The organism is uncultured Sphaerochaeta sp. (assembly GCF_963676625.2).
In the GTDB taxonomy this organism is placed as follows: domain Bacteria; phylum Spirochaetota; class Spirochaetia; order Sphaerochaetales; family Sphaerochaetaceae; genus Sphaerochaeta.
Genome location: NZ_CAXXYB010000004.1, coordinates 57,672 through 173,014 on the forward strand (window position 1 = coordinate 57,672; position 115,343 = coordinate 173,014).

The 115,343-nt window shown below is 44.4% G+C and carries 95 protein-coding genes and 2 tRNA genes (1 of these 97 only partly in view); 36 read left to right on the forward strand and 61 right to left on the reverse strand.

The genetic code is table 11. The features are described from left to right. The 3 genes in view from ACHZBG_RS03455 to ACHZBG_RS03465 are tightly spaced (at most 10 nt apart) and all read left to right on the forward strand, a layout consistent with a single transcriptional unit that may run on beyond the window. Nucleotides 1-147, forward strand: partial view of an RNA methyltransferase gene (locus ACHZBG_RS03455; protein WP_320128049.1) — the final stretch only. 597 nt of this gene lie to the left of the window's left edge; 147 of the gene's 744 nt are visible here — the last part of the coding sequence; its start codon lies off the left edge, out of view; it ends in the stop codon at nucleotides 145-147. Then, nucleotides 140-952 (forward strand): glycerophosphodiester phosphodiesterase, encoded by an 813-nt coding sequence (locus ACHZBG_RS03460; RefSeq protein WP_320128050.1) that lies wholly within the window; start codon nucleotides 140-142, stop codon nucleotides 950-952. The genes ACHZBG_RS03455 and ACHZBG_RS03460 overlap by 8 nt, the downstream gene beginning before the upstream one ends. Nucleotides 953-962: 10 nt before the next feature. Beyond that, on the forward strand, nucleotides 963-2,072 hold the full coding sequence (locus ACHZBG_RS03465; RefSeq protein ID WP_320128051.1) for a DUF362 domain-containing protein: 1,110 nt from the start codon (nucleotides 963-965) through the stop codon (nucleotides 2,070-2,072). A gap of 113 nt (nucleotides 2,073-2,185) precedes the next feature. Here the strand turns inward: ACHZBG_RS03465 and nagB are convergent, their stop codons facing one another. From nagB to ACHZBG_RS03480, 3 genes are all read right to left on the reverse strand, one after another. Further along, nucleotides 2,186-2,998, reverse strand: a complete 813-nt coding sequence (gene nagB / locus ACHZBG_RS03470; protein WP_320128052.1) for a glucosamine-6-phosphate deaminase — start codon at nucleotides 2,996-2,998, stop codon at nucleotides 2,186-2,188. 64 nt (nucleotides 2,999-3,062) lie between these two features. Further along, nucleotides 3,063-4,133 carry a tRNA 2-thiouridine(34) synthase MnmA gene (gene mnmA, locus ACHZBG_RS03475; protein ID WP_320128053.1) on the reverse strand — a complete coding sequence of 357 codons (1,071 nt, stop codon included), beginning with the start codon at nucleotides 4,131-4,133 and terminating at the stop codon, nucleotides 3,063-3,065. Nucleotides 4,134-4,207: 74 nt separating this feature from the next. Then, nucleotides 4,208-4,281: transfer RNA gene (locus ACHZBG_RS03480), tRNA-Asp, on the reverse strand. A 249-nt stretch (nucleotides 4,282-4,530) separates the two neighbouring features. Between ACHZBG_RS03480 and xdhA the strand changes: the two genes are divergently transcribed. The 4 genes from xdhA (at nucleotide 4,531) to ACHZBG_RS03500 (ending at nucleotide 9,264) form a co-directional block, all read left to right on the forward strand. Further along, nucleotides 4,531-6,819, forward strand: a complete 2,289-nt coding sequence (gene xdhA, locus ACHZBG_RS03485; protein WP_320128054.1) for a xanthine dehydrogenase subunit XdhA — start codon at nucleotides 4,531-4,533, stop codon at nucleotides 6,817-6,819. A gap of 14 nt (nucleotides 6,820-6,833) precedes the next feature. Beyond that, entirely contained in the window at nucleotides 6,834-7,721 is an 888-nt protein-coding gene (gene xdhB / locus ACHZBG_RS03490) for a xanthine dehydrogenase subunit XdhB (RefSeq protein ID WP_320128055.1), read from the forward strand. After that, entirely contained in the window at nucleotides 7,714-8,202 is a 489-nt protein-coding gene (gene xdhC, locus ACHZBG_RS03495) for a xanthine dehydrogenase subunit XdhC (protein WP_320128056.1), read from the forward strand. The genes xdhB and xdhC overlap by 8 nt, the downstream gene beginning before the upstream one ends. A gap of 180 nt (nucleotides 8,203-8,382) precedes the next feature. Continuing rightward, nucleotides 8,383-9,264 carry a phosphatase PAP2 family protein gene (locus ACHZBG_RS03500; protein ID WP_320128057.1) on the forward strand — a complete coding sequence of 294 codons (882 nt, stop codon included), beginning with the start codon at nucleotides 8,383-8,385 and terminating at the stop codon, nucleotides 9,262-9,264. On the opposite strand, the gene ACHZBG_RS03505 is transcribed toward ACHZBG_RS03500, so the two are convergent. From ACHZBG_RS03505 to ACHZBG_RS03540, 8 genes are all read right to left on the reverse strand, one after another. Further along, nucleotides 9,242-9,829, reverse strand: coding sequence for an exonuclease domain-containing protein (locus ACHZBG_RS03505; RefSeq protein WP_320128058.1), 588 nt, complete (start codon nucleotides 9,827-9,829; stop codon nucleotides 9,242-9,244). The genes ACHZBG_RS03500 and ACHZBG_RS03505 overlap by 23 nt on opposite strands. Then, complete coding sequence (locus tag ACHZBG_RS03510) at nucleotides 9,826-11,100, reverse strand: L-serine ammonia-lyase, iron-sulfur-dependent, subunit alpha (protein WP_320128059.1); 1,275 nt, start codon at nucleotides 11,098-11,100, stop codon at nucleotides 9,826-9,828. The genes ACHZBG_RS03505 and ACHZBG_RS03510 overlap by 4 nt, the downstream gene beginning before the upstream one ends. Nucleotides 11,101-11,153: 53 nt before the next feature. Then, nucleotides 11,154-12,365 carry a mannose-6-phosphate isomerase, class I gene (manA, locus tag ACHZBG_RS03515; RefSeq protein ID WP_320128060.1) on the reverse strand — a complete coding sequence of 404 codons (1,212 nt, stop codon included), beginning with the start codon at nucleotides 12,363-12,365 and terminating at the stop codon, nucleotides 11,154-11,156. 97 nt (nucleotides 12,366-12,462) lie between these two features. After that, the gene (locus ACHZBG_RS03520) at nucleotides 12,463-13,908 is read right to left on the reverse strand and encodes an alpha/beta fold hydrolase (protein ID WP_320128061.1); all 1,446 of its coding nucleotides are present in this window, start codon (nucleotides 13,906-13,908) and stop codon (nucleotides 12,463-12,465) included. A 138-nt stretch (nucleotides 13,909-14,046) separates the two neighbouring features. Then, nucleotides 14,047-15,315 (reverse strand): hypothetical protein, encoded by a 1,269-nt coding sequence (locus tag ACHZBG_RS03525; protein ID WP_320128062.1) that lies wholly within the window; start codon nucleotides 15,313-15,315, stop codon nucleotides 14,047-14,049. A gap of 14 nt (nucleotides 15,316-15,329) precedes the next feature. Next, the gene (locus ACHZBG_RS03530) at nucleotides 15,330-16,736 is read right to left on the reverse strand and encodes a hypothetical protein (protein ID WP_320128063.1); all 1,407 of its coding nucleotides are present in this window, start codon (nucleotides 16,734-16,736) and stop codon (nucleotides 15,330-15,332) included. A gap of 256 nt (nucleotides 16,737-16,992) precedes the next feature. Further along, the gene (locus ACHZBG_RS03535) at nucleotides 16,993-18,915 is read right to left on the reverse strand and encodes an AMP-binding protein (protein WP_320128064.1); all 1,923 of its coding nucleotides are present in this window, start codon (nucleotides 18,913-18,915) and stop codon (nucleotides 16,993-16,995) included. Between the two features lie 211 nt (nucleotides 18,916-19,126). Then, nucleotides 19,127-19,858: a GntR family transcriptional regulator gene (locus tag ACHZBG_RS03540; RefSeq protein WP_320128065.1), complete on the reverse strand. Its 732-nt coding sequence runs from the start codon at nucleotides 19,856-19,858 to the stop codon at nucleotides 19,127-19,129. Between the two features lie 511 nt (nucleotides 19,859-20,369). Here ACHZBG_RS03540 and ACHZBG_RS03545 point away from each other — a divergent pair. From ACHZBG_RS03545 to ACHZBG_RS03575, 7 genes are all read left to right on the forward strand, one after another. After that, nucleotides 20,370-21,329: a LacI family DNA-binding transcriptional regulator gene (locus ACHZBG_RS03545; RefSeq protein ID WP_320128066.1), complete on the forward strand. Its 960-nt coding sequence runs from the start codon at nucleotides 20,370-20,372 to the stop codon at nucleotides 21,327-21,329. A 52-nt stretch (nucleotides 21,330-21,381) separates the two neighbouring features. After that, nucleotides 21,382-22,422 carry a PhnD/SsuA/transferrin family substrate-binding protein gene (locus ACHZBG_RS03550; protein ID WP_320128067.1) on the forward strand — a complete coding sequence of 347 codons (1,041 nt, stop codon included), beginning with the start codon at nucleotides 21,382-21,384 and terminating at the stop codon, nucleotides 22,420-22,422. Nucleotides 22,423-22,493: 71 nt separating this feature from the next. After that, on the forward strand, nucleotides 22,494-23,249 hold the full coding sequence (phnC, locus tag ACHZBG_RS03555) for a phosphonate ABC transporter ATP-binding protein (RefSeq protein ID WP_320128068.1): 756 nt from the start codon (nucleotides 22,494-22,496) through the stop codon (nucleotides 23,247-23,249). Beyond that, nucleotides 23,246-24,046, forward strand: a complete 801-nt coding sequence (gene phnE / locus ACHZBG_RS03560) for a phosphonate ABC transporter, permease protein PhnE (RefSeq protein WP_320128069.1) — start codon at nucleotides 23,246-23,248, stop codon at nucleotides 24,044-24,046. Before phnC ends, phnE (ACHZBG_RS03560) begins: the two co-directional genes overlap by 4 nt. Before the next feature lie 10 nt (nucleotides 24,047-24,056). Next, nucleotides 24,057-24,863, forward strand: coding sequence for a phosphonate ABC transporter, permease protein PhnE (phnE, locus tag ACHZBG_RS03565; protein ID WP_320128070.1), 807 nt, complete (start codon nucleotides 24,057-24,059; stop codon nucleotides 24,861-24,863). 2 nt (nucleotides 24,864-24,865) lie between these two features. Continuing rightward, the gene (locus tag ACHZBG_RS03570; protein WP_320128071.1) at nucleotides 24,866-26,401 is read left to right on the forward strand and encodes a bifunctional UDP-sugar hydrolase/5'-nucleotidase; all 1,536 of its coding nucleotides are present in this window, start codon (nucleotides 24,866-24,868) and stop codon (nucleotides 26,399-26,401) included. A 119-nt stretch (nucleotides 26,402-26,520) separates the two neighbouring features. Further along, a complete protein-coding gene (locus ACHZBG_RS03575; RefSeq protein ID WP_320128072.1) occupies nucleotides 26,521-26,814 on the forward strand; it encodes a ferritin-like domain-containing protein in 294 nt (97 codons plus the stop codon). A gap of 273 nt (nucleotides 26,815-27,087) precedes the next feature. On the opposite strand, the gene ACHZBG_RS03580 is transcribed toward ACHZBG_RS03575, so the two are convergent. After that, entirely contained in the window at nucleotides 27,088-27,801 is a 714-nt protein-coding gene (locus ACHZBG_RS03580) for an ABC transporter ATP-binding protein (protein ID WP_320128073.1), read from the reverse strand. Then, nucleotides 27,798-29,006 carry a hypothetical protein gene (locus ACHZBG_RS03585; RefSeq protein ID WP_394699319.1) on the reverse strand — a complete coding sequence of 403 codons (1,209 nt, stop codon included), beginning with the start codon at nucleotides 29,004-29,006 and terminating at the stop codon, nucleotides 27,798-27,800. Before ACHZBG_RS03585 ends, ACHZBG_RS03580 begins: the two co-directional genes overlap by 4 nt. Nucleotides 29,007-29,457: 451 nt before the next feature. Between ACHZBG_RS03585 and ACHZBG_RS03590 the strand changes: the two genes are divergently transcribed. Next, on the forward strand, nucleotides 29,458-29,700 hold the full coding sequence (locus tag ACHZBG_RS03590; RefSeq protein WP_320128075.1) for a hypothetical protein: 243 nt from the start codon (nucleotides 29,458-29,460) through the stop codon (nucleotides 29,698-29,700). A 484-nt stretch (nucleotides 29,701-30,184) separates the two neighbouring features. Here the strand turns inward: ACHZBG_RS03590 and ACHZBG_RS03595 are convergent, their stop codons facing one another. Next, on the reverse strand, nucleotides 30,185-30,340 hold the full coding sequence (locus tag ACHZBG_RS03595; protein ID WP_320128076.1) for a hypothetical protein: 156 nt from the start codon (nucleotides 30,338-30,340) through the stop codon (nucleotides 30,185-30,187). Between the two features lie 1,083 nt (nucleotides 30,341-31,423). Between ACHZBG_RS03595 and ACHZBG_RS03600 the strand changes: the two genes are divergently transcribed. The 4 genes from ACHZBG_RS03600 (at nucleotide 31,424) to ACHZBG_RS03615 (ending at nucleotide 36,168) form a co-directional block, all read left to right on the forward strand. Further along, nucleotides 31,424-31,762 (forward strand): hypothetical protein, encoded by a 339-nt coding sequence (locus tag ACHZBG_RS03600; protein ID WP_320128077.1) that lies wholly within the window; start codon nucleotides 31,424-31,426, stop codon nucleotides 31,760-31,762. Nucleotides 31,763-32,198: 436 nt separating this feature from the next. Then, nucleotides 32,199-33,389, forward strand: coding sequence for a mandelate racemase/muconate lactonizing enzyme family protein (locus ACHZBG_RS03605; RefSeq protein ID WP_320128078.1), 1,191 nt, complete (start codon nucleotides 32,199-32,201; stop codon nucleotides 33,387-33,389). 38 nt (nucleotides 33,390-33,427) lie between these two features. Next, on the forward strand, nucleotides 33,428-34,825 hold the full coding sequence (locus ACHZBG_RS03610; protein ID WP_320128079.1) for an APC family permease: 1,398 nt from the start codon (nucleotides 33,428-33,430) through the stop codon (nucleotides 34,823-34,825). A 122-nt stretch (nucleotides 34,826-34,947) separates the two neighbouring features. After that, on the forward strand, nucleotides 34,948-36,168 hold the full coding sequence (locus tag ACHZBG_RS03615; RefSeq protein ID WP_320128080.1) for a mandelate racemase/muconate lactonizing enzyme family protein: 1,221 nt from the start codon (nucleotides 34,948-34,950) through the stop codon (nucleotides 36,166-36,168). 202 nt (nucleotides 36,169-36,370) lie between these two features. Here the strand turns inward: ACHZBG_RS03615 and ACHZBG_RS03620 are convergent, their stop codons facing one another. The 7 genes from ACHZBG_RS03620 to ACHZBG_RS03650 all read right to left on the reverse strand — a co-directional run bounded on the left by ACHZBG_RS03620 (nucleotide 36,371) and on the right by ACHZBG_RS03650 (nucleotide 43,966). Then, complete coding sequence (locus ACHZBG_RS03620) at nucleotides 36,371-37,144, reverse strand: GntR family transcriptional regulator (RefSeq protein ID WP_320128081.1); 774 nt, start codon at nucleotides 37,142-37,144, stop codon at nucleotides 36,371-36,373. A 400-nt stretch (nucleotides 37,145-37,544) separates the two neighbouring features. Next, nucleotides 37,545-37,616, reverse strand: a tRNA-Gly gene (locus tag ACHZBG_RS03625). A gap of 74 nt (nucleotides 37,617-37,690) precedes the next feature. After that, nucleotides 37,691-39,688, reverse strand: a complete 1,998-nt coding sequence (locus ACHZBG_RS03630; RefSeq protein WP_320128082.1) for a heparinase II/III family protein — start codon at nucleotides 39,686-39,688, stop codon at nucleotides 37,691-37,693. Nucleotides 39,689-39,701: 13 nt separating this feature from the next. Next, nucleotides 39,702-40,853 (reverse strand): glycoside hydrolase family 88 protein, encoded by a 1,152-nt coding sequence (locus ACHZBG_RS03635; protein ID WP_320128083.1) that lies wholly within the window; start codon nucleotides 40,851-40,853, stop codon nucleotides 39,702-39,704. A gap of 1 nt (nucleotide 40,854) precedes the next feature. Beyond that, nucleotides 40,855-41,691, reverse strand: a complete 837-nt coding sequence (locus ACHZBG_RS03640) for a carbohydrate ABC transporter permease (RefSeq protein ID WP_320128084.1) — start codon at nucleotides 41,689-41,691, stop codon at nucleotides 40,855-40,857. Nucleotides 41,692-41,704: 13 nt separating this feature from the next. Beyond that, the gene (locus tag ACHZBG_RS03645) at nucleotides 41,705-42,583 is read right to left on the reverse strand and encodes a sugar ABC transporter permease (protein ID WP_320128085.1); all 879 of its coding nucleotides are present in this window, start codon (nucleotides 42,581-42,583) and stop codon (nucleotides 41,705-41,707) included. An 87-nt stretch (nucleotides 42,584-42,670) separates the two neighbouring features. Beyond that, complete coding sequence (locus ACHZBG_RS03650) at nucleotides 42,671-43,966, reverse strand: sugar ABC transporter substrate-binding protein (protein WP_320128086.1); 1,296 nt, start codon at nucleotides 43,964-43,966, stop codon at nucleotides 42,671-42,673. A gap of 260 nt (nucleotides 43,967-44,226) precedes the next feature. On the opposite strand from ACHZBG_RS03650, the gene ACHZBG_RS03655 reads away from it, so the two are divergent. The 4 genes from ACHZBG_RS03655 (at nucleotide 44,227) to ACHZBG_RS03670 (ending at nucleotide 50,663) form a co-directional block, all read left to right on the forward strand. Next, entirely contained in the window at nucleotides 44,227-46,014 is a 1,788-nt protein-coding gene (locus ACHZBG_RS03655) for a sensor histidine kinase (RefSeq protein WP_320128087.1), read from the forward strand. A 2-nt stretch (nucleotides 46,015-46,016) separates the two neighbouring features. Continuing rightward, nucleotides 46,017-47,624, forward strand: coding sequence for a helix-turn-helix domain-containing protein (locus tag ACHZBG_RS03660; RefSeq protein ID WP_320129227.1), 1,608 nt, complete (start codon nucleotides 46,017-46,019; stop codon nucleotides 47,622-47,624). Beyond that, nucleotides 47,621-49,423 (forward strand): heparinase II/III family protein, encoded by a 1,803-nt coding sequence (locus ACHZBG_RS03665; protein ID WP_320128088.1) that lies wholly within the window; start codon nucleotides 47,621-47,623, stop codon nucleotides 49,421-49,423. The genes ACHZBG_RS03660 and ACHZBG_RS03665 overlap by 4 nt, the downstream gene beginning before the upstream one ends. A 121-nt stretch (nucleotides 49,424-49,544) precedes the next feature. Continuing rightward, nucleotides 49,545-50,663 carry a sn-glycerol-3-phosphate ABC transporter ATP-binding protein UgpC gene (locus ACHZBG_RS03670; protein ID WP_320128089.1) on the forward strand — a complete coding sequence of 373 codons (1,119 nt, stop codon included), beginning with the start codon at nucleotides 49,545-49,547 and terminating at the stop codon, nucleotides 50,661-50,663. 136 nt (nucleotides 50,664-50,799) lie between these two features. Here ACHZBG_RS03670 and ACHZBG_RS03675 read toward each other — a convergent pair whose 3' ends face one another. Continuing rightward, the gene (locus ACHZBG_RS03675) at nucleotides 50,800-52,104 is read right to left on the reverse strand and encodes an aspartate kinase (RefSeq protein WP_320128090.1); all 1,305 of its coding nucleotides are present in this window, start codon (nucleotides 52,102-52,104) and stop codon (nucleotides 50,800-50,802) included. 208 nt (nucleotides 52,105-52,312) lie between these two features. Between ACHZBG_RS03675 and ACHZBG_RS03680 the strand changes: the two genes are divergently transcribed. After that, on the forward strand, nucleotides 52,313-53,686 hold the full coding sequence (locus ACHZBG_RS03680; protein WP_320128091.1) for an MATE family efflux transporter: 1,374 nt from the start codon (nucleotides 52,313-52,315) through the stop codon (nucleotides 53,684-53,686). A gap of 242 nt (nucleotides 53,687-53,928) precedes the next feature. On the opposite strand, the gene guaA is transcribed toward ACHZBG_RS03680, so the two are convergent. The 12 genes from guaA to mnmE all read right to left on the reverse strand — a co-directional run bounded on the left by guaA (nucleotide 53,929) and on the right by mnmE (nucleotide 70,243). After that, nucleotides 53,929-55,482 (reverse strand): glutamine-hydrolyzing GMP synthase, encoded by a 1,554-nt coding sequence (gene guaA, locus ACHZBG_RS03685; protein ID WP_320128092.1) that lies wholly within the window; start codon nucleotides 55,480-55,482, stop codon nucleotides 53,929-53,931. A gap of 36 nt (nucleotides 55,483-55,518) precedes the next feature. Further along, on the reverse strand, nucleotides 55,519-56,040 hold the full coding sequence (locus tag ACHZBG_RS03690) for an ECF transporter S component (RefSeq protein ID WP_320128093.1): 522 nt from the start codon (nucleotides 56,038-56,040) through the stop codon (nucleotides 55,519-55,521). A gap of 18 nt (nucleotides 56,041-56,058) precedes the next feature. Beyond that, entirely contained in the window at nucleotides 56,059-56,832 is a 774-nt protein-coding gene (locus ACHZBG_RS03695) for an energy-coupling factor transporter transmembrane component T (RefSeq protein WP_320128094.1), read from the reverse strand. After that, the gene (locus ACHZBG_RS03700; protein WP_320128095.1) at nucleotides 56,829-58,253 is read right to left on the reverse strand and encodes an ABC transporter ATP-binding protein; all 1,425 of its coding nucleotides are present in this window, start codon (nucleotides 58,251-58,253) and stop codon (nucleotides 56,829-56,831) included. The genes ACHZBG_RS03695 and ACHZBG_RS03700 overlap by 4 nt, the downstream gene beginning before the upstream one ends. An 8-nt stretch (nucleotides 58,254-58,261) precedes the next feature. Beyond that, nucleotides 58,262-59,002 (reverse strand): lysophospholipid acyltransferase family protein, encoded by a 741-nt coding sequence (locus tag ACHZBG_RS03705; protein ID WP_320128096.1) that lies wholly within the window; start codon nucleotides 59,000-59,002, stop codon nucleotides 58,262-58,264. A gap of 13 nt (nucleotides 59,003-59,015) precedes the next feature. Beyond that, a complete protein-coding gene (locus tag ACHZBG_RS03710) occupies nucleotides 59,016-60,734 on the reverse strand; it encodes an ABC transporter ATP-binding protein (RefSeq protein WP_320128097.1) in 1,719 nt (572 codons plus the stop codon). Between the two features lies 1 nt (nucleotide 60,735). Next, complete coding sequence (locus ACHZBG_RS03715) at nucleotides 60,736-62,442, reverse strand: DEAD/DEAH box helicase (protein ID WP_320128098.1); 1,707 nt, start codon at nucleotides 62,440-62,442, stop codon at nucleotides 60,736-60,738. Nucleotides 62,443-62,579: 137 nt separating this feature from the next. Continuing rightward, nucleotides 62,580-63,392 (reverse strand): aminotransferase class IV, encoded by an 813-nt coding sequence (locus tag ACHZBG_RS03720; protein ID WP_320128099.1) that lies wholly within the window; start codon nucleotides 63,390-63,392, stop codon nucleotides 62,580-62,582. A 15-nt stretch (nucleotides 63,393-63,407) separates the two neighbouring features. Next, nucleotides 63,408-66,389, reverse strand: coding sequence for a DNA translocase FtsK (locus ACHZBG_RS03725; RefSeq protein WP_320128100.1), 2,982 nt, complete (start codon nucleotides 66,387-66,389; stop codon nucleotides 63,408-63,410). 59 nt (nucleotides 66,390-66,448) lie between these two features. Then, a complete protein-coding gene (gene rsmG, locus ACHZBG_RS03730; RefSeq protein ID WP_320128101.1) occupies nucleotides 66,449-67,105 on the reverse strand; it encodes a 16S rRNA (guanine(527)-N(7))-methyltransferase RsmG in 657 nt (218 codons plus the stop codon). Then, nucleotides 67,098-68,909: a tRNA uridine-5-carboxymethylaminomethyl(34) synthesis enzyme MnmG gene (mnmG, locus tag ACHZBG_RS03735; protein WP_320128102.1), complete on the reverse strand. Its 1,812-nt coding sequence runs from the start codon at nucleotides 68,907-68,909 to the stop codon at nucleotides 67,098-67,100. Before mnmG ends, rsmG begins: the two co-directional genes overlap by 8 nt. A 2-nt stretch (nucleotides 68,910-68,911) precedes the next feature. Then, entirely contained in the window at nucleotides 68,912-70,243 is a 1,332-nt protein-coding gene (gene mnmE / locus ACHZBG_RS03740) for a tRNA uridine-5-carboxymethylaminomethyl(34) synthesis GTPase MnmE (protein ID WP_320128103.1), read from the reverse strand. Between the two features lie 67 nt (nucleotides 70,244-70,310). On the opposite strand from mnmE, the gene ACHZBG_RS03745 reads away from it, so the two are divergent. The 5 genes from ACHZBG_RS03745 to ACHZBG_RS03765 all read left to right on the forward strand — a co-directional run bounded on the left by ACHZBG_RS03745 (nucleotide 70,311) and on the right by ACHZBG_RS03765 (nucleotide 75,260). Then, nucleotides 70,311-71,315, forward strand: a complete 1,005-nt coding sequence (locus ACHZBG_RS03745; protein ID WP_320128104.1) for an amino acid--tRNA ligase-related protein — start codon at nucleotides 70,311-70,313, stop codon at nucleotides 71,313-71,315. A gap of 18 nt (nucleotides 71,316-71,333) precedes the next feature. Then, nucleotides 71,334-71,897, forward strand: a complete 564-nt coding sequence (efp, locus tag ACHZBG_RS03750; protein ID WP_320128105.1) for an elongation factor P — start codon at nucleotides 71,334-71,336, stop codon at nucleotides 71,895-71,897. A 208-nt stretch (nucleotides 71,898-72,105) separates the two neighbouring features. After that, the gene (locus ACHZBG_RS03755) at nucleotides 72,106-73,398 is read left to right on the forward strand and encodes an ABC transporter substrate-binding protein (protein ID WP_320128106.1); all 1,293 of its coding nucleotides are present in this window, start codon (nucleotides 72,106-72,108) and stop codon (nucleotides 73,396-73,398) included. 88 nt (nucleotides 73,399-73,486) lie between these two features. Beyond that, complete coding sequence (locus ACHZBG_RS03760; protein WP_320128107.1) at nucleotides 73,487-74,401, forward strand: sugar ABC transporter permease; 915 nt, start codon at nucleotides 73,487-73,489, stop codon at nucleotides 74,399-74,401. A 1-nt stretch (nucleotide 74,402) separates the two neighbouring features. Beyond that, nucleotides 74,403-75,260: a carbohydrate ABC transporter permease gene (locus ACHZBG_RS03765; protein WP_320128108.1), complete on the forward strand. Its 858-nt coding sequence runs from the start codon at nucleotides 74,403-74,405 to the stop codon at nucleotides 75,258-75,260. Nucleotides 75,261-75,337: 77 nt separating this feature from the next. On the opposite strand, the gene ACHZBG_RS03770 is transcribed toward ACHZBG_RS03765, so the two are convergent. From ACHZBG_RS03770 to ACHZBG_RS03785, 4 genes are all read right to left on the reverse strand, one after another. After that, the gene (locus ACHZBG_RS03770) at nucleotides 75,338-76,075 is read right to left on the reverse strand and encodes a class I SAM-dependent methyltransferase (RefSeq protein WP_320128109.1); all 738 of its coding nucleotides are present in this window, start codon (nucleotides 76,073-76,075) and stop codon (nucleotides 75,338-75,340) included. Then, a complete protein-coding gene (locus ACHZBG_RS03775; protein WP_320128110.1) occupies nucleotides 76,024-78,219 on the reverse strand; it encodes a glycoside hydrolase family 88 protein in 2,196 nt (731 codons plus the stop codon). Before ACHZBG_RS03775 ends, ACHZBG_RS03770 begins: the two co-directional genes overlap by 52 nt. Nucleotides 78,220-78,400: 181 nt before the next feature. Then, nucleotides 78,401-80,035 carry a hydroxylamine reductase gene (gene hcp, locus ACHZBG_RS03780; protein ID WP_320128111.1) on the reverse strand — a complete coding sequence of 545 codons (1,635 nt, stop codon included), beginning with the start codon at nucleotides 80,033-80,035 and terminating at the stop codon, nucleotides 78,401-78,403. 31 nt (nucleotides 80,036-80,066) lie between these two features. Beyond that, entirely contained in the window at nucleotides 80,067-80,390 is a 324-nt protein-coding gene (locus ACHZBG_RS03785) for a cupin domain-containing protein (protein WP_320128112.1), read from the reverse strand. A gap of 766 nt (nucleotides 80,391-81,156) precedes the next feature. Here ACHZBG_RS03785 and ACHZBG_RS03790 point away from each other — a divergent pair. Then, a complete protein-coding gene (locus ACHZBG_RS03790; RefSeq protein ID WP_320128113.1) occupies nucleotides 81,157-81,732 on the forward strand; it encodes a manganese efflux pump MntP family protein in 576 nt (191 codons plus the stop codon). A 70-nt stretch (nucleotides 81,733-81,802) separates the two neighbouring features. Here ACHZBG_RS03790 and ACHZBG_RS03795 read toward each other — a convergent pair whose 3' ends face one another. Further along, the gene (locus tag ACHZBG_RS03795; RefSeq protein ID WP_320128114.1) at nucleotides 81,803-83,116 is read right to left on the reverse strand and encodes an MFS transporter; all 1,314 of its coding nucleotides are present in this window, start codon (nucleotides 83,114-83,116) and stop codon (nucleotides 81,803-81,805) included. Between the two features lie 156 nt (nucleotides 83,117-83,272). On the opposite strand from ACHZBG_RS03795, the gene ACHZBG_RS03800 reads away from it, so the two are divergent. After that, a complete protein-coding gene (locus ACHZBG_RS03800; protein WP_320128115.1) occupies nucleotides 83,273-84,343 on the forward strand; it encodes a KamA family radical SAM protein in 1,071 nt (356 codons plus the stop codon). Between the two features lie 19 nt (nucleotides 84,344-84,362). On the opposite strand, the gene ACHZBG_RS03805 is transcribed toward ACHZBG_RS03800, so the two are convergent. From ACHZBG_RS03805 to ACHZBG_RS03885, 17 genes are all read right to left on the reverse strand, one after another. Next, on the reverse strand, nucleotides 84,363-85,493 hold the full coding sequence (locus ACHZBG_RS03805; protein WP_320128116.1) for a hypothetical protein: 1,131 nt from the start codon (nucleotides 85,491-85,493) through the stop codon (nucleotides 84,363-84,365). 35 nt (nucleotides 85,494-85,528) lie between these two features. Next, the gene (gene coaE, locus ACHZBG_RS03810; protein ID WP_320128117.1) at nucleotides 85,529-86,128 is read right to left on the reverse strand and encodes a dephospho-CoA kinase; all 600 of its coding nucleotides are present in this window, start codon (nucleotides 86,126-86,128) and stop codon (nucleotides 85,529-85,531) included. Further along, nucleotides 86,128-88,995, reverse strand: a complete 2,868-nt coding sequence (polA, locus tag ACHZBG_RS03815; protein WP_320128118.1) for a DNA polymerase I — start codon at nucleotides 88,993-88,995, stop codon at nucleotides 86,128-86,130. The genes coaE and polA overlap by 1 nt, the downstream gene beginning before the upstream one ends. After that, the gene (locus ACHZBG_RS03820) at nucleotides 88,988-89,773 is read right to left on the reverse strand and encodes an MBL fold metallo-hydrolase (RefSeq protein WP_320128119.1); all 786 of its coding nucleotides are present in this window, start codon (nucleotides 89,771-89,773) and stop codon (nucleotides 88,988-88,990) included. The genes polA and ACHZBG_RS03820 overlap by 8 nt, the downstream gene beginning before the upstream one ends. Beyond that, nucleotides 89,770-90,018: a hypothetical protein gene (locus ACHZBG_RS03825; RefSeq protein ID WP_320128120.1), complete on the reverse strand. Its 249-nt coding sequence runs from the start codon at nucleotides 90,016-90,018 to the stop codon at nucleotides 89,770-89,772. The genes ACHZBG_RS03820 and ACHZBG_RS03825 overlap by 4 nt, the downstream gene beginning before the upstream one ends. A 189-nt stretch (nucleotides 90,019-90,207) precedes the next feature. Beyond that, a complete protein-coding gene (locus tag ACHZBG_RS03830; protein WP_320128121.1) occupies nucleotides 90,208-90,843 on the reverse strand; it encodes a hypothetical protein in 636 nt (211 codons plus the stop codon). A 52-nt stretch (nucleotides 90,844-90,895) separates the two neighbouring features. Further along, nucleotides 90,896-91,513 carry a hypothetical protein gene (locus ACHZBG_RS03835; protein WP_320128122.1) on the reverse strand — a complete coding sequence of 206 codons (618 nt, stop codon included), beginning with the start codon at nucleotides 91,511-91,513 and terminating at the stop codon, nucleotides 90,896-90,898. A 92-nt stretch (nucleotides 91,514-91,605) separates the two neighbouring features. Continuing rightward, a complete protein-coding gene (locus ACHZBG_RS03840; RefSeq protein ID WP_320128123.1) occupies nucleotides 91,606-93,516 on the reverse strand; it encodes an NAD(+) synthase in 1,911 nt (636 codons plus the stop codon). Then, complete coding sequence (locus ACHZBG_RS03845) at nucleotides 93,513-94,670, reverse strand: TRAM domain-containing protein (protein ID WP_320128124.1); 1,158 nt, start codon at nucleotides 94,668-94,670, stop codon at nucleotides 93,513-93,515. The genes ACHZBG_RS03840 and ACHZBG_RS03845 overlap by 4 nt, the downstream gene beginning before the upstream one ends. Further along, entirely contained in the window at nucleotides 94,654-96,399 is a 1,746-nt protein-coding gene (locus ACHZBG_RS03850) for a M3 family oligoendopeptidase (protein ID WP_320128125.1), read from the reverse strand. The genes ACHZBG_RS03845 and ACHZBG_RS03850 overlap by 17 nt, the downstream gene beginning before the upstream one ends. 57 nt (nucleotides 96,400-96,456) lie before the next feature. Then, nucleotides 96,457-97,812 (reverse strand): sigma-54 dependent transcriptional regulator, encoded by a 1,356-nt coding sequence (locus tag ACHZBG_RS03855; RefSeq protein ID WP_320128126.1) that lies wholly within the window; start codon nucleotides 97,810-97,812, stop codon nucleotides 96,457-96,459. After that, a complete protein-coding gene (locus tag ACHZBG_RS03860; RefSeq protein ID WP_320128127.1) occupies nucleotides 97,809-99,128 on the reverse strand; it encodes a HAMP domain-containing sensor histidine kinase in 1,320 nt (439 codons plus the stop codon). Before ACHZBG_RS03860 ends, ACHZBG_RS03855 begins: the two co-directional genes overlap by 4 nt. 18 nt (nucleotides 99,129-99,146) lie before the next feature. Next, nucleotides 99,147-100,328, reverse strand: a complete 1,182-nt coding sequence (locus ACHZBG_RS03865; protein ID WP_320128128.1) for an ABC transporter permease — start codon at nucleotides 100,326-100,328, stop codon at nucleotides 99,147-99,149. 1 nt (nucleotide 100,329) lies between these two features. Continuing rightward, a complete protein-coding gene (locus ACHZBG_RS03870) occupies nucleotides 100,330-101,004 on the reverse strand; it encodes an ABC transporter ATP-binding protein (RefSeq protein WP_320128129.1) in 675 nt (224 codons plus the stop codon). 9 nt (nucleotides 101,005-101,013) lie between these two features. Further along, a complete protein-coding gene (locus ACHZBG_RS03875) occupies nucleotides 101,014-102,132 on the reverse strand; it encodes an efflux RND transporter periplasmic adaptor subunit (protein ID WP_320128130.1) in 1,119 nt (372 codons plus the stop codon). 16 nt (nucleotides 102,133-102,148) lie between these two features. Continuing rightward, nucleotides 102,149-103,585, reverse strand: a complete 1,437-nt coding sequence (locus ACHZBG_RS03880; RefSeq protein WP_320128131.1) for a hypothetical protein — start codon at nucleotides 103,583-103,585, stop codon at nucleotides 102,149-102,151. Nucleotides 103,586-103,684: 99 nt separating this feature from the next. Beyond that, nucleotides 103,685-104,410 carry an SDR family oxidoreductase gene (locus ACHZBG_RS03885; protein ID WP_320128132.1) on the reverse strand — a complete coding sequence of 242 codons (726 nt, stop codon included), beginning with the start codon at nucleotides 104,408-104,410 and terminating at the stop codon, nucleotides 103,685-103,687. An 89-nt stretch (nucleotides 104,411-104,499) separates the two neighbouring features. Between ACHZBG_RS03885 and ftsH the strand changes: the two genes are divergently transcribed. From ftsH to rlmKL, 3 genes are read left to right on the forward strand one after another with little or no spacing between them, the layout of a single operon-like run. Then, complete coding sequence (ftsH, locus tag ACHZBG_RS03890; protein WP_320128133.1) at nucleotides 104,500-106,488, forward strand: ATP-dependent zinc metalloprotease FtsH; 1,989 nt, start codon at nucleotides 104,500-104,502, stop codon at nucleotides 106,486-106,488. An 11-nt stretch (nucleotides 106,489-106,499) separates the two neighbouring features. Further along, on the forward strand, nucleotides 106,500-107,423 hold the full coding sequence (locus tag ACHZBG_RS03895; protein WP_320128134.1) for an Hsp33 family molecular chaperone HslO: 924 nt from the start codon (nucleotides 106,500-106,502) through the stop codon (nucleotides 107,421-107,423). Nucleotides 107,424-107,439: 16 nt separating this feature from the next. After that, complete coding sequence (gene rlmKL / locus ACHZBG_RS03900) at nucleotides 107,440-109,686, forward strand: bifunctional 23S rRNA (guanine(2069)-N(7))-methyltransferase RlmK/23S rRNA (guanine(2445)-N(2))-methyltransferase RlmL (protein ID WP_320128135.1); 2,247 nt, start codon at nucleotides 107,440-107,442, stop codon at nucleotides 109,684-109,686. Between the two features lie 39 nt (nucleotides 109,687-109,725). Here the strand turns inward: rlmKL and ACHZBG_RS03905 are convergent, their stop codons facing one another. After that, nucleotides 109,726-110,481 carry a class I SAM-dependent methyltransferase gene (locus tag ACHZBG_RS03905; protein WP_320128136.1) on the reverse strand — a complete coding sequence of 252 codons (756 nt, stop codon included), beginning with the start codon at nucleotides 110,479-110,481 and terminating at the stop codon, nucleotides 109,726-109,728. Between the two features lie 64 nt (nucleotides 110,482-110,545). Between ACHZBG_RS03905 and ACHZBG_RS03910 the strand changes: the two genes are divergently transcribed. Further along, on the forward strand, nucleotides 110,546-111,175 hold the full coding sequence (locus tag ACHZBG_RS03910) for a CpXC domain-containing protein (protein WP_320128137.1): 630 nt from the start codon (nucleotides 110,546-110,548) through the stop codon (nucleotides 111,173-111,175). On the opposite strand, the gene ACHZBG_RS03915 is transcribed toward ACHZBG_RS03910, so the two are convergent. From ACHZBG_RS03915 to ACHZBG_RS03930, 4 genes are all read right to left on the reverse strand, one after another. Further along, nucleotides 111,172-112,197 (reverse strand): 2-hydroxyacid dehydrogenase, encoded by a 1,026-nt coding sequence (locus ACHZBG_RS03915; RefSeq protein WP_320128138.1) that lies wholly within the window; start codon nucleotides 112,195-112,197, stop codon nucleotides 111,172-111,174. The genes ACHZBG_RS03910 and ACHZBG_RS03915 overlap by 4 nt on opposite strands. Before the next feature lie 231 nt (nucleotides 112,198-112,428). Next, on the reverse strand, nucleotides 112,429-113,181 hold the full coding sequence (locus ACHZBG_RS03920) for a Fic family protein (protein WP_320128139.1): 753 nt from the start codon (nucleotides 113,179-113,181) through the stop codon (nucleotides 112,429-112,431). A 7-nt stretch (nucleotides 113,182-113,188) separates the two neighbouring features. Further along, nucleotides 113,189-113,317, reverse strand: coding sequence for a hypothetical protein (locus ACHZBG_RS03925; RefSeq protein ID WP_320128140.1), 129 nt, complete (start codon nucleotides 113,315-113,317; stop codon nucleotides 113,189-113,191). A gap of 111 nt (nucleotides 113,318-113,428) precedes the next feature. Next, nucleotides 113,429-114,553, reverse strand: a complete 1,125-nt coding sequence (locus ACHZBG_RS03930; RefSeq protein ID WP_320128141.1) for a hypothetical protein — start codon at nucleotides 114,551-114,553, stop codon at nucleotides 113,429-113,431. 182 nt (nucleotides 114,554-114,735) lie between these two features. On the opposite strand from ACHZBG_RS03930, the gene ACHZBG_RS03935 reads away from it, so the two are divergent. Continuing rightward, nucleotides 114,736-115,314 (forward strand): TIGR00730 family Rossman fold protein, encoded by a 579-nt coding sequence (locus ACHZBG_RS03935; protein WP_320128142.1) that lies wholly within the window; start codon nucleotides 114,736-114,738, stop codon nucleotides 115,312-115,314. Nucleotides 115,315-115,343 lie beyond the last annotated feature (29 nt).

Here is a 115,343-nt window from a genome sequence, read left to right on the forward strand (position 1 = left end):
CCACAGGAAAAACTTTGGACCTATCGTTTTTTGAGAGATGTTTTTGAGAGAGCTTCCCTCAGCGAGAGCGAAATGCAAAAAATGGAAAAAGTTTTCGTCAAAATGTGCCGTATAAGCGCCCATAAGGATGTAACAGAGGATGCATGAACCCTTTCTTGTACCGATGCCAAAAGTGATCGCCCATCGTGGGGATAGTGCTAATTACCCGGAAAACACTTTGCCGGCCTTTCTCAGTGCAGTAAAAATGAACATTGATGTAATAGAAACCGATGTTCACCTTTCCAAGGACGGGGTACTGGTAATTTGGCATGACCCTACCCTCGACAGGAATACAAACGGCTCGGGAAGGATCGAGGATCATACGCTTCCCCAATTGAAAACCTATGATGCAGGGTACACTTTCACCAAGGATGGGGGCAGGACTTTTCCTTTCAGGGGAAAAGGAATAACACTCTGTACCTTGGATGAAGCCTTGAAAGCTTGCCCCGACCAACGTTTCAATGTGGATCTCAAAACCAAGGATCTTGCAATAGTCGATGAATTTCTTGCTGTCGTACAGACAAACCAAGCTGAAGCTCGCGTTTTAGGTGCTTCCTTCCATCTCTCGAACCTAAGGGAGTTGAGAAGAAAGGAACCAAAAATACTGACCAGCCTTACAACAGTGGAAGTATTGTCCTATCTCATTTTGCAAAAATTGCATATCTTGCCACGAACCTTGGGCAAAGGGCGCAGAATCATTTTCCAAGTCCCTGTCAGCCAAGGTATCCTCAAAATCGTTACCAAGGAATTTGTTACGCAAATGCACAAGAGAAACGCCGTCATCCAGGTATGGACCATCAATACCCGAAAGGAAATGGAAGAGCTGTTTGCCTTGGGTGTAGACTCAATCATGACGGACAAACCAGCCTTGGTCATAGAAGTGGCCGAAAAATCAGGTCTCAGAAATAAATAAAAGGAAAACTATGGAACCCTCTGAAGTATTTTTCATCAATTTGCGCTGCGAAAACGGGGATTCACGTCTTACCAAGCTTGAACGCCTCATCAAAAAGGCTGGAATCGGAAAAATTGACATGCAAGGAAAATATGTTGCAATAAAGATTCATTTCGGAGAACCTGGCAACTTGGCATTTCTCAGACCGAATTATGCAGCGACTGTCGTGCAAGTCATCAAGGAATTGGGAGGAAAACCCTTCCTTACCGATTGCAATACGCTCTATGTAGGGGGAAGAAAAAATGCCCTCGACCATATCGAAAGTGCCTACAAGAATGGATACAGTCCCTATGCCACCGGTTGCCACATCATCATCGCCGACGGATTGAAAGGAACAGATGAAGTACTCATTCCCGTAATCAACGGCAAGTATGTCAAACAAGCAAAAATAGGCAGGGCTTTAGCCGATGCCGACATCATCATCTCTCTTGCTCATTTCAAGGGACATGAAGGAACCGGTTTTGGAGGAGCCTTGAAGAACCTTGGTATGGGAGGTGGCTCTCGTGCAGGGAAAATGGAACAACATAGTGATGGCAAACCGTATGTGAACCAAGAAAACTGCATCGGTTGCGGAAATTGTGTGAAAATCTGTGCCCATGATGCTCCTACGGTCACAAAAGGCAAGGCCATGATTGACCATGAGAAATGCGTTGGCTGCGGACGATGCATCGGTGTATGCCCGAAAGACGCAATAGTACCAGGAGATGGCAGCTCCAACGACAAGCTCAATTGCAAGATAAGCGAATATGCTAAAGCCGTCTGCGAAGGAAAACCAACCTTCCACATCAATGTGGTAATCGATATTTCCCCGTTTTGTGACTGTCATGGCGAAAATGATGTTTCCATTGTTCCCGATGTAGGGATGTTTGCTTCCTTTGATCCGGTTGCGCTGGATAGAGCCTGCGTAGATGCTGTCAATGCACAACCTCCCATACAAAGCGGACGGCTAGGCGATACTGTCCAATCGCATTGCGACCATTTGACCGACAGCCAGCCAGCTACCAATTGGCGAGTTGGGCTGGAACATGCCGAGAAAATTGGCCTGGGAAGCCAGCATTACCGCTTGGTCACCGTGAAATGACAATCATTTCAGGTACACCTCCAAAGGACTACCTGAATACACAAAAAGGATCAGTTTTAACAACTGATCCTTTTTGTATCCAGACAGCACGCAGCTATCTTAAAACACTCTATCTAGGAAAGCATGGTCCGTACGTCGATATTATCTTGCTCGATATCCTTGAAATATTTATAGGTATCGACTTTGAGTTCCCCACAAGAAGGTTCATCACAAACGATGATTGCTCTCGGATGCAACTGCAAGGCACTGCAAGTCCAGCTTTGGCTTACGGCCCCTTCAATGGTTGCCTGCAAGGCCCTGGCCTTGGAATGTCCATTTACCAGGATAACGACTTCAAGACTATCGGTTACCGTCTTGACTCCAACAGTAAGGGCCCTTTCGGGTACTTTGTTGATGTCATGATCGAAAAACCTACTATTCATCACCTTCGTATCATAGGTCAGGGATTTAACCCTGGTACGACTTGCAAGGCTGCTGAACGGTTCATTGAAGGCAATGTGACCATCTGAGCCAATACCTCCCAGAAATAGCCGGATTCCCCCAAACGAAGCAATCTTAGCTTCATAGGAAGAACATTCGGCCTCCAGATCAGGAGCATTTCCATCTAGGATATGTACATTTTCCCGTTTGATATCGATATGACTGAAAAAATTGTTCCACATAAACGAATAGTAGCTTTGCTCATGATTTTTATCGATACCTACATATTCATCCATATTGAAAGTAACGACATGCTTAAATGATACATATCCGCTTTTATTCAAGTTAATCAACTCTGCATAGGTTCCCAGAGGAGAAGAACCGGTGGGAAGTCCCAGGACAAAAGGTTTTTCCTCGGTAGGAGTGAAAGCCTTGATACTCTTTGCAATATACCTGGCAGCCCAAAGGGACAGGTCCTCATAATCGTTCTGAATGATAACGCGCATGATTTCTCCTTTCGTGTCAGTGTATCCCCAAAAAGTAGTCGATACAACCGGTTTGGATGCAGTCCTACCGGGCATCCTCAATAATACCACCACATAAAATGATGTCATTGTCATAGAGGACCAAGGACTGCCCGTTTGTCGCGGCTTTTATCTCTTCACTGAAAACAGCCGTAAGGGAACCATCCTCGTTTTGATGGACCTCAGCTTCACTGGGGTACCCTGTCGACCTGATCTTTGCCTGCACCAGCTGAAAACCTTCCAGCTTGTCAACGACACCCCATACGATATTGGAAGCCGTTACGGAACGTTGCAAGGCCTCTTCCTCGAAACCAACCACGACCTCATTGGACTGGGGTCTCAGGGCAAGCACATACAAAGGTCGTTCGGCCGCAATGCCAAGCCCTTTTCGCTGGCCAATGGTATAATGCCAGATACCTTCGTGTTTTCCCAGGATATTCCCCTTGGAATCGACAATGTTTCCGTTTTGATTGGTAACATCCAATAAATCAGTATAATCGCCACCATAAAAATCCTGGCTCTCATCCTGCATGACATCGTGGAAACCCTGTTCGACATCTATCTTGCGAACATCTTCCTTCAGCATTTCTCCCAAAGGAAAAATAATCGTTGAAAGTTGTGCCTGATTGAGTCGATAGAGAAAATAGGATTGATCCTTTTTCAGATCCACGGCCCGGGCAATGCCATAACGGCCATCTTTCTCAACTATTCTCGCATAATGACCAGTGGCAAATTTGTCAAACTGCAATCCTTTTTCCCTTGCATATTCAACCATTGCCCCAAATTTTATCTTGGCATTGCACCAAATGCAGGGATTCGGAGTCCTCCCGTTCAAATATTCATCCTGGAAATTCTTGAGCACCACCCGTTCATAGAGTTCACTCAAATCAAGAATTTGATGTTCTATTCCTATTTTTTCACAGATAACCTTGATCTTTTGCAAATCTTCAGTTTTTTCTGGGGCAAAGCAACTATTTGATTTTTTGGGAGCAGGTAAATCAGCCTTCCCATTCCAAATGGTCATGGTAACCGCAACTACTTCATGCCCCATTTGTTTTAGCAGATAAGCCGCTACCGAAGAATCGATGCCGCCACTCATGCCTACCAGTACTTTCATAAGTACCTCCAAAAAAATTATTGTCCTTGGATTATACAAGAACCGCCTTGGAATTCCAAGGCGGTTCAAACAAGCGAGAGCGACGGGACTCGAACCCGCGATCTACGGCGTGACAGGCCGTCGCGATAACCAGCTTCGCTACGCCCTCGTAGCAAGGAGAAGCTACACTATCCAAAAAGTTTTGTCAACACTCCTAAAAAAAAGTTTATCATCAATTTCCTTTATCTATGTTGCACTTTGTTGTATTATGTAGAAAAGCATGTTAGCTTCAAGGATTTTGAAAATTTTTTATTCTTTTACATACAAAGAATTAAAAATAATATCTTCATCCTGTAAGAAATATGAACGGTCAGAGAAAAAAGGAAAACCGCTTTTTCTTTGGAAGAGGAGGGAGACAATGGAAATAATAGGGAAACCCTTGAACAGGGTGGATGCAAAAGAAAAAGTTACTGGAAAAGCAAAATATACAGGTGATCTGGTAGACTCCCATGCGTTGATCGCAAAAGTCTTGCACAGCACGATTGCAAATGGACTTGTAAAATCATTTGACCTCATTGAAGCCTGGAAGGTACCGGGAGTCATCGACATCGTTACGTGTTTCGATGTACCTGATTATCAATTCCCCACTGCAGGCCATCCCTGGTCAACAGAAAAAAAACATCAGGATATCGCTGACAGAAAATTATTGAACAGCCGTGTCCGGTTCTACGGAGATGATATTGCGGCAGTCATTGCTGAAAATGAAATTGCGGCAATTACAGCGGTAAGAAAAATCAAGGTGACCTACGAGCAATATGAGCCCCTTCTCTCCGTCGAAGCAGCCATGCAACCGGGAGCCCGCCCAATTCATGAGGAAAAACCAGATAATGTGGTTGTCCATTCTTCCTATGAGATAGGTTCATTTGAACAAGCCATCCAGGAACCTGGACTGATCAAGACCGAAGGGGATTACGAGACTCCCATTGTCCAGCATTGCCATATCGAAAATGCCAACTCCTTTGCTTATATGGAAAGCGGCAAAATAGTCATAGTAAGCTCCACCCAAATTCCCCACATCGTACGACGCGTCTGTTCCCAGGCCCTTGGTATTGGATTCGGCGATATACGGATCATCAAGCCTTATATCGGCGGTGGGTTCGGAAACAAACAGGATGCCCTGACAGAACCCTTGAACGCCTATCTCACTACTCGAGTCGGTGGACGTCAGGTACAACTTGAATATACACGAGAGGAAACCTTCAGTTGCACAAGAGTTCGCCATGCAATGAAATTCCATATAGAGTCCTACGTACGCAAGGACGGAAGTCTTGCGGCCCGTTCTGTTGTCGCCTACTCCAATCAGGGCGCTTATGCCTCTCACGCACATGCCCTAGTTGCCAATGCAGTCAATGGTTTTCGCATGATGTACCCTGTGGGGGCAATCAAGGGCGAAGCCTATACTGTCTATACCAACATGCCCACAGCCGGTGCCATGCGAGCCTATGGCATTCCCCAGATTGGGTTTGCCCTGGAGTCCCATATCGATGACATCATTGCAAAAACAGGTTTCGACCCTATTGGTTTCAGAAAACAAAACATGATGAAACTTGGCTATGTCGATCCTCTCACGACCATTACCTGCCATTCAACAGGCTTGGCCGAGTGCATCGATACAGGCGAACAATATCTGCAGTTCCTGAAAAAACGTGAGCTCTATGCCAAGCAAACAGGTCCTGTGCGCAAAGGCGTAGGCATGGCAATATTCAACTACAAGACAGGAGTCTATCCAATAAGTCTGGAAACCTCGGCTTGCAGGATGCTCCTCAACCAGGATGGTTCATTGCAACTCCAGATGGGAGCAACGGAAATTGGGCAAGGTGCCGACACGGTATTCTCCATGATGGCTGCCCAGACTGTCGGGCTATCCGTTGATAAGGTACACATCATCAGCAAACAAGATACCGATGTCACTCCCTATGATACAGGAGCCTATGCATCCAGACAAACGTATGTCTCGGGAATGGCCGTCAAAAAGACTGCCCAAGTCTTTAAGGCAAAGATTCTTGACTACGCGGGTTTCATGCTCAAGAAGGATCCCGTGGATCTGGACATCCAGGATAACTTCATCGTCCATAAGAACAAGACTGAGCATTTGCTGTCAGTTGGCGAGGTAGCCTTGGAATCCTGTTACAGCTTGACCAATTCCCACCATATCGCAGCGGAAGAAACCCACCATTGTACAGACAATACCTATTCCTTCGGCGTATGTTTTACAGAAATCGAGGTGGATATTCCTCTCTGTCAAATTAAGGTACTGGATATCATCAATGTCCACGACTCAGGAATAATAATCAACCACCAGACAGCAGAAGGTCAGATACAGGGAGGAATGAGCATGGGTTTGGGTTATGGCCTTTCCGAACATCTCATATTTGACCAGAAGACAGGTCGTATGTTGAATGACAACCTTCTCGATTATAAATTGATGACGGCCCTCGACACCCCGGATCTCCATGTCTCCTTCGTGGAAACACAAGATCCAACTGGACCGTACGGAAACAAAGCCCTGGGAGAACCTCCCGTAATCCCGGTGGCCCCGGCATTGAGGAACGCGTTGCTCAACGCAACAGGCGTTGCAGTCAATTCGATTCCACTCAATCCAGAGAAATTGTTCGTGGCATTTGAAAACGCAGGAATTATCAGATAATAAGGAAGAAGAGCATGTACGATTTCAATACTTTATATGAAGCACATTCGGTTGAAGAAGCCTTGAAGCTTAAAAAGGAACATCCCCAAGCCCTGTTGCTTGCAGGGGGAAGCGATATCCTCATCAGCATTCGCCATGGGAAACTCGCCGGTTGCGATCTTATCAGTATCTATGGACTTGATGAGTTGCGAGGCATATGCACAGAAGACGATGGCTCTTTGTTGATCAGACCGCTTTCCAGCTTTACCGATATTACGATGCACCCCCTTATCAAGCGCCATATTCCTGTCCTGGGTGATGCTGTCGATCAGGTCGGAGGCCCACAGGTCCGCAATATCGGCACAATCGGCGGAAATATCTGCAATGGAGTCACCAGTGCAGATTCAGCCTCCACACTCAAGGCCTATGATGCAATCCTTGAGTTGACCAGCCTCGAGGGCATTCGGATCCTCCCCTATGCCGAGTTCAACCTTGGACCGGGAAAAGTAGATCTCCACCCCGGTGAAATACTGACGGGCATCAGGATTCCCAAGGAAAGTTGGGAATCGACGTACGGACAATACATAAAATATTCAATGCGCCGGGCAATGGACATTGCAACCCTTGGGTGTTCGGTCAATGTCAGGCTGACCGAGGACAAGAAACGTATAAGTAGGCTTCGCGTTGCCTTCGGAGTCGCAGCCCCTACTCCCATCCGCGCCTTTTCCGCGGAGAAACAGGCCGAAGGGCATCTCCTTGACCAAGAACTTCTCAATCTGGTCAGCGAGGGATCTGCCTCGGATGTAATGCCAAGAACCAGTTGGAGGGCCTCGAAGGAATTCAGGCTCCATCTGGTGAAAGAACTTTCCCAAAGGGCAACCATCGCTTCGATTGAAAAGGCAGGAGGCAAAATCAATGGCTAGAAAAACAGTTACATGTACCATAAATGGAATAAACAGGGAATATTCGGTCGATGTACGATCATCCCTTTCCGATATGCTTCGGGGAGAAGAAGGTCTTGACAGCGTCAAGCACGGTTGTGACGTAGGGGAATGCGGGGCCTGTACCGTACTCATTGACGGAAGGCCTTTCAATTCCTGTATTTATCTTGCCGTATGGGCCGAAGGGAAAAATATATTGACGTTGGAAGGCTTGAGTGACACCAAAGGTACCATTTCCGATATTCAACAAGCCTTCATCGACGAGGGAGCCGTACAATGCGGTTTCTGTACCCCGGGGTTCATCATGTCGTCGTTGCCAATAATCAACAGTGACACTCCCTATAGCAGGGAAGAAATCCGAAAGCAAGTTTCAGGAAATCTCTGTCGATGCACTGGCTATGATAAAATTGTCAATGCAATCGAAAAAACCCAGATAAAACGGATACAGGAAAAGAAAGCCTGAAAATTCCCTCATCAGTCCAGGAAAGTGACAAGCAAAACAACTTTGGCACTTTCTGTGGACTGGTTTCTCCATACAACAGTCTTTCTTCTTTCATCCTGAACCAAGTCATAATATCCCCGTCAATTCTTGCAACCTTGCGCATCCTCTCGTATACTTGCCATACCAGAGTGAGGAGTCGTCATGCAAGAAGCTATCTTATTATTCTTCCAAAACCACGCAAATCCTTTTTTTGATCTTGTTGCCAATGTATGCTCATTTTTTGGCGAACAGACCATCGTCATAATTGTCATGGTGGCAATTCTTTGGTGTTACGATAAAAAAAAGGGATTCGCCATTTGTTCAGCGTTGCTTTCCAGTCTCATCTCTATGGGAATATTGAAAGCAATTGTCAGAGCCCCCCGACCTTTTACCGTCCTTCCCTCCATTGCGGGCAAGCGGCTGGCTACTGCCACGGGATATTCCTTTCCCTCGGGACATACAACTACGGCTGCTTCCTTCTACTCTGCTTTGGCGATGGCCTTCAAAAAACGAACAATCAGTATTTTTTGCGCCATTCTGATCGTATTGGTCGGCATCAGCAGACTCTATCTGGGAGTTCATTGGCCGATTGATATCTTTGGCGGATTGATTCTGGGTACCTCTATCAGTCTTCTTTGTTATGCAGAATTCGAAAACCTGTATGAAAACAAAGACAAGCGATACAGCATATCGCTTGTCGTGGGTATCTTGGCATTTGTTTCGAGCCTGACTATGGCCCTGCTCCTCCATTTTGAAAGCATTGACACCGTAGCCTTTACCGATCTGATGAAAACCTTGGCCTTAGGCGGCGGCGGATATCTGGGGTTTGCCCTTGAAGTCAGGAAAGTCAACTATAGCATAGAAGGTTCAGTGGGACGAAAGTTGATACGGTTTTTAGTCGGTCTGGCAGGAATCCTGCTGATCATGGCCTTGAAGCTGGCAATACCCACATCCGTGTATTATCTTGGTTCCCTGGTGCGTTATACCTTGATCGGACTTTGGGCAACGGGCCTCTATCCACTTATAGGAAAAAGTCTTTTTTAAGATTTTCTATGGTTTTCGGTTCAATGCCCTTGGTTATGAGAAACCGCCTCAAATCCAACATTTCATTCAAATGACCATAACATTCCTTATGGAGAATCTTTCCGCACATAATGGCATCATCAAGTGCGTAGTGGGCCTGGTATTCCAACCCAAAATGATCACAAAGAAAAGTCAATTTATAACTTGGTATTTTCGGCCATACTTTCCTGGCTATCATATAGGTGCAGATATAGCTCATGGCACGAGTCTCGATATCATAGGTTTCGAAGCAACCTTTCAGTACTTTCATGTCAAAGGCCGCATTATGGGCAACCAAGATATCCTTGGCAATAAAATCCTTCATATCAGGCCAGATGACATCGAATTCACCAGCTGCAAGGCATTCTTCACTATCCAGATGGTGGACTGCAGTCATTCCGGGGTCAAAGTACGGATGCTTGGGATGTATCAAACTATAATAACTATCAAGCAGAGTTCCTTCTTCATTAAAACGGGCCAAGGCGACGGCACAAGCGCCACCTTCATAACTATTTGCTGTTTCGAAATCCAATGCTACATAATTCATTTTTGTTTTCCTAACATAATTGATAAAATCGTCTTGTCTGTCTCTTCCATGCCTTCATGACTTATCCGGGACAAGAAGATCATGCTTTCCAGACTATTCTTTCCTACAATACCGCTTTCAATCCCGGGAGACAGTCCCTTGAAAGCTAGTTGGCAGGCCAAGGTGGCGGCCTCGACACACGAATAAATCTTCAGGGCACAGGTCATCTTTGCCCCATCACAGATAATACCCGTCAAGTTTCCTATCATCGTGTTTATTGCCCTATCCATGACAGATAAATCGCCATCGAGCAGATAAACAAGACCGCAGGCACATCCAATTGCTGCGGTAAATGCACCACAAAGGGCACTGAGACGATCTTTTCTTGCTGTCAGGGAAAGACCGACTAATTCACTTACAATCAAAGCCTGGGCTAATTTTTCATCACTAGAACCAAGATACTCGGCTACGACAACCAGGGGAACAGTAAGGGTAATCCCTTGGTTTCCACTACCACTATTGATAATGACGGGAAGAGGACACCCTGCCATACGTGCATCACTGGCAGCAGCGGCAAGGGCGGAAGCAAACCTGAAGGCATCAGAAAGGGTTGCAGGGGGCAAGGAGAGTCCTTCTACGGCAGTTTTTCCGACACAAAGCCCATACTGGTTATCAAGAGCATGCAAGGCAATCGCTAAATTTGTATCCTTGGCTTCGAGAACCAGTTGCAGGGCTTCTCGGGGAGCCTGGGCGGCATAGGCAACAATATCCTCCAGGGAAGCACTTCCGATGATATCCTCATCGTTTTTTTGAAGGGGTGTGCTACAGTTGTCAACAGGAAGATCAAGAAGGATTTTTCCGTCTCTTTCCAGATAACTGAATCTATCATGTTCTCCGCTGATGACGGCAATGGCCGAATGGTTTCCAGCATGGACACAAACCTTGATATATAACGCCGGTACAGCTTCCTCAATGGTAAGAGATACCGGAAGGTTCTTGGCCAGTATAAGCTGGGAATCCTCTATATGACTGAGAATACTCAAGCCTTGTTCAATATCTCCGCCACAGGAGCCAAGGGCAACTGCAGCTTGAATACCCTTCAGATCACAATTCGGCAGTCCGACTCCCATGGCATTCTTGACCATATCGCGGCTGGTATATATTTCCAAGGAAGAGGGAATCACACCAAGCAATTGGCTTGCCTTGGCACCGACCAAGGCTGAAGCGGCAGGTTCGGTGCATCCCATGGCAGGTCGCATCTCTTTCTTGAGCAATGTAAAAAATTTGTCCATGAGAAGACTATATCATGTCTCGGCTTCCTATTCCAAGGGAAAGCTCATATCCCTTAGAGAGGAACAGCAGCAAGAAATACTTTTCCCACAACCTCAAGCTTATAATCCTTGAGTGAAGCGGCAAGGACATAACAATCCCCTTTTTTCACCAAAACAGTACCTTCCTCACAACTGAAGGTTGCCTCCCCTTCAGTACAAAGAAGCAATTCAATGCTTCTTCGGTCATGGACTTCGTAGGTTCCTGACGGACAAACCATCAAAAGGAATTCTTCTGTCGGTGTCAAAATATGGATTCGTCCCGATTTGCCTTTCAGTGTCGGGGTGCAATCAACTTGCTTGCTACGGATATCCAAGACTTTCATCAGTTCCTTGACATCGACTTTCTTGTGGGTCAACCCACCACGAAGGACATTATCCGAGGCACTCATCAATTCTATGCCATTTCCCAGAACATACGCATGCAGGGTCTTCGGTTCAAGGAACAAGGCTTCTCCCGGTTCCAGATGCTTCACATTCAGCAGGAAAGGGCAAAACAGACCAGGATCCTCAGGAAAGGCTCCATAACAGGAAATGGCTATGCCCTTGCTTTCCAAGAATCTTCCATCTCCTGTGGCAAAGGGAAGTTCCTCCATCGCTTTGAGCGAAGAAATATACTCAGCGATGCAAACCTTCAAGTCGACTTTGTCCATGGTATATAGTCTTTCAAACAATTTCCCGATCTCTTTGTCAGGCTCAGGGGCAAGTTCATCAATATCAAAAAAATACTTGGCATAACTTTCAGGAATAAGCAGGGTCAGTGTAGCTATGATTTGGCTAAGCGGTCGAAAGGCACACATAGCGGTAACAGGCGTCAGGGCATAGAGGACCTCCGCCTTTCGGTTTGGATCCTTATAATTCCAAAGTTCCTTGGGAAGACGGGTACGAAGGGAAGCTTCACGTTCCCAACCTTCCTTTGCCTGAATGGTAGAAGGATGACACTGTATGGAAAGAGGTCTATCAATGGCAAGAACTTTCAACAAAAGAGGCAAGACAGGACCAAACTGTTCCAGATGAGCCTGTCCAAACCAATTCTGGCTATCCTTTTGCAGAAATTGCGATAGTTTCTCCCCGGTAGCTGCAACGGTGGCTTCCCCACTTTCATGAGTTCCTATCCATAGTTCTGCCTTGGGCTTCCCATCTTCGGCAATACCAAGCAAATTCGGGATAAACGAAGGATTTCCCCAATCATAATCCTTTATCTGGGGTTTTATCTGGATATATTTCATTGCAGGCCTCCAAACCCAATTATAAGGGGCTTGGGAAGCTATAGCAAGGGAAAGCATGAAAATAGCCGCATCGAAGACAACAGAAAGTCCTTTACCATTAATGCTTGAGTGAATGTATCCAAGTCGGAACAAGAGACAGGACCGAAGGATCCAGAGTTGTCTCTATCGACTCATATTCAGTCGGCAATCCAGACACTGAAGGTTGCAGCATATGGTTCAAACCTTCCAGGATCTTGACAGTAACATGGGTATTCCCGTTTACAGCAAGAGCATCTTGAAGAGCTTTCACATTTCCTTCTGTAGGCACTTGTACGTCATTGGTACCCGAAACAATCAAGACAGGACAAGTAATCTTGGAAAAATAATCGGCAGGATCTATGGCAAGGAACATATTGAACCATGCTGAGAGCAAAGACTCACTTTGTTGCAAGGCTACTTTTTCCGACATGCCATTTTTAACCAAGATTGACTGGATTTCCTTTGCCCTATCCTCCTGGCTTGTTGCGGTATCGAGGGCTATATCATAAAGAGTTTTGTTCAATGCCACTGCCGCATCGATTTGATCTTGGCCGAGGCCTTGCCGTTGCATGATGGCCCGAGACTGCTGCAAGAGCAAATCTTTTCCATCCAAGCCTGGACCACTTAACAAAACGATAAAAGAGATTGCAGGGTCCTGGGCAGATAAAATACCAGCTATCAAGGCTCCTTCACTATGACCAATTACACCAAGGACATCTTTTTCCGTGTAGGGCATAGTAGCAAGGTAGGACAAGGCAGCCTTGGCATCCTGGGCAAAGTCAAAGGTCGTGGCGTTAATCCCATCACCGCCAGACTTGCCATATCCCCTATCATCACAACGAAGGACCACAATACCGGCCTTCGTCAAGGCATCGGCTAATACCAAGAAAGGTTTATGCCCGAAAAGCTCTTCATTTCGATCCTGAAGTCCAGAGCCAGTAACAAGTATTACAGCAGGGTGTACACCTTCATCCTTGGGTCGGGTAATGGTTCCTGCCAAGGAGAAACCGTTTGCAGTCGGAATTTCCACATCTTCCGATATATAGGGAAAAGGAGCAGAAACATCTTGGGGCCGTATCAGGGCAGTGAATTTCTTTTCCAATACCAAGGGGAAATCAAGCCCACTCTGGGAAAAGGTACCCACGATGGAATAAGGATCAGTCGCAGTGTCAAGATTTCCTGCAAATGTTGCCTTGATCGTTTCAATATTCAGGGAAAAGGAGTTTGAGCTCTGATCAAAACTGGTTGTTGAAACCGGCAGGTCATGAACGCCCTGCTGCCGAACAGTAAGAAAGGAAGAGTATCCTTCTTGTGCTGTTTCAACCTCAAATTGCAAGAGCAAGGAAGAACCACCAGGAAGCGATAGAGAACCTTCCCACCATCCAGAAATATCTAACGTTGTTTTCTTTGGAACCATAGGATCTTCCTTTACAAGACTGTCCATTTGTTTTGAGCTGGCACAAGATGAAAGAAAAAGCACCAGTGAAAACATGACCAGGATCGAAATACCGAATAATCGTTTCATCATAGGCCTCCAGAGGACTATATCTATTTTTATTCTTATCAAAATAGATAATAAATTGATAGAGACCCTCTGTCAAGCACATCAAAAAATTGCCCTCCAATAGTAGGAGGGCAATCAATATACGATATAGTAACGTACTTATCTGGAAAGCAAGGAGAACCTGAGAGAAACAGCATCAATGGGCTTATCCCCAAGCTGGGCTCCATATTCCTGAATATAATAAGCAGCGTCGAGATGGAATATCAAGAGATCGAGGCCAACCCCAAAGGACTGATACCCACTTCTCAATCCATAACGAAGATCAACAATGGACAGTATCCTGAGGGAAGCTCCCAACCGGGCATTTTCATAAATACCGGTCTTAAGCTCATCGCCTGACAAATCTGCCAACGACGTGATATCCACCACATCAAAAGCAAAAATAGGTTTGAGCAAGGAACCAATCTTCGGTGCCCAGGTAAGACCTGCATTCAACTGCCACCCAGCATCGATAGTGAAGTCCTCACTGGTAAAACTACTGGAATCAGCGGTTTCTCCAGCGATTGCACTTCCCAATACCTCTTCGCTCCAATTATTGATGGATTGATAGGTGGACATGGAATAGGCACCGTTATAATTCTTTAAAACTGCAGAAGCAGTAAAGCCCAAAGGCATATTAAGATTTACACCGAAGTCCACAGGAAAGGCATATCCGGCAACGATGGGGGTTCCATTCAAATAGGTATCGGCAGGATCCGCATTATCATCGGCCAACATATCCGTGATGGTACTGGCGCTTTGGGCCTGGAGGAACATCTTGTAGATGAACTTTCCGGAAACACCAAGGTCAATACTTAAATATTCAGGAATTGCCTGGATGCGGAATCCCAGACCAGCAGTAGCAGCAACCGTGACTTGGGCAATCAAATTGGTGGAAGTCGTATCCGCTCCAGTCTTGTAGCTCATCAACCGCTCCTGGGCTTGCAATCCAAAACCAAAGCTACCAAGGCCAAGAACCATAGAGAGATCAGTGGTCATCACATCACCATAATCCGTTCCAATGGTACCAAGGAATTTTTGAGCAGCCGAAATAGTGGCGTTTTCATCCCCGGATTGCAAATCATCAATAGCTCCGCTTTTCAGAATTGCATTCGGGTTGAATACAGTAAGGGTAACGGCGGGCAGGGAAATCTTCAAGTTTCCGGCACCCAGATTTGCAGGGTTCAACAGAAAGCTGTCATAATACCCGGTTATACCTATTCCAGCCCCACCCATTCCCATTGAACGAACACTGGTTCCTTCAAAAGGCTCAGCCGTTTGCTTATATAGATCCGTGGATGAATCATAGATTGAAGTTGCAACAAGAGGCATTGCAACCAGGAGAATCAATGTCATCACCAGTAACAGTATCTTTTTATTATTTTTCATTTTGCTCCTCCTATCTACTCTACCAGACTATAATACCACTGTGTTAGTGGACTATCACCATCGGATGTATCCAACAAACTATCTAAGGCAGTTGAAAGTTGAACCATTCCCTCGGAACTGACTCTGTTGAACTCTTTAAGGGTATTAACCAAGTTTACAAAATACGTATTCCCCAATCCATGTAAATAGGTCTTGAATGCGGAAAGCCAGGGAAATTCATCACCCAAAGAATCCTCGGTTGTCAAAGTACCCAAACCCAATTTGACATTGGCATTTAGATAATCTTGAATGATTGTATAAGGAACCAGAGTATCATCAGTTGCACAGAAAGCATCAAATCGTACAATGGCTTCGGAAATGAGAGCATTCATCATACGAGTCACTGCATTGAATTCTCCAGAATTTTCAACCTGTTCCTTGATTTTATATACACCATTTACTAGCGCAATTGCACTGTTTACAGTTTTCTGATTCTCCAAAAAGCTTTCATAAGAAGCTTGAGAATAGGAGAAAACTGTACCGGTTACTGAAATTCCCATGGCTTTGATTATCTTTGGAGCCAATTTATTCATTGTCCCAAGATAGACGGAGGCATCATTCAGGTCGAAAGCCTTGGCATCCTTGCTAAGGCTGTCAAAGATACTTGCAAAATCAATTTGCCCAACGAAATCTATGGAACCAATGCCCGAAAGATTATTTGCCGTCTCCAGGACAAACTGCGCATCTTCAGCAATTGATGACAATTGAGATTGATAATTTGCCAAGGTGTCATCATCAAAATCAGACAAAGCCTTGCCTTCAATACTATCCAAGGTCGTAATGGTATTGCTCACCAGATTGGTCATCAACTGGACAAGGAGAACATCACCCTTGGACATTTGTGAAGCTGCTGTCAAATCAATGCCAGCAAGAGCATCCTTGAGTTCCCCATCAGGAAGGGCATCGGTAAGTTCTTCGAGCGTAGCGTTGAGTAAATCTATGGAATCATCTGCTGCTTCTTGCTGCGCTGGAGAAGCATCACCTGAAAGAGTCTCAAGCAGAGCCGCCTTCTGAGTCGGGGAATTGAAAGCCGATGAAAGATCATCCTTTAATTCTTCCTGTGCAGTTTCATCCATGGCAGCCAGAGGCGTAGAATCTGTGGCAACTTCAACTTTGATAGAACCAATGGTAACGGAAAATCCTGTAGTTGAGGATGAATCGACTTCAGGCGTCATAGTATCATCACCAATCGAAGTTACCGTCTCCGTTACGGCTTCTGCATCAGCAAGATTGGCCGCAATCATACCGTTATCGATATATACATTTCCTGATACACTATCCATCAAATCAGAAATCTGTGAACGTAAATTTCCATCACAAGATATAAACGTCAGTGCAATAATCGCCACTAACAGAAATGATACTAATTGTCTTTTTTTCATGAGACCCTCCTTAGTGATCAAGAAACCATTACATTGAACAACATCGTCTTACATAAATATCCTATACTCGCCCAGCTTTTTCAAGAGCTGTATACTGATAATACCAAGGATACGCTATATACTCACACAAATAAAACGTATCTAGAACAATAACGTTACACACTTATCACAAATTGTCTATACAAAGACCTAAAATAACGGAGCCTTTCGGCTCCGCAATATCTTCAATACTACTCTTTATTTACGTACAAATAGATCAATTGAAAAATAGTTTTTCAATTACCTTGATGTTCTCTGCCTTATTCTCTTCTTCTCCCGCATACAGGCTCTCAAGTCTTTCTTTATAAAACTCCACCGTCTTATATCTGACAAGCTTCATTGTCGAGTTAATCAGACCATCGGCTTCCGAGAAAGGTTTTTCAATGATTGCAAACCGGGAAGGCAACCAGGTATCGGGAATCGCGGTAGCAAACTGTTCATAGGAACGCAAAGAAACAATAATGGTATCCAAGGCTGACGCTGCATCCTTGCAACCTTTTTCCTGAATCAAACGTTTGGCCACGTCTTCCTGAAGGGTAACAAAAGCCCCTGTTATGGCTTGATGATCATTATAAACCATCAATTGGTTCAGGATATCGAGGTTATTTACCATGACTTCCTCAACTTCCTCAGGACTATATTTCTCACCATCCTTGCCGATAAGCAAAGCTTTGGAACGACCGGTGACAACAAGAAATCCATCTTCGTCAAAATAGCCAAGATCCCCTGACCAAAGCCAACCATCACGAAGAGCTTCTGCACTTGCCTGGGGATTCTTGAAATACCCTTTCATTACATTATCACCCTGAATAACCAATTCACCTCGTTGTCCTACTTTGGCTTCAGTGGTTTCGTCAATCATGATCTTGCATTTTTCGGAAGCCGCAACCATGCCGCTGGTACCAAATTTATATCGATGGGGACTGTTGCTGCTGATAATCGGAGCTGCCTCGGTAAGGCCATACCCCTGGAAAACAGGAACACCGATCGCAGCAAAAAACTTTTGCTGCTTTGCCTCGAGCAAGGCGCCTCCCCCGACACAATAGAGCATACGATTACCAAATATTTCCCGAAGTTTTGGAAACACAAGCTTGTTTGCAAGGGTATACGGAAGCCAAGTCTTCAACTGTACGGCCCTGCTTGCCCTATGAAAACCATCTCCGTTCCGCTTGATACCTGCCTCCAGTCCACGAGTGAAAATTCCTTCAATGAAAGGTCCTTTCTGATGAATTCCCTGGGTCATTTTCTTCATGAAGTTTCCGGTAATGGAAGGAACGGTCATCAAGAAAACAGGATTCACCTCCAGTAAATTCTTGGGGAAATTTCTGATAATAGAGGCATTTGATCCCCGGGCATCGACAAAGTGCAAGGTTATTCCCTTGACTAGTGCAGTATAAATGCCAACAGTATGAGCAAAAGAATGGTCAACAGGCAAAACTACCAAGGTTTCAAACTGTGCTTCAGGGAGCTGAAACAAATCGATGGCATCGTGGCTATTGGTCCAATAATTCAAATGAGTAAGCATGATGCCTTTCGGATTTCCCGTAGTCCCACTTGTATAGCAAATATTTACCGTATCGTTCTCAACAATCTGTGCCTCGGACTCTTTTACAATATTTTCTTGTTTGGCGAGAATCGTCTTTCCCTCTGATAGCAAGTTTCCCCAAGCAATAAAATCTTCCCCTTCCTTCCATTTCATTTCTTCTGTCAAGGAAGAAAGACGATCGTCCATCTCATCCAGATAGACCAGCAACACCTTATGATCAAATTTCGGCATTGCCTTCGCTGTATTGGCAAGGGTATTGCTACTGACCGCCAAAGCTATGGCCTCGCTATGATTGACCCTGAAGGCAATTTCATCGGGAGTAAGCTTGATGGATAAGGGAACGCTGATGCCCCGTGCCTTTATTACCCCTAATTCGAAAGTAACCCATTGGGATTTTCCTTCACTGAGTATTCCGATGGTCTGTTCTTTCTTTATCTCCCGAGAGAGAAGCATCGCAGCTACCTGATCAGAAAGCTCATCGGCTTGTACAAAGGAGCAAGCCTCCCATCCATTATCGGTTTTTCCAGTAGTATATGCACGACCAGCATAATGCTGTGCCGCTTCATGCAACATTGCAACAATCGTTCTTTCCATAGCAATTTTCTCCAAAACTGTGCTTATAGATCCATTTCTCTGATTCTTATCTTTACACGTATAAATCAATTGTCAAGAAAAAGCAACGAAAAAACACTTTTTAATGGATAGCAAAGCAAGATTAACGACTGCCAATATAAAAATATCTTATTTTTATTACACTATATTAAAAATGTAATAATCTAACTTCAGGGAAGAGAAAGAAAGCCTCTTAGCAATGATTACTATCTGTCTCTACGGCAAATTCAAAGAGCGATCCATTGAAAATATTTGTACATCGACCGACCACCGTCCCGTCAGCAAGCACACACACTCCCCGACACCACAGACTTGCAGTGCCGGTTTTAATTTGCAATGTCTTGCAGATTTCATCATTGGGAATAATTGCGGCAACCGTACCTTGGGAAAAATGACATTTTTCACCAAGATGCTGACCAACTATTTCATAGAAGGACTTATCAAGGAAAGAATCAGTTGCAGATAGAATCTCTCCGATATTTTCAGAAAAATAATAATCACTTAATACAGAAGGCGTCTCCTCTTTCAAGCGAAGACTTCTGAAATGCCATAATTCAGGCCTTTCAGAATGAGATTTCATAGTCTTCCCCATTTGTTCAAGATCCCTTGGTGAAGCAGGGATTTTTTCACGAAGAAGAATCTGATACCTATAGGAAGGTTCATCCTGGGAAAAATCAATATTTGAGTTTTGTCGGGGCCTACCAATGATTTCCCTGCGAGAGATGACAAAGGATCCCTTCCCCCTGGTCCTGGAAATATACCCATTGGATACCAAACCATCAAGAGCTCTGCGGATAGTTACCCGCGATACTCCATATTGCTTACATAGTTCCATTTCAGTGGGAATCTTGGAACCATCACACCATTCACCGGAAATAATTTTCATCTGAAGACGTGCAAAGACCGATTGAAATTTCAAAGGCATCAGTTTTCCTCCATTAGTGCAAGTTCAGGAGACTTTATCGCTTTAAGTATACTATATTCTTTTTAAAAAGACACTAAAGATAACTGCATAATACAAATATTTTTCAATTGATATATAAACTACTGGCATTATTATTTTACCTAGGGAATATTTTTAATAAAAATATTAAAAATATTGTCTTTTAATTTAGTGAATATTACATACAAATAAATAAACAAGATAAAAAGCATAAGACAAAGATATCCTCAAAATGCTAACCATTATTTTGAGTGAAATACCAACAGAAGTTATCGGAACAACTCTTGTTCATGGATTACTGCAATCAAACAGAATTATTGATTCTCAAGAAACTACATAAGAAAAAATTCTTTTTTAGACCCTATTTCAGGTGGGGACCAATCAAACAAGGTTGACCATTTGTAAAAGAATTGTTAATTTTTAGTAAATATTTACTACACATATTGCATTACACATTAGTTTGGGGATACTTTTTTGTCAAAAGGAACCACCGATGGTAACTATCAAGGAAATCTCCCGCTTGGCCAATGTATCCCCTGCAACCGTTTCCCGTGTATTGAACCGAGATGACAGCCTTTCTGTCAGCAAGGAAGTGCGCAACAGAATCTTTTCCATAGCCACCGATCTGCATTACATCCCGCCACGAATGCGATATACGGGAAGAGGAGAACGACTGGTCATTGGAATTGCCGACTGGCACATCATCAGGCCGGAATGCGAAAACATCAAGCTTTCGTCTTTGGAATCACTCACCAGAACTCTGGAAATTGAAGATCATGTGGATTTTATCCGAATCGGTGAAGAAAACGAGACAAGCCTCGATGGTATCATTGCTTTCGGTTCCTTTACCGAACAGGAAATCGAAAATCTCACTCGCCAAAGTTTCAACTTGGTTTTCATCAATGATGGAAAAGACGGATATCGCTTCGACCGTATAACCGTGGATTTTGAAGCTGGCTTCCACCAAGCCTTTGCATATCTCCTGCAACAAGGTTTGACTGATATCGGGTACCTGGGAGGCCTGTACAACTCCAATGGAATTGTCATCGGGCAACATCGCAGTGAGTGCTTTTGCTCACTCGCGAAAGAAGCAAACATTTTCAACGATGCCTTTTATTTTCAAGGAGAGATGAGTGTCGAGGCAGGAAAGGCAATGATGGAAAAAATGCTTGCCCTCCCTACTCCTCCCCAGGCAGTACTGCTCAGCAGTGACGAGATCGCAACCGGTGCCCTGCAGGTTCTCGAAAAAGCCAACAGCACTATGCAAAATACATTGAAGGTAATCCTATATAAGGATATCGCGACAATAGTCGATGACGATCATCGGTACCCAACCATTCGGATGTATACCGATCTTGTCTGGGAGACGGCAATCCGCATGTTATTTGAACAAATTCACCAGAAACGCAGCGAAGCCCTTTCCGTATTTATTCCAGCCCGATTTGAACCCTAGCATCTCACCTGCAAATGCAGGAAGCGCAATACGTCTTAGGAGGACGATAAAGATGAAGCGAATCATGAGCATTCTTCTCGTATGTGCGGTAAGCCTTACCGCTTTGTTTGCCCAAGGTGGCAAGGAACTATCGCAGGGGACCACCAAGGAGATCAAGACACTGAATGTGTACTTTGTTCCTTCACGAGAACCTGAGGAAATCGTTACAGCCACTGCACCCCTGAAACAATTATTGAAAGATGAGTTGGCTAATCAAGGCTATACAGTAGATAACGTAGTTATTACCGTAGGGACAAGTTATGAAGCAGTTGGCGTTGCCCTCGGTGCAGGAACTGCCGATGTAGGTCTCATTCCCGGAGGTACCTATGTACTCTATGACGATGGTGCAGATGTCATTTTGACCGCTACCCGTGATGGACTTAGCATCGACAGCGATGATCCGAAAGTATGGAACGACAACAAACCGACTGAAGCTTCCACCACCCAGGCTGTCGGATACCGTTCCCTCTTGATCGCAGGTCCTTCCAAGAAAGGACAGGAATTGGCAGCAAAAGTCAATGCAGGGCAAAAATTGACCTGGGATGACATCAATAGCGCCAACTGGGCAATAATGGGAAGTTCCTCATCAGCTGGGTACATCTATCCGTATATCTGGTTGATGCAGAACTATGACGGCAAGGGTATTACCGACCTTACCCATGCTGTACAAGCAGATTCTTATGGAAGTGAATTTGCCCGGCTTGCTTCAGGACAAGTAGACGTTTTGGTTACCTATGCCGATGCCCGTCGTGATTATGCACAGAAATGGTCTTCAGAATTCGGCCGCAAGGCTTCAATCTGGGATGAGACCAATGTCATCGGAGTCACCCCGTACATCTACAACGATACCATCAGTGTCAGCAAGACCAGCAAGATAATGACCCCTGAATTCAAGACCGCCCTCCAACAGGCATTCATCAATATCGCAAAAACCGATGAAGGCAAGAAAGTAATCGCAATTTATAGCCATAAAGGTTATCAGGTTGCAACGAGCAGTGATTACGACAACGAACGCACTGCCCAGAAAATTATCCGTGAGACAAAAAAGAACTAACTGCAAGACCTATATAGTCGAGACAGATTTAAATCTGTCTCGATTTTTCCATCTCAACAGGAGCGTACCACATGATAGTATTCGACAAGGTCGGTAAGGTTTATCCCAATGGGGTAAGGGGATTGGACAATGTCTCCCTTTCCATCAACCAAGGGGAGTTCGTTGCCATCATCGGCCTTTCCGGAGCCGGAAAATCAACCTTGATCCGTGCCATAAACAAAATGCATGGTATCACGGAAGGAAATCTTACCGTCGATGGCATCGATGTAAAAAATCTTAAAGGCAAGAAACTCAGGCAATTTAGACGCAAGATAGGAATGGTCTTCCAATCCTTCAACCTCGTCACACGAACCACTGTCATACAAAATGTATTGGCAGCTTTTGTCCCTGACCTCTCTTTTGGACGGGTACTCTTCGGTATTTTTCCTAAAAAAGACCGTCTCCTTGCCTTGGAGGCATTGGAAAAGGTAGGCATCCTAGACAAAGCCTATACCAGAGTCGATCAATTATCGGGGGGACAACAACAACGGGTGGCTCTTGCCAGGAACCTGGCACAAAATCCTTCCATAATCCTTGCAGATGAACCAGTTGCCGCACTTGATCCTGTTACTGCACGGCAAGTCATGGACGATTTCAAAAAAATAAACAAAGAATTGGGCATCTCGATACTCATCAATATCCATCATGTTGAACTGGCCCTTGAATACGCTTCAAGAATAATCGGCATACGAGAGGGCAGAATCATCTATGATGGTCCCTCGGAAAAAGTCAACCAAACCATTTTGGATACTATCTATCGCAAGGATACTTCCAAGGAGGTGGTATGAGAAATAACATCCTCACCCTCCTGGATGGAACAAAGGTAGAAGAAAAGCGTTCGCAGACTCCCTTGGTCGTCGGTATCTTCTTGGTTGTAATCACCATCTCCGCACATATTACAGGATTCAATCTCATGACAATCCTCACCAGAGGAAATTATTTCTTCGTTATCCTTGGTGATATGATGCCTCCAAACACTTCCTATCTGCCTAATATCATGAACCCTTTGCTGGATACGATCAAAATGTCGATCATCGGTTCCTTTGTCGGAGCAATGGCTGCCATTCCCTTTGCTGTCATCTCTTCCACCAACATCATTCATAACCGAATAGTGACAGCCCTCAGCAGAATCTTCTTGAGCATCATACGTACGTTGCCAACGCTTGTCACTGCCTTGATCGCAACCTATATCTTTGGCTTGGGAACTTTGGCAGGAACCATGGCTATCACGGTGTTTACTTTTTCCTATCTCGGAAAATTACTGTATGAAGAGATCGAAACGGTAGATATGGGGCCATATGAAGCCATGCAAGCACTCGGGGCGGGACGAGCAAAGTCCTTTGTCAGTGCAATCATCCCACAGATACTTCCTTCCTATCTGTCCAATACCCTTTTCTGTTTTGAAGGCAATGTTCGTTATGCCGCCATCCTCGGGTATGTCGGAGCTGGTGGACTTGGATTGATTCTGAACGAGAAAATCGGATGGAGGGAATATGACAAGGTAGGAATGATCCTTGTCTCCCTCTTTGCCACCGTCGTTCTCATAGAGACCCTCAGTCATTTCTTCAGAAGTAAGCTGACGTAGGAGACGAGATATGACAGTACAACAACAATTGAAGAGAGCTCCCCGTTCCTGGATCGGACAAATGGCCGTAATCCTCTGCCTGTTGATCCTGCTCATCTGGTCCAGCACCGCTGTTCAGCAACAAAGTTCGGGTGGCACCAACGGGGCAACTGTTGCCCGGCGGATAATCAGTGGCATCTTCCATCCCGATACCGACCTATTGTTCAACCTTACCAGACAAGGAGTTCCTTATCTCCTTCTGGAGACAACCTGCATAGCCTTGTTGGGAACCCTCATCGGTGCAATTCTGGCCATTCCTTTCTCCTTCCTCAGCTCAACGAACATCGTCCCCAAGCCCATTGCCGTGGTAGGAAGGGTAATTATAATGGCCATCAGGACCATCCCCGTCTTCGTATATGGGTTGATGTTCATCATGGTTACCGGTCCAGGGCCTTTTGCAGGTCTATTGACCATGAGCCTATCTTCCATAGGTATGCTTTCCAAGTTGTTCATCGAGAATATCGAAGACCTGGACACCAGGATATTGGAATCGTTGGATGCTTGCGGATGTACCACCTTCCAGAAAATACGTTATGGGGTCCTACCCCAGCTGTTTCCGAATTTTGCCTCCACCTTGATCTACCGGTTCGATATGAATCTCAGGGATGCCACGGTACTCGGTCTTGTCGGGGCTGGAGGCATCGGAGCTCCCCTGATCTTTGCCATGAGCAGTTACCGTTGGAACGAGGTCGGTTCCATCTTGGCTGGATTGATCGTCCTGGTTTTGATCGTTGAATATGGTTCAAATAAGATTCGCAATAAACTTGCCAGGGGATAAGCATGAAACAAGCTACACTGTTCTACACTTCAGATACCCATTCCTACCTTTTCCCCACAAATTACATTGATGAAGAGATCAGGCCAATGGGCTTGATGCAGGCAAGCCTGCTTTTTGAGAAAGACGGAAATACCCTTGTCCTGGATGGGGGCGATACGCTCCAAGGTTCGGCATTGGCTAAATATGTCCAGGACCACAAACCGGCTTTCTTGCCCCAGGCTACGGTTTTCAATGCGGCTCGCTACGACTGCATAGTGCCAGGTAACCACGATTTCAATTATGGGTACGATATGCTGCTCCAGTTCTTCGACCAAGTGGAGGCAACGGTCCTGTGCGCAAACGTCACAGACAAGGATGACCGGCTCGCCATGCTTCCCCATAGGATTGTCACCCTCGAGAACGGGTTGCGCATAGGCCTTGTGGGCATCCTCACCGATTACGTGAGCCTCTGGGAAAAACCGGAGAATCTCCAAAACCTTATCATCGAGGATGCTTTCAATTGCGCGAAAAAAGAATTGGACCAAATCAAGCCACTGTGTGACCTCACCCTTTGCATTTATCATGGAGGGTACGAGGAAGACCTGAATACAGGCAAGATACTAACGGAAACCAAGGAAAATATCGCATGTAAGATTGCTCGAGAACTCTCTTATGACATTCTTTTATGCGCTCACCAGCACATGGAGGTTCCCGGCCAATATCTATCCGGTACCTATACCCTTCAACTTCCTGCCATGGCCACCAAAGTCGCCAGGATTTCCATCTACCAGGACGATGAGGGGTCCCTGGACATAAGCAGCAGTGTTCTGTACACCCCAGTTTCTCCTCCCTCGCCACTCCAAAAAAAGTTTCAGGACCTCGAAGCAGACGTACAACACTGGCTCTCTTCTTCAGCGGGAAACATTCCTTCCTCCATTGTTCCCCAAACAAAGTTGCATAATGCGCTTCAGGGATCTCGTATCGCTGATTTCTTCAATCAAATACAGTTGGATATCTCCAAGGCAGATATCTCATGCACCAGCCTGGGAAACAATAATCCGGGGTTCTCTTCCAAGATTACCATCAGGCAGATCATCGCAGCCTATCAATTTCCCAATACCCTGGTAGTGCTTGAAGTCGATGGGCAAATCTTAAAGCTGGCTCTTGAGCGATGTGCCTCCTATTTCTCCATCAAAGAAGGAAAGGTTGCCATCAACAAGGAGTTCCTGATACCAAAGATAGAGCATTACAACTATGATTATTATGCAGGCTTAGCCTATTCCTTCGACCTACGCCGTCCCATCGGGGAACGAGTCACCCGATTGCTCTATCAAGGAGAACCCTTGGGAACTAAAAAACTCAACCTCTGCATGAACAACTACAGGGCCACGGGAACGGGAGGTTACCAGTTCTTCCGTTCTTGTCCGATTGTCAAGGTAATCAATGAGGATGTCCAGGATCTGAGCGTCGATTGGTTGCAACAACATCCTGATGCAACTTCCTGGCAAAAGCCCGATTTTACGGTAATAACCCCTGAAACCGAGGTTGGAATTGGATAATCGTTTTGCGAACGAATTCATTTATGTTTCTTTGGGGAAGTTCCGACTTTCCTTTTCGTTTATGGAAAATATGACTATATTTAGAATTAAGAGCTAGTATTCATAAATGGAGGGAAATTATGGCTTATACTGAACCGTACGATGCCTTGGACGAAAAAACCAGGGATATAACCAGAGCTATCAACAGTCTCAAAGAAGAACTCGAGGCAGTGGATTGGTATAACCAACGGGTTAATACGACAAAAGATCAAGACCTGAAGGAAGTCATGGCTCATAACAGGGATGAGGAAATCGAGCATGCCTCGATGAATCTGGAATGGCTCAGACGGAACATGGATGGATGGGATCAGAACTTAAAAACCTATTTATTCAGTACCGGTTCCATGTTGGACATAGAGGGCAAATCGCTGTAACCTTCCTTAGATAATAGGAATAGGAAGGAATACAAAGCCTCCTATTTTGTGGTTAGATTATCCGATATCACTGAGAGGAGGATCTTTCCTTCCAATTCCTATCAGCCTGTCGACAGCATTATCCACTGGCATGAAATTACGTATATATAGCATATAAATGAGTATAGCCTCCCTGTATGCTATTGCAATTCTAACACTACCAAGACATATGATAGTAACCATATGTATAAAACAGGGAAAACCTGATAAGTGAGAATTTCCACCACAAATCATTCAATCAATAGATTTTTTTATTGAATTGAAATATATAGTCTCCAAGGGAATCTCAAAAGGCTTCTCCCTTGTTTCAATGATTTGTCCGTTCTCAAGGATAACAACATAATCTGCAAGCTTCTCAACAATCTCAACAATATGACTGGAAAGGATAAGGGTATCGACCCGAGACTTGATTGACAGCAAAAAATCATTCAATTGCTTGTTCGTAAAGATATCAAGTCCATTATGGGGTTCGTCAAGAATCAATATTTCTGGATCACCCATCAAAGTTGCAACTATCTGTGCTTTTTGCTTTGTTCCAGTCGAACATTCAGCAAATCGCTTGTTCATATGCGCTCCAAGTTCCATCTGATCAATTATCGTTTGATAACTCGTATAGAGTTTTCTTTTGCCAAATCGCAGATATCCCACAAGCTCCAAGTTTTCCTTAAGTGAAAGCTTATCAAAGAAAAAACCTTCTGCAGGAAGATACCCTATCTTCTTCTTTATCTTTTCCTGATTTGCCCGTGATGCAAAAAGACTTTCGCCATTGAAAAGTATTTTACCCGATTGAGGCATCAACAGTCCTGCTGTCAAGTTCATGAATGTTGTCTTGCCTGATCCATTTCGTCCAAGCAATCCCATAATTCCAGGATGTGTAGAAATGGAAATATCCTGAATGCGAAAACCACTCGCCCCATATGTAAAACATAAATCTTGATATTCAATCATTGATATAACCTCAGATTATCTAATAGATTCAACCAGAATTTGTAAAATTTGGCAAAAATGATAATGATAAAAATGGAAACAAAAAGAACAGGATAAGCAACAAACAAGAATAAATACAATGCAAATTCCAGGAATATAAATATTGTTCCCACCACATCAAGGGGAGCAAAAATAACCCGTAGTATGAAACAAACCAAAAACAACATGGATGTAACTGCACAGAGAATTCCCCAAGTAAAACCAAAGGCGAAACCAGCAATTATAAAAATAGGAACTTGAACCGTAATCAGGATGACAACAGGAATACCGACATGGATGCATATAAATCGCCAATACGGAGTAGGAACAATAAGAAAAAACCGAAAACGGTAGTTCTGGTATTGTGTCCCCAATACCATGGCATTTAAAAAACTCATCAATGCACATATGGCAAGTAAAATGATACGTGGCCATTCCGCAATACCATGAATCATGATGTATCCATCAAAAATGATTACTGCAATCAGACCTATCATAAAAGTGAAAATTTCTTCCCTTCTGAAAAAGATTTCACTGGTCATATACTTCAATATAGGAAAGCTTTTATGAATACGCCATTTTACTTTAGATATCTTATGCAACCGAGTAAAAACATTGCAAAAGGAAAGAGTGGCAATAGTGAATATAGCCAGCATGAGACTCAATACATCTATTGGCAAAAGATTAGTAAGAAGACTCACGACAAACAACCCGCAAAATAATATAAGGCCATAATCAATGTATAATAAACGGAAAAAAGAGAAAGCAATCATCCAAAAAAAAGCAACAGGTACTTCTTGTAAAAACACTTGCATGTCACCGGTTTTTCCTGTAAAAGGCAATAATGCCAATACAATCAATACAAATTTGATAATTTGCTGAGCACAGATATAGGCAAAGCAAAATTTATAATAAGTAGCCCTCTTGTCGTAATAAAGAAAAGAAAAAGTTGAATAATTCTTGGGAACAGAAAAAGCGAGCCCTGACAGAATGGAGAAGCCAATCAATGCAGAAACTGGATTCTTTTCAATAATCGTACCATCCGCAATTGATTCCGGATGAAAGAATATATAACCATATGAAATACCCAAAAGAAAGAAAACGAGTAAATAATATGCTTTTCTTTTTTTAGATGCAGCTACAAAGAATGAAAACTTGATCTTTAGAAATATTAAAAAAGTATACATATTTTATTCCTAAATATATATATTTTAAATGTATATAATTAACTACAGAATTCCTGCTATGCTTTATTTTGCCATCAAAGTTCTATGGATTCAATTGTTTATAATTATTGATTGTTTCCATTCATTCCGTGATCCTCTTCTTTGCACTATACTACAAGGGAATCTAGACAGAAAGCTATTTTTCATATTCGAACAAAATGTATTTTGGCATATTAGCTTTACTGATGAAAATTTGCTTTCTTTGCGCCCATTCTTTGAAATATAGTCTTTATTTAAAAAAGAAAAGTTGCGTATTTAGTGAAATAAGAGAAAAATTTTCTGTTAATGTATAAAAATTTGCTACCAACAATAAGTGCATTTATGTATTTTTAGGAAGTTTTAGCTCCCTTTTTCGTTATAGGAATCTTATATGGTTATATTGATTCATAGATGTATTAAATGAGGCCATGCTATGAAAATTTCAAAAAAACTGACTATCGTCATATTCTCTTTTCTGGTATCTATCTTCGTGATGCTATTTTCTTCCTGCACGATTCTGCTTGTAGATCATCCAATTGCGCCCACCCCGATTGTTTTTCCGAATTCCGGTATGCATATAATACCGAATGAGCAACCTTCTGACTTCCCAAAACCGCCAGCACCAGATCAAGTCAATCCCCTCCAGAAGCTCCCCATGCCTCCCAGGCAACCTTGATTGCATAGTGCATTTCGTAATGGGCGCGACTTCCCTTCCAAGTGAAGGATAGAGCAGAAAAAGCTGCCACCGATAATTATTATTGTATTAATTTTTCTCGCATTGAATAGCCTTGGAACACAAGCACAACCGAGACTCAAAGAGATAGCAGTTGGGAAGTATTCGACTTAAACGACATACATGATGCCATTTCCGGATTTTAGATGATAATCCGGAAAATAAAAAAAAGCGCCAGAAGGGAATCGAACCCTCGTCACATGCCTGGGAATGTCTACGAACTGTAAATAAGCCCTTGCATTCACCAATTCATATACAACTCCCAATCATTCAACTGCTATCTTTGGTGTAAAAAGTGTATAAAGCCGCAAACCAGCGGCATCTGCTCAAATTGCACTAAACCTTCATCAATTCCAAGCATTCCATGTGTAAGTCTCTTCATGGCTAATCCCAAATATTCCAAACATTAATGTTTTTAACCTACAGACTAGTTTGTTTCCAATACGGTGCATGCGTCATCCGTGATGGTAAGATCTTCAAGAGCAAAGCCATTTGTGAAATACCCATAATCTTTTTGTTTTAATTCCCCGTCTTGATAGTAACTGAGTTTATAAACGCCATCTCGATCCGGCGCATCTCTCATATCGAGAGTTAAAATCGTCGATTACCCTTTTACCAAACTACTCGTTGACACAAAAATACTTGAATCAGTGCTCAAATGTACTTCAAAGCTATTAACAGTGTAGTTGGAAGAATTGACGATAGAAAAAGATATTTTTCCAGTATCTCCGAAAGGGTGACATCCAGTTATCAGTCCTATACAGACAGCAATGGCTATAATGGACAGTACTAGTTTTCTCATATATACACCTTCCTGTTGGAAACATCTAAACCTATTTTAACTATTGCACGATGCAAATTAGTTCATTACAGCAAGGACCTTGTCGTACATAACTGAGTCACATGTATTTTCTTCTGGTAAAGTAGTAAAATTAACAAACCAAATTTTTGTCTCAGATGCATTACTACCATACCATGTACGGCTTGCAAAATTATTGTGAAGATCCCTATTTGTTTCCAGCCCATCTACGTCATACTCTCAATTGTTGTTGTTTCCCTTTCTGCAGAAGAAGTCTGTACTGAACCGCTACAAGAAATGTGCAAAAAAGAACCAAGAACAGGCAACAATAATCTTGCAATGAATTTCACACCTATCTCCATAGTATTTTTTATTACTCATTAGCTGCTATATTGCTAATTTTTGTAAAGCTAATGTGTTTTTATATGAAATTTTAAAATAATGAAACCTGGAACAAAAACACATCTACATCCGTTACATATTGTACACAACTAGTAGGTTGTAAATTCTAAAATATCAATGTTCAGAATATTCGTACTATCATCCATATCAATAACATACTGGAGATTGGCCATGAGGTATCAGTCTTGAAGAATTATCTTGATGTCAGAAAACGTGAAAAGTGTTTAAAAACCTTTTTGTTAACCAAATGGAAAATTATAGGACATCAAAGATCATTCGAAGCAAGCGAAATTCCGTTTCCCTGAACTATGCCATCCGACCCCAGGATGTCGATATCGAGTGTACCGCTTTAGTTATGCTTTATATACTTCCTATTACGGTATGTTAATTTTATCTATCGAGATTTACCTTACATAAAATACCGACTGAGGCCATTATGACGGATACACGGTCGAGGATTATGAAATGCTGGTGGACACTCATGGAGCAATCGAGGGAAAATTCCTGCCGAGTTCCTTCAATAACGAATCACTGGCAAGGACCATCGAAAAATACGGATGGCACAGCCAGGAGGTTCAGATGTGCCTGAGCGTGAACGCTAAGAACAGTAACCACGAGGCGACCAAGACTGAGCTATTTGCCGGCAATTATGACTTTGCCTCTGGGCACAACCCTTTCGCCCTCCAACATCACCGCAATAGCACGTCTCCTGCAAACGACCGAAACTATCGATGGGGGCACCTGATGAACGACGAAAAGAACGATGGACTGGAGAGTCGTGTCGAGCACCTGAAAACAGAATAGACGTACAAGAAGCGACACATAGAAATGGTAATTTTATAGAAATATTGTCCTAGTTAAAGGAAATTTTGAATAGCATAACATAGAATTCAACACTCCTCTACAATCAGCCAAGATTTATAGGTTCATCATTTTTGAATTGCCAAAGGTTTCAGATGAGCAGTCGTAGATCTGGGCACATATTCAAACTTACTCTGTATAATTTTGGATAACATCTTTTTTACCCAGTACAATTTATACTTATTTTATCAACCAAATAATTCTTTTTAAAAGCAGGGATTCTTGAAAACAAGGACAGATTATTTTTAAAAACATCGCTTTGATTTTTTTATTTGACAGATTAAAAAATCGGATTTAGGCTAAGTGTTAGTTAGCGAACAACTGAATAACTCGATATTTAAAATAATTATCATCTTGACTATTGAAAGGAGATTCCTTAATGAAAATCACAGAAATTGAAGTATTCCGTCTTCCTACCGTGAATACAAAGATGAACAGTCCTATTGGATGCCGAATACATACGGATGCAGGTATCTTCGGTGACGGTGAAGCCGGAATGGCCTATGGTATTGGTGGTTCTGCCGCATTTGGCATGGTTTGTGATTTGGCTGAACTTATTGTCGGTATGGATCCAATGCAAACTGAATTAATTTGGAATACGATGCATAAGCGAACCTTCTGGGGTCAGAACGGTGGATCTGTAGTATTCTCCGGTATCGCTGCTATTGATGTAGCGTTGTGGGATATCAAGGGCAAGTATTTTAATGTTCCTGTCTATCAATTACTTGGAGGCAAAGTCAGGGACAAGCTTCGCACCTATGCAAGCCAGCTGCAGTTTGGTTGGGGTCAGGTCGGTGTTTCAGAACATCTTTGGGCAGTGACTCCTGAAGATTATGCGTATAACGTCAAGCTAGCAATCAACGAAGGGTTCGATGCGATTAAGATTGACTTCTTTGACCGTGATGAAGAAGGGAAACCCCTTTCCTTTCTCGATACAACCGGTCTTCTGACACCAAAAAAGCTCAAAATGGTGGAATCTAGGATGAAAGCAGCCCGTGAAGCAGCCGGCGAAGATGTGGATATTATCATGGAAAACCATTCGTATCCAGATGCGCTAGGCGCCGTAAAATTAGCTAAACTAGCTGAAAAATACAATATGATGGCATTCGAGGAACCCAATTCACCGACAGTTCAAACGGTAGAGTATATTGCTAAATACACGTCAGTTCCCATTGCAAATGGAGAACGGCTTTTCTCCCGGTGGCAGTATTTGGAATATTTTAAAAAGAATTTGCTTCAATTGGCACAACCTGATATCGGGAATTGTGGAGGAATTTCCGAAGTGAAGAAAATTTGTGATATGGCTCATGCCTTTGACGTAGGTATTCAGGCGCATGTTGCCGGAAGTCCATTGGCAACCAACATCGCACTGCATGTCGAATGCACCATTCCAAATTTCATCATCCATGAACATCACACCTGTAACCGTATGAGCACTTGTCTGGGGTTGACAAAGTATAATCTTCAACCTGAAAACGGGTACTTCTCCATTCCTGAACTTCCTGGTATCGGTAACGAATTTTTACAATCCGCCATTGATGCTGCAATTTTGTACAAAGTGATAAAGTAAAATCCCTGCGCGAGCAGGTAAAACAAAAGGGGAAATATATGGGAATTAAAGTTATCAAGGAAGCAGCTCCAAAAGCTGGAACGCTGGGTAGACCCGAACTGTTTGCACTTGCAATCGGACAGGTCATTGGTGCGGGAGTTATCACACTCATCGTACCTGCCATCAAAATGACGGGGTACTCGGCTTGGCTCGCCTATTTTGCAGCAATTATCGTAGGTTTTATAATGATATTGCCTACTGTATTTATTTCGTCCACGCTGCGTCTGGGTGGTGGAAATTACTCCATGCTTTGTGATCTTGCAGGACCTACCGTTTCAGGAATTTTTGCATTCTCCTACCTGACACAATGTCTTTCTACCGCTTTGTTCGGCGTAGCGGCAGCAGCATATCTAGGTGATGTCATACCAGCACTTGGTGGCCCTGTTCCAAGAGCGATTGTAGGAGTTTCCTTGTTAACCATCTTCTATGTGGTAAATATTTTTGGAATCGATATGATGGCAAAAGCGCAAAAATTGATGACATGGATGTTGATTGCAGCTTTGTTGATATTCGCAATCGTCGGAATTTTCCAGATAAATCTTCCCATTTTCAAGTTTACTGATCCGAACTTCCTTATCAACGGATGGGGTATTAAGTTTACTGAAGGAAAAATCACAGGTGGATTCTTCGGTGCTATATTGTTGTTTGTTTACTCCTGTCAAGGATACTACATGACCATTGCATATGGTAGGAATTCCAAGAACGCAAGAAAAGACATCCCTATTGTTTTGATCATGGCAGTGCCTACCTTGATTATTTTATACGTTGGTGTGGCATTCGCCGGTGTTGGAGTTATGAGTATCGCAGATTACGGCAACTCAAGTACGCTGGTATTTGCAGCACAAAAAATCTTCCCTTCCTGGCTGTATTATGCATTCATAATTTGTGGTCCCATTATGGCGTTATTATCCACTCTAAACTCCAGTTTTGCCTATAATGCCATCACTATCGGACAATCCTGTGACGATGGCTGGCTTCCCAAAGCATTTGGAAAGACCAATCAGAAAGATGCACGTGTCTACATTTTGACATTCATGTACCTTTTAGGTATTCTCCCGATTATTTTTGGTCTATCAATCATCACTATCGTTAACATGGTCCAGCTATTCATGTCCTTCTTTGCTTTCCTTAACTTCTTTGCATACATAAGGATGCCAAAGAAATATCCTGATGCATGGAAGAAGGCACGTTTCCACGTTTCAGATGGTTGGTACATCACAATTTGTGTTTTATCCCTACTCGGTTACATCATCATTTTCTGGAAATCTTGCCTCTCCATGAGTGCAACTCTTGCCATCGGAAATGTTGTCATCCTACTGGTTATGGCTGCAATCGGAATTTGGCGATCCAAGACCGGCAACATTGAAATTCATACATCAGTTTGGGCAGAAGATTAAATTCACTGCAGAATTCATTGCAGACTTTCATAGTTTACGGATATCACTTCTTTCGCAATCTCCTTAGCTTGGGAAAAAAGTGAATAAGTAATGGTGTATTTCATAATTGGAGGTAAAATTTTATGAAAATCACAAGTATCGAGTGTTATTTGGGTTATGCTGTGACTATAAAGGTAAACACAGATGAAGGTATTTCTGGGTTTGGTGAAGCAGGTTTGATGTATGGCAATTGCCGCGAAGCCGCTTTTGGACAATGCCAGGATTTCGGTTCCTTGGTAATTGGGATGGACCCTTTCAATACTGAAGAAATCTGGGAACATCTTCATCGTCATACGTTCTGGGGTATGAATGGTGGTGTAGTGGTTACCTCTGCTATGGCAGCTATCGACACTGCATGCTGGGACATCAAAGGAAAAGCTTTGGGACTACCAGTATATAAACTCCTTGGAGGAAAAACTAATAAAAAATTGCGTGCATATGCAAGCCAGTTACAGTTTGGCTGGAAAAAGATGGTTGAATCCAATGGAGGACTAGGTCTCCTGTACGAACCAAAAGAATACTATGACGTCGTAAAAGAAATCATGGAAGACGGATACGACGCAATTAAGATCGATCCTGTTTTCGTACCTTACAAGAAGGGGGATGCAGGAAAAATTTTCGGAACTCAGGGAACCCACCACCGTGGATCAATGCGTCAGCATGACCTGCAACTTGCAGTAGACCGAATTGCCGCTGCTCGTGAGGCAGGAGGTCCAGATTTGGATATCATTGTAGAAATCCACTCACTTTTAGACGCAAATACTGCTTCTGATCTTGGAAAAGCTCTGGAACCCTATCGCATCATGTATTACGAAGAACCTACCATGCCCAGCAATCCTGACATGTTTAAATACATTAAGGAACATTGCTCTCTTCCTCTTGCAACCGGTGAACGCAGTTACACACGTTGGGGCTTCCGCCAGTTCTTTGAAGATCGCAGTTTGGCTATCGTACAACCTGATCTTTGCAATACAGGTGGTATTACTGAAACCAAGAAGATTTGTGATATGGCTCAGGTCTATGACATGGGTGTTCAAGTCCATGTTTGCGGTGGGCCTATCGCAACGGCAGCAGCGCTGCATGTTGAGGCTACTATCCCCAATTTCTGCATCCATGAAGAGCATAATGCTAACTTGACAAAAGCTTGCATCGCTGCTGGTAAGTATCATCTCCATCCAGTGAATGGGTATTACGATATCCCAGAAATTCCTGGAATCGGGCAGGAAATGAGTGAAGCTGAGATGACAAGAGCAAAGAAGGTCGTCGTCGATGGTCCGAAACCTGGTCCGGCCATGATAAAGTGAGCGCGTCACCTCTCATAGTTCGGATATCCATTGCAGACGCAATTTAAAGGTAACCGATACTTTGAGTTTTATGCAAAGATTGCTCTAGCAGATGTTTTTGTAAAACGGCCTTTTTCATACAGTTTGTAATGAAAGAGGCCGTTTCATTATATTTCCATGCTTTTACCTATCACAGGAATTAAGCCAGTTGTTTACAAAGTTCTTATCCAATATCAGGATCATCAAAATAATCCATTCCATGAATCGGGATGATACCTAAGATTTGCTCTCTTGATTTTTTCGCCTCTTCCACATCTCCGTTCACAATACTTTCATACATCTGCTCATGATTATCTACAGCAATTGCGGTGTCTAATCCAGCTGCACGTCGACGATGGGTACGTGTTGATATAAGTTGCATGATATGATCCCGAATAAGTTGCTGTACCATGTAATAAATATCTATATACAGGCGATTGCGACTTAATTTAATAATCCCATAATGAAATGCAAAATCTGCTTCGACTAGCTGCTCCAGATATTCTTGATTATCTATATCCTGACAAAAAATTGCTGATTTTTCATAATATTCATCGAGCAATTCTCGTAAATGTGCCTTTTCCTCATCAGTAGCTTTTATGATAGCCAAGGATTGGCATTCACCTTCTAAAAGATTACGGAGTTGCTCCACATCCTTACGTCGTTCTTTTTCGCTGTAAACCACCGCTATTTCACGTAGGATAGGTTTCAAAGAAAAATCCTTAACAAACGATCCTTCTCCTACTCGGGTCTCAATCAAACCCAATGTACTGAGTTTTTGCAGTGCCATGCGCACGCTAAGCCGATTGACGCCGAATGATTGCGCAAATTCACTTTCTGATGGCAACTTGTCACCTGTCTCCCACACATGCTTTACCAAATCTTGCTTGATAGCATCGCACACTTGATCCACTACCGAGAGACGACTGATTTTAGTCCTTCTATTTGCATTATCCATATCTAATTGCGAAACCTTTTCACTTCTATTCATCAAGATTTGCGGAAGTGTACTTAAGATAGTTTATTCTATAAGCTATGAGTTGTAATGTCAATTTTTTACAAATATTATATGCTCTGTGTCTCGGTAATAATATGAAGTGCCAGCAGTAGTGCCGTGGGGCAAGAAGGCAAAGCAAGAATAATTTTTATTATATTAGTTTTTTTCATCTGGCAGAACTCAAGATGCGCTTACCATACTAGATCAGTATAGCGGAAATACCAGATTTTTCTTGCATTGAATAGCCTTGGGACACAAGCCCAACCGAGACTCAAAGAGATAGCAGTTGGGAAATATTCGACTTAAACGATATACATGATGCCATTTCCAGATTTTAGACGATAACCCGGAATATAAAAAAAGCGCCAGAAGGGAATCGAACCCTCGTCACATGCTTGGGAAGCACGAGCACTAACCATTGTGCGACTGGCGCATCTTCAAACGATAATAGCAAAGAACAGTATACATGTAAAGTAGCTTCAACCAAGTATCGGGGCAAACCGTCTATCAGGCATGCAAACAGGTACCGATCTCCTTCTCTTGTTTGGTTCTGTCAAACACCACCACATTTCCGAACCCAGTACAACCATCTGCGAGGAACGTATCAGTCGGACTCGCCCACTCCTGGTGAGCTACAGCTACAGTATAGGAAGAATCTCCCTTAAAAAGAGTTACTGCCTCAATTTGGTAATCAGGAAATACAATTCCCTTGAAGTTTGAACGAACCGGGACCTTCTTTACGACAAGAGGAGAAAACACATTCGGTTTATTAATCGAAATTACCGTAAACAACGAAGCAAAGCCTTCCTGGGTGATTTTTGTGACAATTGTCTTGTTATCCTTGCATTCATTGTAATGACGGGAAACCCTGGTAGGGATAATGCCGCTTGCACCATCAGGGGATAGCAAGCAGAACTCCACGTCATTGAAATCTGATCGGTACCGGAAATTACTTCCGACCTTTGAAACAAATCCTGCATCGTTACAATGAAGGTACTGCTGGTAACTATGCTTTCCCTTTGTATAGAACTCATCGCATAGCAACAAAAGATCATCCTGCAGAACAATCAGTTTCCTGTTTACGAAAACACCCTTGTGCAAATACCCCAGGTGTCCGCCTTGCACAAATTGGTATCCTTGTTTCTGATTATAATCAAAGTTTACCGGGCAGGTAAGTTTGCTGCATTCCCAACTATCCTTGCATACCGTAAAGTTTTCATTATCAACAGTCGTGGTGTTGTGGGCCGTACTGTCCTTGAACTCGAACCGCTCAGCCTTTGCAACGTAGGTAAAGCGCCCTGCATCAACCAGGATATCCTCACCATTGGCAAACAGGTCAATATGCAACTGGTCACTATGCCCATGTCCTGCACCCATCGTACCGCAATGGAAATGAATATAGGATTCACCCCGACGAACATATGCATTCCCGCTATTCTTGAGTACACCCAGGCTATCGGGATCTTTCGTACTTGGCATACGCTCGTATTCTTGCTGCGCTGCCAAACCCAAATCCCAGATCGTATCAAAGTCAAAATGTTCCAGCGCCCTTCCCTTGAGCAGAGGATCAGCAAACAGATACGCTCCCTTGGTAAGGATGTCCCGCTGGTCAATCTCATCACTATCCCCCATGCAGGGTTCGTTGCCATCAGGCTTTTGCCAGGTAAAGGAAGCTTTGCACATGGCATGGGTTTTCAAGATAAAAGCTGGAGGCAGGGCAATGCCATTCCTCCTAGCTAGGATGAGGACATCCAGAAAATCATGGGTGACCTCATTATGGTACATAGGCGATTGTTCCCATTGCATGCCATCATCATACACCTGTATCTCACTCTCCAAGGCAAGACGTCGGATAGCTTCCGCCTGATATTCAAGAGTCCTTGCGGAAGTGGGAAGAATGACCGAGGCGATGAACAATCCATGATTTTCCAATACTCCCCAATTGCTCATCAAGTGATAGCTATCCCACACACCCATAAGGAATTCGGCATGTTCTGTCACGGAAGAGAGAAAGGTATCCACCACCTGTTCGGTAATATGGGGACTCCCCTTAAAATAGAGCATGGCTTTGGTCCAATATTCCAGGCGAAGCCCTGCTTCGATTGACCTCCAGGCCTTGGCACAAAGGGGATCTTCTTTTTTTACCTGCTTCACCCAATGGCAAAGCTGTTCTGCAAAAGCCTTGGCATACATCTCGTTACCTGTAAGTGCATAGGCTTGCCCGAGGCAAATCCAAAATCGCATCCTATTGAAAGCATACACCCATTCACTATCATCCCCAGGTTGGTACAGCCAATTGATGGCTCCTTCAAAATGAACAGGAACAACGGTACGTTCCATATCCCATCGTAAGGCAAAACGAAAGGAATGGTTTACCGCTTCATTGGCAAGGACAATAATCTTCTCAACTTCATCCGGTTCGTGGATCCGTACATAATCGGCAACCAAGACCTTGTCGTCAAAGAAATACACCTTACCCTGGTTATAGAACTGCTCAGGTTTCATTTCCCTTCCCTCCCTACCAATACAGGTTCCAAGCACCTTTCAACCGCGTCAACGCTTCCATAAAGAAATAATCACCCCAGGAAACACATTCATCCACACCTTCGGGCGTGCACGTGTTATACGGAGATTTCTTCGAATAGGTTCCATGCAACACCAGACCATTGGACATTCCCAAATCGACAACACGATAGGAATCATACAGACTCTTGAGCATCTGACGAGCCAAGGAGATATAGGTCTCGGCTTCCTCTTTTTCAAGATACTTGGACATTTCCAACAATCCACAGGCAACAATGGAACCGCTTGAAGAATCACGTTCTTCATCACCGCTGGTAAAAATCAAATCCCAGTACGGAATCAAATCCAGTGGAAGATGAGAAAGATAATAACCGGTAGCCTTTCGAAACAAATCAATGCACTCTTTTTTCCTGGTATACCGATAACTCAGTGCCAGACCATATATGCCCCAAGCCTGGCCCCTGGCCCAGGAAGAATCCGCACGATAGCCCTGACAAGTCTCTCCCCTGACAGGATTCCCGTTTTCAGGGTCCAGGAAAAAAGTATGGAACGTGGAACCATCGCCCCTGAACGAATTTTCCAGACAGGTCTGGATATGTTTCATCGCTATATCGCGATATACATCATTTTTGGTCTCTTCACTCGCCCAATAGAGAAGAGGAAGGTTGAGCAGGCAGTCGATGATATACCGATAGTTCTCCCTTGCTCCCATTTTTCCCCAAGCTTGAATAAAATTCCCTATTGGTTGGAAGCGGGAAATCAATTGGTCAGCAGCAAGAAGCGCCGCTTGCCGGGCATGCAGGTTACCTGTCAATTTGTACACGGAGACACACGAAGGACTGTACAGGAACCCCATGTCATGGTGGTCAACCTCGACATGGTTTTCTATCCTGTGCAAGAAACTCTCCACTTGTATCTGTGCTGCATGGATAAAAACTTCGTTTTGGGTATGCTCATAGGCCAGGCAAATTTCCCCGGGCCAAAAACCGCACGTCCACTGATTGTTTTCACAAGGAGCATAAAAGTTATTGACAGAGGAATGATTCTGGCAACGATACGTAAAGTCAGGCAGATTTCTCTCAACTTGCTGACAAGCAGTATCAAGGGCCTGGAGCACTTCTCCAGAAGAAATCTCTTCTCTTTTCATATCAACCTTTCAACCCGGCGGTTGCAACTCCCTGCACAAAGAATTTTTGCAAGGAGAGAAATACGATGATGACCGGAACCAAGGCAACGACACTGGCTGCCATGATCAAACCATAATCAGAGGAGTATTGCCCGATGAACATCCTCAACCCGATTTGCACCGTTTTCAACTCCGTCCTGGTCAGATAGAGCAACGGCCCCAAGAAATCATTCCAAGTATTTACAAACGTAATGATCGTCAAGGTAGAAAGCGCCGGAGCCGAAAGAGGCAGCATGATCTGCGCCCAGATGCGATACTCGCTCATCCCGTCAATCCGGGCAGCCTCACAGAGTTCATCCGGGACACTTTCATAAAACTGCCGCATCAGGAATACCCCGAAAGCACTGAAAGCCTGCAAGAAAATGATGGCAAGGTGGGTATTATTCAAATGAAAGGAACGCATCATTATAAACTGTGGAACCATATAGACTTGCCAAGGCATGGCAATCGTCGCGATGTACCCAAGGAAAAGAGCGTTTCGTCCCTTGAAGCGCAACTTTGCAAAGGCATACGCGGCAAAGGAGGAAGTCAAAAGTTGCAGAACCGTAACGATAATTGTCAGTTTGGCAGAGTTCTTGATAAAAATACCCAAGGGAATCTTTGTCCAGATTTCCTTGTAATTATGCCATCTTGGTGAAGTGGGTATCCATTGGATAGGGAAGACAAAGACATCCTTGTCATATTTCAAGGAGGCACTGAGCATCCAAGCAAAGGGTATAAGCATAAAGAAGGCACTGACTATCAAGAAAGCATAGAGTAAGACCCTTCCAATTTTCGTTCCTTTTGATTCGATTTGCATATCTGGTTCCCTTCTATTTCATTTTCTTCTCACCCTGAAACTGAATGAGTGTCACGGCGAGGACAAGAATGAACAACACCATTGCCACGGCGCTGGCGGAACCAAGGTTCCAACTTATGAAAGCTTTATTGTAAATATCATAGACAAGAACCAACGTAGCGGTTCCCGGGCCAGCCTGGGTAATCATATAGACTATGTCATAGACCTTGAAACATTGGATAGTCAGCATGACCATGACAAAGAAAGTCGTCGGTCTGAGCTGGGGAATAGTCACATGTTTGAACCGTTGCCAGGTATTGGCTCCATCCAAATTAGCGGCTTCATAGAGTTCAGGATTTATCCCCTGCAAACCAGCAAGGTAGATAATCATGTAATACCCCATGTATTTCCAGACACTGAAAAGAATAATTGTCACCATTGCCCAATTCTTGTCAGCGGCCCAACCGGGAACCTTATCAAAACCAAGTTTGAAAAGAATCATGTTCACAGGGCCTTTTGCTGGATTGAAAATCATATTCCATACAGCGGCCACGGCAACCAAAGAGGCAACATAGGGAAAGAAACTGACTGTTCGGAAAAAGTTTTTGCCCCGTACCCCTTGGTTAAGGACAACGGCTACGAAAAGAGAACAGACCAAGGTAAGGGGAACCGTTCCTATGGCATATACGACGGTGTTTTGCAAGGCAGCCTTGAACTGATCATCGTCAAGCAAATCCTTGAAGTTTGCCAAGCCGGCCCAGGTTATGGGATTGGACCCATCCCAGTGAAGAAATGCCAACGCAAAAGCGAAGATAATTGGTACTAAGGTAAAGATTGCAAAACCAATGAAATTCGGAGCAATGAAACTGTAGGCAACCAGTTGTTTTTTTATTTCTGCTTTTTTTGATGGCATCTTTCCATCCTCAGGATTATTGGAATAGTAGCTAGATAACAATGGGGGTAGTTTTCCACCCCCATATTGTCAACAAGAACTGGAGGACTATTTATTCAGGATCTTCTTGACCTGAGTGGACATTTTCTCCAGACCTGCATCGATGGAAATATTGTTGGTCATGATTTCGTCATGAACCTGATTGAGAATGACTTCAATCTCTGCAGATTTTTCATTCAAGGGCATCTCGAGATAGCCTTTGGTAACCTGCAGGGCCTCGGCACTCTCCTTATCAGTCGGGAAACCGGGCTTGGATGCAATGATCTTGATGACTTCATCATTCTTGATCGCAGGGATGGTACCGGTCTTGGCTATGATCTGGGCACCTTCAGGACCTGTCACGAATTTTACGAAATCAAAGGCAACATCTTTTTTCTTGGAAGCATTGCTGACTCCCAAAGAAGTGATGGTGGCCAAGGTCGTACCACTGGGAACACCCACTGCATGAGGATACTTTGCAATCCCCCAATCCTTGCAATCGGCCTCGCCCTTGTCAATCTTGTCGATGAGTGTGGAAATGAACCAGGAACCCATGTTCATCATGGCTACGCTGTTGTTATAGAAAACTCCGCTGTAGTGAGTCGAAGAAGTCTTCAAGGTAGCATAATTCTGGCAAATACCGTCTTTTTGTTCATTGAGGACCATTTCATAATAAGGTTTGAGGAAAGCATAATCCCCATCTACGATGGTATGTTTTCCGTCAAGGATACCAAACAACTGGACCGCCGAACGCCAGGTATGATAATGGGCACCATATACTTTATTTGCACCGGATCCACTGGTCATCTTGCGGGCAAGCGCATCATATTGGGCAAAAGTCATATCATTGGTAGGGTAAGCGACCCCAGCCTTGTCAAACAATCCCTTGTTGTAGTAGATGATCCAAAAGTCACTGCGGAACGGAATTCCGTAGAGATTTCCATCAATGGCAATCTGATCGGTAGTACCACCATACAAGGAAGTATCAACGCCTTGGCTGGCAATCTTGTCGTTCAGGTTCATCAAGAGGTTCTTCTTGACTAGATTGTTGTAACCAGGAATGTCCTTGATGGTAACTACATCAATAGAGGAATCTCCTCCTGAAAGCTGAGTCTGCAACATGGTCATGAAATCAGCAGAACCAAGATCGAGCATTTCAATCTTCACGTTGGGATGTGCTGCCTCATAGGCTTTGATCAGCGGTTCATAGTACGTAGTTGAAGTAATATCCCAGAGAGCCCATTTGAGCGTAGTGGTACTACTCGCTGCGGGAGCCGCTGTCTCCGTTGCCCCATTGGCAAATACAGAACAGACAGCCAAAGAGAGAATAAGTGAAAAACCAATCACCTTCTTTGCAATACTCATTCGTTTCCTCCTTAAGAATTCGAAAAGATGAATACGGTACTGATTTGTACTTCATCATCATTAGGGTAAGCCCGTTTCTTATACAACGACATGCATTTTACTTTCAGAAATATCGCTTTTTCTCTCATTGCCGCCTAAAGTTTGAGAATAACTGTATTATTTTCCTCAAACCTGTACTTTCATCCCCGTTACAACGTTCCTTGCAGTATTATTGTTGACAGGAAGGAGACCTTGAAACACATACTTTGCTAAAAGGGAGGGTGGAATCGTTGGTATTCAGAAACATCAAGGCACGGATTACCATTATTACCGTAACATTCACTCTTATCATTGCCATTCTGGTCGCTACCTTCAGTTTTTTCGTATTCAGGTCCTTTGCACTGCAAAGCCAGATACAATCAACGGAATTCAATCTCCAGTTCATCGGTGCAAAGGCAAGGGAAAACATCGTTGCCCTCGATTCATTGATCAAATGGTGTACAACAAACAGTCAGGTCGCCCTCTATCTGGAACACAGTGGCAACCAAATCGCACTTGCCACCTATGATCGGGTCAAGGAGGAGATGATCAACAATCGTGCCAATACATATGTTGATCGCCTGATCATTACTGATATCAATCATACCAAACTACTGCATATGGGTTCAACGATGAGTGATAGCAAACCAGTAAACAGTGCCAATATCGATACAGTACTGCCAGAAACCTTCAAAAGGAACAATGGCTGGAACCGTATTGGAATCGATTCGTTCATTACCAAGGCAACAAGCCAGATACTTCCCATCAAACGAGTGCTGACCAGATCCTCTTCCACGGAAGTAACGGGACAATTGTATCTGGCAATCTCCTCGAAAATCATTACCGATCTTATAACAGATTATAACATTGCAAAAGGAAGCGCATTGTTTTTGATAATCGGCAACGATTTCTACCAAATAGACAAAGACAAATTCCAGCGAATTGAGAGCCCCTTCATGACGATGGAACACTATGAGACTACAGGAGAAGACACTCGCGTATATACAGGAAAACTGGAGAGTCATCCCCAACAGTTATTTGTCAGTTGCCCAATCGGGTTTCAGGACATCGAACTTGTCCAGAGTCTTCCTACCGGAAAGGTTACCTTTGAACGTTCCCTCTATTTTTCACTCATAGGGATAATATGCATTGCCGTCATGTGTTTTGGGCTTGTCCTGACGTTCTTGCTGAACCATATGATCAACAGACCGGTTGCGAAGATCAAACACCGTGTACAAGCTATTTCCCAGAGCGATTTCTCCAACGATCCTGATATAGAATGGGACGACGAACTGGGGGATATAGGCAAAGGCATAAACCAACTCTCGGCCCAGATTTCCGCTTTGTTGGAAACCCGTGTCGCCGATGAAAAAAACAAGCAGGAACTGGAGTATAGGATGCTGCAAAGCCAGATAAACCCACACTTTCTTTTCAATACCCTCAATTCAATTAAATGGATGGCCACCATCCAGAATGCCACAGGCATTGCCGAAATGACGACTTCTCTTTCACGATTGATGAAAAACATCAGCAAGGCAAACGGAATGATTATTTCACTCGGTGACGAACTAGATCTCTTGAACGATTATTTTGTCATACAAAAATATAGATATGGAGGGACTCTCGTATTGCAACAATCCATACCAGAGGAATTCCATACCATTGGCATCCCTCGCTTTACATTGCAACCACTTGTGGAAAATGCTATTTTTCATGGAATCGAACCCAAGGGTGGCAGCGGAACCATAACGGTTTCCGCAAAAAAACGCAGCGAGGAAATTATTGAGATTTCAATTCTGGATGATGGGATAGGGATGAGCCCTGAGCAGATTGAACAAGTTTTTTCCTCAAACAAGGCCCCTTCGCATGGAATGTTCAGTGAAATTGGAATCAAGAATGTCAACAAGCGAATACAATATACCTTCGGTGAGGAATATGGTTTGCATATTGAGAGCAAGGTAGGAAGCTATACACTTGCCCTATTGCTCCTTCCCAATCGAGAAAAGGAGGAAACCTTACGACCAAACTAATCATCGCAGATGACGAGCCCCTGGTACTCGTAGGCCTTCAATCGATGCTCAAATGGAATGAACTGGATATCGAAATCTGTTCAGTGGTTCGTAATGGACAACAACTGGAAGAAGCCATTGCCCGCTTCAAACCGGATTTAGTCATTTCTGACATTAAAATGCCGGTTAAGACAGGGTTGGAGGTACTGCAAGATTGCAGGAACCTCTATGGCAAGTTACCTGTATTCATCATCCTTACCAGTTTCGAGGAATTTTCCTTCGTGAAGGAAGCAATCAAATTCCAGGCAATCGACTATCTGGTAAAACTGGAACTTACCCAGCAAAGCCTGCTTGCCTCGGTCAAGAAAGCCCTCGTGTTGATTTCCGAAATCAAGGAAGTACAGCAAAAAACTCCCTTCATGACTGAACGGAGTGGAATGATTCCCTTCCAGGACAAATTCTTTGTCAGACTTTTCAATGGTTTGATCGAAACCCCAGAGGCTTTTGCAATTCAAAAGACTGACCTGGACCTGGATTTTTCCTTCCCTGCCTATGCTGTCTGCTATTGCCAGATCGAAGGCACACAGGAACAAATGTCACAGGATCAACAGGTCAATCTCTATTTCAGCACCACGCAAATGATCAGGGAGACAGTGGCAAGATATCTTACTTGCTATATCGTAAGCTTGGATATGCATCATCTGGCAATAACTTTTTGTCTAGATAAGGAACAGGAGTCCCATTATACAACGATCATTTCCCAGACCCTGGAGAAGCTGGTCCAGGTAATCTTTAACTATTTTTCCGTACGATTGTCCTGTTGCGTAGGCAAAAAGGTCCTTGATGCCTTCAATCTCAGTGATTCTTTTTACACTGCCAGACAATTGCTCTCAACAACAACGAAGGAACGACCAGTCATTATCTATGATCAGCAGAAGAACCAACAAGAAACGGATCAGGCATTCAATTTAAGCCAATACAAGAAGAAATTGACCAGAGCCTTTGAAGAACTTGACGGACCCTCCCTCAGTTTGGTTATAAAGGAGATAGCTGATTCCTTGGACCAAAGGACTACAAGCCGCATTCAGGCAATCGATGCAGCCAGCAATATCCTGTATATGGCAATTTCCTTGATTCCAGACGGACAACTCTTGGTCGAACAGATTTTTTCAGACGAAGTACAAGGATACAGAAGCATTTATAAAATGACCACGACAGATCAATGTTCCCTTTGGCTGAGAAAACTGGGAACTGGTTTGAATGAACAGTTATTGACACGTAAACAAGATTATCGAGCCAAGGTAATTACCAAGGTCCAGCAATATATCCTGGCCAATTTGGACAGGAAACTGCAACTCAGCGAAGTCTCTTCCATTTTTGGGTTCAGCCAGAATTACCTCAGCAGTCTTTTTTCCCGCTACGGCGGTTGCAGTTTCGTCGAATATACCACCAATGCAAAAATCAATGCGGCAAAAGAGATGATGGCCTCCGGTGATTACAAGATTTATGAAATCTCCGAGAAACTAGGCTTTGAAAGTTCTTTTTACTTCAGCAAGGTATTCAAAAAAGTTGCAGGTTACTCACCTCGGGAATATGTGCAGCATAAACCTGACCAAGGGAGCAAGAAATGATAGAGGAAGAACTTATAAACGTACCTGCCCATACCGAGGATTTCACCCCCTTTCCTTCTGCCTCAAACAGGAAAAGCTGGGAATCCTTGCAGGAAACCTCAAAACAAAGGATACTCGATACTGCAAAACGCACATCAGATACAAGGTATCCTTACTTATCGGCTTCCAGCTATATGGAATTTTCAAAAAGTGGAGACCGCGTACATTTTGAGAAACTGTATTTTGAGAAAAGAAGAAAACTGAATGCCGCGGTATTGGCTCAATGCATACTCCACGACCAAGCTTATCTTGATGACATCGTTGATGGAATCTATTCGATTTGCGAAGAGACCGGATGGCAACTACCTGCCCATAATAGCTATATCCGAGATACTCCCCAAGAGATACTTCCCGATCCCAACAGACCGGTGCTCGACCTGTTTGCCTGTGAAACAGGAGCCTTGCTTGCCACGCTCAGGACCCTTTTGAAGTCTGAGTTGGACAATATTTCTCCTTTGATCGTCCAAAGAATCGATGAGAACCTACAGCAAAGAATCATTACTCCTTACCTCACCATGCACTTCTGGTGGATGGGAAATGGAGAGGAACCCATGTGCAACTGGACTCCTTGGTGCACCCAGAATGTGTTGCTTGCCATATTTTCCCTACCCACTTCAGAAGCAATACGCCATACAAGCATTGCCCAGGCTGCCTATAGCCTGGACTGTTTTCTCAAGGATTATGGAAATGACGGATGTTGCAATGAAGGCGCCCAATATTATCGCCATGCGGCGCTTTGCCTCTTGGGATCGCTGGAAATACTGAATGCCGTTACCAAAGGGGCCTTCTCTTCTGTCTATAAGGAAGAAAAGATACGCAATATGGTTTCCTACATCATGAGAGTCCACGCACAGGGTCCCTATTTCATCAATTTTGGCGATTGTTCACCTTTGGCCGGACTTTGCGGCTCCCGGGAATATTTATTTGCCAAGCGAACGGACAACCAGGAACTCAGGAACTTTGCCCTTTATCAGTATCATCAAGACCTAGCAGAGAGCCGTGACCTACCTCAGGAAATCAATTTGACGTATCGTTTGCTTGCACTATTTTTGGAAAGAGAGATGGAAGAAAGCTCCCCCTTACCTTTCCCAAAAGGAGACATCTACTTTCCCAGTACGGGCCTTTTGGTCAGCCGTGATGAAACCTATGTACTCTCAGTCAAGGCGGGAGGCAACGGGGACAGTCATAACCATAACGACACAGGAAGCTTCATCCTGTATAAAAAAGGAAACCCCTTGCTCATCGATATAGGAGTGGAAAGCTACACAAAGAGAACTTTTTCACCTGAGCGCTATGGAATCTGGACAATGCAATCCTCATTCCATAATGTCACTAATTTTTCCTCATTCTCTCAAGAGGCAGGAAAAACCTTTTGTGCCAGCAATGTGAAAGTCCAGCTCGAGGAAAACCCAACTATACAGATGGAATTGAAGGGAGTCTATCCAAAAGAAGCTGAAATTCACTCCTATATTCGGCAGGTTTCCCATAGGAAAAATACAGGTATCCAAATAAACGATACGGTGGAAACGGCCTCCACTGCAGTACTTACCCTCATGAGTGCAGAGCTGCCTAAGATCTTGGAGGATAAAATTGCCCTAGGCAACTTGGGAATCATACAAATAAATCCTTGGCCACAGCCCGGGGATATCAGTATAGAGAAAATTCCAATTACCGATGAACGACTCCGAATTACTTGGCCAGACAAGATTTATAGAATTCTCATTAGGTACGAGCAAAGTATTTCATTACAGATAATTTAACCTAATTCTTTTTATTATTTATAATTATATTTTTTTTCCACTGATTGAAAGAATAAAAAAGTTTGACATCCTGCAATGCATAGGGTACAGTGGTCAATAGATAAAATAATTTGGAGGCATCATGGCCACAGTACAACTAAAAAACATTTGTAAGGTGTACGAAGGTGGAGTGAAGGCAGTCGACAATGTAAACATCGACGTAGAAGATCAGGCTTTTGTAGTCTTGGTCGGTCCTTCTGGTTGTGGAAAATCCACGACACTCCGCATGATCGCTGGCTTGGAAGACATCACCAGCGGCGAATTGTACATCGACGGGAACCTCGTAAACGACGTTCCACCGAAAGACAGGGACATTGCAATGGTATTCCAGAACTATGCTCTGTATCCCCACATGACCGTCTATGATAACATGGCATTCGGTCTGAAAATCCGCAAATTTCCCAAAGAAGAGATTGAGCAGCGTGTTCGTGAAGCTGCAAAGATTCTTGAAATCGAGGAATTGCTTGATAGAAAGCCAAAGGCTCTCTCTGGTGGACAGAGACAGCGTGTTGCCGTAGGACGTGCAATCGTTCGAAAGCCAAAGGTATTCCTCTTTGACGAACCTCTTTCCAACTTGGATGCCAAGCTTCGTGTCCAGATGCGTGCAGAGATCTCTTCCTTGCACAATCGTCTCAAGGCAACCATGATCTATGTCACTCATGACCAGGTTGAAGCACTTACCATGGCTACAAAGATTGTCGTAATGAAATTTGGTATTATCCAGCAGATCGGTGGACCACTTCCATTGTACAATGAGCCTAACAACAAGTTTGTTGCCGGATTTATCGGATCCCCACCCATGAACTTCCTTGAAACTGCTGTTGAAGCTGATGGTACTGACATCTATGTCAACGAAGGTTCCTTCCGTTTGAAAGTCAATGCAGAACAGAAAAAGTTCTTGACTCCTTATGTCGGCAAGAATGTGACATTCGGTATTCGCCCTGAGGATGTAGTCTTCAGCCACACCCCCAAAGATGGTGAAACCATTGATGGACATGTAAGTGTTGTTGAGCCCCTCGGTTCTGAGACCCACGTCTATGTTGCCACAACCAAGAGCCAGGTAATCGGAAAGATCGACCCGAACGTAACCGTTGCCGTCGATACCAAGATTTCCTTGATTCCTGATATGGCAAAGGCAAAATTCTTTGATATTGAAACAGAAGTTGTTATCAATAAAGCAACGAAAGCAGCCAGCAAATAAGTAGTATTGTTTATTTCCACCGGTCCAGAAATGGGCCGGTTTTTTATTGTCCAAACGATAAAAAAAAACCGAACCAATAGATGATATTGATCAGCATCATGGTTCGGCGGTTTATATGTATTTTCTTAAAAGAATTCTAGAAAAGCGCCTTGTATAGATGAATTACGGCTGACTGGGCATCCTCGGCGGCTACTCCAAAAAGAATTGAAGTATCGGAAGATCCATAATTAAGGAAATTGAGCTTGATATTTGCTTTGGAAAAAGCTGCTGTACAAGCGGGAATAAGGGAAGTATCTTCCATAACTCCGGCACCAATGACACCAACAATCGCATGCCCCTGATCAATTTCGATCGAGTCCAATTCGAATTCAGTTTTCAGGCGACTACACATTGCATTGATCACGCTGATACTCGCTTGGGAGGAGTCAAAGAACCAAACAATACTATCGATGCCGAACAAGGAAAAAGTTGGCCTGATTCCAAAAATATGCAACATGGTCAACAAAGCATGGCGAATTCCTGACTTCTTGAACAACATGAGCTTTCTCAGGCGTATCCGACTGAATCCTGTCTTGGCAGATATACCGACCAGAGGATGCCCATCGATCTCTCGTGAAGGCACGATCATGGTTCCCCTATCAAGAGGAGCATTGGTATTCTTGACATTGATGGGAATGCCTGCCGAAACGATTGGGGCAATTGCCTCTTCATGAAAAACCCCGGCCCCTACTCCTGCAAGTTCACGAACTTCACGGTAGGACATCGTTGGAATTACTTTTGCATCAGATACCAAACGAGGATCAACGGAAAAGACCCCGGAAACATCAGTCCAATTCTCATAAAGGGAAGCCATCACGGCCCTGGAAAGAATTGCACCGGTTATATCGGAACCTCCCCGACTGAAAGTCTTGACCTTCCCCTCGGTATCGGAGCCATAGAACCCAGGGACAATGTATTTCTGACCCGGCTTGATAGCTTGTCGAAGATTTTCCCAGGTAGCTTCATTTACCGTTCCATCATGATTTATTACGATGACAGGGTCACCATCGAGAAAAGTCCATCCAAAATAAGTTGCGATCAACCGCGCAGAAAGATATTCACCCCGGCTTGCCGCATATTCAGCGCCATGCCCGGCATCAATCATTTGCCTTACTTCCTCCAAGACAGGAATAAAGGGTTTCTTATCCATTTCCAGAGCGGTAAGGATATCGGTATATCGGGAGGAAACTTTCTTGAACAATTCACGACAGGAAAGTCCCTGCTGAACCAACGCATTACAGGCATACAACATATCGGTGACTTTCTCGTCATCCTTGTTCCTGCGTCCCGGTGCAGATACCACGACAACTTGTCGGTCCGTATTGGCATCAACGATGGACTTGACCTTTCGTATCTGCTCGGCATCTGCAACTGAGCTTCCACCGAATTTACATACAATCATGGGTGCTACCTCTCTAGGGTATAATTGGCTTATATATTTGGTATTGTATTGAACGGTAGAAAATTGTGCAATAGAATACATGTAGCGCTTTTTAGGACATCATGGTATATAAATATCGTTTTCCATACTATTTTTGGGAATTCCTTTACATATATTTTTTGTTATGGTATGACATAGCGACCGGGAATCACCGGAAAAAGGAATAGTTGTGCAACAAAGAACTGAAAATAAAATGGGAATATTGCCCATCCCTCGACTTGTCATGGTAATGTCTATCCCCATAATGATAAGCATGCTCGTACAGGCCCTTTACAATGTCGTTGATAGCATTTTTGTGGCAAAGGTCAGTGAAAATGCCTTGGCTGCAGTATCATTGGCCTTCCCTATCCAAAATCTTGTCATTGCAGTTGCGGTGGGAACCTCAATTGGTGTCAATTCCCTGCTTTCACGCAGTCTTGGGGCAAAAAACTATGAGGATGCCGAAAAAGCAGCAAACAATGGAATTGTCCTGGGATTCCTCAGTTGGGCTGTTTTTGCAGTCCTCGGACTGACCTTGTCAAAATATTTTTTCACCCTGTTCTCGGATAACGTTGCCTTGCAAGCCATGGGTTCCCAGTATATTTTGGTCTGTCTTGTTTTTTCCCTTGGAATATTCATAGATGTTACCTGTGAACGAATTCTCCAGGCAACAGGAGATACCATTCATCCGATGATCATCCAGGGAACTGGGGCAATCTTGAACATCATCCTCGATCCCATACTGATCTTCGGTTGGTTTGGCTTTCCTGCCCTGGGAGTGTTGGGAGCTGCCATAGCAACAGTCTTTTCCCAGCATGTCTCTGCCTGTATGGCAGTCTATTACGTTCGCAAGAACAAGGAAGTCCAAATAAAAACCTCTTTTTTCAAGCTTGAAAAGAGAATTGTCCTGAGTATCTACGCAGTCGGAATCCCTACCATCATCATGCAGGCCATCGGTACGGTAATGGTAATGGGCCTCAACAAGATCATCATTGCCTATGGAATTTCAGCCATTGCTGTATTAGGTGTCTATTTCAAACTGCAATCGTTCATTTTCATGCCAATCTTTGGACTGAACACCGGAATGATACCGGTCATCGGGTTCAATTATGGAGCAAAGAAGCCCAAGAGAATTACACAGACCGTCAAGGTAGGATTATTTGTCTCAGTCTTGATAATGATCATAGGTACAGCAATTTTCATGCTGTGTCCACGGTTCTTGCTCAGCTGGTTTGATGCCTCACCAGATATGTTGGCAATTGGCATCGTAGCCTTCCCCAGGATAAGTCTCTGTTTTATCAGTGCAGGAATCTGCATTGTCCTGGGTTCTCTTTTCCAGGCAATCGGGGACGGTTATATCAGCATGATCATTTCCATTACCAGACAAATGATTTTTCTGATTCCCGCGGCCTATATTTTGGGAAGATTGTTTGGTCTTGATGCCATCTGGTTCTCCTTTATCATTGCAGAGTTATCTTCGTTCCTGCTTACCTTGCTCTTTTTCAAAAGTGACTACAAAAAGAAAATAAAACCCTTGTTTGCATTGGAAGATGCCCAGCAGTAAGAATATTCACAAATCGAACTGAATCAAGAAACCACTCTTTCAAGGAGTGGTTTCTTGTATGCAGAATCCATGAAAAAACAAGGATACTCTCATCAAGATTTTTATAATGCTTTCACCTATAGATAAAAAGACGACATCCTCTCAATGAAGAATGCCGTCTCAATTTAAAATCAAGGAGTACCTATCTGTAACCTGTGCCACAAGAAGTCCTTACTTTATGAAGGATTCAGTCTTTTGGAAAATCATTCCCATTCAATGGTCCCCGGGGGTTTGCTGGTGATATCGTACAGGACACGATTGACTCCGCTGACTTCATTGCAAATCCGGCTTGAGGCCCTTTGCAATACATCAGGGGGAAATCGATACCAATCGGCAGTCATGGCATCTTCACTGGTTACAGCTCGCAAGGAACAGACTTCCTCATAGGTTCGTTCATCTCCCTGCACGCCGACACTCTTAACTGGAAGCAAACAAGCAAGTGCTTGCCAAATGTCGTCGTACAACCCAGCTTTGCGAATTTCATCAATGAAGATGGCATCGACATCGCGGAGGGTATCAAGCCGTTCCTTGGTTATCTCACCGACGCAACGGACCCCAAGACCGGGACCGGGGAAAGGATGACGGTTAACCATATCCTCAGGAAGTCCCAACTCCCTACCCAATTGCCGTACCTCATCCTTGAATAATTCGCGCAAAGGTTCAAGCAAGTCCCATTTCAGATCAGCGGGTAAACCCCCGACATTATGATGGCTCTTGATTGTCGCCGAAGGCCCCCCTGAAGGGCTTTTGCTTTCAATTACATCCGGATAGAGCGTACCTTGGGCAAGGAATGAAATCTCTCCGGCTTTTCTGGCTTCACTATAAAAGGTATCAATGAATACCTTCCCGATAATCTTGCGTTTAGCCTCAGGCTCAGAGACCCCTTCCAAGGCAGAAAGGAAAGCTTGCTCGGCATCGGCATACTGCAATCTGATATTATAATTCTTGCAAAAAACTTTCTGGACCATTTCCGCTTCGCCCTTGCGAAGCAATCCATTATTGACAAATACACAAACCAGTTGATCTCCGATGGCCCTATGAATCAAGACAGCCGCGACAGTAGAATCTACGCCACCGGAAAGTCCACACAGAACTTGCTTGTCACCGACCTTGGAACGAATCTCCTCAATAGCGGTATTGATGAAAGAGCCCATATCCCAATCAGTCGCTGCTTTACAGATATCAAGGACAAAATTCGAGAGTATCTGCTTGCCTTGGGCCGTGTGCACTACCTCTGGATGGAATTGAACACCATAAAAATTCTTTTGGGTATTCTCAATTACAGTATAAGGACAATTTACGGTACTCCCTGTGGTCGCAAAGCCAGAAGGAATGGATATTACAGAATCACCATGGCTCATCCAGACACGGGAAGCCTCAGAAATACCCTTGAGCAATACAGTATCCTTGGTTGTAAGGGAAAGGTCCGCAAACCCATATTCACGTTTCTCTGGACGTTTTACCGATCCACCATTCTGGACACTCAATACTTGCAAACCGTAACAGATGCCTAGAATGGGAATTCCCAAATCATAAATCTCGGCATCGGGTCTGGGAGAGCCTTCTGCACTCACACTTGCCGGTCCACCCGAAAAGATAATGCCCTTGGGCTGCATTTCCTTCAGTTCCCGGGCACTGATCGTAAAGGGAACAATTTGGCTATATACCTGAAGTTCGCGCACTCGCCGAGCAATAAGCTGGCTATATTGGGCACCGAAATCAAGTACAACTATTGTGTCGTGAGGAAACTTTTGCATTGGATGCTCCTGAAAAACTATAAATTACTATACTTATTACCAAGCTAAACCGCGTACCGGGGGATAAGCTCTCTGCACCGCATAGGACACGGCAAGACCAAGCACTGCACCCACTCCACTCTGAATCAGATTTCCCGGAATTTCTGCCGCTGCTACACTAAAGCCGCTGATAAAGATTGCAGAAAGCAAGAAGTATCCGATCGAAACAGTTGCCATGCAAACCAAACCGGCAAGAACCTTCTTGAAAAAAGGGATGACCCTACCTGCCTGCTGACCAACGATCAGGGCAACCAACAAACCTTCCAAACCATGGACAACAAAGGAAATCGGAGCCCATTGGGCGTATCCGCTGATCAAGTCAGCCAACGCAGTACCAAGTCCGGCAGCAATGAAGGCTGTCCAAGGACCAAACGTAAAAGCAGTAAAACAAATTGCTACATCACAGAGGTTCAAATACCCTTTTGCAGTGGGGATACGCACAATCATCGTGAAGACCACCACTACGGCTGTCAATACAGCTACCACGGCAATCTTGAGCGCGTTCTTTTTGTCTTCCATTTTATTTGACCTTTTATCCTATCGAACTTTAAACATATACCAAAGAATTACGGGAATGATAACTGAAACTACAAATTGCGTAAAGGTGTGCTTATACGATTGCAAGGAATGATAACTGCTTCGTTTTTCTTTTCTCCCGAAGCCCCTTTGCTCAAGGCTCATTGCCAAGTTCGGAATGGAGCGCAAGGCTACAACCAAGGCACTGGTGAGAGTAGGAAGTAGGTTTGTCAATCTTGCAAAGATATTTTTCTTGCCTTCTCCCTCCTCGGCTTCACGCAATTTATGGGAATCAGAAATTTGGCTGAAACTCTCGGCAATAAAAGGGATATAGGTAAAGGCCAAGGTAACGACCAAGGAGGCTTTATAGGGAAGACGATACCAGCGGAGGGCAAGCATGACCTCATTCATCCTCGTTGTGGCAAATAGAAGGGTACATACATAGGTAATCCCGATGAACCGTCCGGCTAGTCGGGCGGCTTCCAAGGCACCTTCCTTGGTAACCAAGGTAAAGGATCCCAGCGATAGGAGACTCTGTCCGTCCCTTACATTGAAGGGAACAAAAATTACCATAAAAATAAGCATTGGCAAGATGGATTTAAAAGTCTTTGCACTTTGCCTGAACCCTGTATTTAACGATCCAAGAATGATGATCAACAAGACAACGACATAAAGACCTGACAAAGTTATTGGCATAAAAAACCAAATACAAAACAAAACCATCAAGAAAATCTTTGCCCTGGGATCAAAACGATAAAGAAAAGAATGCCCGGCTACGAAAGTATTGGTAGTCATTGGCGTTCCAACCTTCCATCTTTGATGGCAAAGGTCGTATGGGAAAGCAAGGAAGCAAATTTTTGGTCATGGGTAATCAAGAGAAGACCAGCTCCGTTGCGACGTAGCCGTGCGATTATTTTCAACGCCGTGGCATAGGTAAGAGCATTGTCCAGTTCATCCAATATATAAAAAGGTCGGTCAAGTAAATAATAGACCGCGGCCTGGAGGGCCTTACGCAAGGGATAACTCATCGTAGAAGGAGTGTCATCCAGTTCCAGTTCAAATAAAACTGCGCAATCCGACACTTTTTGCTCTATTTCCAAAGCGGAAAGATTCTTTATTCGTTTCAAGGACCATGCAAGCTCTTCACGCACGGTGGGAAGAAAAATCTGCAAATCAGGATTCTGGAAAAGATATCCCACCGTTCGGTTGAGTCCTTTTGCTGTCTGCAAAATACCATCCAGGGTGAAGGTTCCTTCCACGGGAATATCGAGGCCACATAAGAGTCTGCTAAAAGTACTCTTACCACTTCCATTGGGACCAACCAGAGTAGCGAGATCACCGCTGACCAGAGAAAAGGAAGGTACAAAAAGGGTAAAAGGTACCACATCGATTGAACTTACCCTAGTTCGAATGGTTTTTAGATTTGAACACGCCAAAGTCTGGGAGTGGGATATCCTGACAATCTGGGTATCCAGGGGATTGGGAAGGTCATCCCCGCATAGGAAGGAAAAAGCCTGGAGGATTTCCTGTTTTTCACCAAAGCGAAGTTTTCCTTGTTCAAGGAGGGCATAGTGATCGAACAATCCTTCGAATTGGGCAAGGTATCGCGAAGCCAACACCAAGACGGTGTGGGAATCTTCCTTGATTTTCTCGGCAAGAAGCGAACGCCATTGGATATCGAGATCGTCAAAAGATTCATCGAGTATCCAGAAAGTGGGGTTCACTGCCTCAAGGACTGCCAAAAGAACGCGTTTTCTTTCTCCCCCACTCAATTCCTGTTCACTTGCTCCACGCATGGGAATAAGATCCCAGGTATCCAGTACCTGGTCAACTCGTTTGGAAATGCTTTCCCTTGACAGCCCCAACGATTCCAAGGGAAAGGCAATCTCATCCTCAACGGTTGTTGCAATGAACTGTTCCTGGGGATCCTGGGAAACGTATCCGCAGTCAAGAAGCAAATCCCAGGGATCTGTTACCGAGAGATCCTTGCCATTGACCAACAGCTTTCCTGAGAGAGTTCCTTGGATGTATTTGGGACAAAGACCTCCCAGTATTCGGGCAAAAGTACTTTTTCCACCATCGAAAGGGGCAAGTAAAAGCGTCTTGCTCTTGGCTTGAAATGTACAGTCAAGATTTTCGAGAACCGGTTTATTCAGCTTTCCATCCCAGGAACGGTAGGTAAAACCAAGATTCTTGACCACAACGATGTCATTCATCGGCAGACCTAGGTATTATCTGAGAGTTCAACAAATCGTTTGCTGATTTCTCCGTACACTACCTGGGGAAGGTCTTCCATTTCCTCGGGGGTAAGATCTGCGGTAGGAATTGGTTTTCCAATGGAGAGTGATGCGTGAATTCTCTTGCATCCTTTCAAATCCTCGAATCCCAAGCGGGTACCCACAATGGTTATAGGTACAATTATGGCTTTGGCTCTGGTTGCAAGCTTGAGACTTCCCTTCTTTAATTCGCCGATTCGACCAGTCTTGCTTCTTGTTCCTTCGGGAAAGATCAACAAGGAATCTCCATGCTTCAATAAATTCACTCCGTCAAGGATTGCCTTGACAGACGAACGGGGATTTTTTCGTTCAATAAAGATACATCCTATGGCCATGCACCATAAGTTCACGATAGGTACGCGTCTTAATTCAGCCTTCGCAATGATATAGGCCCAAAGGTCAGCCGGGCCGACAAAAGAGAGGATATCAAGAAGACTCAGATGGTTGGCCACATAACAAATATTGGTTTCAGAAGGAAGATTTTCCCGACCATCTACGGCAACGGTAACTCCCAGGCAAAAAAATGAAGCCTTGGATATTCCCCGTCCACAAATCCGTAACCAATGATTCGCGGCTTTCTTAGCCCTGAACAACTGGAGAATCCAGGCAGGGACAAAAGCATATAATACGGAAAGGAATAACAAAGGGATGATGATTATATAGGCTATTGCCAATCGGATATAGCGCATTTGATCCTCCTAGTCAGGAAAAATCCTGTTTACTATAGAGCTTGGCATACTGTCCACCTTTTTTCAAAAGCTCGACATGCGTGCCTAATTCCAATAGTTTACCCTTATCGAGGACAAAAATACAATCGGCATTCTTGACTGTTGTCAGTCGATGGGCAATTACGATGGCAGTCCGTCCTCGGGAAAGGCGGCTAAAAGCTTCAGTAATCAATTCCTCACTCTCGGAATCCAGACTGCTGGTAGCTTCATCAAAAATCAAAATGGGGGGATTCTTCAAAAATACCCTGGCAATGGATATTCTTTGTTTTTGTCCTCCTGAAAGTAACGTTCCACGCTCACCGACCTGGGTATCCAAACCTTCTGGCAGACTTCTGACAAACGTCCCCAAGTTTGCCGCATCCAAGGCAGCCCACATCTCTTCATCAGAAGCATTCACCTTTCCGTATCTCAGATTTTCCCTGATGGAGTCATCGAACAAAAAGACATTCTGCTGGACAAAACCTATATTCTGATGAAGAGAGTTTTGGCGAACATCATTTACATTCTGACCGTCAATCAGGACTTTCCCGGATTCCACTTCATAGAATCGGGGAATCAACGAGGCAAAGGTACTCTTCCCTGCCCCGGATTCACCCACGAGGGCAACAGTAGTACCGCCTTGTATCGTCAGGGAGATATCCTCAAGTATCGATTCATTCGAATTCTCATATTTGAAATCGACATGTTCATACGTAACGGTTCCCTCGCTGATCTTGATATCAACGGCATTGTTCTTATCCTGGATAGACGGTTCTTCATCCATGACCTGGGCAAACCGTTCAAAGGAAGCCATTCCTTGCTGCAATTGTTCAGTAAAGTTTATCAGCCGATCGATTGGAGGAAGGACAACCCCGACAAAAAGAATAAAAGTAACCAAGTCATAGACCTGAACCGTTCCCTTCAAGATCAGCAGGGCTCCACCGGCAATGGTACAAAAATAGTAGAGATCGCGAAACAGTCCAAGAATCGAATGGTAGCTTCCCATTACCTTGTATTGTTCCATTTTACTGTCACGAAGCACATCGTTGACTGTATCGAACTTGGTGGACTGATAGTCTTCCCTACTAAAGGATTTTACTTCCCGGATTCCTTGCAGGGAATTCTCGACAGTGCTATTTACATCGGCAACCGTGCGTCTTACTTTCCTGAAGGTCCTTTTCATTTTCAGTCCATAGTAAATACCATAGAAAACCATGATAGGAAGAGGTATCATTGAAATGAGCGAAAGGGAAACATTATAGGAGAACATGACCACGTAGGAACCAAAAATGGTAGCTATGCTGATAAGCAAATCCTCGGGGGCATGGTGGGCAGTCTCAGTAATCTGAAACAAGTCATTGGTGATCCTACTCATCATATGGCCCGTTTTTGTTTTGTCAAAGTACCCAAAGGAAAGTTTTTGCAGATGCGAAAACAGCTCACTTCGCATATCGTTTTCCATCTGGACCCCTAGGATATGTCCCCAGGTAACCCGTATATATTGGCAAACTGCCTGCAAGATATAAATACCAAGCATTATCCCGAAGATAATGAAGATGGTCCTGACATTACCTGCAGGAATTTCAGTTTTCAACAATTGCCTTGTCAAAGACGGAAAAAGTATGGAAAGAAAGGAAGAGACGATGGCCACTCCCATATCAAGGAAAAACAGACCCTTATAGGGACGGTAGTAAGCAATAAATCGTCTTAGCATTTTACTTTTTCTTCCTGAATAACCTCGCAAGGAACCCTGGTTTCCTGGGTTGCTTTTCTCCAATTGGGGCAGAGGTAATCTCACTGGCTGGTTTCTTCTGGACAGGCTTTTTCTGGATAGGTTCCCGTTTTTTCGTAGCTACAGGAGAAGAAGCACCTTCCAAATCTCCCTTGTACTGTTGTTTGTAATATGCCAAACGTTCTTCCAGGGAAAGATTCTGTATCTCTGCATAACTTTTGGCACCTGATCTTCGTCTTGGTGCAGGAGCAGAAGTCCGAGAAGGAACAGAAGTCCGAGCAGCAGCAGCCCTGGGGGGTGCTGAAACAGGACGAGGTCTGGGACCAGTTCCCCTTGGAATTTCGGCTCCACCTCTGGCAGCCGCCGGGCGGGCAGGCCCTCTGCGACCAGGAGTTCTTTCATCTCTTCTGACATTCGAGGAAGGACGCCGGGAGGTATTGGGAGAAGGACGGCCACCTTTACGGTTTCCACCTCTGTCAGGGGAATTGGAATACTCTTCCCTACTGACCAAGTCACGGAACGAATAGGTTGCACTCTTATCCTCGACAACCGGTAATTCTCCTTCTGCAGGCCAAATTACGGGAATCTTCATTTGAATATAGGTTTCTATCGGTTCCAGGCCAAATACATACTCTTCATCGGCAAGGGTAATTGACTTACCTGTCTTTCCTGCCCTGGCCGTACGGCCGATACGATGTACATAACTTTCAAAATCATCAGGAATATCATAGTTTACTACAAGTTCAAGGTCATCAATTTGCAATCCCCTGGCGGCAACATCGGTAGCCACCAAAAATTTGATTTTCCCGTCTTTCATTCTTTCTATGGTTTCCGAACGCTTGGATTGGGGAAGGTCGCCCATCAGATATTTGGAAGCGTAGCCATTGAGGGACAACCTCTTGGCAACTTCAATGCAACGAGCCTTTGTATTGGTAAAAATCAAGGCATTCCCGGGATTTTCCCGATGCATAAGCTGCAACAAAAGTCCAAACTTTTCATCTTTGGAAATATGATACAACTCCTGGGTAATTTCCTTTACGGTAATTTCTTCCGGCTGAACTTCTATCTCGACAGGGTTGTTCATGAAGGACCAGGCTAGATTCCTTACCCGTGTTCCCAAGGTCGCAGAAAAGAGCATTGTCTGCCTTTCCTGACAGGGGCGCAAGAGGCTGAACATCTTCTGGACATCCGGATAAAAGCCCATATCAAAGAGACGGTCCGCTTCATCAACGACAAAGGTATCAAACTGTCTGAAATCAATCTTGTGCATCTTCTGATAATCCAGGATTCTTCCCGGGGTACAAACAAAAATATCACAACCCTTCTCGATGAGGGCATCTTGTTTCCCGTAACCAACGCCACCATAGAAACACCCTACGGTGAGTCCCTCGATAGCAGAAGATAGTTTTGCGGTATCTTCATCAATTTGGACGGCAAGCTCCCTGGTAGGAGCTACGATCAAGGCTTTTGGAAGTGGTTTGCCCTCGTTTTGGGCTGTTACATATTTCTGTAGGATTGAAAGGACATACACGGCTGTTTTGCCGCTACCAGTCTTGGACTGGACCATAACGTCACGTTGGGCAAGACTAACGGGAAGAACTTTCTCTTGTACCTCGGTACAATCGACAAAACCCGTAGTCTCGACACCTTTGAGCACCTGCTCACTTAAGGGTAATTCGGTAAATTTCATGGATACTATATATCGCCTTTATAATAATTTGCAAAAGAACACAAAAACCAAGGGCAGGCAAAAAACCCACCTCATACAAGATAGAATAAATCAGCAGTATTGTCCACCTCCACGAAAGAGCATGGAGGGAGGACTTTTCAATCTTCCAGTTCCCAATCGCGTACCTGTTTGCAAATCGCCAAAGTCCGGGCAAACGACCCCTTCAAATTATTTCCATTGACAGCGCATAAAGGCATGGCAGCCATGCTCGTCGCAGAAATAAAGAGTTCATCATACAGTCCTTTTTGAAGATCTGACGCCAGAGGGGCCTTGAACACTACTTCAATGCCTTGTTTTTGAGCTGCTTCAATCACTCGTTCACGAGTCACCCCAAGCAACACTTTTTCAGAAGGGGCTGTATAGAGCCGGCCATCCTTGAAAGCAAAAAAATTGCTCCTTGTCCCTTCAAGAATTTCTCCTTCCCTATTTACCAACAAGGCTTCAAATCCTCCTTGGCGACGAGAGGCCTCGAGAGCCATATAGTTGAGCAAGAGATTTCCCGTCTTGCAGGAAGGCAACAAGCGTTCCCCCTCATACGTATAGGCCGATACGCCCTCCAGATAATAACTATCTGGATAGGCAAGAAGCGCCGTGGCAGTAATAAAACACTGGGGCTGGCTACCGCCGACTATAAGTATTCGGATTGAGGCAGTATCCAGCTCATCTGTTTCAATGAGCTGATACACCCAACTTGTCAGTTCTTCCTCGGTAAAAGGATGCACCAAAAATATTCCAGCACACGATTTTTCCAAACGCTTCAAATGGTCGGCAAGATGCACGGGATGCCTTTTGATTATCCGTATTGATTCATAGGTGGAAAATCCAAATTGGACTTCCCTGTTTGTCACCTTGAGCGTGGCATCCTCTTCCTTGATGATTTCACCATTGTGTACCGCATGTTCCCTAACCATTGCTTTCCTTCTTTGTCATGATGGATATTTGATCAATTCCCTGGGTTTGCTCCCATTCGGGGGCCCCACATAACCCATATCTTCCATCTGCTCTACCAAGCGTGCAGCCCGGTTGTACCCTATCTTCAATCTTCGTTGCAAGTAAGAAGCAGAGGCACATTTTCGTTCCACAACTATTTGGAGGGCCTTTTCCATGAGTTCATCATCATCATTTCCTTCCATATCAGGATCAGAAGAATTGTCGCTTTCGCTTGGCTCATCATCAAAGAAAGCTTCATCGATGAAATCTGGCACTCCCTGGGAACTTGCGAACTTGACCACTTCCTCAACTTCATTGTCGCTCAGATAGGCCCCCTGGATACGCATGGAAATCGGATCGGAACTTGCAACATAGAGCATATCGCCCTTTCCCAGAAGTTTCTCGGCACCACCTTCATCGATGATTATCCGACTGTCAGTCGTGCTGGTCACCGCAAAGGCAATCCTGGTCGGTATGTTGCTCTTGATTACACCAGTAATGACATCCACGGAAGGTCGTTGGGTTGCCAGAATCAGATGAATGCCAACTGCCCGGCTCATGGCAGCAAGTCTTGAAACCTTATTTTCCAATTCCTTGCCAACGGTATGCATGAGGTCGGCAAATTCATCGATAACAACGACAATGAAGGGCAACTTTTCCCTTGCCAGATGACTCTCGTCTATTTTTTCATTATACCCGGTAATATTTCGTGCATTGATACCTTGCAATAGCCTATAACGCCTATCCATCTCATAAAGGCAGAAGTCAAAAGCCTTGAGCGTCTTCTTGGGGTCAGTTATCACCGGTGTCAATAAATGGGGAATGCCATTGTAAATATTCAGCTCAACAATCTTGGGATCCACCAAGATCAATCGCACTTGCTTGGGACTCTTGCGAAACAGGATCGAACATATCATTGAATTGACACAGACACTCTTTCCACTTCCAGTCGCCCCTGCAATAAGCAAATGGGGAGCCTTCCCCACATCAATGACAATTGGCTCACCCATAAGGTTCTTACCCAAAACCATGGGAATATCCCCATGTTTCTCATCAATGGAGGCAATCATTTCCCTGAATCCAATGACATCTCGTTTTCTATTCGGTATTTCAATACCTACGGCTGACTTTCCGGGTATCGGGGCTACGATTCTTACCTGGATGGCTGCCAAACTGAGGGCAAGGTTATCGGAAAGACTGACTATGGTATTTACCCGAACTCCCGGAGCCGGGAGAATTTCAAACATGGTAACCGTTGGACCTCGTACTATGCTGATCAGTTCAACCCTGATATTGAATTCCAAAAGGGTGGCTACAAGTTTTTCACCACGTTCATAGGTCTCTTCATCTATGGTATTCCCCATCTTGGGGTACCTTACCAAAATATCCTCGGGAGGAAAGGTATATCGAAATTTTGATCTGTTCAGAAGTGCACTTTTCCCTCCATTGGTTGAGGAAAGCCCTCCTACCCCACTGGCTGCATCGAGATCGTCTGTCAATTCAAGCTCTGCCGGGGCTTCAGGAGAAGCCTCACTGGCAACAGGAACAGGAGCAGAAGGTTCAGGTTCCTTTGCCGGTTTCTTTGGAATGTTCTCGACAGGGGAAACAATGGGTTCTTTTACAGATTTCGGGGGGAAATCCTCATCTGAAGAAGCAATTGGCTCCTTTTTGGCAGGTTTCGGCGGAAAATCTTCTTGAGAGGTAACGATGCTTGCCGATACCGATATCGGGGCGGATTGACTGGGAGGAGTCTCAACAAAAGGCCTTACGGAGAGTATCCGATCATGTATGATCAAATCATCCGGTTTCTTTGCATCGTTTTCCAAAGAACGCCCGGAATCAAGAGTTCCTTTATTGACCGTCACTTCCACAGGAGAGGTAATTGTTACTTCGGAAGGATTCTGCGAACTACGGGTACGATGGAAAAAACCGTGTTTTTCCTGTACTTCCGTTTCTGCTACTGCATTGGCAAGCATTCCCGTGGCTTTTCCCGTACGTTCAGGCACGGGAGTTACCGGTTGCGAGGAACCTTTGCCAACGACTTCCAAGGCACCTTGGAGAAACCCTGAAAGAGGAATCTTTTGTGCTTTATCCGCAGGAGGGTCCTTCTTTTCAGCCTTGCGTTCCTTCTGAGCCAAAGCTCGATCTCTCATATGTTCTTGCTTGATGGTATGCAAGGCCCCTATACTGGCCAATCCCGAAGAAGTTTCAGTAATTTTTTCCTGCACCTCAATGGCCTCTGCCTTGGCAACTGCATCAGGGGAGGACTTGGAGAAAGAACCGAGGGTAGGAACTTCCATTACCTGGGGGAATTCCATTTTTCCGGATGAAGACTGTTCTTTTGGAAGCTGTTTTTGCTTGAGCACAACAACAGTCTCTTCTTCAGTCAGCTTATTTTGCAACTTGGCCAAGCGTCTCTTTTCTTTACGGGAAACCAAAGGAACCTCATCCGTCTTTTTTCCCTGAACTTCCTCAACCTTCTGGGCAAAAGCTTTTTTCTTTTTATGATGATCATTCAACATGTCAGTAAAAAGAGTCAGGATGACAAACAAGACTGTCTCAAAAAGAAACGCAAGAACAACTTTAAGTGAGGCTGAACGTAAGGAAGCTCCATTGGATAACAAAAAATGCATAACAGCCTGAGGTCTTCCTGTCTGTTGCAACATTTGAGATAAGAGAAATACAGTAAAATACATCAAGGCTGTCAGGGGAATGAGAATGAATGAAAAGGGTTTACGTCCTCGAAAGGAAAAAGCCATTATCGCCCATAAGAGAAAAAGACAAGCCAAGGGAATAAGCCCATAGATACTTGCCAAAGCGGAAAATCCCATGAACGAAGCGAGCCATCGGAGCGGCCTCTCCAGAAAACCAAGATTGGTCCCAAATAACGGCAACACAATCCCCAGAGCCAACGTCAACGCCAGCAAAAGAGAGAGGAAACCAAACCCCAATGAAAATCGTCCTTTACCTTTTTTCAAAACAAACTCCTCGTTCAAAACCAAGTACCCTTTTGAAACAACGACAAGACAAAGAGGTATCACCCCTTATGCAAAATACAAAGTTTTCTTTGGGCATCAAGATACGGAACCGACAAATCCACCAAGGAATCAGTCCAGCTGGTTTTGCAACCCTTCTTCACTTGTTCCAATTCAGCACGTAACAATTCCTCTTGGCCTTTGTAGGCACAGACGACACCATCATCTGCAAGGAGGGGCTCAACGATATCAAGTATGTCATATAAAGGATGAAAAGCCCTGAACGTAATGAGATCGAACGTTCCCTTCACTTCCGAAAGATCCTTGTCAAAAACCTTTACTCTATCGGATAGATGGCAAAGGACCAAGGCATTGTTGAGAAATCCGACCCGTCGACCCATTCTCTCAACCAAGGTGAATTGGTAGTCCTTGAGTGCAATAGCGAGGGGAATGCCTGGCAGTCCTGCCCCGGAACCGAGATCGGCGATGATAGGATTCTTATATGTATCGAGCAAGGTCACAAGAGTCGGAACAGCAGACAAGCTATCCACTATATGCTTGGTTATCAGTTCATCGCCTACCGCACCAACCAATTTGTACACCGGGTTCCATAGTTCAAGTTCCTTGATATACCTTGAAAGCTGGGAATACTGAGCCTCGTCAAATACAAGACCAAGTTGTTCCAGGGAAGAATGCAAGAGGTGGTCATAGTTACCCACGGCGACCTCCCTTATCTACGTTGAGAATAAGAATTGCCAAGTCACTGGTCCGTACGCCATTCATTCGACTTGCCTGGCCTACCGACAGAGGCCGTATCATCTTGAGTTTTTCCCTCGATTCAGCACTCAGCCCATCCAGGGAATCATAGTCGATGTTCTCGGGAATCAAAAGGCCCTCAAGCTTCTCGAACCGGGAAACCTGACGATCCTGCCGATGAATATACCCCTCGTATTTCACATCCAGCTCAACCTGATAACGAGTAGGCTCATCAAAATCTTTCAGCTCAGGAATAGTCTTTTTCAAGTCATCCATGGTAACTTCAGGCATTTTCAAGGCAACCAGTGCAGTTTTTTGTTCATATCTTCGCTTCGAAAGCAAATCCTTTACGGCCTCGATCTTTTCCATCTTAGCTTGGAGTCTCTGGATGCTTGCTTCCTTCTGAAGCCCTACGGCAAAACCTTTTTCTGTCAAACGCTGATCAGAAGTATCATGACGGAGATTCAACCGATATTCGGCCCTGCTGGTAAACATGCGATAGGGTTCCTTGGTACCCATGGTAACCAAGTCATCAATAAGAACTCCCGTATAGGCTTCACTGCGGGAAAGAATCAAGGGTTTTTCCCCCTTGAGCTTCTGGGCGGCATTGATTCCCGCCATGAGACCTTGGCAGGCGGCTTCTTCATAGCCACTGGTACCATTTGTCTGTCCAGCCAGGAACAACCCACCTACATGCTTACTCTCCAAAGAGGGGAAAAGATTCTGAGGGTCAAGGTAATCATACTCCACCGCGTAGGCCGGACGCATGATCTGGGCATGTTCCAAACCTTCAATGCTATGGATGAAGTCCCATTGGACATCCTCCGGAAGGGAGGAGGATATTCCATTTAAATACATTTCCTCGGTACCGACGCCTTCTGGTTCGACAAAAATCTGGTGTCGGTCGCGGTCAGGGAAACGGACGACCTTATCCTCGATGGAAGGGCAATACCGGGGACCTTTCCCTACAATCTTCCCACCATAGAGCGGAGAACGATGGATATTATCCCTGATAATCTTATGCGTCTTCTCATTTGTCCACGTAATATGGCAAGGCAGCATCGGCCTTTCAATGGTATCATAATCGAAACTGAAAGGCATAAGGACAGGATCCCCATCCTGCAGTTCCATTTTATCAAAATCAAGCGAACTCTTGCGAACTCGGGCAGGAGTCCCTGTCTTGAGTCTTCCCACCGGAAAGCCTTTCGCACGCAAAGCTGTTCCCAATCCTATGGCAGCCGGTTCATCAAGACGTCCGAACGGAGCATCGTATTCACCAATGAATATTCTTCCTTCCATGAAGGTTCCGGTAGTAAGCACCATCACCTTGCAGGAAATGCTATGCCCCCTGGCGGTCTTGATTCCTACAAGATTCTTTCCATCCTTATCCAGAAGGATATCCACGACGGTATCCATGAACAAGGAAAGGTTAGACTGTGCTTCCAAGGTTTCCTTGGCAAGACGGGAGTAGGTGAACTTATCGGCTTGAGCCCGGGGAGCCTGTACGGCAGGACCTCTCCTTCGATTGAGAATTCGATATTGTATCATTGAATGGTCGATCAAATGGCCCATCTCTCCGCCAAGAGCATCGACTTCACGTACAATGTTTCCCTTTGACAACCCACCGATGGCAGGGTTGCAGGACAACCGACCAATTGCGTCAAGATTCTGGGTAACCAGAAGAGTCTTGAATCCTATTCTTGAAAGAGCGAGGGAAGCCTCAATTCCGGCATGCCCTCCCCCTACTACTATTGCATCATAATCCATTTTTACTTCCCTACGCAAAATCCGCTGAATATCTTTTGGAGGATATCGGCGGGAGTGACTTCCCCGGTGAGTTCACCGAGATTTTGCATTGCTTCATTCAATTCCGCGGCAACAATATCCAACGGAATATCACGTTCAACCAAGGCAATCGCCCTTTCTATGGCTTCTCGGGCCTGGAGCAACAAAAGATGTTGCCGTTCAGATTCAATTATGATCTGTTCATCCCCGGTAGCCTGGACACCTTCCCTGAGCCTTTCGGCCATCGCATGGGCAAGGGCAACGATACCTTCTCCTGTTTGGGCACTTATGGAAAGCGATCCCTTCGGGGCTTTTGCCAAGTCTGACTTGTTATAAACCAACAAGGTCTTGGCATCAGGTTCTGGAAACCTTGCATCATCGGTACTATCGACCAGATACACAACCAAGTCTGCCTGTCCGATAAGTTGTTCTGTCTTCTTGATCCCTTCAACTTCAATGCTATCAGCACTTTCCCTTAATCCTGCAGTATCATAGAGCCGAATGGGAATACCCTCGATTGAACAATCCGCTTCAATATAGTCACGGGTAGTACCCTTTACGGAACTGACTATCGATCGTTGTTGTTTGAGTAAAAGATTGAACAAGGAGCTTTTGCCAGCGTTGGTCGCCCCTGCCAGCACGACCCTGGCCCCTTGCCCATAGAGACGACCTACTTTATAGGTAGAAGCTAACAAGGACAAGGAAGTTTCGACGCCCCTGAGTCTCTCAAGGGGAAAGACAAACTCATCCAATTCATCCTCGGCATAATCGAGCTGGACTTCCACCGAAGCCAATACAACAAGCAACTCTTCCTTGGCTCCTGAAATCCGATCCCTCAAGGTTCCTTCCAAACGTGAAAGAGCCATTGCCTGACTGCGAGGACTTTGTGCGGCAACCAATTCCTGGACAGCCTCAGCTTGGGTAAGGTCCATACGTCCATGCAAAAAAGCCCTGAAAGTGAATTCACCTCCCTGGGCAGGTCTCAAGCCTATTCGCTTGAACGAGGCAAGAATGGCTTGCAAACCAGGCAAGGAGCCATGACAGGTAAACTCAACAGATTCTTCCATCGTATACCCATGTCCTGCAGTATAAACGGCAGCAACCACTTCATCGAGCTTTTTCCCATCTTTTCCTTCAGTAATAAAACCATGAACCAAGGTTGCATTCTTGGCTTGCAACAACGCTTTTGCAGGAGAGAAGTAGTTTGCAAGCATAGTTTTACAACCTTCTCCGCTCACACGAATCACAGCCAAGGCACTTTGGGCCCAAGGGGTTGCCAAGGCATATATTATATCATCAGTATCATAACTTTCCATGTCGAGCAGTATACTGTAGCGAGGCCAGACCTTGCAACAAGAGCAGGTCATTGGATATGATACGGCCATGGAAATTTCTGCAAAACAGGCCGCCTTGGGACGAAGTCGGCTCTATAGGTCAATACGTACTTTTTTTGATGAGCGTTCTTATACGGAAGTAGATACCCCGTCCCTATCCCCTGACTTGATTCCCGAAGCTACCATAGAGAATTTCGGAACCCGTTTCGAGAATGAATTCTTGGGTTCCCTGGATCTCTATCTTATCCCCTCCCCTGAAGTTTTCATGAAAAAACTTATTGCCAAAGGATTCGGAAGCATCTATCAATTCAGCCATTGTTTTCGCAATAGTGAGCAAATCGGCAAGATTCACAACCCGGAATTCTCCATGCTTGAATACTATACGGTAGGCGCAGATGAACAAGATTCAATCGCCCTTACCGAAGAAATGATAGCAAAAACAGCACTGGAGAACTGCCCTGAGCATCTTCTGCCACCATTCAATCATTTGACAGTTGCCGAGGCCATGTGGCGCTATGCCCAGGTAGACCTAGAAAAAAACCAGAACCAAAAACACCTGGCAAACGAAGCCAGACGATTGGGACTATCCCTTGGCAATGAGAGTGAAAGCTGGGAAGATACCTTCAACAGGATATTTCTTACCTTTGTAGAGCCCAATCTGCCCCAGGACAAACCCTTGGTTCTCGATCGATATCCCGCCCAGATCGAATGTCTGGCCAAACGTGATGGAAATTATCGTAGGCGTTGGGAGTTGTATGCAGGAGGAACGGAAATTGCAAACTGCTATGACGAAGAACGTGATGTTGACACCATTGCATCCTATTATCGCAATGAGTATGCAAAACTTGTCCAAAAGAGAATGAAAAACCAGTCCGTAATTCCTGATTCCGATCCAGCATTCGCTTCTCTCTTCACTACTTTTCCCCAGTGTTCAGGTGTAGCACTTGGAATGGACAGGCTACTCATGCTACAGTTAGGAAAAACCAGCCTTGAGGGGGTGATTCTTTTTCCCCTTTCTGCTATGCTGGGCACCGGTAAAAATTGTAATCTTTAATATACGAGGTAATTAGTCATGATTAAAGCAGGTCAAATAGAAAAGGGAACCGCCCTTCTCATTAAAGGACAACCCTTTGTTTGTATCGACCGTGAATTCGTCAACCCTGGTAAAGGATCCGCCTTTGTTCGTCTGAAACTCAAGAGCCCTTCCAGTGGGCAAACCCTCAGTGAAACCATGAAGAGCCAAGACAATGCCGAAGACATTATGGTCGAGGATCGTGATTGCCAATACTTATTCAACGATGGCGAACATTTCCACTTTATGTTGACCGATACATACGACCAGATTGAAGTTCCGATGATCAATTTCACTGACTATGAATTCATCATGAAAGATGGCGAAACCTATCGTTGTACTTTCTGGGAAACTCAACTTTTAGATATCCAGGTTCCCCCCAAGGTAGTTTACTTGGTAGCTGAGGCAGAAGAAGCTGTCAAGGGTGACACTGTTCAAGGTGCAACCAAATATATCGTGACCGACACCGGTCTGAAAGTCAGGGTTCCTATTTTCATCAAACAGGGCGAGAAAATTCGGGTCAATACCGAAACCAAGGAATACTTGGAACGCGTCAACGGCTGACGCATTACTTTTTTCCCTTCAAGAGCTGACTTCGGTCAGCTCTTTTATTTTTGCCAGCAGAAACAATTTCTATCTTTTTCCGTTGTTTTTTTGGATAATACATAACTCTTATTCCTTTTTTCATAAATACTTGGGCAATGTTTACATTTTTTTTGACTTCTCGAAAAAAGGCACCTAAAATGAAAAACAAAAGAAAGGAGAATCTATCATGAAAAAAAGAGAAGCCCTATTCAAGCTTTTTGCCTTGGCAATTTGCCTGTCTATCGCCGTACCTGCATTTGTGTTTGCACAAGCTGCACCGGAAACAAAAAACTCTACCATGCGTCTGGCCTGGTGGGGCAACCCGACCCGTGATGAACGGACTTTGAAAGCCGTTGAAATGTTCATGGCGGCGAATCCGGATATAACAATAGATACGGAAACTACCGGATGGTCAGGCTACTGGGACAAGATGAACACCCAGGCGGCGGCTGGAAGCCTTCCTGATCTGATGCAGCATGACTATGCCTATATGCTTCAGTGGGTACAGCGCAATCAACTTGCCGATCTGACCCCATATGTAGACAAAGGAATCATAGATCTGTCCGATATCAATGAATCCTTCCTGTCTGGAGGAAGAGTAAACGGGAAACTCTACGGTATCAGTCTGGGCACCAACGCAGTCTGCATTGCCTATGATCCAGCGGTATTGGCCAAGGCAGGAATAGCTGAACCCGATTCGGCAAACTGGACCTGGGATGATTTCGAAAAAATCGCCCTTCAGATTTATCAGAAAACAGGCGTCCAGACTCTTCCTTTCTTCACCACCGATCCCAAGGTTGGTTTTGATAATGCAATCAGGCAGACCGGTGCGACAACCTATGGCAAGACCAAAGGTCTTGGGTTTACCGATACAACGGTACTGAAGGACTACTACGCCATTCAGCTGAGACTCCAGGATGCAGGAGCCCTGATCAATCCTGAAATTGCCTTTGTTACGGTAACTCCCGAGGAAGGTGAATTTGCAAAGGGTCACTCTTGGTTGGAGTATATGTGGAGCAACCAATTTGTATCCTTCCAGGTTGCGGCAAAACGCCCACTGAAACTTGCTTTGTTGCCCAATATCAAGAACGCCAAGGCTAAGGGAACCTTTCTGAAGCCCTCGATGTTCTTCTCGATTCCTGCTTCGGCAGAAAATCCTGAGCTAGCAGCAAAATTCCTGAATTATTTTATAAACGACATTGATGTCAATGATTATCTCATGGGTGAACGAGGAGTTCCCATTCCGTCAAAGGTCAGGGAACATATGTCCACCAAGGTAAATTCCGTTAATAAGCAGATCTTTGATTTCATTGGCTTGGCTTCCCAAAATGCCGGTCCGATCGATGCTCCTGATCCTTCCGGAAGTGGTGAATTCTTGAAAATGGTCCGTGACGTTTCGCAAGAAATACTTTTGAAGCGCATCTCTCTTGATGAAGGTGTTGCAAAGATAATGACCAAGGGTAACGAAATTCTTAAATAGCATTTTCTTCCCTATGTTGGAGGAGAGACCTGCAAGACAGGTCTCTCCCTGCATATTCTTACAACTGTCTTGAGCTGAAGGAGCCTGCATGAAAATCTCGGCAAAACGTAACAGAAAGTTGATGGAAGATTTTTCTGGTTATGCCTTTATCAGCCCCTGGTTGATTGGATTTATAGCCTTTTCCATCATACCCATCCTCTTTTCTCTCTACTATTCCTTTACTGACTACGACATTCTTGGATCCCCTGTTTTTAACGGATTGGAAAATTTCAGAAAAATGGCCCATGATGAACTCTTCTGGCAATCCTTGAAAGTTACTTTTTACTATGCCTTTGTCTCCGTTCCCGGAAGGCTGATATTTGCCTTCTTCGTGGCAATGCTATTCAATAGGGGAACAAGGGCAATCCGCATCTACCAAGCCATCTATTATGTACCTTCCCTGGTAGGCGGCTCGATTGCCATCGCTGTCATGTGGAGACGTCTGTTCATGGCCGATGGAGCGCTGAATGCGGTACTTGGAAAACTGGGCATAACCTCAAATATCTCTTGGATCGGTAGACCTTCTACGGCAATCTGGACCTTGATTCTCTTGGCTATCTGGCAGTTTGGATCGTCGATGCTCATCTTTCTTGCAGGTCTCAGACAAATTCCAAAAGAATATTATGAGGCTGCCGAAATTGATGGAGCCGGTTCTTTCAAGCGTTTCACACATATTACCGTTCCCCAGATAACTCCGGTAATTTTTTTCAATCTGGTGATGCAATTAATCAATGGATTTACTGTATTTACCCAAGCTTTTGTTGTTTCAGGCGGAAGCGGGGATCCCTTGAACAGCACACTCGTCTATGCGCTTTACCTCTATCAACGTGCATTTAAATACTTCGACATGGGATACAGCAGTGCCATGGCCTGGATACTTGTCCTGATCATTGGTGTATTCACGGCAGTTGTTTTCAAGACCTCCAATGCCTGGGTCTTTTATGAATCCAAGGAGGGAAAATAAGATGGATGCCCATAGCAAACGAAAAATGAAAAACACCCTTGAACAGGTCTTGTTTCATACAGTAGTCATCTTGCTTGGATTTATCATGCTCTATCCGATTCTCTGGATGGTATCCAATTCCTTCAAGAACAACTCGGAGATCTTTAATACAAGCTCCTTGATTCCCACTACCTTCAATTTCAAGAGCTACCTGCGTGGCTGGAACTTCAACAATTCCATCACCTTTGCCACCTTCTTCAAGAATTCCTTCTATTACACCATTATATCGAGTATAGGAGCAGTACTTGCCTCCTCTCTGGTAGCGTATGGATTTGCCCGCGTTCCCTTCAGGGGAAGAACCTTTTGGTATGCCTGCATGTTCGTTACCATGATGATACCCTATCAGGTAGTCATGGTTCCACAGTTTATCATCTTTCATAAAATCGGATGGATCAACTCATTCAAACCCTTGATCATCCCGCAGTTTGCAGGTGTTCCATTTTTCATCTTCCTGATGGTTCAGTTCATCCGCCAAATTCCCTATGAATTGGATGACTCAGCCAAGATAGACGGTTGCAACCGCTTTTCTGTCTTTTCAAGGATACTCTTCCCCTTGATAAAACCAGCTGTCATCACCAGTGCAATCTTTAGTTTCTATTGGCGCTGGGACGATTTTCTGGGACCTCTTCTCTATTTGAACAAACCGAAGCTTTTTACTGTTTCCCTGGCCCTGAGAATGTTCAGCGACCCCCAGAATTCAACGGATTGGTCAGCTATCTTTGCCATGGGAACATTATCCCTCATCCCTGTATTGATAATTTTCTTGTTTTTCCAGAAATACATCGTGCAAGGGTTGGTAACGACCGGGTTGAAAGGCTGATATCTTTGTGCATGATAAAAGCAGTGGACGGTTAGGCTGTCCACTGCTTTTATTATAGCTACCTATACTTTTCTACCTTATCGTTTCAAGACTTTGACAACAAGAAAATTCGGTTTATGCAATGTTTTTTCATACAGTGGATAAAAAGCTTTGTTTTCTTCCCCCGCCAGAGGTTCCAATACTTCTAGTATCTCAAAACCATTGACAATCAAGGAATGAAAGATTTCAGAAAAATTCCTATGATATTTTGTTACCGCCGTATTCATCCATTCAACATTTCTTTCCCCGCCTTCCATATAGTCGCTTACCTGATATCCTTGGATTTGGGAATCCTTATATATCCAGGTGCATCCTTTTTTAGGAGCAGTGGTCAGCGGATGCTCCTGAGAAAATATAAGCACTCCTTCATTGGATAGCAATGAATGGATATCCTTGATGAGTTTTGAAAAATCCTGGATGTAATGAAAAGCCAAAGAACTTGTCACTACATCAAACCGTTCCTTGATTTGGGAGATATCTTCCATTTTCATTTGGTAAAAGGCGATGCTCTCGTTTTTTTTGCGTGCTTTTGCAAGTTGCAACATTTTTTCCGAGATATCAATCCCAACAACTTGCCTGGCACCCATGGCAGCATATCGATAACAGGTGTCACCACAGCCACAACCTAAATCCAAGACAGTCTTCCCGGTCAAGGATGGAAGCAAGGAAAGCAGAGCAGGAAGCTCCTCCACCTCATTCGCACTGTAAGATTTTTCCCTCAAGGCTAGATATCCCTTGAAAAATGTTTCATCATCGTACAAATTCGTTCCGTCCAAAGGTGTTGACTCCTTTCAAATGCCAAGAGCCGTTCATACTCTACTCCGGCAAGCATAACAATTCCTATTCCATGGGTGTCATCCAGACGTGGAAGTAATTCTTGTGCATAATATCTTCTGGAACAGGAAAATTCAGACCCCCTGCACACTCCCCAGACATGACCTTCCTTGTCCAAGGAGTTACGTTGTATTGCTTTCCAGGCTTTCTTGCAAGCAGTCCTATAGGGTTCGTCAATTTCATACCAACCGGCTCTGACCCCTCGGGAAAAAGCACAGGTAAACATAGCAGTGCAAGAGGTTTCAAGATATGAGGAGGACATATCCAACACTTGGTGCCACATGCCAGTTTCATCCTGCAACCTCAGGGATCCCTCACAAAGATTTCTGAAAAGGGAAAGCATCAAGGAGTATTTTGGATGGCTTTTATCCAAAACCGATAATAATTCAGAAAGAGAGAACAGTACCCAACCATTACCCCTCCCCCAGGGGATACCCGTTGCAAGATTCCTTTCAAAATCGTACACATGGCTCATGACCTGTTTTTCAGGTATATATAAATAACTTGCAAAACCCAGAAATTGCCAAGCGGCATCATCAAGCAGTGAGGGGTCCTGTATGAAAGCAGCATAACGGCAGAGAAAGGGAATGGACATATATAGATCATCGGCCCATAACGTATTTTCGTGAAAGGAATGCATGAGGTTTTTTCTGAAGAATGTTCCATCAGCAAGTCTTCGTTGTTCTTTTGTAATGTACGTACCCACTACATGGGTAACAGGACCGACATCTTTCACTTCATGGTCCTTGGCAATTTCCAGGATAGCTGATCCGAAAGAACCACAGTCATCCAGACTATCAAGGCTGGTCATCAAATGATGTACTGCCGTTGCTCCTCCCAGAGTCCGCTCATCCCACATTCCATAATCATAGGTTTCCAAGGTTTTGTTCACATGACTGGTCAAATACCGTGAAATCTTTTCGGCAAAGGCTGGATTATGTTCTCGCACCATTCTTTCCGCTTCCACCAAACCATAAAGGGTAACTCCAAGTGGATAATTCCAATGTCCGAACAACGGATTGTCATTGTAGAGGCGAAGATACCTCCCCTTTCCTCCCAAATGCCAGAAATCAGGACCATTTATCGTATCAAAAGGCTTTTCAAATTGAGGGGAAAAAGCCTGCTGACAACAAACAGCACGTTCTTTAAAAGGTCCTGCAGCACACCAATGGTAGGAAGAAGTCTCTTTTAGAACAGGATTAATTAACTTGACCCTTTCACCAGTTACGGAATTTTCCATAGCAAGAGAGAAAGTCCACCCCGAGGTAGCTTCTCTTGTACAAATCAAGGAAAGCAAATGCGTTCCGGCCTTCCCTTGCATGAATTCAGTACAGGACTTGCCATCCATACATAACTCACTACCATGAGTTTCTTTTATTATGAAATGATAGGTACCTTCCTTTGGCAAGACTACAGAGGTTATGGCACAGAAAAATTGTCCTGGAATTGCGTGGGGGAAAACGGGGGCAAGGTCAAAGGTTGCCGGGTTATCTCCATAGGGTTTGGGAAGCCAAGACAACGTCAAAAGATTCTCTTCCTCAACAGAGGACAGTTCTTTTTCAAGCGGTTCACTGAAGGCCAAACCTTCCTGTTCTTCCCAAGCTGAAGGCATCAAGAAATAATAATCCAGCTTTCCTACCCAGGTACCGAATTCACCCCCAAAACCACCACTGGTGTTTTCAAAGCGGAGAACCAACGAATTCATGCCCTTTTGTACAGGGATATCGAAAATCAGTTTCGAACGATAGCGTTCACTGAAGATATCACTTTTTGCAACCTGCTTACCATTCAGGTAGACAACGGACGGACCATAGGAAATCAAGGCAAACCGAAGGGTGCCCTCAGCGACACTCAGGTACCTTCCCCATACATATGAAAAACTTCCAAGAGGTGCATCAGCAAGCAAATGCTGTAAATCTGCATGATAGCGATAGTCTTTCCCTCGCACGATTCCTTCTGTATTGAAAGGTCTATAGGTGTAGGGATGAGGAGGATTGCTCATCAAAAAACGTTTTCCCACCAACTCAAGGGTTTCTTCAGTTGAAAGGCCCTGCATACTCATATCATCACGTATATAATATCCCATGGCAAAAGTATCCTACCCAAAAGAGAATGGTGCAAGTAAAATCCTATTCATACGGATAGTCCTGCAAGAATAAAACTGCTTTGCGCTTCTATACAACAACTTTCTTAAGCAAGGCAAGATATATACAATAGGAGACTTCCCCAAAGGAAGCCTCCTGTATTCGACAAAGAACAATGCCGGACTACCCTACCAAAATCTCCAGATCACTGGCAACATCTGAAATACCTGCAATTCCAAAATTTTCCACCAGCACATTGACGACGTTAGGAGAAAGAAACGCGGGCAAGGTTGGACCAAGATGAATGTTCTTTACCCCGAGAGACAACAAGGCCAACAGGACTATGACCGCTTTTTGTTCATACCAGGCAATATTATAGGCAATGGGAAGTTCATTTATATCAGCAAGGCCAAAAACTTCCTTGAGCTTAAGGGCAATGAGAGCCAAGGAATAGGAATCGTTGCATTGTCCTGCATCAAGCACTCGAGGAATGCCCCCGATATCTCCCAGGTTCAATTTGATATACTTGTATTTTGCACATCCGGCAGTAAGAATAACAGTGTCCTTTGGCAAGGCCTTTGCAAATTCAGTGTAGTACTCCCTCGATCTTGACCTGGCATCACAACCTGCCATGACTACAAATTTCCTGATAGCTCCACTCTTGACGGCATCCACGATTTTATCGGCCAAAGCAAAAACCTGATTATGGGCAAAGCCTCCGATGATAGTCCCTGTTTCCAATTCTGTAGGAGGAGCGCAATGCCTAGCTTGCTCGATAAGCGGCGAAAAATCCTTGAGGTCTCCTATGTCTCCACCAATATGCTTGACGTTGGGAAACCCTGTTGCCCCGGTCGTATATATCCTGTCTTTATAAGAAGCTTCAGGAGCAACAATACAATTGGTAGTCATCAGGATAGGTCCATTGAACGAGGCAAATTCCTGTTTCTGTTTCCACCAGGCATTTCCATAGTTTCCAATAAAATTTGAGTATCCCTTGAATTTTGGATAATAATGAGCGGGTAACATCTCAGAATGAGTATAGACATCAATACCAGTATCCTTGGTTTGTTCAAGTAACATTTCAAGATCATGCAAGTCGTGACCTGAAATAAGAATTCCGGGGTTCTTGCCTACTCCAAGCTTCACCTCGGTAATCTCAGGATTGCCGTAGGTACCGGTATTTGCGCCATCGAGCAAGGACATTCCGGTCACACCCCAGGTACCAGTCTCCAACGTCAAGGCTATCAATTCCTCAATACTCTTTTTCTCAAGGGTAGAGGCCAATGCGCGTTGAATGAAGAAATCGAGATCTTCATTATCCTGAAGCAAAGCATTTGCATGCTTACTATAGGCAGAAACACCTTTCAGACCATAGGTAATCAACTCCTTGAGGCTGCGAAGATCTTCGTCAGTTTCCTGAAGGACTCCTACCGTCTTCGATTTTTCTATCAGCAAACTTGTTTCTGTTTCTGCGTACAAGGCTGCTTCCTGCAAATTTTCTGTATGCGAGAGGCTGGATAGCAAATTATTTTTTTCCTTGATTGTAAGAAGTATTCTTTCCAAGATTGCCTGTTCATCAAAATTGGCATTGGTAATCGTGCTAAAAAGATTGAATGTCACCAAATGGTTTACATCCCTTCCAACTTTTTGACCTTCCAAACGAAGCAGTACGCAAACCTGACTGATTCCCTTGGTAAGCCAAATAAGCAAATCCATCAAATTTGCAGTCTCGGCATCTTTTCCACAGACTCCTGAAAGCGTACAACCAGTATTGCGAGCTGTTTCCTGACATTGATAACAAAACATTTTAGAATCCATAACTATCTCCTAATATTCTTATCTGACGACGTTAAAAACTTACGGCCAAGAACATCTTGAACCGTTGTGGGGCAAAAATTGCATGGGGATGATTGGCAGGCATTACGATGGAATCACCCGGCTCTACTGTATGTGTTTGGCCATCAATGGTGATTTCACCGATTCCATCAAGGCCAAGAACCAAGGCATCACCAGAACTTTCATGGCTGCTTATCTCTTCCCCTTTCTCAAAAGCAAATAAGGTAAGGCTATGATGTTGATCTTGAGCGAGAGTCTTGCTGGCTACCTGCCCTTCCTGATAATCAATCTGTTGAGAAAACTCCGAAACTTTTGAATCTGGAAAATTTTTAATCACTGATTGCATCCTCCTTGTAATAAATAGATCAACTATTCCTGGTAAGGGTACAATGTAGAATTATAGGAGTATGTTGTTTTTCCAACAGATATGGAAGTTTCAGATAAAAAAACCAGGCTCTCAAGAAGCACTGGCATTTCAGTCAATTAGTATAAACGAATAGTTACCAAGTTCTCACTCTTACGGTAACGATATGGGTAGCCTCATTAGTTTCAACATCGCAATGGAAATTTCGCGAATTTGAATTTACCCTGACTCTCTTTTGTGAAGATTTCACATTCGAAGTTATTGGAACTTTCCCATGTAAATATAGAGTTGCCGTCGTTTCGTGTGAGAAGAGAGACAGAGAACAGACTAGGAAGATACCGCAAACTATTATACATATTTTGAACTTCCTAGACATCGTTTTCCATCCTTGTTTGTGACACAAAACCCATGTACCCAGCATAAAGGCCCAAGGAGGTGACGTCAAGATAAGAATTCTGGTGTATATGGATATCCTTACCAGAATTTCCAATCCACCGGGTATATTTCCATTCCCCCTGTCTAGATTTATTCTGGTTCAGTCCAAGAATCTCCTTTCATATTGAATATTGTGACAATACAGGATAAAGGAAATCAAGGGATATGAGCCATATATCTACACAATACCAAACGCTCCCTTTTCAATTTATCAATATCCAGGTAGGTTAATAGTATAAGGATTCCTTGAAGAGATCTCATAAACTTCCTATACTTGTTTCATTCGTCTTTATGGAGCACAATTTTGGGAATTCTTGAATTGATCGTAATTTCAATTAGCCTTGCCATGGATGCTTTTGCAGTTTCTCTTTGCAAAGGCCTCAGGATGACAACTATCAATTATCGACAGGGACTTATCATCTCAGTTACCTTTGGTTTTTTTCAGGCTTTGATGCCTTTTCTCGGCTGGGCCCTGGGAATTCAGTTTGCGCAATATATCACTGCGTATGACCATTGGGTAGCTTTCGTCCTTCTTCTTGGCATCGGGTGTAAAATGCTTTGGGATGCCTTTCATGAAGATGGCTCCTGTCCCATGCCAGAGAATGAAAAAATCAAGGTAAGGGAACTTCTTACCCTGGCTCTTGCAACAAGCATCGATGCACTCGCTGTAGGAATTACTTTCGCTTTCCTGCAAGTACATATTTTTGAAGCAATTTCAATTATTGGAAGCATTACCTTGATCATTTCTTTCATTGGAATTTTGCTTGGCAACCGATTCGGAACTCGCTTCCAAGGCAAAGCAGAGATCATTGGAGGTGTTGTTCTCATCCTTATCGGAGCAAAAATTCTCTTTTCCCATCTGGGAATTCTGGTTTTATAAATACTGAAGGAATTCACGGTAATAAGAGAAGGCCCGGAAATCCGGGCCTTCTCTTATTTGTTTTTGACTACTACTCTTCTTCCGCTATAGGATCGTCTTCCGGTTCACCACGATGTACATGGCTCATCAAAAAGAAAGCGATGAGCATTGAAACAGCGCCATATATGAAAATTGACCTAAATCCAAAAGCATCAATGAATCCGCCAGTTATTGGAGGAGAGATTATCGATGCCAGCTGACTGAAGAAATAATAGAGTCCAGTATAAATTCCTACAGTCTGGAACGAAGACATTTGCCAAAGCATCGGAAAGCTATTGGTTATGATAGCTACCCAGAAAACTCCAAAGAAGAAGAGGAGAGCCCAGAAGCTGAACTGTCTGGCAGGAATTCCCCAAGAAGGAGTCATGGGATCATGAAAATAAATCAGGATCAGAATGATAACCAAAGCAAACAAGGAGGCTCTGATGGTCTTTTTTCTCCCAAATCGATGGGCAATGATGCCTGAGGGGATGGCAAATATCGCATATGCGATGCCGACCATACCCGCAGCAAGAGAAGCCGTTCCGCTACTTGTATGAAGGATGTCCTTGGAATAAAGACCGACAAAAGGCAGAATTCCCTGATACCCTATGAACCAAAAAAGCAAGGACAGCAAGATAAACAAGGCACTCTTGTCTTTCTCATTGAAAATGACTTTCAAGGAATGAAGAATGGATTCCGACTTCTCCTTTCCCCCTACGTTGATGGCGTTCTTTTCCTTTACGAAAGTAAACAGCAAAATTACGGCAACAATTACCAAGACCCCAGAGACAGGGAAGGCAAGAATATCGGTCTGCATGCCGAGACCAGGAACCTTTACAGGAACATCCATAAGTCTGGCCAGACCAACAGTACCCACGATGGTTGCTATTCCTCCCATCGTGTTGATGACACCATTGGCTTCACTGCGCAGTTCTCCAGGTACCATATCAGGCATCAAGGCAACAACAGGACCTCGAACCGATTGCTTGAAAAGGTTCAAACCAAATACCAGCACAATCAACATCCACAGACTATTCAGTGCGGCATAAGGAATAAGACCAAAGGCAACGGCTGTCAGGGGAAGCCCAATGATAATATAGGGCATTCTCCGACCAATCTTGGTATGGGTGCGATCACTTAGTGCACTGAACACAGGGATCAAGAAAATTGCCAATAGATTGTCAAATGTCATTATTGATCCGATAAGAGCCTTCGATTCAACAAAACGTGCAAGAAAGATTGGAATATAGGTGTCGTATAAAGGATCCATAAGTCCCATGGTAAAAAAACCAAGCCCAATAAGAAATGTAGTCAGGTAATAACCTTTCAGCCCTTTCTTCTTACTTTTTTGTGCAGTTGCCATTTGTGTCTCCTACGTATGAAACATTTGAAAGTAGTGTACCATAAAAAAGAAAGCTTGCAGTGAAAAAACAGTTTACCTATCGGCAAAACAGCAAAATCATTTTTGAATTTCAATCTGATACTGGACGAAACCTTTTCTTTCCTGTAAACCACAGGCATGGAACAAGAAAACCAAGACTCTATGATTACAAGCATGGCACAATTGGGTTCAGTATTGACCCTCACCGAAGATGAAAAAGCTTTTCAGGAGTGCAAACAAGCATTACCTGTAGCAATAAACCCGTATTTCTTTCACCTAATTGATCCAGATGATCCCCAGGATCCACTTCGACGTCAGGTAGTCCCTACCCGTTTCGAGCAAATCGAAAACAACGGGGAAGCTTTGGATCCCTTGGAAGAAATAGACCATAGCATTACCAGCCGATTGATTCATCGCTATACCAACAGGGTTGCCTTTCTGGTTACCGACATCTGCCCTCTCTATTGCAGGCACTGTTTCCGTAGGCGATTCACGGGAACTTTCAATGGACCGGCCTCAAAGGAAGAGATCAAAGAAGCCGCCTTGTATGTCGGCAAACACCCTGAGGTATTGGAAATCCTTTTGACAGGCGGGGATATGATGACCCTTTCAAACAAGAGAATTGATGAACTGGTGGGAATATTCCGATCGGCTCGCCCTGACCTTGTGATACGGCTGTGTACAAGAACTCCTGCATCTTGGCCAGAAAGAATTACAGATGAACTGATCGCAGTTTTCAAGAAATATACCAGCGCTCCTTTTTATGTAATGACTCAATTCAATCATCCACGGGAAATAACACCTGAAGCAAAAATTGCCATTGCAAAGTTTGTAGATGCAGGAATCCCTGCAATGAACCAGACAGTCCTTCTCAGGGGAGTAAATGATTCATCGGATACGCTCGTTGAATTATGTAATAAATTGGTGGCAAACAGAGTTAAACCCTACTATCTATTTCAAGGAGACTTGGTTTCAGGAACCGCACATTTCAGAGTGCCTCTCAAAGAAGGGATGCAGATTGCCAAAGAGCTTCATAAAAGACTTTCTGGACTGGCCCTGCCTTCCTATACCGTGGATCTGCCACAAGGCGGCGGAAAAGTTCCCTTGACCCAGAGTTATATTGAGGAAACTGAAGAAAAAGGCCTCTGGAAAATACAAACGCCCGAAGGTGGAATCAGGTATTACCAAGATCCTCCATCAGGCGTATAAATTTTTCAAGCAGTAGTATTTATTCTTGAGAATTCAATCTTTCAAGAATTGCATCGATAGCCTGTTTGCGAATGGAATCACGCTGTTGTTCATACACTGCAGGCTCCATCAGGACTACCGGTTGGTCTTCCGTGAAAACAGGTTGGGTAATGACAGGCAATATTTCCTTCGCTTTTGAAGTAACTGTTACCGTAGCAGGAGGCGCAGGAACTACAGGAGTTTTTTCGGTACTTGCAACGACTGTCGAGACTTTCGCAACTGCTGGCTCTGTCACTGCAGGAGTAGGAGCAAGTGATTCAACCATTGAATTGACTGACTCTGTTGCAGGTTTCTGCATGGAATCAAGAATTGCTGGAACTAAATCAGCAATTATTCTGTCACGATACTTTGCATACAAGGCAAGCATCTGGTCTTCACTCGGGGTCTGGGGTAGATACGCCTTGAGTTCTTCTGCTATATACGGAAGATAGGTATCCTTGTTTTTCGTAAGATCCTGATAGACACCTTCGACTACCTGGGGCAACATAAGGTCGACCAATTGAGGAATATAGGCAGTCAACTCATCGGAAAGCTCACCTTTCAACGTAGCTATGCGCTTTTCAAGCTGTTGGTCATTTGCCTGTACAGAGGTCTTCAATATCTCGGATTCCATTGCCGCCAGTTTGTCATCGAATTCTTTCTGGAGGGAAACTTTCAAATCAACCAGCGAGGAAGAACTAGCGTTACCCATGTTAGCCGCACTATATTGGTCAAAGGCCTTTTGCATGACAGGGGTAAGCTTTTCCTCCAACTTTGGTTCCAGTTTATCGGCAAAGAGATTGATGACCTGTTCATCATCGGTAAATCGAACCTTGAGCTTTTCATATAAATCATCTTCAAGAGAAGATGTAAGTTGTTCTCGAAGTGCTGGTAACAATTGCTCAGCCAAGGCTTTCTGATCCACTTCGGAGGTAGCGACTGTGGCAGGAACAGCCTCAATGGAGGGTTTTAGAGGTTCTTGTATCTCAAGTAGAGGTTTCAGTTGACGTTGCCTGGCACGTTCGAGTATATCGTTGGAAACACCCGGACGAAAATACCATACTCCTGCAAAAACAAAGATTGCCAAAACCGAAGTAATGACCAGTAAATTTATCCGCACCGATTTCTTCATTTCTAACCCTCATCCAAAGGAAAATCCCTTATTTTTCAGGATACTTCAATTCCTATCGTACCACAATATAACGTTACTTGTCGATGAATAAACAAGGAAGGCCCTATATTGCTCATTTTTCTGACAGGTATTCCCTTGGCAAATCTATCAAAGCAGATATCTTGTTGGGCTTTTTCCCGTGCCATGAACCGTTTCCAGGTTTGATGATCGCGCTTTCTGGCACGAAAAAATCTAACCAATAAAGGAACTTGCACAAACAAGATTTCATCACATAGCCCATCAAGCCCCATTCGATGCAACAATGCAGCATTGAGCACCAGTGCCTTGACTCCCTTGCCCTTGGCTGCTTCGATTGAATCCTTGCACATGGAGACCATAATAGGGTGAGTGATGGATTCAAGTTTTGCCAGAAGCAGTGGATCGGAAAACACCAGACGCCCCAAGGCTTTCCGATCTACCTTTCCCTGTAAAATTACGGTATCGCCAAAAGTTTCCCTGATCGCCCCTACACTCTTTTCCAAGGCCACATGTCCAAGCAAATCCACATCAATCACTACGCACCCAAGACTTTCGAATTCCTTCGCAAATTGGTTCTTGCCCGCACAGGCTCTTCCTGATAATCCAATAACCTTCATTAGTGGATATCTCCCCAATTTTCCCCGGTTTCTATGCTTACCTTCAAGGGAATGGATAGCTTCACTGCACCTTCCATAGCTTCACGGACCAATTCCCTCACCATTGCCAGCTCGTCGGTGGGAACTTCAAAGACCAGTTCATCGTGAATCTGCAGCAGGAGCTTGGTTTTCAAGGAATGTAAGGAAAGTGCCTTGTCTATACGAAGCATGGCCATTTTCATGATATCGGCAGCACTTCCCTGTATTACAGTATTGACGGAAATACGCTGGGCCTTGGCTCGCTCAACACCATTTCTACTATGAATTTCCACAATTGTCCGCACATGCCCAAGAATTGTTGAGACAAATCCTTCAGTCTCTGCTCTTCTCTTGGTTGTTTCTACAAAATTCTGCACGGCACTATAGCGTTCAAAATACTGGTCAATGAACTGTTTGGCCTCGGCATGTGATATTTGCAAATCCAAGGCAAGACTATGGGCACTCATTCCATACATGACACCAAAATTGATGGTCTTGGCGATTCGTCGTTGATCTGTCGTTACTTCCTCGAAGGGAACATTGAATACCAAGGAGGCCGTGGAACGATGGACGTCGACCCCATGGGCAAAAGCTTGCTTCAAGCCAGGATCATCAGCCATATGAGCCAGAACTACCAATTCAATCTGCGAATAGTCGGCAGAGAGAAACGTGCAACCTTTCTTGGGAACAAAGGAGGATCGAATTCTTCGCCCTTCCTCGGTCCGTATGGGAATATTCTGCAAATTGGGATCCTTGCAAGAAAGTCTTCCCGTTTCAGTACCGGTCTGGGAAAAGGAAGGATGAATCCTTCCGGTCTTCTCGTTTATCTGCAAAGGAAGTTTGTCGATGTACGTATTCTTCAGTTTGCTCAACATACGGTAATGCAAGAGTAAGTTGACTTCCGGATACATTCCAGAGAGAGGTTCCAAGACATCAGTGGAAGTAGAGAATCCTGACTTGGTCTTGGCTCCGGTCGGTATCTCTCGCTCTACAAAGAAAACTTCCTGCAATTGTTTTGGAGAATTGAGATTGAACTCATGTCCGCAAATCTCAAAGACCTTGGCTTCAGTTTCCTTGAGTCTCTGATCGAATTCTTCGGCAAGAGGGTCCAGCAGGGTTCGATCGAGAAAAATTCCTTCCAATTCCATCTTTGCAATGATAAGAAGAAGAGGCATTTCAATATCTTTCATCAGGCCATCAAGATTCCTGGCCAACAGGAACTCCTTGAAGATCCCATAGAGTCTCCAAGTGATGTCAGAATCCTCTGCTCCATACGATACAACCAATTCCTGGGGAAGATCACTCAAAAGTTTTCCCTTGGGAACAATATCAGTATAGTGAATTGTCTTATACCCAAGATATTTCTCACTGAGATAGTCCATGTTGAAAACCCCGGTACTATCCAATAACCAAGCTGCAACCATGGTATCGAAAACTATCCGAGAAGGTCGAATTCCCCAGTTTACCAGCACTTTATAATCATACTTGATATTCTGTCCGACCAAGGACAATCTCCCGGTAGGAAGATATTCGTTCAAGATTTTTCGAAGGTCCTCATCGGCAAACAACCGTATCCCTTCACTGATTATCGGAACATAATAAGCAATCCGATCTTCCCAGCAGAAAGAAAAGCCAATAGGTTTGGCAATCATTGAATCGATGGACGTAGTCTCCAAATCAAAAGCAATCAAGCCAGATTCCTTTTCGGCCCTGGCAAGCAATTCTTGCAGACGCTCAAGCGTGGTAACTGCTTCATAGGAACCCTGGAGGGAAAGTGCTTCATCGGCTTTTTTAGCCTCGACAGGTTTTTCTGGGGATTTTGTTGATCCAGAAAGTTTTTCCAAGTCCCGGGCAATGCTTTTCATTCCGAATTTGAGAAACAGGGGAATCGCTGCGCTATAATCAACATCATCCACCAGGTATTGAGGTGTATCAAAGGAGGGAACTTCAAACAAATCATCCTTGAGTCGTATCAGGGCTTTGCTCAAAACAGAGCTTTCCTTTCCTTCTGCAAGTTTTGTCTGTATACCCTTTGAACAAAGACGTATGTTCTCATAAATACCGTCCAGAGAGCCAAATTGCTGCAATAATTTTGCGGCTCCTTTCTCTCCTATCCCCTTCACCCCCGGAACATTATCTGAAGCATCCCCCAACAAGGTAAGATAATCCACGATTTGCTTGGGCGATATCCCATATTCCTCCAAGACCTCCGCCTCTCCCCAGAGTCGATAGTATTTCTCGTTTTTCTTTGCAGGACGAAGGGCAAAGGTGTGCTCATCTACCAACTGCAACAGATCCTTGTCACCGGTAAACATGATGGTATCAATTCCATGTCGGGTAGCTTGTTCGGAAAGCGTTGCGATAATATCGTCTGCTTCCACTCCGGCAATGGCAATGGTTGGAATATCCATAGCTTTGAGAAGCTCATAAATCAAGGGAACCTGGGCGTGAAGGTCCTCAGGGGCCGCATCACGATTCGCCTTATAGGCGGGAAACATTTCATGACGAAAAGTGGGGCCTTTGCTATCCATGGCAACGACCAGATAATCTGGTTTATACTCTCGCAAAAGCTTCAAGGTCGTGGAAAAGAAACCAAACACCCCAGAGATATTATTTCCTTGGGCATCTTTCATTGGGTTATTGAAAAAACCATAATACGAACGGTATATAAGGCCATAGCCATCGATTATGTAGAGCTTTTTCCCCGAAGGCATTACCGCTGTCTTTTGCGTCACCTCTGGTTCTTCCTTGCTCTTTTCGATGACAACAGCAGGCCGGTTGGCTGCTTCTTGCTCCAAGAGCGTTTGGTCAAAATCATTTTCTACAAACAGTTCAAATGGCTCACTCAAATTTTTGCTCCCCTATCGTAATGGTCAACATATCATAAGCTGGACGAATATTCAAAGGAAGGTCTCCTTCAAGTTTGCAATGGCTTATATCATGACACATATGAGTAAAATATGTTCTCTTTGCCCCGATTTCCCTTGAAAAGGCAACCGCTTGGCTAACACTGAAGTGAGTTGGATGAGGATTGTACCGCAACGCACCAATAACAAGTGTATCGATGTCCTTAAAAAAAGGCAAACTCTTATCTGGTATCCCGCTACAATCCGTAGCATAGACAAAAGAACCGATACGGAAGGCAAATATGCTTTGATTTCCATGATAGATCGGAATAGGAATTATGGGAAACCCCGCGATCTCGATTTCTTTGCAAGGTTCCAGGATTACCGGAGCAAGATGGGGAATCCCTCCGGCCTCATCAAATTTCTTAAGTACATAACTGAATCGGGTCTGGATGGTCCTTGCGACTTCTTGCGAACAATAGACAGGAAGCGTTTCATATCTGCAAAACACGCGCAAATCATCTATTCCGTTGAAGTGGTCTGCATGATCATGCGTATACAGTACCCCACTAACTTTTTTGATACCTGCACGGAGCGCCTGCAATCGAAATTCAGGACCAGTATCAATCACCAAGGAATGATGCTCATCCTGAATCAAGATACTGCTTCTGTATCTCTGGTCATGTGGGTCTGAAGACTTGCAAACAGAGCAATCACATCCAATGACAGGAATCCCGTGACTTGTTCCCGTTCCAAGGAAGGTAACGGAAAAATCATTCATTTCACTGCATCCGAAACACTCTTGACTGCATCTTTGAGAGCTTGCTCTCCTTGCAAGGCTGCAGTCTTCAGCTTGGCCTGAACCTCATCACTTTTTAATAATTCCTGAAGCTTATCGATGGACTGTTGGGTAAACTCCGGGCTGGAAGTGACAGTGGCAACTGCTCCATCAACCATTTTATCGACCTGGGTGGTACCATTCACTCCCCGTGAGGAAAAACTGATACCAAAAAACTGCTCACTCATACCAGGAACAAAAAAGTATATGACAGAGAATGCCAATAATGCCACAATCAAAGAAGAAAGAAAGGAATGAAAAAAACCTTTGCTGGCCATACGAGAACTCCTTTGCTCTACTGTACCATACTTGAAGAAAGGGGAAAAGCAACATAAGCCCGGATTTCTCCGGGCTTATGACATTTTCAATAAGAGAACTTACAACAAGGAGAAGAGTATAGAGACTCCGACCTTACCGTTTTCAGGGGAAACATTGAACAATTCGCCAACAGAAGCTCCATCTGCAAAGGTATAGTTACTATCCAAGGTATAGTTCAGACCTGCCATGATACCACCAAGATTGAAATCCAAGGTTGCACGATAGGCAACAGGAGAGTTCATCAAGGCATTACCAAAACCTTCATTATTGGTTATTGGGGTACCATTGCTATCAAAAAGCACGGTATTTCCATTTTCGTCGATTGTAATAAGGAATCGAGGTCCTATACCCAGGCCAAGGCGAGCGATGCCCAACAAGTCAAGGGAAACTCCCCCGGTTACCAAGGTGGAGAATTCATGATAAGCAGTACCGGATACTTCAGTCTTGTTATACATACCGACAACATCAACTTCGGCAATCAAGAGCTTTACGCGGACATCTACACCAAAAGTATAATTGGAAACATCAGAGAAACCGCTGAAATCCCCAGCCTGAATCTGTTCAAAAACATCTTGCCCATTTCCACCACCATACATTGCAGTTGCACCGATACTTAAATCAGCAACAGCAGCACTCAAGGCAGCTGGGAGGAGAACACATACGACCATAAGCGTTATTAAAAACTTTTTCTTCATAAAATCACCCCTTGTATACGGATAAATCCGTCTTTATTTCGTAGTCTAAATGCTAGAACATTTTCAAGGACAACGCAAGTGAAAGCGTATTTTTCTGTATTATAAATACATTCCACTTAGCTGGAGAGTCGAGAAAGTCGTTCAAAGTCAAAGAACTTTCCATTAAATACCGTACCCGTATTCCAACAGATCCGAAATCAGTGCCAAAACCAACCATCACGTACATAGGCGATTGCTGCACGGCTTCCCAAAATGTTATATCCGCCGTAGAGGAAACAGATTCATCGGCAAGCTTATAATGGGAAGTAGTCCCTCCATTATCAGCAAGCACATACATTGCGCTTGCCCCTAACCCAAACTCAAAATGCAACAAATTACCAAGTATGGGAGTATTTATTCCCGCAAACCCGATAAGCAAGGCCCCTTCACCAGTGGCACCGCACTGAACAGGAAAAATCATAGCCTGGGTCTGGAGAAAACCTACCCTTACTGATAATTCCCCTCCAACAGTCCAATTTGTAGTATCTGACATTTCATCAAAATACCCTGATCCCCAAGAACCAGAATAGGCAGCCCCAAATCCAAGGCTGACATCATAAAGACTTCTGGCGTTCAAGGAAAATGACACAATGCTGCAAAAGACCAAAACGGCCAGAATTCTCTTTTTCATACAATAACTTTAGGAACTCCTCACATATATAACAAAAGAAAGAGGAAAATAGATACAATTTTCTTGATTATTTTTGAATTCTTTTCTGTAACTCATTCAAGGCTATTGAATTCTTCCATCCATACGGCTACAGAGGCATCACTTGGCATTCGCCAATCACCCCGGGGAGATAGGGTAACTGAACCAACCTTAGGCCCATCAGGCAGGCAAGATCTCTTGAATTGCTGACTGAAAAACCTTTTATAGAAAATCTGGAGCCATTTTTTGATGAATTGCCTGTCATAGGTTCCATCAAAGGCAACCAGGGCAAGACGCAACACCTTGCGTGGAGAAAATCCCCAACGCACTATCTGGTACAAGAAGAAGTCATGAAGCTCATAAGGACCGACGATATCTTCAGTCACCTGACTAATGGCTCCTTCCTTGGTAGCAGGAAGCAATTCGGGACTGACCGGAGTTGCAATGACATCCAGAAGTACAGTTTTCAATCCTTGGTCGCTCTTCATGGCTACATAATGGACCAAGTGACGAACCAAGGATTTGGGTACCGAGCAATTTACCCCGTACATTGACATATGATCACCATTATATGTGGCCCAACCCAGGGCAAGTTCCGAAAGATCTCCGGTCCCGATGACGAGTCCCTTATAGAAATTGGCAAGATCCATGAGAACTTGGGTCCTTTCCCTTGCCTGACAGTTCTCATAGGTAACATCAAGCGTCGTTCCATCATGCCCGATATCCTTGAAATGCTGCAGCACCGCTTTTTTTATGGGAATGGTGGAAAAGGAAACTCCCAACTCCCTGGCCAAGGCCGTGGCATTGCCCTTGGTTCTCTTGGTGGTACCAAAACAAGGCATGGTGATGGCCCTGATGCCCTTTCTGTCCAATTTGAGTAAATCAAAAGCCTGCACACATACCAATAAGGCCAACGTGGAATCAAGTCCTCCGGAAAGCCCTATGATCACATCCTTGCATTGAGTATGCTCAAGCCGTTTTTTCAATCCCAGGGCCTGGAGGGTCATGATTTTCTCACAGCGAACATCTCTGGTCTCGGGATCGGAAGGAACAAACGGAGCGGGATCAACAAATCGTGTAATTTGAGTCTCTTCTTCCTTAAGATCAAAATATACGGAGGTATACACTTCCCTTCGCTGGTCAAACGTATTCACTCGCATTCTCTCGATGGCAAGTTTTCCTGTATCGAGCTCGGTGACCAATAGTTCTTCATTGGTGTTGAACTGTTCACCAAGCAAAGTACCATTTTCATAGATAAGATTATGCCCGCAGAATACAAGATCCGTCGAGGATTCCCCAGAACCTGCATCGCTGTAGATATACGCGCAGATCAATTTAGCACTCTGGCTTGAAACCAGATTCCGTCGATATTGTTTTTTTCCTACCAATTCATCGCTGGCAGAACAATTGGCAATAACAGTGGCACCGGCAAGGGCAAGAGAAGTACTGGGGCTGAGAGGAACCCAAAGGTCTTCGCAAATCTCGACGCCAAGGACAAAATCAGGGATATTTCTGCAAGCAAAAAGCAAGTGGGTGCCGAACAGCGTAGGCAATCCCTCGATCTCAACTTCATGGGTTAACGCATCAGGGGTACTGAACCAGCGCTTCTCGTAGTATTCCTGATAGTTGGGAATATTCTGCTTCGGCACTATCCCAAGGATCCTTCCTTTTTGGACGACTACCCCACAATTGTAAAGATGGCCGAAGAACACCAAGGGAGCACCAAAGACAATTACCGTTTCCAAAGAAGTGGAATACAGGGCAATCTCGGCAATAGCCTTCCTGGCTTCCCTCTGGAGGGCAACTTGCAAAAAAAGATCGGCACAGGTATAGCCGGTAACAACCAGCTCAGGCAACACAAGAAGGGCAAGGTGTTTCTCCGCAGCCTTGTCAATCGCCTGCTTGAGAGACGCTACATTGAATGTACAATCGGCAACCCGAATGGTGGCAGAATAAGCAGCACAGGAAATAAATCCATCCTTCATTGTCTCAGCTCCTTCCTATCAAGCACAACAGCCACTTCCTGATGAAAAGTTTGTGGATACAAATCAAAAACCTTCAACACCCTTGGAGTATAGCCCTGAGCCAGAAATTTCTGCAAGTCTCGGGCAAGCGTTACGCTATTGCAAGAGACATATATAATTCTTTTCGGTTCCCATCGTGAAATAAGATCAGGGACGGTGGCATCCAGACCAGTACGGGGAGGATCAACCACCACAGTATCCACAAACCGTTTTTTACCTTTGCCCCAGGCCTCGACGGAATCAGTGAAGAACTCTGCTGAAGGTACATTCTTTTTTGCCAGGGCCAAACATCGACTGTCCCGTTCCACAGCTACGATATGCCTGCCTTCTTCTTGCAGAAAGGAACTGAAAGTCCCTACCCCGCTATACAGATCCATGACCGATTCCCCCAAGCAATGCTGGCTGACAAATTGGCCCATTGCTGAAAGCAGAAACCTATTCCCCTGAAAAAACACTTTGGCTGATACCCAATAGCGGTGTCCGTCAACAGTTACAAGGACAGGTTCCTCTCCAAAGGACAGTTGCGTATCGCCTGCAAATGCATTGACTTCAATGTACGGTGTCTTCCCTGAATTATTGGAGAACATTTCCTTTCTTGCCGCTTCCACCAATTGATGCTTTTCTGCCAGAACCTTGTTAAGGGAGTCAACAAGAATGGGACAATGTTCAAGAGGAATCAAGGTGTTGGTCTTCTTGGCCAGAAAACCCACAGAACGAGAGGAAAGCTCCACATGAAATCGAACTCTGCTTCGATAGGCCCAAAAAGGGCCTTGAGAAACTTCTTCCACAAGCAACGAGGTGGGATCGATTGCCCCAATCCTTCCAAGATTCTCAAGAACCAATGTACGTTTCGTTTCAGCCTGCTTTTCACTTGAAAGATGCTGCAAATCACAGCCTCCGCAAATTCCGTAATAAGGACAGGGAGGGACCACCCTATCCTCTGAAGCTTCCAGCACCTGATTTACATGGCCATTGATATATCCATTTTTCGTCTGATCCACCGCATATTCAACCAATTCCCCGGCCAAGGCTCCCTGGATAAACAAGTTTGTCCCGTTTTCCAGACGAGCAAAGCCGTTTCCTCCCTGAACAAGTTTCTCAATTCTGACAGGCATCGGAAAACTCTTTTACATAGGTTGCGATAAGATCCATGCCCTGTTGCCAAAATTGCTCACTGGTAATATCGCAGCCCATTGTCGACGCAACATTGAAGGCACTGTCACTACCGGTCTTTTCCAACAAGGCAACATAGAGACCGGGAAACTTTTCTGGATCTTTTGCCCTCTGGGCATAAAGACCCAAGGCAAACAATTGGCCAAACGCATACGGATAATTATAGAACGAGAAATCGCTACTATAATAATGGCCTTTTACAGCCCACATATAGGGATGGTATATACCCAAGGCTTCGCCATACGTCTTCTTCTGACATTCAACCATTAACTGGGACAGTTGATCAGGAGTCAACTCATGGTCTTCCCTCTGAATAAAAAGCTCCTGTTCAAAATAGAATCTACAAAGAATATCAACACAGACCTGACAGGCATCTTGCAAGAAGTGCTCCACCAAGGTGAATCGTTCTTCACTTGAACAGTTAGCTATAGCTCCCTGGAAAACCAGATATTCACTGAAAATGGAGGCTGTCTCAGCAAGCGTCATCGGATATGTTCTCATCAGATTACTCTTGGGCAAAACTACGCTGTCATGGTAGGCATGGCCTAATTCATGGGCCAAAGTCGAAACCCCGTTAAAGGAAAAATCAAAATTTGACAATATCCTGCTTGTCTGGGCCAGGGGGAAACTTGTATCGTAGGCTCCCCCAACCTTTCCTTTCCTGGCTTCGGGATCTATCCAGCCATTATCAAAGGCATGTTGGGCAAAAGTTCCCATCCCTGGGCTGAATGCATTGAATTGCTCTATGATGAATGACCTTGCCTCTTCATAGGAATACTGCTTTCCGCCTTTTCCCACAGGAGCAAACAAGTCATAGAAAGCACATTTCTCCAAGTTCAAGGCCTTTGCCTTGGCTGCAAGATAGGATCGGAACATAGACAGGTTTTTCTCAAGCGTAGAAATCAGGGCATCCAAGGTCTTCTTGTCTATTCTCGATTGTGAAAGGGACCGATCCAAGGGGCTTTCATACTGGCGGGCTTTATCAAGCGAAAGGGTAGCTCCTTTCACTCCATTGATCGAGGCAGCGAAAGCCATTTCATAGGTCTTCCATACTGACAATTCCTTGTTGAAAGCCTTTTCTCGAATTGCACGATCTGCATTGAATGCTTCATTTCGCAATTCTATGACCGTTTTGGAGGTTTTACCCTCCCACTCGATACTGACAGATGAGGATAAAGCCTCTTGCAGACGAGAAAAAGCCTCAGTTCCGCTTCTGTTCAAGTCCGCGGCCAAATCTTCCATCTGGGGAGAAAGCAGATGTTCCTGTCTTTCGAGCAATTCCCCAAGGACATAGCGATAGGAAGCAAGAGGTTTCCCTTCCTGGGCAAGGGCAAATACCTTCGTCTTTTCCCTGGAAAGAAAATTGAGCATAACTACATCCAGGTGCTGAACAGACAAGGACATTTCCGCAACCTGGTTCACTGCCTTGAGAAATATTGGATTGGAGGTATCGGTGGAAAGACAACAAGAACTATAGGCATTGAGATTTTCATAATAATCAAGAATCAATTCATATAGTTTCACAGCCTCAAGAATATCAACGGAAGGAAAGGCAAGACGTTCTTCCAGGGTCTTTGAAAGGGAAACGACCTTTTTAAGGTCTGTCGTAAATTCGGAACTGTCTGCAGCCGGGTAAATCGGGCTGAGGTCCCATCGTGGTAAAATTGCCATAAATAAATACTCCTTCAGGATCAATAGTACGGCTCCAGAGGGAAAAGTCAACCGCCGTTATAGATTCAATCCATACTCGGCTATTTTGTTGATAAGGGTTCTCCTGCTTATGCCAAGCTCCTCGGCGGCATGAGTCCTGTTGCCTTCCCATCTGTGCAAGGCATGTATAATTGCCTCGACTTCTGCATCCCTCAAACTCTTCGCCTCCGGGGCATCTACAATGGCTGCGACCTTTTCCTGGGATTGAATCGAAACCGATCCCCTCAAGTCCAGATCATCGGTTTGTATCTCCTCACCATCGGCAAAGATTACCGCACGCTCAAGAATATTTTCCAATTCCCTGACATTTCCGAAAAAATCATGGTTGCAAAGGACTTGAAGCGCATCGGAGCTAAAACCTGAGACTTTGTGCCCCATCTCACGGTTCAGCCTTTTCAGGATTCCTGCAGATAAAAGAGGAATATCCTCTTTTCGTTCCCGTAACGGTGGAATCTGAATCCTGACGACATTGAGCCGGTAGAAAAGATCTTCACGGAATTTTCCGTCCCTGACCATTTGTTCAAGATCCTTGTTCGTAGCTGCAATGATACGGGCATTGATGGGCATAGGAGAAGTTCCCCCAAGACGGGTTATCCTTCGGTCCTGCAATACTCGCAGTATCTTGACCTGCAAAGAGAGTGGCATATCTCCTATTTCATCGAGAAAGAGAGTTCCTCCACTCGCAAGTTCAAACATACCGGTCTTTCGATTCGCAGCCCCGGTGAAAGCACCCTTCTCATACCCGAACAACTCACTTTCCAAAAGATTCTCCGGTACTCCACCAATATTGATAGCGACAAAAGGCCCTTCCTCGACAAGGGAAGAGGCGTGTATTTCCCGGGCAACCACTTCTTTTCCTGTCCCACTTTCCCCAGTTATCAGAACCGTAGAACTGGTCTCGGATATACGGGTGATGACTTCCTTGATTTTCTTGATTGCAAGGCTTTCTCCGACAAACAGGTGTTTGTCATTGTCTCCACCGTTACGAGTTTCGGATTCAACCAAGTTTCTCAGGTTCTGGGCTTCCACTAATTTCTTGATCCTGATGACCAATTCCTCAGGGTCGAAAGGTTTCACGATATAGTCCTGGGCTCCTTCTTTCAAGGCAGAAACCGCATCGCTGATATCGCCATGGGCACTGATCATGATGACAGGCATCCGAAATCCTTCCTGGCGGATCCATACTATCAACGAGAGACCATCCATTCCCGGCATTTTTAAATCAACAAGACAGGCATCATACGGGTTCAGTTTGAGCATTCTTTGTGCCGAAAGCCCATTCTCGGCACAATCACTCTCGATTCCATCAAGGCTGAGATAGCGATGCATCAGATCTCGGATGTTAGGTTCGTCATCGACAATCAGAATTTTCATAGGGATTCCTCTTCAATCATTTTCTTTTGATGTACGGAACGAGGTAGAATAACTTCGGCGATAGTTCCTCCGCCTTCTCTGGCATATAGACGGATATTCCCACCCCTGGCCTTGATAAACTGGTTTGATATGGACAATCCAATACCAGAGCCATGAATTTTGGTGGTAAAGAAGGGGTCAAATATTTTCTTCTCATCCCCCGCCTTGATACCATCCCCTCTATCCATAACCAATATATGCACAGATCCACGTTTATCAGTGGAAATCACGACTTCTACCTGGGGGTTCCTGTCATTGCAACTTTCAAGTGCATTTTTCAATAGGTTTTCAAAAACGGACCGGGCACGATCGGCATCAATGAGTATCTGCTCATGATCAACACAGGTAAACTTGATCGGTTTATCAAATCGCCTGATCAAGATGGAAAAAAGCTCAAAAAGGTCCACGACCACCGGGGTGCCCAAGGGATTGCGAAGGAAATCGCTCACTTTGTTGGTAAGCTGGGTAAGACGAAGGACTTCCTGTTCTATAAGTACCAGATCCGAAAGATTTTCCTTGGGAAGAATTTTCTTCAGAAGCGCAAGTTGAATAGTTATCGCACTTAAAGGATTCTTGATCTCATGAGTCAAGGTTCTTGCTGCCTGCCCCAGATTCACCAAGTTCTCTTGCTTTGCCAACGTTTCACGATAATGCCTGTTATTGCTATAAATGCTCAACACCAAGAAAAACAAGCCAATAAGAATCAAGGTGGATATGATACCAAGTATTTTTACCATTACCAAACGGTGATGATATACTTGACCATCAAAAAGAATATACAGGACATCAGGAAAATCAATGGGAGAGGGAAGCAAACCATTTTCCGAAAGGGTAAGTTCACCGGTATCAAGTAAAATGGTTAGCCGGGAATACCTGATATATTCAATCATTCCCGATTTCTCATTATACGTAGCGGTTCCCGTTCCCTTATCCCCTTTTCCAGACGTGGATGAAAAGATTTCCAAGGGAATGGTCATGGGGACATTTCCCAGGCTAAGGACTTTTCGGCCCTGGGAACTATAAACCCCGATACCGCTGATTTTTTCATCATTCATCGTCTTCAAGGCTTTCGTAGTACTATCCTGCATCGCAAGGAAAACAGAATTGAAAGAACGTTCCGCCTCGGACTGCATTCTCAACTCCTCCCTGTCCCTTATTGCAGAAGAAAGAAAAACTATCAGGCCAATCAATACTAAAAAAGCAAAGGTCAGGGAAGGAATCACTATAACAGGTTCCTTTCCATCGACAATCATCCAACGTGATTTATTCCCTTTCAATTTGTTCTCCAAAGATGTTTACTCATAATTCAAAGCTTCAATAGGGTCCAGTTTCGAAGCTTTCATAGCTGGATACCAACCAAAAAAAACACCGACAAACATAGAAAAACCCATAGCCAGTATGAACGAGCTATAGGATAAATGCAACGACCATTTCATGACGTTGGTTACGGAAAAACTGAGAAGGGCTCCTAAAACGATGCCCAGGATTCCCCCGATGAGCGTCAAGGTCAAGGCTTCTGAGATAAACTGGCCCCTGATGACACTCGGTGAAGCACCCAGGGCCTTTCGTATCCCAATCTCCTTGGTACGCTCGGCAACGGAGACAAGCATGATGTTCATGATCCCTATTCCCCCAACCAATAAGCTGATAGCGGCAATGGCAGCAAGGAACGCGCTAAAGGTACCCGTAATCTCGTTGGCCATCTCCGCCAAGGTTGCGGGACTGAATAGATTATAGCCATCCGTCCCTACCAGATTATCCAAGAATTCGGTTACTTTGTCCGAGACGGCAATGGTTTCAAATGCCGGGGAAACCTTCAGCACATAGGAGCCGACACTGCTGGTGTTTCTGAAACGCTGCTCATACGTATTATAGGGGATGAACACGCTAGTATCATAGGACAGACTGTATGTCGCATCTTTTTTTTCCAGGATGCCTACTATCAGATAGCTTTTTGCCTGGTTGCGAAAAATACTGATATATTGGCCAAGGGCGCTGCCATCAGGAAACAACTCCGTGGCAATGTCATGCCCGATGACAACAACCTGGCGTCTATTGATATTATCCATATCCGAAAAAAAGGATCCCTCTGCATACGGTAAATTCAAGACCTTTCCATAGGAAGAAGGAACGCCTGCCACTGCGGCAGAAAGATTTTCCTGACCATTCCGAATTTGCGCATTGCTGTTATTCATGGGAAGAATGGTTTCGATACCATCGATATTTTTTAACAAGGTATTGCTAAAATCCTCAGTAAAAGTTCCCGTGGTTCGTTGTCCATATGAAGGATAAATGGTTATCAGGTCCAAACCACCGACTGCAATGCTTTCTGTTATGCTTTTCGAGGCACTTTCGCCAATGGTAAGAATTGCCACGACAGAAGCAACTCCAATGACAATGCCCAAAAGGGATAAGGCAGTCCTGAGTTTACTGGCCCGCATGGCAAAGAAGGCTAGCTTAATATTTTCGAAAATCATGCTACTCCTCCAGCTTTCCGTCACGGATATGAATCTGGCGCAGACAACGCATGCCCAGTTCACGGTCGTGGGTCACCAATACAACGGTGCGTCCTTCACTATTCAATTCCTCAAACAATTCCATGATCTGGTTGCCTGTCTTGGAATCAAGGGCTCCTGTCGGTTCATCAGCAAGCAAGATCGCAGGATTGTTCACCAGTGCCCTGGCGATTGCGACTCGCTGCTTCTGCCCCCCGGACAATTCATTGGGGCGATGATTCATTCTATCGGTCAACCCTACCCTTGCCAACGCCTGCATTGCCCGTTGCTTACGTTCCCTTACCCCAATGCCGGCATAAAGAAGAGGAGTCACTACATTTTCCAAGGCAGTCATTTTTCCCAGCAGATTGAACTGTTGAAAGACAAAACCTACCTTCTGATTGCGGATAAAAGCCAATTCAGACTCATTCAGGCCTGCGGTGTTTTCACCATCTATATCGATTAAACCACTGGTAGGGGTATCAAGACAACCGATAAGATTCATCATCGTTGACTTCCCGCTTCCAGAGGGTCCCATGATGGAGGTAAATTCCCCTGCCTTGATCTCGATGCTGACACCATCGAGTGCTCTGACCAGGTAATCCCCCACCATGAAGTAGCGTCGTACATCCTGTAATCGTATTACGTTATTTGCCATACCTTTATCCTATCGTCTTGACGATCGTCCGCTGTCGGTTCCCAAGGTCATTGAAGCAAGAGCCGAAGCCGACGTATCAGTTTTACGAATAATAAGCGTATCGCCTATCTTCAAGTCTCCGGAAAGCAACTGGCAAATTCCTTCCCCGAGGTATTTGACCGTTACCGTTACCGTCTTGGTATTTCCATCCTCAAGTTTCTTGATCACCGTACTGGTGCCCCGGTTCGTCGTAACGGCACTCTGGGGCAGAAGGGTCAGCTTGACTTCCCCATCAACCACGATTGTTCCCTCGAAGGTAAACCCAGGAGCCAGGGTTCCAGGAGGATTCTCAATGGTTATCTCCACATCCATCACTCCTATACCTTGGGTTGTATAACGACCAAGCATAGGAATATAGGTTACGATTCCCTCAAGGGTCTTTCCCGGAAGAGAGTCAAAAACCAAGGAAGCCGTCTGTCCGAGCTTGATATATTGCATATCGATTTCATCTATTTCAACAGTCGCCTTGAGTTTGGAACGATCGATAATCGTCATGGCAGTATCACCAGCCTCGAAATAATCTCCTTCACTTACGGCAACATCAGCGACGACACCATCAAAACTTGCATAAGCTTGTGTATAATCAAGATTGTTCGTGGCTGTCTTCAGCTGCAGTTCAAGCAAATCCAAATCACGTTTGCTACCGTTCAACCGGGCAGTCTCAATATCCGCCTGTAGCTTTGCAACAGCATACTGCGCATTGGTATTGTCGATGGCAACCAAGGAATCCCCTTGCCTTACAGCATCCCCTTCCTTGACAGACACCTTGGTAATGGTACCTGTAGACCGGAGGATAACCGTCTGGGTATCATTTGGCTTGACATAACCTGAAAGGTCGATGGTAGTGGCATAGGAATTTTCATACACCTTGGCTTCAACTTCCTTTACCAAAGAAGTGGGTGCCTTCTTCTGGCCCCAGGGCAAATACCCATTGTCTTTATAAAAAGAATAGATAAGGAAGCTTGAAATCAACAGGGCGATTACGACTACCCAGACAATGGTCCTCTTTATCTTCCGATTCCTGAGTTTCTTGCGAAGCTGGCTTCGTATCTGGTTTTCCGTATTCATATCGGTGATGGTGTCATTCATTATCAGGTAACCTCTCTTAAAGTTCCAAGCTATGGATTTTATTCTGCAAAACCAAACCCTTCAGCATATCGATGGTAAAGTCGTATGAGTCCTGCTCTATCATAAAGGAAGCGGCAAGGACGTCTGCCTGCCTTGCAAGCCCCCTGGCAAACAAATCTTTTTGATGAACAAGCACTTGCCTGTGATATTGCATGGCGTTTTCCAACAAGGAATGCGATAACTTCCAGGAGGCAAGCTCCCCTATGAGGGAAGAGGCATCATAAAGATACTCACTCAAGGTATTGTTATATTCTATTTGTGCCAGCAATACCTTGTTTTCAAATTCCTGCAAGATCAGGGTATCTACCAAGGAGGTATTATCATTGTTCCAGGAACCGGAAATTGTCATTCCCGGATTTATTTTGCCGGAATCAAAATCATATGAGGCAGAGGCCGAAGCCCCCAAGGAAAAAGTTTTGCCGGAAAGCTCCGCGCCAAGGGAACTCTTTACACCAGAGCCTTTGGTAAATAAGGTATTGGTGGCATTGGCGGTAGGAAGCGTAACAGAACCGGACAAACCAAGAATCCTGTTTGTCTGTCTTGCTTGCTCAACCTTAAAATCTTCCTTGGCAATCTCCAGGGCCATCATCTTGAGTTTCACTTGGGAATTGCCATTGGGATTGGTAGAAAAGGAAAGTTCAGGATCGGGAATGTCAGTAACACCTTCCCAGTTCAGATCAGTGAGGGAAGTATATTGTTGCTTTACGAGTTCAGAATTAGCTTGCAAGCTTGCAAGTGTTCCCTTGAGGCTTTCCAGGGAGTTGTTTTTTTCTTGAAACGAAAGGCTTTCAGGAGTCAGAATCTTAAGCTTGAGAGCATTATCGAGTTCTGTTTGGATATCCGCAATTTGTTTCTCGGTATCCTTGATATTCTTTTCCGTTGTCAGCAATGAAATGATTTGTTGATACAATGAAGTCTTGAAATTCGTCACACTATTTTCGTAGGTGTACCCTCCCAAAAGAGTATTCTGCTTGCCAAGAAGAGCAGACCGGTTATCTCCCGTCTCGCCAAACGTGATGGTATGTGTTGCTGAGAGGTAGGGCGACGTGGCATAAGCGGAAAGCGTGGGAATATAATCCGTGGAACCTGTTCCCACACTGATGGTGGTATCTCCATCATCGGGAAGCGTAAAGGTTACGGAAGAACCACTGGAACTCAATACATATGCATCAAGGGAGGAACTGTAGGTAGTACTCAGATCTCCACTTCTTATTTCGATGCCCAGTTGATCATCGGCTTCATCAATGGAGACAGCCAATTCAGCATTCTGCTTAGATAAAAGGTACATTTTCATCTGGCTGCTGGAACCCAAGGCATTTTTGACGATATCACCAAGGCTTGCACTAAAAAGTGGAGGAATATATAACGACACGACAAGCAGGGCCAGTATGCCCCTTGCATATTTCTTCAGCATAACCACAAGTCTCCTGAAAACAATTTTCAACATTGACAATATCATACATCCCTATGGTTTAGCACAGGGAAAACAATATCCTTGCAAAGAAATCAAGTTTTATAAAAGATGTTGGCCCCCATCGATGTGCAAGACATCTCCAGTTACGAATGTAGATGAAAGGAAATACCAAACAGCCTCACACAGCTGCTGGGGATTCCCGGTGCGTTGGAGAGGAAGTGTCTTCTCCATCCGGGAAAAATACAAACCATCATCCAAAGCCAAAATGAGACCAGGGGCAATTTCATTTACCCGTACGACCGGCGCCAAAGCTACACCGAGGGCTGCAGTTTCCGCTGACAGAGCCCCTTTTGAACAATAATAAGAAGGACGGGAGGCTGTCGGATTGGAAAGCTTGGTATCGGTGATATTTACGACAGAACCTCGTGCATTCCTATCTTTCAGGTGAAGATACAGATATTTGGAAAGAAAAAAAGGAGCTGCTGCATGCAAGGCCATATCATGAAACCAAATTGCCTCATCGACTTCCTCGATAGGTTTGCTTGAAAAAGCTGAGGCACTGTTTACCAAGGCATCCACTTTCCCGAAAGGTTTGGCAAATGCCATAAACAAGGCTTTGAGCGCAACAGTATCAGAGAGATCCCCCTGGACGACCGCTGCATCACAGCCCATGTCCATCAGTTCCTTTTGCAGGGTAAGAGCTTCCTGGTAACTTGTATTGCAATGCAAGACAAGCTTGCATCCTTTTTGGGCAAGATAGAGAGATATTTCCCTACCTATACGCTTTGCTGCACCTGTTACTACAATTACGTCGCCAATGTTCATATTGCAACTATATCGATGTTGTTGCCGATTGACAATTGCAGGAGTATATTCTAAGTGCACAGGAAAAAACTGTATAAGGAAAACAATTAATGGAACAAGATGATCGCAATAACGGCCAAGAATTCTCACAACCAGAAAAGGGATGGAAAGAAGAATTCAAGAAACGATTTTCGCAGGAACCTGGAGTACATCTCGGGGGAAAGGATCCCAAGAATCAAAAGAAATTTACCTTTTCTTTTTGGTATTTCTTTATCATTCTTCTGCTCTTCATTGCCCTCAATTCCTTTTTGGTCACCAAGGGTACAAATGCCTACTCGGTGGATTATAACCAGTTCAAGACACTTATCACAAATGGAACAATCAAACGAGTTGAAATCCAGGATGAAAAATATATAGGGTATTCCGTTACCAAGGAACAAGCAGTCTCTGATTTGAAAGGTACCGTCACGGACCTGTCAACCATATCTTCAACTGCTTCCATTGTGCAAACCTACAGTACCTATAAGATCAATGATCCTTCATTCATTCCTCTTTTGGATACCAATAAAATTGAATATTATGCTACAGCCCCGGTAAAACCAGGACTGCTCTCCTCACTGCTATCCTTCATTCTCCCCATGGTTTTTGTCTTGCTCATCTGGAAATTTCTATTCTCCAAAATGGGACAAGGAGGCCAGGGTGTACTTTCTTTCAACCAAAATAAGGCAAAGATTGTTGCCGAGGGCGATACCGGTGTCAGATTCGATGATGTAGCGGGTGCCGATGAAAGCAAGTATGAACTTGAAGAAGTCGTGGACTTCCTCAAGCACCCGGAAAAATATACCGAAATCGGAGGCAAGATACCCAAGGGAGTCCTGCTCGTAGGCCCTCCAGGAACAGGAAAAACCTTGCTTGCAAAGGCAGTTGCCGGTGAGGCTGGGGTTCCTTTCTTCAAGATGAGCGGCGCGGACTTTGTCGAAATGTTCGTTGGTGTCGGTGCTGCCAGGGTCAGGGATCTTTTCAAACAAGCCAGGGAAAACTCCCCATGTATTATTTTCATCGATGAAATAGATGCCATCGGACGCTCAAGGGTATCTGCGGGAATCGGCGGAAATGATGAACGGGAACAAACCCTCAATCAATTATTGGTCGAAATGGATGGTTTTGATTCAAGGACCGGGGTTATCATTCTGGCGGCAACCAACAGACCAGAGATACTGGATCCTGCCCTTCTTCGCCCAGGTCGTTTTGACCGCCAAGTCCTCATTGACAAACCCGACTTGGAGGGACGTTTTGCCATTTTGAAAATCCATACCAGGAACATCAAGCTTGACAAGGATATTGATTTACGAAAAATCGCCCAATCCGCGGCAGGATTGGCTGGAGCTGATCTTGCAAATATTGCCAACGAAGCTGCCTTGCTTGCCGTCAGACAGAGTCGCAAGGCAGTCAAGCAAGTTGACTTTGAAGAAGCAATAGAGAAGTCGGTCGCAGGATTGGAAAGGAAAAGCCGAATACTCAACAAGAAAGAACGTGATCGGGTGGCTTTCCATGAAACAGGACATGCCTTGACGGCCTATATGACCGAGGGAGCAGAACCAGTAAGCAAGATTTCCATCATTCCACGTGGCCTGGGAGCCTTGGGCTATACCCTTCAATACCCAACTGAGGATCGTTTCCTGCTTTCTGAAACCGAGCTTCTGGGAAATATCGATACACTTCTGGGAGGACGGGCTGCAGAAGAGGTCATCTACCATGAAATATCCACCGGAGCGGGAAATGACATTAGCCGTGCAAGTGACCTGGTCAGGAGAATGATTTGTGAATTCGGAATGAGCGAACGATACCGGAACATTACCCTTCCTACCACACAAAGCGGAATTTCCGGAATTTCCGGTTCCAGGGAATATTCTGAAAAGGCTCAGGAATACATCGATACTGAAACAGCAAGAATCGTCAATATTGAGTATGAAAAGGTAAAGCAAAACCTTGAGAAAAATAAAAAAGCATTGGAAACCATTGCCAATAGATTGCTCGATAATGAAGTAATCGACGGAACAGAGTTCCAAGCTCTTGCAAAAAGTGAAGTCATTGTCTAATCTGAATCAGTATGATCAAAAAAAAGATTGAAGACAAAGAATTAACAGAACATCTAGCCTCCTTGCCAAAAGATGGCAGGGAGGTGTTTCTTTTGCAGAATGGCCAAATCCGCCTGACTGCCTTGCAAGCAACGGAAATGCTCTGTCAGATGAGAGCCAACCATGAACTGGGAATCTTGGAAACCTATGTTCTGGGACAAGCCTATCTGGCAGCAGGGTTGCTAAGTGCAACAGTCAAGGGAAATGACCGTATCCAGCTGAATATAGAATGCGGAGGCCCTATCGGAGGCCTCAGTGTGGAAGCTTGGGCTTGCGGAGCAGTAAGGGGTTACTTGAAGAATGTACCCATAGCCGTTACAAAACCTATGGAGAGCTTTGATCTCAATGAGTTGTATGGCCCTGGCTTTCTTTCTATCGTAAAACTGTTGGAAAATAACAAGACACCTTTTACTGGACAGGTAATGATGCAATATGGTGATCTCGCAAAAGACTTGGCACTCTATTACTTGCAATCCGAGCAAACCCCCTCCCTGTTCTTTTTGTCGATTCAGTTTGACAAGACGGGGACTATAGCGGGAGCCGGAGCCTTGTTTTTGCAGGCTTTGCCCGGCTGTGAGGAAGGGGTACTGGAATCCTTGCAGAAAAAGGCATCCACCCTTCCAAGTATCGGATCCTTCCTTGCCAAGGGATCGGATATCAAAGAGTATGTAGAGAATGAATTCTCGGATTTTGGGGTCCAGCATCTTGCCCATCAAGGTCTGGGTTTTTCTTGTCCCTGTGACAGGGAGAATTTCTCGGGATACTTAAAAGGCCTTGGTAAGAAAGAGCAGCAGGAAATTCTTGAAAATGGACCATTTCCTTTGCAACTGGTGTGTTTCAACTGTAACACGACGTACAATTTTGAAAAAGAAGAACTAGTACACTTGTTTGCATGACAAGTGGGGAGAAAGAATGATTTTTTTTGCAACATCAGCCCTTTACATGAATGACATTGTCGAGCAAGAAGCCCTCAATGCTGGAGGGACTGATATCCGAACCGTATCCGGTGGAGTTGAATTTGCCACCGATCTGGCAGGGGCCTATCGTTTCTGTCTATGGTCGCGAACCTCAACCCGGCTTTTGCTTGGATTGTTTGAAGATGAGGATATACGGTCTGCAGATGAACTATATGAAGCCTCGGTCATGATTCCCTGGGAAAAATGGGTTACCCCCGAACAAACGTTTTCCGTTTCGGAGACAGTCAAGAATTGTTCCTATCTCAAGAATTCTCATTTCGGGGCAATAAGGCTCAAGGATGCCATTGTTGATAGGATACGAGAAAAATTCGATGACCAACGCCCAATGGTGGACAAGGAAAATAGTGATGTGACCTTCCATTTGCATATTGATGGGGATCATGTCAGTTGGTACGTCGATTTTTCTGGCAAGGGATTGTATAAAAGAGGTTATCGAGCCGAACAGACAGAGGCCGTCCTCAGCGAATATCTGTCAGCTTCCGTGCTTTTCAGAAGTGATTGGCGCAAGGCTATGGAAAAAGAGGAACAAGTTCCTCTGCTTCTTGATCCTTTCTGCGGGGCAGGAACCCTTGCAATCGAAGCCGCCCTCTGGGCAACGGAACAGGCCCCAGGGCTGGTTGTCGCTCGCAGATTTGCCTTCTTTGGCCTTCCTGTCCATGATCCTGACCTTTGGGATGATCTTGTGGATGAAGCTCTTGCCAAAGGGGAAGAGGGTCAAAAGAAACAAGTGCAGATCCATGCCTGGGATATTGATCCACGGGCAATTGCCATGGCCAAGGCAAATGCAAAAATTGCCAAGGTTGACCAGTTCATCGATTTTCAGGTGAAAGATTTCACGAAGATTACCAAGGAAGATGTTCCTGCCGGCCTGGGCTATGTAGTAACCGATCCTCCTTACGGGGTAAGGCTCTCTTCCTCTGACCAGCCAATGGAAATGCTCTACAGGGTCATTGGACGTCAATTCAATTCACTCTTTGGTGGTTGGCATATTGCCATTCTGTGCGGTCAACAGGAATTGTTGAGTTTCATTGACATGAAACCGGATAGAACCAATACGGTTAACAATGGAGGAATTCCCTGTCAGATTGCTCACTACTATGTCTTCAGCGATGATGAGCGTCAGGCGATGATCGACCGGGCAATCCTGAAAAAGAATGAAAGGTTGGCACAACCTTTGAGCGATGGTGCTCAAATGGCTTATAACCGCTTGAAAAAGAATCTTGAACGAGTGGTTCCCCTCATGGAAAAACAGGGGGTCACTTGCTATCGTATTTATGATGCCGATATGCCTGAATACAGTGCAGCCATAGATTTGTATGAAAACAAGTATATCAGCCTGCAGGAATATGCAGCCCCCTCCACCATTGAGGTAGAGGATGCCCTCAAACGGCTCAACGAACTTATCGATGCAACCGAAAGGGCAACAGGCATTGACCGTGACATGATTTTCGTAAAGCAAAGGACCCAGCAACGGGGTGACAACCAATACGAAAAACTCGGACAGGGAAGCAAGTTCTACCTGGTCAACGAAAACGGGGCACGGTATATGGTCAATTTCACCGATTACCTTGATACCGGACTTTTTCTCGACCACAGACCTATACGAGCAGAGATTGCCAAGATGGCCGAGGGCAAACGCTTTCTGAATCTCTTCTGCTATACAGGGTCTGCAACGGTACAAGCAGCAAAAGGGAAAGCCCTGAGCACTGTCAGTGTGGATGCTTCGGCAACCTATCTGGATTGGGCCGGAAAGAACATGGAACTCAATGGATTGACCCAGATGAACCACTTCTTCTACCGAAGCGACTGTATCCAGTATCTTTACGATACCTATGATCGATTCGACCTGATTTTCTGCGATCCCCCCACTTTTTCGAACAGCAAGGGACGGGATAGTTTTGATGTAGATCGTGACCAAGTAAAACTAATCAAGGCCTGCATGATGCATCTTGACCCGAAAGGTACCATGGTCTTCAGTTGCAACTACAGAAAATTCAAGATGGATGAATCACTCCTGGAAGAGTATGATATCGAGAACATCACTCCCCGGACGATCGGCGATGATTTCGAACGAGATCCCAAGATCCATTACTGTTTTTTGATCAAGCACAGATCATTGGCCAAGAAAGTACATATAAAACAAGGGCGAACACTGACTCTCAAGAAAACCGAAGAAGTGTAAAACCTAGAGGGAAACAAGCAAAAACTTGTTTCCCCTTTTTTATCGCTTCTCAGCGCGGAATCTAAGTCGGACATAATCAATTATCCAATTCTTTCCGTCAAATAATCGCTCTTTGATCGAATGTTCAGCTTCCTCAATGATCTCTTCTTGCAAACCAGGTTCCATATTGCTAAAAGGAGCAGTCAGGAACATATGAATCCAATTGCGAAGACCTTCAGGTCCCTCCATCTTGGTCGGGCGGTCAAATAAAGTGGCATAGGTTACCGTAAGACCTTCTGCTTCCAGCATCGGGGCATACTCACCGATGGAAGGGAAATAATGGGGATGGATATAGGTAAGTTTCCGAACTGAAAAAGAATGGGACAAGGCATCATGGATAGCTTGGGCACATCCCAGACCTCCCATTTCAGCAACAAGCACTCCGCCTGGTTTTAAGGATCGTGCAATATTGCCAAGCAATATCGGTTGTCTTTGCTTATCAATCCAATGGAATACCGCATTCGAAAAGACAGCATCGAACTCTTGATCGAAATCAAGGAAAAGAGCGTCACAGCAGTGAATGTCCAAGGCAGGAAACTGTGCTTGAGCCTTGGCCACCATATCAGATGATCCATCAACACCGGTAACCAAGGCGCCTTTATTGGCAAGCGTATTGGTAAGCACTGCGCTACCACACCCTACATCAAGGATACGTTTACCTGAGACAGGTCCCAGAAGTTGCATCACATCATTGCCATAGTCATACACAAACCCACACTGTGTCTGATATACATCAGGATTCCATATTTTATTCATGTCCAAATTGTAGCATCTCTATAAACAATTGTTCCAGAGGCAAAAAACATGCTAGAGTCTTTTCATGAAACCAAATCATCAGACTTCCCAATCAATCTCCCTGGTTTGCCCCTTTTGCGAGCATGAACAAAAAGGACTGGTCTATCCTGTCATTGATCTGAAAGCAAATCCTACCTTGAAGCTTGGGTTGCTTACCGATTCACTGTTTTTTGTAACTTGCGAAGCTTGTGCCAAGCAATTTGAGGTTATACATGAAATGTTGGTCCTTGATGAGGACAATACCTATGCAATTTTTCTTGCCCCCGATTTCAAGGGAAACCACTTTGACAATCCAGAAGTTTCAAACTTTCCCGGTTATAGACTTAGGCTGGTTTCCTCAGTACAGGAACTGAAAGAAAAAATTCTGCTCTTCGCCGAAGGTCTTGATGACAAGACCATTGAGTTATGCAAGCTCTATATACTCATGCAAATGGAAAACAAGGCTTGTTCCTTGCTTTTTTCAGGACATCAAGTTGTAGAGGGCTTGTTGCTTTTTTCAGTCTTCAACGAAAAAGGCGAGTCCTTCCAAAGCCTTTCCTGCGAAGAAGGTCTCTATGGCAAGCTCTTTGCCAGGGCTCAGGAATTTACACCTGACCAAACAAATTTCTCCAGAATCGATGCAAATTGGGCGTATACAGCCATTGCATCAATCTAGAAACATCGTTTTCCAGGTTCACGCTTACAAGTAGCACAGTGATAACAGATTTCATTATCCATGACCAAACCATCCCGGAATTGCTTGATATTGCCCAAAGTGGTTTCAGCAATGTTATGAAGAGCCTCATCGGTCAAAAACGCCTGATGACTTGTAACCAATACATTGGGCATGGAAATCAATAGCATCAAGGTATCGTCCTCAAGGATGGTGTTGCTTCGATCTTCATAAAAAATATCACCTTCCTCTTCATACACATCCAAGGCCGCTGCACCAATTTTCTTGCTTTTGATCCCTTCAAGAAGGGCTTCACTATCGACAAGACCCCCACGTGAGGTATTCAAGATCACAACCCCGTTTTTCATTCTGGCAATGGCCTCTTTGTCAACCAAATGCTGGGAATCGGGAGTAAGAGGACAGTGCAAGCTGATAATATCACTTCTCTGGCATAATTCATCGAAGGAACAATATTCACCATCAAAATCAGGATTGGGAAAAGGATCATAGGCAAGGACTTTCATACCAAAGCCTTTGCATAGGTCGTTGAACACCCTTCCAATCCTTCCTGTACCGACAATGCCTATGACTTTTCCGTGCAAATCAAACCCAACAAGTGAGTTGAGACTGAAATTGAATTCACGGGTCCTGACATACGAATGATGGATATGCCTTACGGAACTGAGGAGCAAGGCCATGGCGTGTTCTGCTACGGCATAGGGTGAATAGGCAGGAACCCTCACTACATGGATCTTTCCAAAAGCCGTTTTGAAATCTACATTATTATAACCAGCACAACGCATTGCAACCAATTTAACTCCGTCATCAATAAGGCCCTTGATGACAGCTTCGTCAACATGGTCATTTACAAAAGCACATACCACATCGAAGCCTTTTGCAAGCAACACGGAATTTTCATTGAGTTTAGATTCGAAATATTGAATTTCTACGTCATAATCCTGTTTTAGCCGGTCAAACCAATTCTTATCATAATTCTTTGTATCAAAGAAAGCCAATCGTGTCATATTCAGTTTCTCCCTTAGCTTAGGGCAGCCTTTTTGTATTCATCTTCAGATTTAGGATTTTGCAACTCTGGCAAAACCCCAAAGATCCAAACCTATATATGTATACAAGAAAGAACTGCATAGGGAAAGCATAGCAGGGAATGCAGTTTCAAACCATACCTCTACAGGTAGAGCCAAAAAAAGAGGATGCCCGATACGACAATCCTCTTCAATGATATATTGATGAAACTTCTAGGAAATTACTTCCTCAAGCACATCTATCAACAATTGGTAATCACCATCAATGGCAGCGATATCAGCTTCAAGCAAACGATCTGGGTCAACAAGGGACCAATCAAGATCATGCCCTGCATTAAGGATCAACTGATAGAAAAAGAGTCTTGCAGCTCGACCATTCCCATCCCTAAATGGATGAAGGGCTTCGACTTCGCCCATATAGAAGGCCAAATCATTGATAAAATCCTCGCGTTCAAGGTTTTTCAGGTAATAATCGTCCCTGAGCCGTGAAAAGATGTCCTCGGAGGCAGATTCAATGAATTCAGGGTTGCTGAAAACTGTTCGTTTTGCTGCGGCAGATGTTCTGATCTGACCACTTGAAGGATACAAATCTCCAAAGAGTCTTGCATGGATTGATTTAAGATACTCAAAATCAAAAGTATTCTTTGGATCTTCAGTAAGGATTTCAGCACTACGAATATTGGCAAACATTGCCTCTACCCTTCTCAGCTTTGCTCGTTCCTTGATCGAAAAGAAATTTACCAGACAATTGGTATGAGGATAAAAACTTCCTTCCTTGGCAGGTGGGGTATAATTGGTATCAAGCCCATTGTTCTCGATAAATTCTTGAATCAATTGGTCCGGAGTCACATCTCCCTCCAAGATTCCCCTCATTGCACTATCATCATCATCAGAGAAAACGAATCCTTCCGCTTCTTGATTGAACCTGATATAGTCGATGCATGCTTGCACTCGGCCTGATTTCATAAAAAAGCTAACCATCCTTTTGCCTTGCAAGGGCTTTTACCAATGCTACACAGCCTAGGGCAATGTGCTGAATCCCAATTACCACAGATTTGGGACGAACGTTCCGTGGTGCGGATACCATTCGATCCGCAATCATCAATACTAGTATCTCCTATGATAGCCATACCAAACTTATCAGGTCAAGGCAATACCATAGAAAAAGAGCCCAGAATTTACCTGGGCCCTTCCATTTTGTTCTCTAATCAATCTAGAACGAGAATCCCATGAACAAAGAACCCGTAATAAACTGGGGATTGGTAGTTTCACTGAGAACCCAGGAATAACCACCGTTAAGGCCAACGGAGAACCAATTGTTCACCTGGTAAGCCAAGGATCCCTTCGCAAAGGCACCGTACATATATTTTTGTGAAATCAAATTGTCAGTGAAGGAATAGAATAGGAATCCACCACCGCCAAGGGCAACAGTCACTTTTCCTAGTGTCAAATCAATCTTAGGCATAACGTATACTGATGCAACCTGGGTCAATTTGTTAAAGGTAGTTGTGAAATCAGAGAATATCGTTGAGATAAAGGAAGGCCAACTACTTACGGAAGTCTGAAGCAAAGGATCATAGGCAACGGAAACATCAAGACCAAAGCCAAGAGCTTTATTGATTGTCCAAATGTTATTGAAACCTAGTCCCAATATTGCCCGAGGACCATATTTTCCAAAGGACCCAATTCCGGAGGGAGCATAGGAGGCTCCTAAACCAAGAGAAATAGTGGTGCTATAACGACTATCCTTGACATCTGCAGGTTTAGTAGTTGCACTAGTCGCCGGTTCTGCAGTGGCTACTGGCTCTACGGTGGCTGCTGGCTCTATGGTGGCTGCTGGCTCTACGGTGGCTGCTGGCTCTACGGTAGCTGCTGGCTCTACGGTAGCTGCTGGCTCTACGGTGGCTGCTGGCTCTACGGTAGCTGCTGGCTCTACGGTGGCTGCTGGCTCTATGGTGGCTGCTGGCTCTATGGTGGCTGCTGGCTCTACGGTAGTTGCTGGCTCTACGGTGGCTGCAGCTACTGGTGCTGCAGGAACTTCAGTAACAATTGGCTCAGAGGTAGACACTGAACTTGCGCTGAAATTTACGCCATCATAGGATTGCTGGAGATATAATGAATGAGCAACTGAACCTTCGATACCATTAACGGTAAAACTGGTTACCGAGGAATCAACGACAGTCCAGTCAGAAGATTTTTCTCCATCAACTTGATAACGGAACGTAGTAACCATCGGATCCTCAACCGTCCATTCCCAAGTAATGACAACAGGTACAGCAAACAACGTTGCAGGAATCAGTACCAGTGCTAACAACACCGCAATAAGCTTTTTATTCATAATAACAACTCCTAGTATTCAGATCATGGATTGCAAGGATGTCAAATTCATCATTTCAATAATACACTTCAAGAGAAATAATAACAAGCAAAAACATCCCTCTGCAAGGGCTACAAATGCCAACCAAGGGCTTTATAGCAGATTTCCTTGCCTTGAAACATAATTTTCTATATGCTCAGACCATGAATAACCTACACAACCTAGCCGTTTTTTGTGGAAGCAGCACCGGAAACAATCCTATATACGAACAGCAAGCAATACTTTTGGCCGAGAGCCTTTTTGCCCATCAGATCGGTTTGGTCTATGGAGGGGGAAATCGAGGACTCATGGGAACCATTGCTTCCACCTTACATAATCTGGGAGGTTCTGTAATAGGAGTCCTTCCCAAGGCCTTGGATCGAAGTGATGTCCGGACGAAAAAAGTGGAGGATACCCTCTTTGTAGTACCTACGATGCATGAGCGCAAGGCAAAGATGTATAGTCTCTCCGATGCTTTCGTCGCACTGCCCGGTGGAATCGGAACCTATGAGGAAATCTTCGAGGTATTCACCTGGCTACAACTCGGATACCATAACAAACCTGTGGCACTACTCAATGCCGGCGGATTCTATGATACCCTTATCAGCTTTCTGGAACATAGTTGCAAAGAAGGATTCATCCATGAGGATCATCTCAGGGCCTTGATAATCGAAGATGATCCTCAAAGGCTGATCAAACGCCTTTATGAGTTCCAACCACAGCTCAGCGATAAACTATCCTGATATCTTTTCCCTCCAAACCCATTGGAAAA

Bases quoted from the DNA above. Each gene is read 5' to 3' on its own strand.
- ACHZBG_RS03460 (WP_320128050.1), top strand. From the start codon at position 140: ATGCATGAACCCTTTCTTGTACCGATGCCAAAAGTGATCGCCCATCGT.
- ACHZBG_RS03465 (WP_320128051.1), top strand. From the start codon at position 963: ATGGAACCCTCTGAAGTATTTTTCATCAATTTGCGCTGCGAAAACGGG.
- nagB (WP_320128052.1), bottom strand. From the start codon at position 2,998: ATGCGCGTTATCATTCAGAACGATTATGAGGACCTGTCCCTTTGGGCT.
- mnmA (WP_320128053.1), bottom strand. From the start codon at position 4,133: ATGAAAGTACTGGTAGGCATGAGTGGCGGCATCGATTCTTCGGTAGCG.
- xdhA (WP_320128054.1), top strand. From the start codon at position 4,531: ATGGAAATAATAGGGAAACCCTTGAACAGGGTGGATGCAAAAGAAAAA.
- xdhB (WP_320128055.1), top strand. From the start codon at position 6,834: ATGTACGATTTCAATACTTTATATGAAGCACATTCGGTTGAAGAAGCC.
- xdhC (WP_320128056.1), top strand. From the start codon at position 7,714: ATGGCTAGAAAAACAGTTACATGTACCATAAATGGAATAAACAGGGAA.
- ACHZBG_RS03500 (WP_320128057.1), top strand. From the start codon at position 8,383: ATGCAAGAAGCTATCTTATTATTCTTCCAAAACCACGCAAATCCTTTT.
- ACHZBG_RS03505 (WP_320128058.1), bottom strand. From the start codon at position 9,829: ATGAATTATGTAGCATTGGATTTCGAAACAGCAAATAGTTATGAAGGT.
- ACHZBG_RS03510 (WP_320128059.1), bottom strand. From the start codon at position 11,100: ATGGACAAATTTTTTACATTGCTCAAGAAAGAGATGCGACCTGCCATG.
- manA (WP_320128060.1), bottom strand. From the start codon at position 12,365: ATGAAATATATCCAGATAAAACCCCAGATAAAGGATTATGATTGGGGA.
- ACHZBG_RS03520 (WP_320128061.1), bottom strand. From the start codon at position 13,908: ATGAAACGATTATTCGGTATTTCGATCCTGGTCATGTTTTCACTGGTG.
- ACHZBG_RS03525 (WP_320128062.1), bottom strand. From the start codon at position 15,315: ATGAAAAATAATAAAAAGATACTGTTACTGGTGATGACATTGATTCTC.
- ACHZBG_RS03530 (WP_320128063.1), bottom strand. From the start codon at position 16,736: ATGAAAAAAAGACAATTAGTATCATTTCTGTTAGTGGCGATTATTGCA.
- ACHZBG_RS03535 (WP_320128064.1), bottom strand. From the start codon at position 18,915: ATGGAAAGAACGATTGTTGCAATGTTGCATGAAGCGGCACAGCATTAT.
- ACHZBG_RS03540 (WP_320128065.1), bottom strand. From the start codon at position 19,858: ATGCCTTTGAAATTTCAATCGGTCTTTGCACGTCTTCAGATGAAAATT.
- ACHZBG_RS03545 (WP_320128066.1), top strand. From the start codon at position 20,370: ATGGTAACTATCAAGGAAATCTCCCGCTTGGCCAATGTATCCCCTGCA.
- ACHZBG_RS03550 (WP_320128067.1), top strand. From the start codon at position 21,382: ATGAAGCGAATCATGAGCATTCTTCTCGTATGTGCGGTAAGCCTTACC.
- phnC (WP_320128068.1), top strand. From the start codon at position 22,494: ATGATAGTATTCGACAAGGTCGGTAAGGTTTATCCCAATGGGGTAAGG.
- phnE (WP_320128069.1), top strand. From the start codon at position 23,246: ATGAGAAATAACATCCTCACCCTCCTGGATGGAACAAAGGTAGAAGAA.
- phnE (WP_320128070.1), top strand. From the start codon at position 24,057: ATGACAGTACAACAACAATTGAAGAGAGCTCCCCGTTCCTGGATCGGA.
- ACHZBG_RS03570 (WP_320128071.1), top strand. From the start codon at position 24,866: ATGAAACAAGCTACACTGTTCTACACTTCAGATACCCATTCCTACCTT.
- ACHZBG_RS03575 (WP_320128072.1), top strand. From the start codon at position 26,521: ATGGCTTATACTGAACCGTACGATGCCTTGGACGAAAAAACCAGGGAT.
- ACHZBG_RS03580 (WP_320128073.1), bottom strand. From the start codon at position 27,801: ATGATTGAATATCAAGATTTATGTTTTACATATGGGGCGAGTGGTTTT.
- ACHZBG_RS03585 (WP_394699319.1), bottom strand. From the start codon at position 29,006: ATGTATACTTTTTTAATATTTCTAAAGATCAAGTTTTCATTCTTTGTA.
- ACHZBG_RS03590 (WP_320128075.1), top strand. From the start codon at position 29,458: ATGAAAATTTCAAAAAAACTGACTATCGTCATATTCTCTTTTCTGGTA.
- ACHZBG_RS03595 (WP_320128076.1), bottom strand. From the start codon at position 30,340: ATGAGAGATGCGCCGGATCGAGATGGCGTTTATAAACTCAGTTACTAT.
- ACHZBG_RS03600 (WP_320128077.1), top strand. From the start codon at position 31,424: ATGCTGGTGGACACTCATGGAGCAATCGAGGGAAAATTCCTGCCGAGT.
- ACHZBG_RS03605 (WP_320128078.1), top strand. From the start codon at position 32,199: ATGAAAATCACAGAAATTGAAGTATTCCGTCTTCCTACCGTGAATACA.
- ACHZBG_RS03610 (WP_320128079.1), top strand. From the start codon at position 33,428: ATGGGAATTAAAGTTATCAAGGAAGCAGCTCCAAAAGCTGGAACGCTG.
- ACHZBG_RS03615 (WP_320128080.1), top strand. From the start codon at position 34,948: ATGAAAATCACAAGTATCGAGTGTTATTTGGGTTATGCTGTGACTATA.
- ACHZBG_RS03620 (WP_320128081.1), bottom strand. From the start codon at position 37,144: ATGGATAATGCAAATAGAAGGACTAAAATCAGTCGTCTCTCGGTAGTG.
- ACHZBG_RS03630 (WP_320128082.1), bottom strand. From the start codon at position 39,688: ATGAAACCTGAGCAGTTCTATAACCAGGGTAAGGTGTATTTCTTTGAC.
- ACHZBG_RS03635 (WP_320128083.1), bottom strand. From the start codon at position 40,853: ATGAAAAGAGAAGAGATTTCTTCTGGAGAAGTGCTCCAGGCCCTTGAT.
- ACHZBG_RS03640 (WP_320128084.1), bottom strand. From the start codon at position 41,691: ATGCAAATCGAATCAAAAGGAACGAAAATTGGAAGGGTCTTACTCTAT.
- ACHZBG_RS03645 (WP_320128085.1), bottom strand. From the start codon at position 42,583: ATGCCATCAAAAAAAGCAGAAATAAAAAAACAACTGGTTGCCTACAGT.
- ACHZBG_RS03650 (WP_320128086.1), bottom strand. From the start codon at position 43,966: ATGAGTATTGCAAAGAAGGTGATTGGTTTTTCACTTATTCTCTCTTTG.
- ACHZBG_RS03665 (WP_320128088.1), top strand. From the start codon at position 47,621: ATGATAGAGGAAGAACTTATAAACGTACCTGCCCATACCGAGGATTTC.
- ACHZBG_RS03670 (WP_320128089.1), top strand. From the start codon at position 49,545: ATGGCCACAGTACAACTAAAAAACATTTGTAAGGTGTACGAAGGTGGA.
- ACHZBG_RS03675 (WP_320128090.1), bottom strand. From the start codon at position 52,104: ATGATTGTATGTAAATTCGGTGGAAGCTCAGTTGCAGATGCCGAGCAG.
- guaA (WP_320128092.1), bottom strand. From the start codon at position 55,482: ATGCAAAAGTTTCCTCACGACACAATAGTTGTACTTGATTTCGGTGCC.
- ACHZBG_RS03690 (WP_320128093.1), bottom strand. From the start codon at position 56,040: ATGGAAGACAAAAAGAACGCGCTCAAGATTGCCGTGGTAGCTGTATTG.
- ACHZBG_RS03695 (WP_320128094.1), bottom strand. From the start codon at position 56,832: ATGACTACCAATACTTTCGTAGCCGGGCATTCTTTTCTTTATCGTTTT.
- ACHZBG_RS03700 (WP_320128095.1), bottom strand. From the start codon at position 58,253: ATGAATGACATCGTTGTGGTCAAGAATCTTGGTTTTACCTACCGTTCC.
- ACHZBG_RS03705 (WP_320128096.1), bottom strand. From the start codon at position 59,002: ATGCGCTATATCCGATTGGCAATAGCCTATATAATCATCATCCCTTTG.
- ACHZBG_RS03710 (WP_320128097.1), bottom strand. From the start codon at position 60,734: ATGCTAAGACGATTTATTGCTTACTACCGTCCCTATAAGGGTCTGTTT.
- ACHZBG_RS03715 (WP_320128098.1), bottom strand. From the start codon at position 62,442: ATGAAATTTACCGAATTACCCTTAAGTGAGCAGGTGCTCAAAGGTGTC.
- ACHZBG_RS03720 (WP_320128099.1), bottom strand. From the start codon at position 63,392: ATGGTTAGGGAACATGCGGTACACAATGGTGAAATCATCAAGGAAGAG.
- mnmG (WP_320128102.1), bottom strand. From the start codon at position 68,909: ATGGATTATGATGCAATAGTAGTAGGGGGAGGGCATGCCGGAATTGAG.
- mnmE (WP_320128103.1), bottom strand. From the start codon at position 70,243: ATGGAAAGTTATGATACTGATGATATAATATATGCCTTGGCAACCCCT.
- ACHZBG_RS03745 (WP_320128104.1), top strand. From the start codon at position 70,311: ATGGAAATTTCTGCAAAACAGGCCGCCTTGGGACGAAGTCGGCTCTAT.
- efp (WP_320128105.1), top strand. From the start codon at position 71,334: ATGATTAAAGCAGGTCAAATAGAAAAGGGAACCGCCCTTCTCATTAAA.
- ACHZBG_RS03755 (WP_320128106.1), top strand. From the start codon at position 72,106: ATGAAAAAAAGAGAAGCCCTATTCAAGCTTTTTGCCTTGGCAATTTGC.
- ACHZBG_RS03760 (WP_320128107.1), top strand. From the start codon at position 73,487: ATGAAAATCTCGGCAAAACGTAACAGAAAGTTGATGGAAGATTTTTCT.
- ACHZBG_RS03765 (WP_320128108.1), top strand. From the start codon at position 74,403: ATGGATGCCCATAGCAAACGAAAAATGAAAAACACCCTTGAACAGGTC.
- ACHZBG_RS03775 (WP_320128110.1), bottom strand. From the start codon at position 78,219: ATGGGATATTATATACGTGATGATATGAGTATGCAGGGCCTTTCAACT.
- hcp (WP_320128111.1), bottom strand. From the start codon at position 80,035: ATGGATTCTAAAATGTTTTGTTATCAATGTCAGGAAACAGCTCGCAAT.
- ACHZBG_RS03795 (WP_320128114.1), bottom strand. From the start codon at position 83,116: ATGGCAACTGCACAAAAAAGTAAGAAGAAAGGGCTGAAAGGTTATTAC.
- ACHZBG_RS03800 (WP_320128115.1), top strand. From the start codon at position 83,273: ATGGAACAAGAAAACCAAGACTCTATGATTACAAGCATGGCACAATTG.
- ACHZBG_RS03805 (WP_320128116.1), bottom strand. From the start codon at position 85,493: ATGAAGAAATCGGTGCGGATAAATTTACTGGTCATTACTTCGGTTTTG.
- coaE (WP_320128117.1), bottom strand. From the start codon at position 86,128: ATGAAGGTTATTGGATTATCAGGAAGAGCCTGTGCGGGCAAGAACCAA.
- ACHZBG_RS03820 (WP_320128119.1), bottom strand. From the start codon at position 89,773: ATGAATGATTTTTCCGTTACCTTCCTTGGAACGGGAACAAGTCACGGG.
- ACHZBG_RS03825 (WP_320128120.1), bottom strand. From the start codon at position 90,018: ATGAGTGAGCAGTTTTTTGGTATCAGTTTTTCCTCACGGGGAGTGAAT.
- ACHZBG_RS03830 (WP_320128121.1), bottom strand. From the start codon at position 90,843: ATGAAGAAAAAGTTTTTAATAACGCTTATGGTCGTATGTGTTCTCCTC.
- ACHZBG_RS03835 (WP_320128122.1), bottom strand. From the start codon at position 91,513: ATGAAAAAGAGAATTCTGGCCGTTTTGGTCTTTTGCAGCATTGTGTCA.
- ACHZBG_RS03840 (WP_320128123.1), bottom strand. From the start codon at position 93,516: ATGAAGGATGGATTTATTTCCTGTGCTGCTTATTCTGCCACCATTCGG.
- ACHZBG_RS03845 (WP_320128124.1), bottom strand. From the start codon at position 94,670: ATGCCTGTCAGAATTGAGAAACTTGTTCAGGGAGGAAACGGCTTTGCT.
- ACHZBG_RS03850 (WP_320128125.1), bottom strand. From the start codon at position 96,399: ATGGCAATTTTACCACGATGGGACCTCAGCCCGATTTACCCGGCTGCA.
- ACHZBG_RS03855 (WP_320128126.1), bottom strand. From the start codon at position 97,812: ATGAAAATTCTGATTGTCGATGACGAACCTAACATCCGAGATCTGATG.
- ACHZBG_RS03865 (WP_320128128.1), bottom strand. From the start codon at position 100,328: ATGATTTTCGAAAATATTAAGCTAGCCTTCTTTGCCATGCGGGCCAGT.
- ACHZBG_RS03870 (WP_320128129.1), bottom strand. From the start codon at position 101,004: ATGGCAAATAACGTAATACGATTACAGGATGTACGACGCTACTTCATG.
- ACHZBG_RS03875 (WP_320128130.1), bottom strand. From the start codon at position 102,132: ATGAATGACACCATCACCGATATGAATACGGAAAACCAGATACGAAGC.
- ACHZBG_RS03880 (WP_320128131.1), bottom strand. From the start codon at position 103,585: ATGCTGAAGAAATATGCAAGGGGCATACTGGCCCTGCTTGTCGTGTCG.
- ACHZBG_RS03885 (WP_320128132.1), bottom strand. From the start codon at position 104,410: ATGAACATTGGCGACGTAATTGTAGTAACAGGTGCAGCAAAGCGTATA.
- ftsH (WP_320128133.1), top strand. From the start codon at position 104,500: ATGGAACAAGATGATCGCAATAACGGCCAAGAATTCTCACAACCAGAA.
- ACHZBG_RS03895 (WP_320128134.1), top strand. From the start codon at position 106,500: ATGATCAAAAAAAAGATTGAAGACAAAGAATTAACAGAACATCTAGCC.
- rlmKL (WP_320128135.1), top strand. From the start codon at position 107,440: ATGATTTTTTTTGCAACATCAGCCCTTTACATGAATGACATTGTCGAG.
- ACHZBG_RS03905 (WP_320128136.1), bottom strand. From the start codon at position 110,481: ATGAATAAAATATGGAATCCTGATGTATATCAGACACAGTGTGGGTTT.
- ACHZBG_RS03910 (WP_320128137.1), top strand. From the start codon at position 110,546: ATGAAACCAAATCATCAGACTTCCCAATCAATCTCCCTGGTTTGCCCC.
- ACHZBG_RS03915 (WP_320128138.1), bottom strand. From the start codon at position 112,197: ATGACACGATTGGCTTTCTTTGATACAAAGAATTATGATAAGAATTGG.
- ACHZBG_RS03920 (WP_320128139.1), bottom strand. From the start codon at position 113,181: ATGAAATCAGGCCGAGTGCAAGCATGCATCGACTATATCAGGTTCAAT.
- ACHZBG_RS03925 (WP_320128140.1), bottom strand. From the start codon at position 113,317: ATGATTGCGGATCGAATGGTATCCGCACCACGGAACGTTCGTCCCAAA.
- ACHZBG_RS03930 (WP_320128141.1), bottom strand. From the start codon at position 114,553: ATGAATAAAAAGCTTATTGCGGTGTTGTTAGCACTGGTACTGATTCCT.
- ACHZBG_RS03935 (WP_320128142.1), top strand. From the start codon at position 114,736: ATGAATAACCTACACAACCTAGCCGTTTTTTGTGGAAGCAGCACCGGA.